At 67.8% G+C, this 109,862-nt stretch carries 112 protein-coding genes (1 of these 112 running past the window's edge); 60 read left to right on the forward strand and 52 right to left on the reverse strand.

What is annotated here, in order from left to right:
* From AC1DMS_RS01630 to AC1DMS_RS01655, 6 genes are all read right to left on the reverse strand, one after another.
* On the reverse strand, positions 1-210 hold the 5' portion of the coding sequence (locus AC1DMS_RS01630; protein ID WP_041945773.1) for a type II toxin-antitoxin system RelE/ParE family toxin. Its footprint begins 117 nt before the window's first position; only the first 210 of its 327 coding nucleotides appear in the window; the start codon lies at positions 208-210; its stop codon lies off the left edge, out of view.
* Positions 207-476, reverse strand: coding sequence for a ribbon-helix-helix domain-containing protein (locus AC1DMS_RS01635; protein ID WP_015865565.1), 270 nt, complete (start codon positions 474-476; stop codon positions 207-209). Before AC1DMS_RS01635 ends, AC1DMS_RS01630 begins: the two co-directional genes overlap by 4 nt.
* A 120-nt stretch (positions 477-596) precedes the next feature.
* Positions 597-755, reverse strand: coding sequence for an HHHH-motif protein (locus tag AC1DMS_RS01640; RefSeq protein WP_478081080.1), 159 nt, complete (start codon positions 753-755; stop codon positions 597-599).
* A gap of 102 nt (positions 756-857) precedes the next feature.
* Entirely contained in the window at positions 858-1,166 is a 309-nt protein-coding gene (locus AC1DMS_RS01645; RefSeq protein ID WP_015865564.1) for a BrnA antitoxin family protein, read from the reverse strand.
* Complete coding sequence (locus AC1DMS_RS01650; RefSeq protein ID WP_018907207.1) at positions 1,153-1,335, reverse strand: hypothetical protein; 183 nt, start codon at positions 1,333-1,335, stop codon at positions 1,153-1,155. The genes AC1DMS_RS01645 and AC1DMS_RS01650 overlap by 14 nt, the downstream gene beginning before the upstream one ends.
* A 90-nt stretch (positions 1,336-1,425) precedes the next feature.
* Complete coding sequence (locus AC1DMS_RS01655; RefSeq protein WP_015865563.1) at positions 1,426-2,385, reverse strand: tripartite tricarboxylate transporter substrate binding protein; 960 nt, start codon at positions 2,383-2,385, stop codon at positions 1,426-1,428.
* A 138-nt stretch (positions 2,386-2,523) separates the two neighbouring features.
* On the opposite strand from AC1DMS_RS01655, the gene AC1DMS_RS01660 reads away from it, so the two are divergent.
* Positions 2,524-3,405, forward strand: coding sequence for an SMP-30/gluconolactonase/LRE family protein (locus AC1DMS_RS01660; protein WP_015865562.1), 882 nt, complete (start codon positions 2,524-2,526; stop codon positions 3,403-3,405).
* Positions 3,406-3,537: 132 nt separating this feature from the next.
* Here AC1DMS_RS01660 and AC1DMS_RS01665 read toward each other — a convergent pair whose 3' ends face one another.
* Complete coding sequence (locus AC1DMS_RS01665; RefSeq protein ID WP_015865561.1) at positions 3,538-3,774, reverse strand: hypothetical protein; 237 nt, start codon at positions 3,772-3,774, stop codon at positions 3,538-3,540.
* Between the two features lie 255 nt (positions 3,775-4,029).
* Here AC1DMS_RS01665 and AC1DMS_RS01670 point away from each other — a divergent pair, with 255 nt between their 5' ends.
* Positions 4,030-5,163, forward strand: a complete 1,134-nt coding sequence (locus tag AC1DMS_RS01670; protein WP_015865560.1) for an AAA family ATPase — start codon at positions 4,030-4,032, stop codon at positions 5,161-5,163.
* A 67-nt stretch (positions 5,164-5,230) separates the two neighbouring features.
* On the opposite strand, the gene AC1DMS_RS01675 is transcribed toward AC1DMS_RS01670, so the two are convergent.
* Entirely contained in the window at positions 5,231-6,139 is a 909-nt protein-coding gene (locus tag AC1DMS_RS01675; RefSeq protein WP_015865559.1) for a LysR family transcriptional regulator, read from the reverse strand.
* 102 nt (positions 6,140-6,241) lie between these two features.
* Between AC1DMS_RS01675 and AC1DMS_RS01680 the strand changes: the two genes are divergently transcribed.
* The 17 genes from AC1DMS_RS01680 to AC1DMS_RS01760 all read left to right on the forward strand — a co-directional run bounded on the left by AC1DMS_RS01680 (position 6,242) and on the right by AC1DMS_RS01760 (position 23,569).
* Positions 6,242-7,333, forward strand: coding sequence for an LLM class flavin-dependent oxidoreductase (locus AC1DMS_RS01680; protein ID WP_015865558.1), 1,092 nt, complete (start codon positions 6,242-6,244; stop codon positions 7,331-7,333).
* Between the two features lie 25 nt (positions 7,334-7,358).
* Positions 7,359-8,294 carry a flavin reductase gene (locus tag AC1DMS_RS01685; RefSeq protein ID WP_015865557.1) on the forward strand — a complete coding sequence of 312 codons (936 nt, stop codon included), beginning with the start codon at positions 7,359-7,361 and terminating at the stop codon, positions 8,292-8,294.
* A gap of 30 nt (positions 8,295-8,324) precedes the next feature.
* The gene (locus tag AC1DMS_RS01690) at positions 8,325-9,485 is read left to right on the forward strand and encodes an acyl-CoA dehydrogenase family protein (RefSeq protein WP_015865556.1); all 1,161 of its coding nucleotides are present in this window, start codon (positions 8,325-8,327) and stop codon (positions 9,483-9,485) included.
* Positions 9,486-9,488: 3 nt separating this feature from the next.
* Positions 9,489-10,601: an acyl-CoA dehydrogenase family protein gene (locus AC1DMS_RS01695; protein WP_015865555.1), complete on the forward strand. Its 1,113-nt coding sequence runs from the start codon at positions 9,489-9,491 to the stop codon at positions 10,599-10,601.
* Complete coding sequence (locus AC1DMS_RS01700) at positions 10,598-11,359, forward strand: enoyl-CoA hydratase/isomerase family protein (protein WP_015865554.1); 762 nt, start codon at positions 10,598-10,600, stop codon at positions 11,357-11,359. Before AC1DMS_RS01695 ends, AC1DMS_RS01700 begins: the two co-directional genes overlap by 4 nt.
* A 1-nt stretch (position 11,360) precedes the next feature.
* Complete coding sequence (locus AC1DMS_RS01705) at positions 11,361-13,493, forward strand: acetate--CoA ligase family protein (protein ID WP_015865553.1); 2,133 nt, start codon at positions 11,361-11,363, stop codon at positions 13,491-13,493.
* Positions 13,490-14,248, forward strand: coding sequence for a glucose 1-dehydrogenase (locus tag AC1DMS_RS01710; protein ID WP_015865552.1), 759 nt, complete (start codon positions 13,490-13,492; stop codon positions 14,246-14,248). The genes AC1DMS_RS01705 and AC1DMS_RS01710 overlap by 4 nt, the downstream gene beginning before the upstream one ends.
* Positions 14,245-14,625, forward strand: a complete 381-nt coding sequence (locus AC1DMS_RS01715; protein WP_015865551.1) for a VOC family protein — start codon at positions 14,245-14,247, stop codon at positions 14,623-14,625. The genes AC1DMS_RS01710 and AC1DMS_RS01715 overlap by 4 nt, the downstream gene beginning before the upstream one ends.
* A gap of 73 nt (positions 14,626-14,698) precedes the next feature.
* Positions 14,699-15,247 (forward strand): nuclear transport factor 2 family protein, encoded by a 549-nt coding sequence (locus AC1DMS_RS01720; protein ID WP_015865550.1) that lies wholly within the window; start codon positions 14,699-14,701, stop codon positions 15,245-15,247.
* Positions 15,247-16,512 (forward strand): SDR family oxidoreductase, encoded by a 1,266-nt coding sequence (locus AC1DMS_RS01725; protein WP_015865549.1) that lies wholly within the window; start codon positions 15,247-15,249, stop codon positions 16,510-16,512. Before AC1DMS_RS01720 ends, AC1DMS_RS01725 begins: the two co-directional genes overlap by 1 nt.
* Positions 16,509-17,498 carry a tripartite tricarboxylate transporter substrate binding protein gene (locus AC1DMS_RS01730; RefSeq protein ID WP_015865548.1) on the forward strand — a complete coding sequence of 330 codons (990 nt, stop codon included), beginning with the start codon at positions 16,509-16,511 and terminating at the stop codon, positions 17,496-17,498. The genes AC1DMS_RS01725 and AC1DMS_RS01730 overlap by 4 nt, the downstream gene beginning before the upstream one ends.
* 170 nt (positions 17,499-17,668) lie before the next feature.
* Positions 17,669-18,631 (forward strand): AraC family transcriptional regulator, encoded by a 963-nt coding sequence (locus AC1DMS_RS01735; RefSeq protein ID WP_015865547.1) that lies wholly within the window; start codon positions 17,669-17,671, stop codon positions 18,629-18,631.
* Positions 18,632-18,861: 230 nt separating this feature from the next.
* A complete protein-coding gene (paoA, locus tag AC1DMS_RS01740; RefSeq protein ID WP_015865546.1) occupies positions 18,862-19,509 on the forward strand; it encodes an aldehyde dehydrogenase iron-sulfur subunit PaoA in 648 nt (215 codons plus the stop codon).
* Positions 19,506-20,456 (forward strand): FAD binding domain-containing protein, encoded by a 951-nt coding sequence (locus AC1DMS_RS01745; protein ID WP_015865545.1) that lies wholly within the window; start codon positions 19,506-19,508, stop codon positions 20,454-20,456. The genes paoA and AC1DMS_RS01745 overlap by 4 nt, the downstream gene beginning before the upstream one ends.
* A gap of 5 nt (positions 20,457-20,461) precedes the next feature.
* The gene (gene paoC, locus AC1DMS_RS01750) at positions 20,462-22,672 is read left to right on the forward strand and encodes an aldehyde oxidoreductase molybdenum-binding subunit PaoC (protein WP_015865544.1); all 2,211 of its coding nucleotides are present in this window, start codon (positions 20,462-20,464) and stop codon (positions 22,670-22,672) included.
* Between the two features lie 167 nt (positions 22,673-22,839).
* Entirely contained in the window at positions 22,840-23,151 is a 312-nt protein-coding gene (locus AC1DMS_RS01755; RefSeq protein ID WP_015865543.1) for a type II toxin-antitoxin system Phd/YefM family antitoxin, read from the forward strand.
* 1 nt (position 23,152) lies between these two features.
* Complete coding sequence (locus tag AC1DMS_RS01760) at positions 23,153-23,569, forward strand: type II toxin-antitoxin system RelE/ParE family toxin (protein ID WP_015865542.1); 417 nt, start codon at positions 23,153-23,155, stop codon at positions 23,567-23,569.
* On the opposite strand, the gene AC1DMS_RS01765 is transcribed toward AC1DMS_RS01760, so the two are convergent.
* Entirely contained in the window at positions 23,566-24,024 is a 459-nt protein-coding gene (locus AC1DMS_RS01765) for a (2Fe-2S)-binding protein (protein ID WP_015865541.1), read from the reverse strand. The genes AC1DMS_RS01760 and AC1DMS_RS01765 overlap by 4 nt on opposite strands.
* 10 nt (positions 24,025-24,034) lie before the next feature.
* The gene (locus AC1DMS_RS01770) at positions 24,035-26,215 is read right to left on the reverse strand and encodes a molybdopterin cofactor-binding domain-containing protein (protein ID WP_015865540.1); all 2,181 of its coding nucleotides are present in this window, start codon (positions 26,213-26,215) and stop codon (positions 24,035-24,037) included.
* Positions 26,216-26,388: 173 nt separating this feature from the next.
* On the opposite strand from AC1DMS_RS01770, the gene AC1DMS_RS01775 reads away from it, so the two are divergent.
* Positions 26,389-27,081, forward strand: a complete 693-nt coding sequence (locus AC1DMS_RS01775; protein WP_015865539.1) for a Crp/Fnr family transcriptional regulator — start codon at positions 26,389-26,391, stop codon at positions 27,079-27,081.
* 112 nt (positions 27,082-27,193) lie between these two features.
* Positions 27,194-28,987, forward strand: coding sequence for a tannase/feruloyl esterase family alpha/beta hydrolase (locus tag AC1DMS_RS01780; RefSeq protein WP_015865538.1), 1,794 nt, complete (start codon positions 27,194-27,196; stop codon positions 28,985-28,987).
* Between the two features lie 6 nt (positions 28,988-28,993).
* Here AC1DMS_RS01780 and AC1DMS_RS01785 read toward each other — a convergent pair whose 3' ends face one another.
* Positions 28,994-29,539, reverse strand: a complete 546-nt coding sequence (locus AC1DMS_RS01785) for a DUF4256 domain-containing protein (protein ID WP_015865537.1) — start codon at positions 29,537-29,539, stop codon at positions 28,994-28,996.
* Between the two features lie 133 nt (positions 29,540-29,672).
* Here AC1DMS_RS01785 and AC1DMS_RS01790 point away from each other — a divergent pair, with 133 nt between their 5' ends.
* The 6 genes from AC1DMS_RS01790 to AC1DMS_RS01815 all read left to right on the forward strand — a co-directional run bounded on the left by AC1DMS_RS01790 (position 29,673) and on the right by AC1DMS_RS01815 (position 36,407).
* The gene (locus AC1DMS_RS01790; RefSeq protein WP_478180624.1) at positions 29,673-30,134 is read left to right on the forward strand and encodes a hypothetical protein; all 462 of its coding nucleotides are present in this window, start codon (positions 29,673-29,675) and stop codon (positions 30,132-30,134) included.
* Positions 30,135-30,249: 115 nt separating this feature from the next.
* Positions 30,250-32,049, forward strand: coding sequence for an FAD-dependent oxidoreductase (locus AC1DMS_RS01795; protein ID WP_478180625.1), 1,800 nt, complete (start codon positions 30,250-30,252; stop codon positions 32,047-32,049).
* Positions 32,046-33,887: a 2-oxoacid:acceptor oxidoreductase subunit alpha gene (locus tag AC1DMS_RS01800; protein WP_015865534.1), complete on the forward strand. Its 1,842-nt coding sequence runs from the start codon at positions 32,046-32,048 to the stop codon at positions 33,885-33,887. The genes AC1DMS_RS01795 and AC1DMS_RS01800 overlap by 4 nt, the downstream gene beginning before the upstream one ends.
* A complete protein-coding gene (locus AC1DMS_RS01805; protein WP_015865533.1) occupies positions 33,884-34,939 on the forward strand; it encodes a 2-oxoacid:ferredoxin oxidoreductase subunit beta in 1,056 nt (351 codons plus the stop codon). Before AC1DMS_RS01800 ends, AC1DMS_RS01805 begins: the two co-directional genes overlap by 4 nt.
* Before the next feature lie 45 nt (positions 34,940-34,984).
* A complete protein-coding gene (locus AC1DMS_RS01810) occupies positions 34,985-35,422 on the forward strand; it encodes a CBS domain-containing protein (RefSeq protein ID WP_015865532.1) in 438 nt (145 codons plus the stop codon).
* A 1-nt stretch (position 35,423) separates the two neighbouring features.
* Positions 35,424-36,407, forward strand: a complete 984-nt coding sequence (locus tag AC1DMS_RS01815; RefSeq protein ID WP_478180626.1) for a helix-turn-helix domain-containing protein — start codon at positions 35,424-35,426, stop codon at positions 36,405-36,407.
* Positions 36,408-36,428: 21 nt separating this feature from the next.
* Here AC1DMS_RS01815 and AC1DMS_RS01820 read toward each other — a convergent pair whose 3' ends face one another.
* Positions 36,429-37,337 (reverse strand): LysR family transcriptional regulator, encoded by a 909-nt coding sequence (locus tag AC1DMS_RS01820; RefSeq protein ID WP_015865530.1) that lies wholly within the window; start codon positions 37,335-37,337, stop codon positions 36,429-36,431.
* Between the two features lie 164 nt (positions 37,338-37,501).
* Here AC1DMS_RS01820 and AC1DMS_RS01825 point away from each other — a divergent pair, with 164 nt between their 5' ends.
* From AC1DMS_RS01825 to AC1DMS_RS01865, 9 genes are all read left to right on the forward strand, one after another.
* A complete protein-coding gene (locus AC1DMS_RS01825) occupies positions 37,502-38,221 on the forward strand; it encodes a pirin family protein (protein ID WP_015865529.1) in 720 nt (239 codons plus the stop codon).
* A gap of 139 nt (positions 38,222-38,360) precedes the next feature.
* Entirely contained in the window at positions 38,361-39,014 is a 654-nt protein-coding gene (locus AC1DMS_RS01830) for a hydrolase (RefSeq protein ID WP_015865528.1), read from the forward strand.
* A gap of 17 nt (positions 39,015-39,031) precedes the next feature.
* The gene (locus tag AC1DMS_RS01835) at positions 39,032-39,307 is read left to right on the forward strand and encodes a DUF1427 family protein (RefSeq protein ID WP_015865527.1); all 276 of its coding nucleotides are present in this window, start codon (positions 39,032-39,034) and stop codon (positions 39,305-39,307) included.
* A 104-nt stretch (positions 39,308-39,411) separates the two neighbouring features.
* Positions 39,412-41,301, forward strand: a complete 1,890-nt coding sequence (locus AC1DMS_RS01840) for an amidohydrolase (RefSeq protein WP_015865526.1) — start codon at positions 39,412-39,414, stop codon at positions 41,299-41,301.
* Positions 41,301-41,696, forward strand: a complete 396-nt coding sequence (locus AC1DMS_RS01845) for a DoxX family protein (RefSeq protein ID WP_015865525.1) — start codon at positions 41,301-41,303, stop codon at positions 41,694-41,696. The genes AC1DMS_RS01840 and AC1DMS_RS01845 overlap by 1 nt, the downstream gene beginning before the upstream one ends.
* Positions 41,689-43,296 (forward strand): MFS transporter, encoded by a 1,608-nt coding sequence (locus AC1DMS_RS01850; protein WP_478180627.1) that lies wholly within the window; start codon positions 41,689-41,691, stop codon positions 43,294-43,296. Before AC1DMS_RS01845 ends, AC1DMS_RS01850 begins: the two co-directional genes overlap by 8 nt.
* A 35-nt stretch (positions 43,297-43,331) precedes the next feature.
* Positions 43,332-44,153, forward strand: coding sequence for an alpha/beta fold hydrolase (locus AC1DMS_RS01855; RefSeq protein WP_015865523.1), 822 nt, complete (start codon positions 43,332-43,334; stop codon positions 44,151-44,153).
* Positions 44,154-44,172: 19 nt separating this feature from the next.
* On the forward strand, positions 44,173-44,772 hold the full coding sequence (locus tag AC1DMS_RS01860) for a hypothetical protein (RefSeq protein ID WP_015865522.1): 600 nt from the start codon (positions 44,173-44,175) through the stop codon (positions 44,770-44,772).
* A 31-nt stretch (positions 44,773-44,803) separates the two neighbouring features.
* Positions 44,804-45,118 (forward strand): GNAT family N-acetyltransferase, encoded by a 315-nt coding sequence (locus tag AC1DMS_RS01865; protein ID WP_015865521.1) that lies wholly within the window; start codon positions 44,804-44,806, stop codon positions 45,116-45,118.
* Between the two features lie 21 nt (positions 45,119-45,139).
* Here AC1DMS_RS01865 and AC1DMS_RS01870 read toward each other — a convergent pair whose 3' ends face one another.
* Positions 45,140-45,844, reverse strand: a complete 705-nt coding sequence (locus AC1DMS_RS01870) for a DUF1275 family protein (RefSeq protein WP_015865520.1) — start codon at positions 45,842-45,844, stop codon at positions 45,140-45,142.
* 206 nt (positions 45,845-46,050) lie between these two features.
* On the opposite strand from AC1DMS_RS01870, the gene AC1DMS_RS01875 reads away from it, so the two are divergent.
* Positions 46,051-47,496 carry a catalase gene (locus tag AC1DMS_RS01875; RefSeq protein ID WP_015865519.1) on the forward strand — a complete coding sequence of 482 codons (1,446 nt, stop codon included), beginning with the start codon at positions 46,051-46,053 and terminating at the stop codon, positions 47,494-47,496.
* Between the two features lie 18 nt (positions 47,497-47,514).
* On the opposite strand, the gene AC1DMS_RS01880 is transcribed toward AC1DMS_RS01875, so the two are convergent.
* The 3 genes from AC1DMS_RS01880 to AC1DMS_RS01890 all read right to left on the reverse strand — a co-directional run bounded on the left by AC1DMS_RS01880 (position 47,515) and on the right by AC1DMS_RS01890 (position 49,534).
* Positions 47,515-47,856 (reverse strand): helix-turn-helix transcriptional regulator, encoded by a 342-nt coding sequence (locus tag AC1DMS_RS01880; RefSeq protein WP_478180640.1) that lies wholly within the window; start codon positions 47,854-47,856, stop codon positions 47,515-47,517.
* On the reverse strand, positions 47,765-48,373 hold the full coding sequence (locus AC1DMS_RS01885; RefSeq protein ID WP_478180628.1) for a hypothetical protein: 609 nt from the start codon (positions 48,371-48,373) through the stop codon (positions 47,765-47,767). The genes AC1DMS_RS01880 and AC1DMS_RS01885 overlap by 92 nt, the downstream gene beginning before the upstream one ends.
* A gap of 183 nt (positions 48,374-48,556) precedes the next feature.
* Positions 48,557-49,534, reverse strand: coding sequence for a LysR substrate-binding domain-containing protein (locus tag AC1DMS_RS01890; protein ID WP_015865518.1), 978 nt, complete (start codon positions 49,532-49,534; stop codon positions 48,557-48,559).
* A gap of 187 nt (positions 49,535-49,721) precedes the next feature.
* On the opposite strand from AC1DMS_RS01890, the gene AC1DMS_RS01895 reads away from it, so the two are divergent.
* From AC1DMS_RS01895 to AC1DMS_RS01920, 6 genes are all read left to right on the forward strand, one after another.
* Positions 49,722-51,074, forward strand: coding sequence for an MFS transporter (locus AC1DMS_RS01895; RefSeq protein WP_015865517.1), 1,353 nt, complete (start codon positions 49,722-49,724; stop codon positions 51,072-51,074).
* A 10-nt stretch (positions 51,075-51,084) separates the two neighbouring features.
* Positions 51,085-51,612: a 2-oxo-4-hydroxy-4-carboxy-5-ureidoimidazoline decarboxylase gene (gene uraD, locus AC1DMS_RS01900; RefSeq protein ID WP_015865516.1), complete on the forward strand. Its 528-nt coding sequence runs from the start codon at positions 51,085-51,087 to the stop codon at positions 51,610-51,612.
* A gap of 42 nt (positions 51,613-51,654) precedes the next feature.
* The gene (locus AC1DMS_RS01905; RefSeq protein WP_015865515.1) at positions 51,655-52,173 is read left to right on the forward strand and encodes a hydroxyisourate hydrolase; all 519 of its coding nucleotides are present in this window, start codon (positions 51,655-51,657) and stop codon (positions 52,171-52,173) included.
* 30 nt (positions 52,174-52,203) lie between these two features.
* Complete coding sequence (uraH, locus tag AC1DMS_RS01910) at positions 52,204-52,539, forward strand: hydroxyisourate hydrolase (RefSeq protein ID WP_015865514.1); 336 nt, start codon at positions 52,204-52,206, stop codon at positions 52,537-52,539.
* Between the two features lie 21 nt (positions 52,540-52,560).
* Positions 52,561-53,037 carry a nucleoside deaminase gene (locus AC1DMS_RS01915; RefSeq protein WP_015865513.1) on the forward strand — a complete coding sequence of 159 codons (477 nt, stop codon included), beginning with the start codon at positions 52,561-52,563 and terminating at the stop codon, positions 53,035-53,037.
* Between the two features lie 104 nt (positions 53,038-53,141).
* Positions 53,142-54,251 (forward strand): mandelate racemase/muconate lactonizing enzyme family protein, encoded by a 1,110-nt coding sequence (locus AC1DMS_RS01920; RefSeq protein ID WP_478180629.1) that lies wholly within the window; start codon positions 53,142-53,144, stop codon positions 54,249-54,251.
* Positions 54,252-54,284: 33 nt separating this feature from the next.
* Here AC1DMS_RS01920 and AC1DMS_RS01925 read toward each other — a convergent pair whose 3' ends face one another.
* Positions 54,285-55,202, reverse strand: coding sequence for a LysR substrate-binding domain-containing protein (locus tag AC1DMS_RS01925; RefSeq protein ID WP_015865511.1), 918 nt, complete (start codon positions 55,200-55,202; stop codon positions 54,285-54,287).
* Positions 55,203-55,287: 85 nt separating this feature from the next.
* Between AC1DMS_RS01925 and AC1DMS_RS01930 the strand changes: the two genes are divergently transcribed.
* The 6 genes from AC1DMS_RS01930 (at position 55,288) to AC1DMS_RS01955 (ending at position 61,083) form a co-directional block, all read left to right on the forward strand.
* The gene (locus AC1DMS_RS01930) at positions 55,288-56,382 is read left to right on the forward strand and encodes a threonine aldolase family protein (RefSeq protein WP_015865510.1); all 1,095 of its coding nucleotides are present in this window, start codon (positions 55,288-55,290) and stop codon (positions 56,380-56,382) included.
* Between the two features lie 107 nt (positions 56,383-56,489).
* Positions 56,490-57,425 (forward strand): tripartite tricarboxylate transporter substrate binding protein, encoded by a 936-nt coding sequence (locus AC1DMS_RS01935; RefSeq protein ID WP_478081485.1) that lies wholly within the window; start codon positions 56,490-56,492, stop codon positions 57,423-57,425.
* A 155-nt stretch (positions 57,426-57,580) separates the two neighbouring features.
* A complete protein-coding gene (locus AC1DMS_RS01940; RefSeq protein ID WP_015865508.1) occupies positions 57,581-57,859 on the forward strand; it encodes a type II toxin-antitoxin system Phd/YefM family antitoxin in 279 nt (92 codons plus the stop codon).
* A 300-nt stretch (positions 57,860-58,159) separates the two neighbouring features.
* A complete protein-coding gene (locus tag AC1DMS_RS01945) occupies positions 58,160-59,788 on the forward strand; it encodes a sensor histidine kinase (protein WP_015865506.1) in 1,629 nt (542 codons plus the stop codon).
* Entirely contained in the window at positions 59,785-60,474 is a 690-nt protein-coding gene (locus AC1DMS_RS01950) for a response regulator transcription factor (protein WP_018904437.1), read from the forward strand. Before AC1DMS_RS01945 ends, AC1DMS_RS01950 begins: the two co-directional genes overlap by 4 nt.
* 111 nt (positions 60,475-60,585) lie before the next feature.
* The gene (locus AC1DMS_RS01955) at positions 60,586-61,083 is read left to right on the forward strand and encodes an SgcJ/EcaC family oxidoreductase (RefSeq protein ID WP_018904436.1); all 498 of its coding nucleotides are present in this window, start codon (positions 60,586-60,588) and stop codon (positions 61,081-61,083) included.
* Positions 61,084-61,126: 43 nt separating this feature from the next.
* Here the strand turns inward: AC1DMS_RS01955 and AC1DMS_RS01960 are convergent, their stop codons facing one another.
* The 3 genes from AC1DMS_RS01960 to AC1DMS_RS01970 form a co-directional block, all read right to left on the reverse strand.
* Complete coding sequence (locus AC1DMS_RS01960; protein WP_370880695.1) at positions 61,127-62,335, reverse strand: SMP-30/gluconolactonase/LRE family protein; 1,209 nt, start codon at positions 62,333-62,335, stop codon at positions 61,127-61,129.
* A gap of 262 nt (positions 62,336-62,597) precedes the next feature.
* On the reverse strand, positions 62,598-63,623 hold the full coding sequence (locus tag AC1DMS_RS01965) for an alpha/beta fold hydrolase (protein ID WP_015865502.1): 1,026 nt from the start codon (positions 63,621-63,623) through the stop codon (positions 62,598-62,600).
* A 63-nt stretch (positions 63,624-63,686) separates the two neighbouring features.
* The gene (locus tag AC1DMS_RS01970; RefSeq protein WP_230537782.1) at positions 63,687-64,730 is read right to left on the reverse strand and encodes an alpha/beta fold hydrolase; all 1,044 of its coding nucleotides are present in this window, start codon (positions 64,728-64,730) and stop codon (positions 63,687-63,689) included.
* 308 nt (positions 64,731-65,038) lie between these two features.
* On the opposite strand from AC1DMS_RS01970, the gene AC1DMS_RS01975 reads away from it, so the two are divergent.
* Together AC1DMS_RS01975 and AC1DMS_RS01980 are read left to right on the forward strand one after the other, a co-directional pair.
* A complete protein-coding gene (locus tag AC1DMS_RS01975) occupies positions 65,039-66,916 on the forward strand; it encodes a CocE/NonD family hydrolase (protein ID WP_015865500.1) in 1,878 nt (625 codons plus the stop codon).
* Between the two features lie 16 nt (positions 66,917-66,932).
* Positions 66,933-67,946: an acyltransferase family protein gene (locus AC1DMS_RS01980; RefSeq protein ID WP_230537781.1), complete on the forward strand. Its 1,014-nt coding sequence runs from the start codon at positions 66,933-66,935 to the stop codon at positions 67,944-67,946.
* On the opposite strand, the gene AC1DMS_RS01985 is transcribed toward AC1DMS_RS01980, so the two are convergent.
* A complete protein-coding gene (locus tag AC1DMS_RS01985; RefSeq protein ID WP_015865498.1) occupies positions 67,909-68,658 on the reverse strand; it encodes an SDR family NAD(P)-dependent oxidoreductase in 750 nt (249 codons plus the stop codon). The two genes, AC1DMS_RS01980 and AC1DMS_RS01985, sit on opposite strands and share 38 nt — an antisense overlap.
* A gap of 104 nt (positions 68,659-68,762) precedes the next feature.
* Between AC1DMS_RS01985 and AC1DMS_RS01990 the strand changes: the two genes are divergently transcribed.
* Positions 68,763-69,650 carry a LysR family transcriptional regulator gene (locus AC1DMS_RS01990; RefSeq protein WP_015865497.1) on the forward strand — a complete coding sequence of 296 codons (888 nt, stop codon included), beginning with the start codon at positions 68,763-68,765 and terminating at the stop codon, positions 69,648-69,650.
* A 12-nt stretch (positions 69,651-69,662) separates the two neighbouring features.
* On the opposite strand, the gene AC1DMS_RS01995 is transcribed toward AC1DMS_RS01990, so the two are convergent.
* The 5 genes from AC1DMS_RS01995 to AC1DMS_RS02015 form a co-directional block, all read right to left on the reverse strand.
* Entirely contained in the window at positions 69,663-71,120 is a 1,458-nt protein-coding gene (locus AC1DMS_RS01995; protein ID WP_015865496.1) for a catalase, read from the reverse strand.
* A 63-nt stretch (positions 71,121-71,183) separates the two neighbouring features.
* The gene (locus tag AC1DMS_RS02000; protein WP_015865495.1) at positions 71,184-71,729 is read right to left on the reverse strand and encodes an Ohr family peroxiredoxin; all 546 of its coding nucleotides are present in this window, start codon (positions 71,727-71,729) and stop codon (positions 71,184-71,186) included.
* 37 nt (positions 71,730-71,766) lie between these two features.
* A complete protein-coding gene (locus AC1DMS_RS02005; RefSeq protein WP_015865494.1) occupies positions 71,767-72,348 on the reverse strand; it encodes a YceI family protein in 582 nt (193 codons plus the stop codon).
* 83 nt (positions 72,349-72,431) lie between these two features.
* Positions 72,432-73,187, reverse strand: a complete 756-nt coding sequence (locus AC1DMS_RS02010; RefSeq protein ID WP_015865493.1) for an SDR family oxidoreductase — start codon at positions 73,185-73,187, stop codon at positions 72,432-72,434.
* Positions 73,188-73,250: 63 nt separating this feature from the next.
* The gene (locus tag AC1DMS_RS02015; protein WP_015865492.1) at positions 73,251-73,730 is read right to left on the reverse strand and encodes a carboxymuconolactone decarboxylase family protein; all 480 of its coding nucleotides are present in this window, start codon (positions 73,728-73,730) and stop codon (positions 73,251-73,253) included.
* 286 nt (positions 73,731-74,016) lie between these two features.
* On the opposite strand from AC1DMS_RS02015, the gene AC1DMS_RS02020 reads away from it, so the two are divergent.
* On the forward strand, positions 74,017-74,313 hold the full coding sequence (locus AC1DMS_RS02020) for a hypothetical protein (protein ID WP_015865491.1): 297 nt from the start codon (positions 74,017-74,019) through the stop codon (positions 74,311-74,313).
* A gap of 74 nt (positions 74,314-74,387) precedes the next feature.
* On the opposite strand, the gene AC1DMS_RS02025 is transcribed toward AC1DMS_RS02020, so the two are convergent.
* The 8 genes from AC1DMS_RS02025 to AC1DMS_RS02060 all read right to left on the reverse strand — a co-directional run bounded on the left by AC1DMS_RS02025 (position 74,388) and on the right by AC1DMS_RS02060 (position 80,651).
* Positions 74,388-75,014: a peroxiredoxin-like family protein gene (locus tag AC1DMS_RS02025; RefSeq protein WP_015865490.1), complete on the reverse strand. Its 627-nt coding sequence runs from the start codon at positions 75,012-75,014 to the stop codon at positions 74,388-74,390.
* A complete protein-coding gene (locus AC1DMS_RS02030) occupies positions 74,992-75,249 on the reverse strand; it encodes a UBP-type zinc finger domain-containing protein (protein WP_015865489.1) in 258 nt (85 codons plus the stop codon). Before AC1DMS_RS02030 ends, AC1DMS_RS02025 begins: the two co-directional genes overlap by 23 nt.
* Before the next feature lie 67 nt (positions 75,250-75,316).
* Positions 75,317-76,216 (reverse strand): glutathione S-transferase family protein, encoded by a 900-nt coding sequence (locus AC1DMS_RS02035; protein ID WP_015865488.1) that lies wholly within the window; start codon positions 76,214-76,216, stop codon positions 75,317-75,319.
* 223 nt (positions 76,217-76,439) lie between these two features.
* The gene (locus AC1DMS_RS02040) at positions 76,440-76,859 is read right to left on the reverse strand and encodes a cupin domain-containing protein (protein ID WP_015865487.1); all 420 of its coding nucleotides are present in this window, start codon (positions 76,857-76,859) and stop codon (positions 76,440-76,442) included.
* A 125-nt stretch (positions 76,860-76,984) separates the two neighbouring features.
* Positions 76,985-78,178 carry a bifunctional alpha/beta hydrolase/OsmC family protein gene (locus AC1DMS_RS02045; RefSeq protein ID WP_015865486.1) on the reverse strand — a complete coding sequence of 398 codons (1,194 nt, stop codon included), beginning with the start codon at positions 78,176-78,178 and terminating at the stop codon, positions 76,985-76,987.
* A gap of 18 nt (positions 78,179-78,196) precedes the next feature.
* Positions 78,197-78,556, reverse strand: a complete 360-nt coding sequence (locus tag AC1DMS_RS02050) for a hypothetical protein (RefSeq protein ID WP_015865485.1) — start codon at positions 78,554-78,556, stop codon at positions 78,197-78,199.
* Positions 78,557-78,569: 13 nt separating this feature from the next.
* On the reverse strand, positions 78,570-79,187 hold the full coding sequence (locus AC1DMS_RS02055; protein WP_015865484.1) for a glutathione S-transferase family protein: 618 nt from the start codon (positions 79,185-79,187) through the stop codon (positions 78,570-78,572).
* 273 nt (positions 79,188-79,460) lie between these two features.
* Positions 79,461-80,651, reverse strand: a complete 1,191-nt coding sequence (locus tag AC1DMS_RS02060; RefSeq protein WP_015865483.1) for an MFS transporter — start codon at positions 80,649-80,651, stop codon at positions 79,461-79,463.
* An 80-nt stretch (positions 80,652-80,731) separates the two neighbouring features.
* Between AC1DMS_RS02060 and AC1DMS_RS02065 the strand changes: the two genes are divergently transcribed.
* Positions 80,732-81,544 (forward strand): AraC family transcriptional regulator, encoded by an 813-nt coding sequence (locus AC1DMS_RS02065; protein WP_041945771.1) that lies wholly within the window; start codon positions 80,732-80,734, stop codon positions 81,542-81,544.
* Here the strand turns inward: AC1DMS_RS02065 and AC1DMS_RS02070 are convergent.
* From AC1DMS_RS02070 to AC1DMS_RS02150, 17 genes are all read right to left on the reverse strand, one after another.
* Positions 81,541-82,146 carry an acyloxyacyl hydrolase gene (locus tag AC1DMS_RS02070; protein WP_015865481.1) on the reverse strand — a complete coding sequence of 202 codons (606 nt, stop codon included), beginning with the start codon at positions 82,144-82,146 and terminating at the stop codon, positions 81,541-81,543. The two genes, AC1DMS_RS02065 and AC1DMS_RS02070, sit on opposite strands and share 4 nt — an antisense overlap.
* 68 nt (positions 82,147-82,214) lie before the next feature.
* Positions 82,215-83,015 (reverse strand): hypothetical protein, encoded by an 801-nt coding sequence (locus AC1DMS_RS02075; RefSeq protein WP_015865480.1) that lies wholly within the window; start codon positions 83,013-83,015, stop codon positions 82,215-82,217.
* A 3-nt stretch (positions 83,016-83,018) separates the two neighbouring features.
* The gene (locus AC1DMS_RS02080) at positions 83,019-84,254 is read right to left on the reverse strand and encodes a hypothetical protein (RefSeq protein WP_015865479.1); all 1,236 of its coding nucleotides are present in this window, start codon (positions 84,252-84,254) and stop codon (positions 83,019-83,021) included.
* 145 nt (positions 84,255-84,399) lie between these two features.
* Positions 84,400-85,518, reverse strand: a complete 1,119-nt coding sequence (locus tag AC1DMS_RS02085; protein WP_015865478.1) for an iron-containing alcohol dehydrogenase — start codon at positions 85,516-85,518, stop codon at positions 84,400-84,402.
* Positions 85,519-85,641: 123 nt separating this feature from the next.
* Positions 85,642-86,565: a LysR substrate-binding domain-containing protein gene (locus AC1DMS_RS02090; protein WP_015865477.1), complete on the reverse strand. Its 924-nt coding sequence runs from the start codon at positions 86,563-86,565 to the stop codon at positions 85,642-85,644.
* A gap of 98 nt (positions 86,566-86,663) precedes the next feature.
* Positions 86,664-87,293 (reverse strand): NAD(P)H:quinone oxidoreductase, encoded by a 630-nt coding sequence (gene wrbA / locus AC1DMS_RS02095; protein WP_015865476.1) that lies wholly within the window; start codon positions 87,291-87,293, stop codon positions 86,664-86,666.
* A gap of 49 nt (positions 87,294-87,342) precedes the next feature.
* On the reverse strand, positions 87,343-88,293 hold the full coding sequence (locus AC1DMS_RS02100; protein ID WP_015865475.1) for a ring-cleaving dioxygenase: 951 nt from the start codon (positions 88,291-88,293) through the stop codon (positions 87,343-87,345).
* A gap of 31 nt (positions 88,294-88,324) precedes the next feature.
* Positions 88,325-89,005: a nitroreductase gene (locus AC1DMS_RS02105; protein ID WP_026283982.1), complete on the reverse strand. Its 681-nt coding sequence runs from the start codon at positions 89,003-89,005 to the stop codon at positions 88,325-88,327.
* A gap of 168 nt (positions 89,006-89,173) precedes the next feature.
* Entirely contained in the window at positions 89,174-90,061 is an 888-nt protein-coding gene (locus tag AC1DMS_RS02110) for a tryptophan 2,3-dioxygenase (protein ID WP_015865473.1), read from the reverse strand.
* A complete protein-coding gene (locus AC1DMS_RS02115; RefSeq protein WP_015865472.1) occupies positions 90,058-91,461 on the reverse strand; it encodes an amidase in 1,404 nt (467 codons plus the stop codon). Before AC1DMS_RS02115 ends, AC1DMS_RS02110 begins: the two co-directional genes overlap by 4 nt.
* Positions 91,462-91,573: 112 nt before the next feature.
* The gene (locus tag AC1DMS_RS02120; protein WP_150106916.1) at positions 91,574-92,596 is read right to left on the reverse strand and encodes a glutathione S-transferase family protein; all 1,023 of its coding nucleotides are present in this window, start codon (positions 92,594-92,596) and stop codon (positions 91,574-91,576) included.
* Between the two features lie 201 nt (positions 92,597-92,797).
* Positions 92,798-93,421 carry a glutathione S-transferase family protein gene (locus tag AC1DMS_RS02125; RefSeq protein ID WP_015865470.1) on the reverse strand — a complete coding sequence of 208 codons (624 nt, stop codon included), beginning with the start codon at positions 93,419-93,421 and terminating at the stop codon, positions 92,798-92,800.
* 88 nt (positions 93,422-93,509) lie between these two features.
* Entirely contained in the window at positions 93,510-94,211 is a 702-nt protein-coding gene (locus tag AC1DMS_RS02130; RefSeq protein WP_015865469.1) for a dienelactone hydrolase family protein, read from the reverse strand.
* A gap of 21 nt (positions 94,212-94,232) precedes the next feature.
* Positions 94,233-95,096, reverse strand: coding sequence for a hypothetical protein (locus AC1DMS_RS02135; protein WP_015865468.1), 864 nt, complete (start codon positions 95,094-95,096; stop codon positions 94,233-94,235).
* 36 nt (positions 95,097-95,132) lie between these two features.
* Positions 95,133-96,101 (reverse strand): alpha/beta fold hydrolase, encoded by a 969-nt coding sequence (locus AC1DMS_RS02140; protein WP_015865467.1) that lies wholly within the window; start codon positions 96,099-96,101, stop codon positions 95,133-95,135.
* 119 nt (positions 96,102-96,220) lie between these two features.
* Positions 96,221-97,264 carry a LysR family transcriptional regulator gene (locus AC1DMS_RS02145; RefSeq protein WP_015865466.1) on the reverse strand — a complete coding sequence of 348 codons (1,044 nt, stop codon included), beginning with the start codon at positions 97,262-97,264 and terminating at the stop codon, positions 96,221-96,223.
* Between the two features lie 166 nt (positions 97,265-97,430).
* Positions 97,431-100,292 carry an ATP-binding protein gene (locus AC1DMS_RS02150; protein WP_015865465.1) on the reverse strand — a complete coding sequence of 954 codons (2,862 nt, stop codon included), beginning with the start codon at positions 100,290-100,292 and terminating at the stop codon, positions 97,431-97,433.
* 519 nt (positions 100,293-100,811) lie between these two features.
* Between AC1DMS_RS02150 and AC1DMS_RS02155 the strand changes: the two genes are divergently transcribed.
* From AC1DMS_RS02155 to AC1DMS_RS02180, 6 genes are all read left to right on the forward strand, one after another.
* Complete coding sequence (locus AC1DMS_RS02155) at positions 100,812-101,585, forward strand: sensor histidine kinase (protein ID WP_080515778.1); 774 nt, start codon at positions 100,812-100,814, stop codon at positions 101,583-101,585.
* Between the two features lie 162 nt (positions 101,586-101,747).
* Positions 101,748-102,062 (forward strand): hypothetical protein, encoded by a 315-nt coding sequence (locus AC1DMS_RS02160; protein WP_015865464.1) that lies wholly within the window; start codon positions 101,748-101,750, stop codon positions 102,060-102,062.
* Entirely contained in the window at positions 102,059-102,883 is an 825-nt protein-coding gene (locus AC1DMS_RS02165) for an alpha/beta fold hydrolase (protein ID WP_015865463.1), read from the forward strand. The genes AC1DMS_RS02160 and AC1DMS_RS02165 overlap by 4 nt, the downstream gene beginning before the upstream one ends.
* Positions 102,884-103,031: 148 nt before the next feature.
* Complete coding sequence (locus AC1DMS_RS02170) at positions 103,032-103,658, forward strand: response regulator transcription factor (RefSeq protein ID WP_015865462.1); 627 nt, start codon at positions 103,032-103,034, stop codon at positions 103,656-103,658.
* Positions 103,655-104,275, forward strand: a complete 621-nt coding sequence (locus AC1DMS_RS02175; protein ID WP_015865461.1) for a LuxR C-terminal-related transcriptional regulator — start codon at positions 103,655-103,657, stop codon at positions 104,273-104,275. The genes AC1DMS_RS02170 and AC1DMS_RS02175 overlap by 4 nt, the downstream gene beginning before the upstream one ends.
* Positions 104,268-106,973 (forward strand): ATP-binding protein, encoded by a 2,706-nt coding sequence (locus tag AC1DMS_RS02180; RefSeq protein ID WP_015865460.1) that lies wholly within the window; start codon positions 104,268-104,270, stop codon positions 106,971-106,973. Before AC1DMS_RS02175 ends, AC1DMS_RS02180 begins: the two co-directional genes overlap by 8 nt.
* Here AC1DMS_RS02180 and AC1DMS_RS02185 read toward each other — a convergent pair.
* Positions 106,964-109,684 (reverse strand): winged helix-turn-helix domain-containing protein, encoded by a 2,721-nt coding sequence (locus AC1DMS_RS02185; protein ID WP_015865459.1) that lies wholly within the window; start codon positions 109,682-109,684, stop codon positions 106,964-106,966. The genes AC1DMS_RS02180 and AC1DMS_RS02185 overlap by 10 nt on opposite strands.
* Positions 109,685-109,862: the final 178 nt, after the last annotated feature.

Consider the following 109,862-nt stretch of genomic DNA (forward strand, 5'->3'; position numbering starts at 1 on the left):
GCGTTTTCTGTAGTTGGTGATGCGCAGGCCGGGCCGCACATCATCGCGTCTGGTGCCACGGTGGGGAAAAGCGCGCAGGCCCTCGCAGTAGGTCACGATGGCCTCGGTGTACCGCGCAGCAATCTCGGGGGAAGCTGCGGTGGCGATGTAGCTGTACAAGGCCGCAGGCTGCTCCTCGGCCTCGGGAGAGAACACGACGCGATAGCTCACCGCGCCTTGGCGTGTTCAGCGGCCAGGCGTGCGCGCACCTGGTCGGCCGTGACGGCGCGGGACGGATCGGCTTTCAATGCATCGTAGGCGGGGCCGACCTGGCGGTGCAGCCAGGTTTCGACGGCGCGATCACGCGCCAGGAGCGCTCGCAAGCCGTCGCGGATGACTTCGCTTTCGGTGGCGTATTCACCAGCGCGCACCTTGGCTTTCACCACGTCGGCCATTTCGTTGGGCAGGGTGATGCTCAGTTGCTGCGTCGTGCGCATGGTGAACTCCCCGGTCAAAGCAGTAGGATTTAATCCTATCAAAAACAAGGGGAGTGATCAACTCTGGCCCGTAGGAGTGTCATTCGACAGGGGTCCGCAGGCGCAGCGGCGTCTGGTTGTTCAGCGGACCCAGTGGCAGACGCGGTGGTGATGGTGCGCATTCCACTTGCACACCTTGTGCGCCCGATGGTGGGGCGCGGCGGAAGCGATCGTCGGTGCGAAGGCGGCCAGGGTGGCGAACGCAACGACGCAGGAGAGGACAAGCTGCTTTATCTTCATAATGTTCTTTCAAAGCAAATGACGGAAGGACGCGTCGCGTGAACGACGCAGTTTGAATAACGCTTGACCCCGATCTCCAGACGACTTGTTGAAGAGGAGTGATCAGCTTCGCTCTGGCGCTCTGTGCGAGCGTCTTGGACGAGTGCCAGGCGTCGCCTTCGCCACGAACACATCGCGCAGTGCGTCATTCGCGCGCGTCTGCCAACCGGGCCCGGCCGCCTTCAATGCCTCCAGCCGGATGGCGGTCGACACCTTGGCGTCGGCCTTCACACTGCCAGCAGGCCGGCCACGCTTGCGCGCCTCGATCTGCGCGGGCGTGTGCACGGCCGCATGCTCGCCGCGCTTCATTTCTCCCATGGACTGGAGCAGGTCCTTCTCGAACTGCGCCATTTCCTTGTCAATCTTCGGCATCGATGGCCTCCTTCAATTTCAGCAGGATCGCGGCGGGGATGTTGTCGAACTTGGCCTTTACGTAGACCAGCAGCAGTACCAGATCGTCCTGCTCGTTGCGGTTGAAATAAATCACACGGGCGCCGCCGCGCTTGCCCATGCCGGGGCGCGACCAACGCACCTTGCGCAATCCGCCGGTGCCATAGAGATTAATCCGTGTGCAGGGGTTATTCTGTAACTACAAAAAAGGAAGGCCGACGTCGCGCCTGGACGGCATTATTCAGTGCGACTGCTTCGGCAAGTTCAGCCCGCGCAGCACGGGAAGCCAGCGGTCCGCCTCGGCCTTGATGAACTTGTCGAGCTCCTCCGGCGTGCCGCCGCGCGGCTCCATGCCGATGGCGCGGGCGCGCGCCACGAAGTCGGGGTCGGCGATCACCTGGTTGACGGCCTTGTTCAGGCGCTCGATTGCGGGCCGCGGCGTGCCGGCGGGCACCGAGAGCGAATACCAGAGCGTGGCTTCCATGTCGAAGCCCTGCTCCTTGAAGGTGGGTGCGTCGGGCACCTGCGGCAGGCGCTTCGAATCCATCACGCCCAGCACGCGCAGCTTGCCGGCCTTCACGTAGGGCAGCGATCCCGTGATGGAGGTGCCGTGGATGTCGATCTGGTTGCCCAGCAGGGCTTGCAGCGCGGGCGCATCGCCGTTGAAGGGAATGTGCAGCGTGCTGAAGCCTTGTTCCTTCTCGAAAGCGATGGGCGCGAGGTTGGTCAGGATGGCCGCGCCCGGCGAACCGCGGTTGATCTTGCCGGGGTTCTGCTTGGCATAGGCCACCATTTCCTTGATGTTCTTGTAGGGCAGGTCGGTGCGTCCGACGACGATGGCGGGCTGGTAGGCGATCTGCGTGACGGCCGCAAAGTCCTTCGCGGGGTCGTAGGGCAGCTTGTCGTAGAGCACGCTGTTGTTCGCGAGCGTGCCCAGCGAGGACACGAGCACCGTCTGCCCGTCGGGCTTGGCGCGCGCGACGTAGTCGGCGGCGAGGATGCCGCTTGCGCCGGGCTTGTTCTCGATGATGACGTTCAGGCCCTGCTTGTTGAGCTCCTGGGCCAGGATGCGGCAGTACTGGTCGGTGCCGCCGCCGGCGGCAAAGGGCACGACGATGCGGGTCACCTGCTGGGCGAGTGCGGGCGCGACGAGCACGCAGGCACCCAGCGCCAGCCCGATCACGAGTTTGCGGTAGCTCATTCTTGTCTCCTGTTCCGGCCCGGAATCGGGCTCTGGAGCCAGTCTAGGTGGCCGCCCTTGGCGCTGCGCTGCACGAAATGAAAAGCAGCTTTGCGGGAAGCGCCGGCAGCGCACAGCCCGGCCCTGCACACTTCGCCGATGACCGTGCAGATCACCAGAATCGGAACCACCCGGGACCAGCTGGGCGAGAGCCCTTGCTGGGATGCCGACGCGCAGGCGCTGAACTGGATCGACGCGCTGGGCGGCGCGCTGTGGCGGCTGCAAGCCGGAGCCGGGCAGGCCGAGCGGCATGAGCTGCCGGCGCCCGTGGGCTCGATTGCGCCCTGCCGCGGCGCGGCCGTGGTGGTGGCGCTGCGCAACAGCTTCGCGCGCTACGACTTCGCCACCCGCACGCTGGAGCCGCTGGCCCGCATCCCGGTGGATCACCCGAAGGTGCGCTTCAACGACGGCAAGTGCGACGCGGCTGGCCATTTCCTGGCCGGCACCATGCACGTCGACCGCCAGCCTGGCGAGGCGGTCATCGGAGGGCTCTACCGGCTGCGCACCGATCGCCGGGTGGAGCAGCTGGCCGACGACATCGGCTTTGCCAACGGACCCTGCTTCAGCCCCGACGGCCGCGTGCTGTACCTGGCCGACAGCCTGGAACGCACCATCTGGGCCTGGGACTACGACCCCGACGGCCCGCTGCGCCACAAGCGCATGTTCGCGAGGACGCATGAATTCGATTCGGGCCCCGATGGCGCGACGGTCGATGCGGAGGGCTTCGTCTGGACCGTACTGACCCGCGCCGCCAAGCTCGCTCGCCTTGCGCCCGACGGCAGGCTGGAGCGGCTGATCGATCTGCCTGCGAGCTATCCGACGAGCATCTGCTTCGGCGGGCCGCACCTGGACTGCATCTACCTGACCAGCATTTTCCGCAGCGCGCGCCTGGAAGGGAACAAGACGCACGATGGCGGGCTGTTCCGGATCGAAGGGCTGCCTGCGCCGGGGCGCCTGCCTGATCGATTTGGAGGCTGCTAGCGCGCTGAGCTGGAAGTTACGAGCAGGACCTCTCGACGATTTTCGCGTCCATCAGTTGGCGCGGCGGGCCGGCGGAGGTGATGACCGCGACGAGCAGGTGGGTGTCGACCACGAAGCGCACGGCGCCTGGTCTCAGGCGCCTGGGCGGCGCGCCTTGCGGGCGGCCTGCACTTCTTCCTCGATCTCGTCCTCCGACAGCGGCGCCAGGTTCAGTGCATCGAGCTTGGTCATGGCTTCACCCAGGCGCGCAGCGGCCGCCGCGCGCTCCTCGCGTGCGGCCAGGAACTCGACGAAGTCCACCACTTCGGCCAGGCGGCCGGACGGCAGTTGCTTCAGGCGCTTGAGCAGGCGAGCCTCGATGGCAGTCATGGGGTGTTCCTCGCTCGGGTATGCGTCGGTTGATTTTCGGTTGCATCACGGCTCGGTTCAACTTGCTCGAAGCCTGCTGTTCTTTGCCATGAATGTCCGAGACGGCGCTTAATGTCTGAGACAAGCCCTATCAGCCGGGACGAACGTGGGCGGCGTGGAGGCGGTCCTGTCCCCTCCTGTGACGAAGGCGGCGCGAGCACTATGAAAAATTAAACATGATTTCAATAATTATGAGATCCGACTATAATTTTTCGTATGGAACTGAACCAGATTTGGCACTGCCCCCGACCGGAGCTCGCAAAGCGCTACCTGGCCCTGTTGCAAGCCGGGCCGGTTGTGAGTACGACCATTTTCGCCCCCCGGCGCACTGGGAAGACGGTGTTCCTGCGCAAAGACCTGACGCCAGCAGCCGACGCTGCCGGCTTCACCGTCGCATACGTGGACCTTTGGCAGACGAGGTTGAACCCCGGCATCGCGATTGTTCGGGGACTGGAGGAAGCGCTCACGCCGAGGACGTTGGCACAAAGGGCGCTTCACAAGCTGCATGAGCCGGTCAAGAAGGTCAAGGCATCTGGCAGCGCGGGTGAGTTGAAGGGCGCCATCGAGGTTGAGTTGGGCGACGCGAAAAAGGAAGCCACTGAACTCGCCCTGCGTATCGAAGAACTCGTTGTCAAGCTCGTTTCCAAGAAGAAGCTTCTGCTCTTGGTCGATGAAGCTCAGGAACTCGCACGAAACAAAGAGAATGAGCTGATGGCAATGGCACTGCGCACCGCCATCACCAAGAACAGCGACAAGCTGCGAGTCGTATTCACCGGCTCATCGCGCACGCAGCTCGCCAACGTCTTCTCCAACAGCACCGCGCCACTCTTCTCGGTGGGCGCCACTGTTCAAGAGTTCCCGCTGCTTGGCAGAGAACTGGTCGAATTCGTCGCAAAGAAGTTCCAGGTCGCCAGCGGGCGAACCCTGGACGTCGCCGCAGGATGGACGGCCTTCCAAGAATTCCACCAGCAGCCCGAGCCATTTCTCTCGGTGGTCGTGGCCATGCTCATGGACCCGTCGCTCACCTTCGAGCGCGCAGTGGCAACCGAAAAGGCAGAGCAGGACAAGGAGGAAAACCACGAAGGAACCTGGGCGTCGCTCGATGCGATGCAGCGCCAGCTCCTTTTGCTCTTCGTCAACGACCCGCATGCCAAACCATTCGGAAAGGCCGCGCTTGCGAAGCTTGCCAAAGCTCTCGGCGTTCCTTCGCTCGCGCCGTCCGACGTGCAGTATTCGCTCAACAACTTGAAGTCCAAGACCATCATCTCGAAGGCGCCAGGCGGTGTGCATACGTTCGAAAGCGCGGCGTTCGAGCGCTGGGTTAGGACATTGGCGCCCGTTAGTCCCTAACCCGAGTGCGAGGGCAGCTTGATCTGCCATACCGATCGCCGGTGCGTCGCGGCCAGCAAGCTGACACTTAGCGCTTCTCGCTTCGAAGCGCATCAGCCACGTAGTCGACGAAGGCACGCACCTTCAGCGGCAGCACGCGGCTTTGCCGGAACACGGCGAAGACGCCGTTGGAAAAAGCCCGCACTGCGAAGCGGTAGTCGGGCAGTAACCGCACCAGCGTGCCGGCCTGCAGGTCGCTGCGCACGGTGGCTTCCGACAGCAGTGCCACGCCCATGCCGCCGATCGCGGCCAGCCTCAGCAGTTCGCCGTTGTTGGCGCTCAGCACGCCCTGGATCACCAGCTCCTGCTGCTCGCCCGCCTCGTCGATGTACTTCCAGGTGATGACCTCGCGCTCGCGCCGGTAGGTGAGGCAGCGCACCTGGGGCAGGTCGTTCGGATGCCGGATGCGCGAATAGGTCTTCACGAAGGCCGGGCTGGCCACCAGCACCTCGTCGCTCGACAGCAGCCGCTTGATGACGAAGCCCGAGTCGGTGGATTCGCCGGTGCGGATGTCGACGTCGAAGTCGTGCTCCACCAGGTTGACCGGATGCTCGGAGAGCTCGAGCTCGACGCGGATGTCCGGATACAGCTCCGCAAAGCGCGGCAGCAGCGGCGCCAGCACGCGCAGGCCGATGTGGGTGCGCGAATGCACGCGCAGCCGGCCCTCGGGGCGCTGGCGCGCGTTGTGCACGACCTGCTCGGCCTCGCTCATGAGTTCCAGCACCGCCTCGGCCCGCTCCAGGAAGGCCTGGCCCGCCTCGGTCACCTTGAGGTTGCGGCTGGTGCGGTCCACCAGCTGCACGCCCAGTTCTTCCTCCAGCGCGCTGATGCGCCGCGAGATGGTGGCCGGCGATAGGCTGAGGCTGCGGGCCGCCGCCGAGAGGCTGCCCTTCTTCTGGGTGGCCACGAAGATACGCAGCGAATCGAGGGCCTTCATTTCGAAAGACGCAAAGAAGGTGTGCGTTCGCTGGTGATCCGCAGGAGCCCCGAGTTCCTACGATGGACCTCGATCAAAACCAGCCAACCAGGAGTCACAGCAATGGATTTCGGAATCTTCATTCTGATGCAGCAGCGGAACAAGCACAAAACCTCCCACCAGATCCTGCGCGACGCCGTCGAGCAGACTCGCCTGGCGGACGAACTGGGTTTTGGTGCCGCATGGTACGCCGAGCACCACTTCAGCAACTACGGCATGTGCTCCTCGCCGCTGACCATGATCGCGCACTGCGCGGCGGTCACCCGCAACATCCGGCTGGGCACCGGCATCGTGGTCGCGCCGCTGTACACGCCGGCGCGCCTGATCGCCGACGTGGCGATGGTCGACCAGCTGTCCGACGGCCGGCTGAACCTGGGCATCGGCTCGGGCTACCAGCACTTCGAATTCGAGCGCTTCGGCGTGTCGCTGGAATCCGCCAAGGGCCGCACCTTCGAGATGCTCGACATGCTCGAGGCTGGCCTCACGCAGCCCAAGTTCAGCTACGAGGGCGAGTACTACCGCCAGCCCATGAGCGCCATCAGCCAGCGCGCGGTGCAGCGCCCCACGCCGCCGATGTGGATCACCAGCGTCGACCCGGCCTTCCTGTCGCGCGCCGTGAAGTCCGGCCACCATGTGTTCGTCTCGGGCGGCGACGGCGGCCTGGAGAAGCTGGCCGCCACCCGCGCGCTGATCGACCAGGTGGCCGCGGCCGAGGGCAAGGACCCGGCCGGCGTGCAGGTCGGCCTGCTGCGCGCGGCCTATGCCAGCAACGACAAGGACGAGGTGGAGCGCTACCTGGAGTGCGCGCGCTACCAGCGCCGCATCGCCGTGAGCCTGAAGCGCCGCACCGCGCAGATCGCCGACGACTACCAGGTCGAGGAAGGCATTGTCGAGGGCGAGCCGAGCCTGGACGAGATGCGCGCGCTGCTGCCCGTGGGCAGCGTCGACACCGTGATCGAGCGCGTGGTCAACGAGATCCGCACGCTCAAGCCGGTGCACTACTGCTTCCAGACGCAGATGGGCGACTTCGACCACAAGACGATGCTGCGCCAGCTCGAGACCTGGGGCAAGGTCATCATCCCGGCGGTGCAGCAGGAGATCGCCAACGATCCGCCGCACCGTCCCGCGGCGCGGCCCGAACTTGCCGCGGCCTGAGGCCGGTCGCCAGGAGACCGACGCCATGTCCGAAGCCGCCGAAGGGATCCGCCCCGCCATCGAGCCCGCGCAGCTGCGCCAGCTGCTCGGATGCTTTCCGACCGGCGTGGCCGTCATCACCACCTGCACGCCGGACGGCCAGCCGGCGGGCCTCACCTGCAATTCGTTCAGCTCGGTGTCGCTCGATCCGCCGCTCGTGCTGTTCAGCCTGCGCAATGCCAGCCGCCTGCTGCCGACCTTCCAGGCGGCCGAGGGCTTTGTCATCAACATCCTCTCGCAGCAGCAGGACGCACTGTCGGGCCGCTTTGCCTCGAGCAAGATCGAGGACAAGTTCGACGGCGTGGCCTGGCACGCCGGCCGGCTCGGCATGCCGCTGATCGACGACTGCCTGGCCAGCTTCGAATGTCGCGCGCATGCCGCCCACGAGGCCGGCGACCACACCATCTTCATCGGCGAGGTCCGGCACCTGGGCGCCGGCGTGCCCGACCAGGCGCTGGTGTTCTACAAGGGCGCCTACATGATGCTGGCCGAGTCGCTGCGCAAGCTGGTCGTGGAGGGCCGCCTGGGCGACGCCGACATCGACGAGGCCTACCGCACGCTCTACGGCACCCTGCTGCGCCTGGCGAGCGAGCGCGCCACCGAGGCCGAGCTGGACGCGGTGCACCAAGCCGCCGACGCCATCGAGGCGCACCCCGACGACGCACCGCTGAAGGAGCGCATCGCCTCCGCGAGCGCTTTCTTCTCGTCGATCGCGGCCGCCGGCCACAACGAGGCGCTGACGCTGATGGCGCAGACCATGACCAGCGTGCTGCGCGAACGCATGACGCATGTGCTCTCGGTGCGTCCGCGCCCGGATCTCTTTCCGCTGCGCCGCAAGGTCGCGCACAACCTGCGCCGGCGCGACCCCGAAGGCGCCGCCGCCGCGCTGGACGAACTGATCACGCAGCTGCGCAAGGGCTGAGCCCTTTTCCAATTTCCAACAGGAGACAAGATGTCCATCGACTACGCCGGCTTCCGGCGCGAACTCGAAGCGTTCGCGCGCGACGCCTGCCCGCCCGAGATCCGCGCCGTGGTCGCGGCCGGCCAGAAGATCACCAAGCGCGAATACCAGGCCTGGCAGAAAATTTTGAACGCCCGGGGCTGGGGCGCGCCGAGCTGGCCGCGCGAAGCGGGCGGCACCGGGTGGGACATCCGCCAGCGCCTGATCTTCGAGGAGGTGATGGCCGAGAACGACTGCCCGCCGCTCTACCACCATGGGCTGGGCCACATCGGCCCGGTGATCATCCGCTTCGGCACGCCCGAGCAGAAGGCCCGCTTCCTGCCGCGCATCCTCGACGGCTCCGACTGGTGGTGCCAGGGCTATTCGGAGCCCGGCTCGGGCTCCGACCTGGCCTCGCTGTCCACCGGCGCGCGGCTGGAGGGCGGCGAGTGGGTCGTCAACGGCCAGAAGATCTGGACCTCGCATGCCCACGAGGCCAGCATGATCTACATGCTGGTGCGCACCTCGAAGGAAGCGAAGAAGCAGGAAGGCATCTCGCTGCTGCTGGTGCCCATGGACACGCCGGGCATTACCGTGCGTCCGATCAAGACCATCGACGGCTGGCACCACCTGAACGAGGTCTTCTTCGACGAGGTGCGCGTGCGCGCCGACAACTTGCTCGGCGAGGTCGGCAAGGGCTGGACCTGCGCCAAGTTCCTGCTCGAGCGCGAGCGCCTGCCGCCGGCCAACGTGGCGCGGCTGGAGCTCATGCGCCGGCAGGTCACGCGGCTGGTCGAGGATGCGAGCCGGGCCGCCGCGGGCCGGCGCGACTTCAGCGGCCTGCACCACAAGCTGCTGCTGTGCGAGGCCGATGTGAAAGGCGCCCGCGTGATGATGGCCGAGGCCACCGACGACCTGATCCACCAGCGCCCGCTGGGCGTGCAGCCTTCGGTCATCAAGATGACCTGCGCCGACGTGGCGCAGCGCCTGACCACCATCGCCCTCGATGCGGTCGGCCCCGACGCGGCGCACCGCTTCCTTGCCGAGGCCGGGGAGGACGTGCCCGACGCCACCTGGATCCAGAACTACATGTTCACGCGCGCCCGCACCATCGCCGGCGGCACCTCCGAGGTGCAGCGCAACGTGGTCGCCAACGAACTGCTGGGAGCCTGAGCCATGTCCACTTCCTTTCCATCGCTCTTTCCCGGCATGCTGCTGGACGCGGCCAGCCGCTATGCCGAGGACCACATCGCGCAGCAGATCCAGGGCGACCCGGTTCGCGAGCTGGGCTGGACCGCGACCCTCGTGCCCGAGGAAGCCGGCGGGGTCGGCGGCAGCCTCCATGACCTCGCTTCCATCGTCGAGGGGCTGGCCACGCACGGCCTGCAGCTGCCGGTGGTCGAGACCTGCGCCGTGGTGCCGCTGCTGCTGCAGGCGGCCGGCGCCGAGACAGCGCATCGTTGGCTGGAGGCGGTGGCCGAGGGCAGCGCGCGGATCGCGCCGATGACCGCACTGTCCGCCACGCCCGAGGACCATGCCGTCGCGGCCCGCCACCTGGACATCGGCTATGCGCTCAGCGGCGTGGTGCAGGGCGTCGACCTGACGCTGCCCGCCACGCACTACCTCGTGCCCGCGCAGCTGGACGATGGCGACGAGGCGCTCTTCCTGGTCGATGCCGAGCGCATCGGCGCGCCCACGGCCCGCTACCGGACGATGGAAGGCCGCCTGGGCGCCGACTTCGCGCTGGAACGGCTCGCGGTGCCCGAGGGCGCCTGCATCGCACGCGGCGCCGCCGTGCGCGAGGCGCGCGCCAAGGCGACCGATGCCGCCTTGCTGCTGACCGCCGCCGACACCGTCGCCGCGCTGGCCACCCTGATCCGCCAGACCGTGCTCCACCTGAAGGAGCGGCGCCAGTTCGGCGTGGCGCTCGCGAGCTTCCAGGTGCTGCGCCATCGCGTGGCCGACATGTACGTGAAGTACCTGGGCGCCAAGGGCCTGGTGATCCACTGCTTCCACGCCCACGAGCAGAACGCGTCCGACCTGCGCCGCACGCTGCGCCTGGCCAAGGTGTCGCTGGCCGAGTCGGCGCGCGCCTGTGCCGAATCGGCCATCCAGATGCACGGCGGCATGGGCGTGAGCGAGGAGGTGCTGGCCACCCGCACGGCGCAGCGCCTGATCGCCTCCGAGTTTCGCTACGGCGACCGGCTGCTGCATGCCGCGCGGCTGCTGGCGCCGCACCAGTCCGCGCCGCAAGTTTCTTTTTCCAACCAGACCGGGAGTGTGCGATGAGCATCGAACTGGAAGTTTCCGAATACATCGCCGTCGTCCGGCTCGACAAGCCGCCGGTCAATGCGCTGGACCGCGCCACGCGCCGCCGCCTGATCGAGATCTTCGACGAGGTCTCCGAACGCGCCGACGTGCGCGTCGCGATCCTCACGGGCACCGGCAAGTTCTTCTGCTCCGGCGCGGACCTCAAGGACCGGCCCGATGCGCAGAAGGCCGGCGACTTCCTCGACCACAACCGCTGGACGCGCGAAACGGGCAATGCGATCCGCGAATGCGCCAAGCCCGTGATCGCGGCCGTCAACGGCCCGGCGCTGGGCGCCGGCTTCGGGCTCATGGCGGCCTGCGACATCTTCCTTGCGAGCGAGGACGCCACCTTCGCCATGCCCGAGATCAACGTTGGCCTGGCCGGCGGCGTCTCGATGCTGCGCACCATGTTCGGCCGCTCGTTCACACGCCGCATGTTCTTCACCGGCATGAAGGTGCCCGCCGCCGAGCTGTACCGCCGCGGCGTGCTCGACGAGGTGGTGCCGGGCGAGCAGCTGATGCCGCTGGCCATGGAGATCGCGCAGGAGATCGCCTCGAAGGCGCCGCTCGCCGTCGCCTATGCGAAGCAGGCGGCCAACATGATGGACCTGATGCCGCAGCGCGACGGCTACCGCTTCGAGCAGAACATCACGATGGCGCTGGCCAGGACCGAGGATGCGCAGGAGGCCCGCAAGGCCTTCCTCGAAAAGCGCAAGCCTGTCTACAAAGGTCGTTGAGATGCAGGCAACGCAAGTGGGCCACGGCCTCGACGCGCTGTTCAAGCCGCGCTCGATCGCGATCTTCGGCGCCTCCGACGACGTCACCAAGATCGGTGGCCGGCCGCTGCAGTTCCTGCAGAAGTACGGCTATGGGGGCGGCATCTATCCGATCAACCGCAAGGGCGGCCTGGTGCAGTCGCTGCAGGCTTATGCGAGTGTGGCGGAACTGCCCGAGGTGCCCGAGCTCGCAGTGATTGCGGTGCCGCCCGCGGGCGTGCTCGACGCGGTGCAGGACTGCGCGCAGCGCGGCGTGAAGGCCGCGGTCATCCTGTCCGCAGGTTTCTCCGAAATGGGCGAGGAGGGCAGCCGCCTGCAGGCGCGCATCGGCGAGGTGGCGCGCGCCAGCGGCATGCGCATCGTCGGCCCCAACTGCCTGGGCGCGATCGGCGTGCCGGACAAGAGCATCGCCACTTTCTCGGTGGCGCTGGAATCGTCCTTTCCCGCGGCGGGCTCGGTCGGCATCGTCTCGCAGAGCGGCAATCTCGGCAGCTTCACCCTGCGGATGGCCGGCGAACGCGGCCTGGGCGTCAGCCGCATGCTGACCACGGGCAATGAATGCGACGTGGACATTGCCGACGCCATCGCCTCGCTGGCGGCCGACCCCGGCACCTCGGTGATCCTGTGCTGCATGGAAACCTGCCGCGACGGCGCCAAGCTGATGCAGGCCATGGCGATGGCCCGCGAGGCCGGCAAGCCGCTGGTGGTGCTCAAGGTCGGCGTTTCCGAGGCCGGCAGCGCGGCCGCGGCTTCGCACACCGGCGCGCTGGCCGGCTCGGACGCCGTGTTCGATGCCGTGCTGCGCCAGGGCGGCGCACTGCGCGTGCCCAGCATCGAGCTGCTGCTCGAGGTTGGCCATGCGCTGTCGGTGGCCGGTCCGGCGCGCGTGCCCGGCGGCCACCGCGTGGCGGTGCTCACGGCCTCCGGCGGTTTCGGCGTGCTGCTGGCCGATGCGGCCAGCGCGCAGGGCCTGGCGCTGCCGAAGCTCGCGGCGCAGACGCAGGCGCGCATCCTCGCGGCCGTGCCCTTTGCCGCGCCGTCCAATCCCGTGGACATGACGGCGCAGGTGTCAAGCCGGCCCGAGGTGCTGGCCCAGATGCTCGACGCCATGGCGCGCGACGACAGCTGCAACGCGCTGATCCTGCAGTCGGCCAACGCCTTCCATGTGCCGCGCCTGCGCGACGTGTTCCTGGAGGCGCTCGCGCAGGTGCGCAAGGACCATCCCGCGCGCCTGATCCTGCTGTGCGCGCGTGCTCCCGAGGACGTGCGCGCACGGCTCAACGCGATGGGCTTTCCGGTGGTCGAGGGCATCGATGCGGCCTGCGCGACGCTGGCTGCGCTGCTGCGCTTCGGCGCGCGCGATGCCGCACGGATTGCTGCGCCGGCCATCGCGCGCGTGCCGCTGGCCGCCGAGGCTTTCGCCACCGAGGCCAGCGCCAAGGCGGTGCTGGCCGAGGCGGGACTGCCCGTGCCGTGGGAGGCGGTCGCGTGCAGCCTCGACGAGGCGCTCGCCGCTGCGCGCGACATGGGTTTTCCGCTGGTGCTCAAGATCGTCTCGCCCGACATCGCGCACAAGACCGAAGTCGGCGGCGTGTTCGTCGGCGTGCGTTCCGAAGCGCAGCTGCGCGACGAATACGAGCAGCTGCTGGCGCGCGTGGCGCTGAAGGCGCCAAAGGCCCGCATCGCCGGCGTGCTGGTCGCGCAGATGGTGCAGGGCGGCGTCGAGCTGATCCTGGGCACGAAGAAGGACCCGGTGTTCGGCCCGATGGTGATGGCCGGCCTGGGCGGCATCTTTGCCGAGATATTCAAGGACGTGGCGCTGCAGCCCGCGCCCGTCGACGAGGCACAGGCCGGTGCGATGCTGCGCTCGCTCAAGGCCTTCCCGCTGCTCGACGGCGCGCGCGGCCGGCCCAGGGCCGACGTGCCGGCGGCCGCGAGGGCCATCGCGGCACTGTCGCGCTTCGCGGTGCGGCATGCGGACAGCGTCTGCGAGATCGACATCAACCCCCTGGTGGTGCTGGAACAGGGCCGCGGCGCGCATGCGCTCGACGCGCTGCTGGTGCCCGAGGAACACGCCATGAAAGGCAAGCAATGAACATGTCTTTGTCAGGCCGCACGGCCTTCATCAGCGGCGCGGGCCACGGCATCGGCCGCGCCACCGCCCGCGCCATGGCGCGCCTGGGCGCGACCGTCGGCATCAACGACCTGAAGCCGGAGTTCGTGGAGGAGGCCGTGGCCGAGATCCGCGCGCTCGGCGGCCAGGCCATCGGGCTGCCCTGCGACGTGTCGACGCGCGACGGCATGCGCGAGGCCGTGGCGCAGTTCGCGCGCGAGGCGGGCCGGCTGGACGTGATGGTCAACAACGCCGCCTGGGTGCGCTACCAGCCGCTGGCCGAGATCACGCCGGAGGTCATGGACCGCATGGTGGAGATCGGCTTCAAGTCGGTGATCTGGGGCATCCAGGCCGCGGCCGAGGCGATGGATCCGGAGCGCGGCGGCTCCATCGTCAACGTGGCCTCCATCGCGGCCTTCAAGTCGCCAATGCGCTCGGTGGTCTACAGCGGCATCAAGGCCGGCGTGCTGGGCATCACGCGCGCATCGGCCGCCGACCTGGGCGCGCGCAACATCCGCGTGAACGCGGTCGCGCCCGGCGCCGTGCCCACCGAAGGCACTGCCAAGCACCGCAATGCGGAACTCGATGCGCGGCGCATCGGCCGCACGCCGCTCGGGCGGCTGGGCACGGTCGAAGATATTGCCGACGCCATCTGCTTCCTGGCCGGCGACGCCTCGCGCTTCTTCAATGCGGACGTGCTGCGGCTGGACGGCGGTGCTTCGGAGACCTCGCTGTGAGCGCCGCCGTTCAATCGCCCAAGCGGGTGCAGAACGTGTTCATCGTGGCGAAGCAGCCGGCCAGCCTGCATGCCTTCTACGAAGGTGCGCTGGGCCTGCCGATGAAGTTCCGCGATGGCGACCGCTGGATCCAGTACGGCGTGGGCGGCACCAACGTGGCGCTGGCCTGCCCCGAGGAGGCGGCGCCCGCCACCCACGGGCTGGTGATGGTGCTGGAGGTGGACGACTTCGCGGGCGCAGCGGAGCGCATCGGCGCGGCCGGCGGGCAGGTGCTGGGCCTGCGCGACATGGGCAGCCACGGCGCCGTGCTGTCGCTGCGCGATCCCGAGGGCAACCTGGTGCAGCTGTTCCGGCGCGCAGCGCCCGCGGCCGCATGAGCACCGCGCCGGGCCGCCCCAAGCAAGCTTGCTCCCGCCTGGCGGGAAGGCGCGCAGCGCCAAGGGTGCACCAATGAGCGCCTCCGTGCCGGGGCCGGCAACGCTGCAGGAGTTGCTGGACCGCGAGGCGATCCGCGACTGCCTGCTGCGCTACTGCCGAGGCATCGACCGCTGCGACGAACAAGCCCTGCGTTCGGCCTACTGGGAGGACGCCACGGACTGCCACGGCGCCTGGAACGGCAGCGCCGCCGGCTTCATCGATCAGGCGCTGGCCAAGCTGCGGCAGGGCGGACGCCGCGTCCACCAGATCGGCAATGTGCTGATCGAGCTGCACGGCGATGCCGCGGCGGTGGAAAGCAGCTTCTTCGCATTGCAGGCCACGGCCGCGCAGCCCGATCGCGAGACCTTCCTCTGCGGCCGCTATGCGGACCGCTTCGAGCGCCGCGGCGGCGAGTGGCGCGTGGCCGCGCGCACCGTGATCTACGACTGGATCGAGGAGCGCACGCGGCCCGAGCTGAAGCAGGCCGACGCCGCCTTGTTCGGCGCGCGCCAGCCGGTGGGCACCGCGGCGCCGCACGACGCCGTCTATGCGCTGCTGCGCGCAGTGCGGGGCGGCGCCTGATGGCCACGGTGCTGCTCACCGGCGCCGGCGGCGGCATCGGCCGTGCGGCGGCGCTGGGCCTCGCGCGCGCCGGCTGGCACTGCGTGCTGGTCGATGCCGATGCGCAGGCGCTGCAGCGCCTCGAAGCGCTTTGGCCCGCCGAGGCCGAGCGGCCGCTGGGCCTGGTGGCCGACCTGACCGATGCTGCGCGGATCGAGCGGCTGGGGCAGGAGATCCCGCCGCTCGATGCCCTCATCAACAACGCGGGCCTGTCGGCCGGCGGCGCCGAGGCCACGTCCTGCTCCGACGACGGCACGGCCGCGCGCCTGCTGGCGCTCAATCTGGCGGCCCCGGCCCGCATGGTGCGGGCCTGTGCGCCGCGGCTTCGGCCGGGCGCACGCATCGTCAACGTGGCATCGGGCGCGGGACTGCGCGCCATTCCGTGGCGCGGGCTCTACAGCCCGAGCAAGGCCGGGCTGATCGCGCAGGGCAGGGCGCTCGCGCAGGCCCGGCCCGACTGGACGGTGACCACGCTCGCGCCGGGCTTCGTGCGAACCGAGCTCGTGCAGCGCCTGATCGATGGTGGCCGGCTGAACCCGGCGCAGGCGGTCTCGAAGATTCCGATGGGCCGGATGGCCGAGCCCGAGGACATGGCCGAGGCGCTGTGCTTCCTGGCCGGCGCGGATGCGCGCGTGCTCACGGGGCAGCTGCTGGTGCTCGATGGGGGCTCCTCCGTCTGCGGCGGCAGCCAGCCATTGCCGCCATGCGCGCATGCGCCGCTGCCGTTCGAGGCGCTGCTGCAGCCGCATTGCGAGGCGGTGCACAAGCCGCGGTGGCAAGCCGCACTCGATGGCTGGGTGCGTTCGCATGCGGACCGCGCCGGCATCCAGAGCTACCCCGCCGTCATCGACGGCCGCGCGCTCGATGCGCCGCCGGGCGCGCAGCTCGATGCCGTGCTCGACGCGGCCCGCTGCTTCCGCGCGCGCCATGCGGCGCTGGCCAGCCTCACGCTGCTGTTGCCGCAGCCTGATCCGGAGTTGCCATGGGCGCTCGCCGGCGATGCCGAAGCGGCCCGCATGCTGGTCGCCACGCTGGCTGCCGAATGGGGCGCGCATGGACTGCGCATCAACGCACTCGAATTGCAGCCCGGCCTCGCGCCCGACGCTTGCCTGCCGCTGCTCGGCTACCTGGCCGGCGCGCGTGCGCAGTTCCTGACCGGGCAGGTGCTGCGGCCCGGCGCCGCCGCGGCCGAACCCTCGAACAAAGACAAGGAGACCTTCGCATGACCGACACCCTCGTTTCCCGCCGCCGCCTGCTCGCCGGCGCGGGGCTGCTCGCGCTGCAAGCGCGGCTGCACGCCAGCGAAGCCGGCGGCTGGCCGGCACGCCCCATCCGCATGGTCGTGTCCGGCCCCGCGGGCGCGGGCTCGGACATCTTCGCGCGCCTTCTGGCCGGGCCGCTGCAGCAGGCGCTCGGGCAGCCCGTGGTGGTGGACAACAAGCCCGGCGCCAACGGCCTGATCGGCAACGATGCGGTCGCCAAGGCACCGCACGACGGCTACACGATCCTGCTGTCGCCGTCCTCGGCCATCGCGATCAACCCGGTCATCCAGCCGAAGATGCCCTATGACGCGCAGAAGGACCTGCTGCCCGTCGCCCAGGTCGGCGCCGCGGGCATCCTGCTGGTGGCGAACCCGGCCACGGGCCTCGCGTCGCTGGCGGACCTGGTGCGCCATGCCAGGGCCAACCCCGGCAAGCTGGCCTATGGCTCCTGGGGCAGCGGATCGACCGGCCACCTGGTGATGGAGGGTCTCAAGGCGCAGTACGGCATGGACCTGGTGCACGTGCCCTACAAGGGCGTCTCGCCGCTGCTGAGCGACCTGCTGGGCAACAGCATCGGCGTGGGCTTTGTCGACATCGCGTCGCCGGTGCCCCACATCCGCAGCGGCAAGCTGCGGGCACTGGGCTGCACCGGCTCCGCGCGCGGGCCGGCACTGCCCGACGTGCCCACGCTGACCGAGCAGGGCTACCGCTTCGATGCGGACGGCTGGTACGGCGTCTTCGCGCCGGCCGGCACGCCGCGCGAGGTGGTGCTGCGCCTGAACCAGGAGATCAACCGCATTCTCTCGGCCGACGAGATCGTCCAGAAGTTCGCCGCGCAGAACATGCCGCGCCCGCCGGTCAAGGATGCCGACCAGTTCGCGGCCACCGTGCGGCGCGACCTCGCGGCCTGGCAGTCGCTGGCCAAGGTCGCCAGGCTGCGGCTCGACTGAGTGCCTGCCGCTGGCGGATGAGGAGTTGTTCGAGCGAGACCGCGGCAGACGCACAGGCCATCGGTTGCGTATTCCGCTGAATTTCTTGCCTGATCCTCTGGCTCTACCCTTCGTTTGGAGATGAAGCCTGGCCTGGCGCGCTAGAGTCTTCTGCAGAGGCTCCAAGCAGCATGGTCCCCAGACACCACGACACGGCCGCCGAGGGCAGGCCACCACAGCACGCGATGGCGCAGGTCATCGGCGCGCGCACGCCGGGCGCGGGCGATTTCGAAACACCGATCGCGGGCCTGGCCTTCTTCAGGCGCGAATGCCCCGCGCCGCCCGCCGTCTGCATGCTCGAGCCGAGCATCGTGCTCGTTGCCCAGGGCGCCAAGCAGATGTGGGTGGGCGGCGAGGCCTATGCCTACGACACCTCGCGGTTCCTCGTCACCTCGCTGAACGTGCCCGCCAATTCGGAGGTGATGGTGGCAAGCCCCGGGCAGCCCTGCCTGGGCCTGGTCTTGACGCTCGACGTGCGCATACTGGCCGAGCTGATTGCGCAGGGCGGCCTGCCGCCGCCGCGCGATCGCCCGGTCGGCGTGGGGGTGGGCATCGGCGCGGCCACGCCTGCGATCCTGAACCCGTTCGCGCGCCTGCTCGAACTGCTGGACGAGCCGCATGCCATTCCCGTTCTTGCCCCGCTGATCCAGCGCGAGATCCACTACCGGCTGTTGATGAGCGACCAGGCCGCGCGGCTGCGGCAGATTGCCTCGGTGGACGGGCAGGGCTACCGGATCGCGCGGGCCATCGACTGGCTGAAGCTGAACTACGCCTTGCCGCTTCGCATCGACGAACTCGCGGCGCGCGTGCAGATGAGTGCGCCCACCTTCCACCATCACTTTCGCCAGCTCACCGCGATGAGCCCGCTGCAGTACCAGAAGTGGCTGCGGCTGAACGAAGCAAAGCGCCTGATGCTGAGCGAACACTTCGATGCCGCGGGCGCGGCGTTCAGGGTCGGCTATGAAAGTCCTTCGCAGTTCAGCCGCGAGTACAGCCGGCTGTTCGGTGCACCGCCCACGCGAGACATCGAGGTGCTGCGAGGGGCGGCCAGGGGCACCGATATGCCCAGGCACGCGCTGGCGAACCCGGCATAGGAACTTCCGTTCTCAGGAGCTTTCGAGCTCAGCGGATTGGGCAAGAAAACAAGCGGAATGCCCTACCAATCCCCGCGCGGCGCCAGAAAAATAAGGAGCCGAAGACACGATGAAACTGTTCGCAGGTGCATGGCATCCGTTCTCCTATTGCGACCGCCGATGGCGCGTGATATCAGAAAGGGAAACGATGGCCGATCGATGCACCCGAACCTCGAACAACAGGAGCCGACATGGACAGTCCCACGATTCCCTTGATCTCGCGGCGCGACGCACTCATTGCCGGCGCCGCCACCGCCACCGCGGCGGCGGTTTCTTCTTCGGCGCCTGCCGAAGCCGCGGCCCCCAAGGCAGCCGCAACGCCAGGACCCCGCGCGAAGCTCTCGCTGAACGTCAACGGGCAGGTGCATTCGCTCGAGCTCGACACGCGCACCACCTTGCTCGATGCACTGCGCGAGCACCTGCACCTGGCCGGCACCAAGAAGGGCTGCGACCATGGCCAGTGCGGCGCCTGCACGGTCCTCCTCGATGGCCGGCGCATCAATTCCTGCCTGACGCTCGCGGTCATGCATGACGGCGCGCAGGTCACCACCATCGAGGGCCTGGGCACGCCGCAGAACATGCACCCGCTGCAGGCCGCCTTCGTCAAGCACGACGGCTACCAGTGCGGCTACTGCACGCCCGGGCAGATCTGCTCGGCGGTGGCCGTGCTCGACGAGATCAAGCGCGGCGTGCCGAGCCACGTGAGCGCCGATCTCACCGCGCGTCCGCTGCTGTCGGCCGAGGAATTGCGCGAGCGCATGAGCGGCAACATCTGCCGCTGCGGCGCCTACTCCAACATCGTCGATGCCATCACCGAAGTGGCCGGGAGCCGCACATGAAGCCTTTCACCTACGAGAAGGCGCAGTCGCCCGCGCAGGCCGCGGCGGCGGTTGCGCGCCACCCTGGCGCCAAGTTCATTGCGGGCGGCACCAACCTGCTGGACCTGATGAAGCTGCAGATCGAGGCGCCCACGCACCTGGTCGACGTGAACGGCCTGGCGCTGGACAAGATCGAGCCGACGCCCGAGGGCGGCCTGCGCATCGGCGCGCTGGTGCGCAACACCGACCTGGCCGCCGACGAGCGCGTGCGCCGCGACTACGGCGTGCTGTCGCGCGCACTGCTGGCCGGCGCCTCCGGCCAGTTGCGCAACAAGGCCACGACGGCGGGCAACCTGCTGCAGCGCACGCGCTGCCCCTACTTCTACGACACCGACCAGCCCTGCAACAAGCGCCAGCCCGGCAGCGGCTGCAGCGCCATCGGCGGCATCACGCGCCAGCACGCGGTGGTCGGCACGAGCACGGCCTGCATCGCCACCAATCCGAGCGACATGGCCGTGGCGATGCGCGTGCTCGACGCGGCGGTGGAGACGGTGCGCCCCGACGGCCGCACGCGCGTGATCCCGATCGCCGACTTCCACCGGCTGCCCGGCAACACGCCGCACATCGAGACGGCGCTGGAGCAGGGCGAGCTGATCACCGGCGTGACGCTCCCCAAGCCGATCGGCGGCACGCAGATCTACCGCAAGGTGCGCGACCGCGCCTCCTACGCCTTTGCGCTGGTGTCCGTGGCGGCGGTCGTGCAGCGCGACGGCTCGGGCCGCGTCGCGCTGGGCGGCGTGGCGCACAAGCCGTGGCGCGTGGAGGCCGCGGAGGCGGCCATGCCGCAGGGCGCCAAGGCGGTGGCCGCGCAGCTGCTGGCCGGCGCGCAGACGACGCACGAGAACGCATTCAAGTTGCCGTTGGCCGAGCGCGCGCTGGCCGCGGCACTGGCGCAAGCAAGGAGCTGAGCAGCATGAAATTCGACACGCCCGCCACGACCAATCCGATCGACCAGCTCAAGATCATCGGCAAGCCGACCGACCGCATCGACGGCCCGATGAAGACCACCGGCACCGCACGCTACGCCTACGAACGCCACACCGAAGTACCCAACGCCGCCTACGGCTGGGTGGTGGGCGCCGGCATAGCGAAAGGCCGCATCGCCTCGATGGACCTGGACGCCGCGCGCGCCGCGCCGGGCGTGCTGGCCATCGTCACGGCGCGCAATGCCGGCAAGCTCGGCAAGGGCGACTTCAACACGGCCAAACTCCTGGGCGGCCCCGAGATCGACCACTACCACCAGGCGGTCGCATTGGTCGTCGCCAACACCTTCGAGCAGGCGCGCGCCGCGGCGCAGCTGGTGCGCATCGCCTACACGCGTGCGCCGGGCCGCTTCGACCTGGCCGCCGAAAAGGATGCGGCGCAGATGCCCAAGGCCGATCCGTTTTCCGGCGAGCCGCTGACAAAGGCGGGCGACTTCGCGGGCGCGTTCGCCGCGGCCCCCGTGCAGCTCGATGCCACCTACACCACGCCCGACGAATCGCACGCCATGATGGAGCCGCACGCCTCCATGGCACAGTGGCAGGGCGACAAGCTCACCATCTGGACCTCGAACCAGATGATTGCCTGGGGCGTCGGCGATGTCGCCAAGACGCTCGGCATCCCGAAGGCGAACGTGCGCCTCGTTTCGCCTTTCATCGGCGGCGGCTTTGGCGGCAAGCTGTTCGTGCGCGCCGATGCATTGCTGGCCGCGCTGGGCGCCCGGGCGGCCAAGCGGCCCGTGAAGGTGGCCTTGCAGCGGCCCTTGATGATGAACAACACCACGCACCGGCCCGCGACCATCCAGCGCATCCGCATCGGCGCCGAGAGAGACGGCAAGATCACCGCCATCGCGCACGAAGGCTGGTCCGGCGACTTGCCGGGCGGACAGCCGGAAACCGCGGTCAACCAGAGCCGGCTGCTGTACGCCGGTGCCAACCGCCTGACGACCACGCGGCTGGCCGTGCTGGACCTGCCCGAGGGCAACGCCATGCGCGCGCCCGGCGAGGCGCCGGGCATGATGGCGCTGGAAATCGCGATGGACGAGATGGCGGAGAAGCTCGCGCTCGACCCGGTCGAATTCCGCGTGCGCAACGACACGCAGGTCGATCCGGAGAAGCCGCAGCGTCCGTTTTCGCAGCGCAGGCTGGTCGAATGCCTGCGCACGGGCGCCGAGCGCTTCGGCTGGAGCCGGCGCAATGCCACGCCGGGGCAGCAGCGCGACGGTCGCTGGCTCGTGGGAATGGGCATGGCCGCGGCGTTCCGCAACAACCTCCTGATGAAGTCGGCCGCGCGTGTGCGGCTGGACAACCGGGGCATGGTCACGGTGGAAACCGACATGACCGACATCGGCACCGGCACGTACACCATCATTGCGCAGACCGCCGCCGAGACCATGGGCGTGCCGCTGGACCGGGTGCTCGTGCGCCTGGGCGATTCGGCCTATCCCGTGTCGTCCGGCTCGGGCGGGCAGTGGGGCGCCAACAACTCCACCTCGGGTGTCTACGCAGCCTGCATGAAGCTGCGCGAGGCCGTCGCGAGCAAGCTGGGCTTCGGCGCGGTTGACGTGGAATTTGCCGACGGCATGGTGCGCGCCGGCGAGCGTGCGGTGCCGCTCGCCGAAGCGGCGGGCGCCGAAGGTTTGATGGCCGAGGACGGCATCGAGTACGGCGACCTCGACAAGAAGTACCAGCAGTCCACCTTCGGCGCGCATTTCGTGGAGGTGGGCGTCGACGCCGCCACCGGCGAGATCCGCGTGCGGCGCATGCTCGCGGTGTGCGCGGCGGGGCGCATCCTGAACCCCAAATCGGCGCGCAGCCAGGTGATCGGTGCCATGACGATGGGCGTCGGCGGGGCGCTGATGGAAGAGCTGGCGCTCGACAAGCGGCATGGTTTCTTCGTCAACCACGACCTCGCGGGCTACGAGGTGCCGGTGCATGCCGACATTCCCCACCAGGAGGTGATCTTCCTCGACGAGACCGACCCGATCTCCTCGCCGATGAAGGCCAAGGGCGTCGGGGAACTGGGCATATGCGGCGTCGCGGCCGCAGTGGCCAACGCGGTCTACAACGCCACGGGCGTCCGGGTGCGCAACTATCCGATCACGCTCGACAAGCTGCTGGACCGGTTGCCGCCGGTGGTGTGAGGAGAGGAGCGCGGTCGCGAAGGCGATCGTGCATGGCCGATATTCAACAAATTGGACCGCCCCGTGCGCCTGAGAAGACGACGGATCGATCTTGCTTGAGCTGCAAGGGCTGGGAAGGCTCTAAAATGAGCAAAATATCGAGCACTTCTCGGCTCTCGGAGATTCGCATGTCTATTTCCGTTCGCGACATCGTTCCATTTTCAACAGCGCGCACCCATCTTTCGGACCTCGTACTCGAAGTGCAGAACGGCGCGGAAAAAATCATCACGAAGAACGGCGAACCGGCTGTGGCCGTGATCGATGCCAAACGGCTTGACCACTATCACCGGCTGGAGCGTGCACGCATCCACCTGCTGTTGCTCGACGAGGTCGAACGGGGGGTGGCGGACGTGCAGGCCGGCCGCACGGTCGATGCGCTGGAAGGCCTGGCGGAGCTGAAACTCAAGCGCAAGGCGCGTTCCGGCGGCACTGCCGGCTGAAATGGCTGGCCGCGAAGAAGAAGGGGCGGCACTGGCGCGCGTGCAGTACGCGCGCAACTTTGCATCGAACCTCGAAAGCATCGAAGCATTCTGGCTCGACAACGACTTTGCGCAAGGCTATGAGCGCCTGCTCGATGCGCTGACCGACGTCGTTGTTCCGAACCTGCAGCGGCACCCTCGCATGGGCCGGCGGTTCCTGAACCGGGCCGTCGAATCCGTCGAGGCCAAGCGGCTTCTCGAGCGCATTGGCTTGCAGCTGTCCGCTTTGGGCCCCAATGCCGAGGTGCGCGAATACGTGATGGATGAATACCTGGTCCTGTACCTTGTGTCCGATGGCGATCCAGGTGATGCGGGCATTGTTCAGTTGTTGGCGATCAAGCACCACAGGCAGCTCGGCTTCGATTGGCCAACCCGCTAACCCATCATCGCCGCGGCCGCCTTGATCGCTTCGCGCACGCGGCCGTAGGTGCCGCAGCGGCACACGTTCTCGATGGCGTCGATGTCCGCGTCGGTCGGGTTGCGGGTGCGCCGCAGCAGGTCGACCGCCGCCATGATCTGGCCCGGCTGGCAGAAGCCGCATTGCGGCACGTCGAGGTTCATCCAGGCCTGCTGCACCGGATGCAGCACGTTGCCGTTGGCCAGGCCCTCGATGGTCGTGACCTGCCGGCCGCGCACGTCGGCCACCCGCGTGGAGCAGGTGGTGACCGCCTTGCCGTCCACGTGGCAGGTACAGGCCTTGCACACGTTGATGCCGCAGCCGTACTTCGGGCCGGTGATGCCGAGCTTGTCGCGCAGCACCCAGAGCAGGGCCATGTCGTCGGGCGCCTCGACGTCGACGTTGCCGCCGTTCACCTTGAAAGATTGCACAGGCATGGCGGGCTCCTCAGTGGGGTACCGGCACGACGACCGGCGTGGGCAGCTTGCCCGGGGGGATGGGGGTGAAATCGACGGGGAAGTTCAGCGGAAAACTCCGCGGCTTCTTGCCGGTGGCGCGCGCATAGGCGTTGGCGATCGCGCCCGAGCTGGCCGACAGGCCTACCTCGCCCAGGCCGCCGATCGCCTCGCCGCTCGTGGGGGGCATGATGATGACCTTCACGTCCTTCGGGTAGTTCTTCATGCGCGCGAAGTGGTACTGCGAGTAGCTGCCTTCCAGCGGCAGGCCGTTCTGGATGTGCAGGCCGGCCGTCAGCACGATGGAGATCGATTCGCACAGGCCGCCCTGCATCTGCGCCTCGATGCCCGAGGGGTTGATGGGTGTGCCGACGTCGATCGCGATGGTGGCGCGGGTCACCTTGAGGTCGGTGGGCACGCGCGCGTCGATCTCGACGATGCAGGCGGTGAAGGACTTCGACTCCTGGTGCACGCCCACGCCCTGCGCGAAGCCCGCCGGCATGGCCTTGCCCCATTGCGCCGCCTCGGCCACGGCCTTGAGCACCGCGCGTGCGCGAGGCAGGCGCAGGTATTCGAGGCGGAAGGCGACGGGGTCCTTGTGCAGCGCCCTGGCCATCTCGTCGACCAGGATCTCCTCCACCATGCGCGAGGGCTGGATGTGCACCGAGCGGTAGGAGCAGGTGTTGATGTCCATCGCCACCGGCGTCAGCAGCTTGGTGGTGACGCCGAAGTTGTACGGCGAGCTGACCATGGTCTTGAACATGGCCTGCTCGATGGCGAAGTTGCCCACCGTCTGCGGAAATCCGTTGGGCAGCGCAATGGCCGCGGCGCCCAGCATCTCGCCGAAACCGTGGCGCGTATCGAGCCGCACGCCGGCGATGCGCTGCTCGAACGAGATGACCTGGCCCAGCAGCATCGTGGCGCGTGCCCGATGGAACATGGGCGGGCGCACGCGGCCGTGGCGCATGTCGTCGGTGCGGTGGTACATCAGGCGGCAGGGCCGGCCCAGCGCCTTGGAGATCTGTACCGCTTGCAGCGTTGCGTCCCAGAACAGCCGCCGCCCGAAGGAGCCGCCGGAGGGCACGGCATGCACCTTGACCTTGTCCAGCGGCAGGCCCAGGTCGGCGGCCACCGCCTGCTGCGTGACGATCGGGCTCTGCAGGCCGGACCAGATCTCGGCGCGGTCGGCGCGCACGTCGGCAATGGCGCATTCCGTTTCCATCGGGCAGTGCGAGACCGCCGCAAACTCGAACTCGCCCTCGACCGTCAACGCGCCCAGCGGCGGCAGCAGGAAGGGCAGCAGCGCGGATTTGAGCTTCTGCTGGATGCTGGCGTTGGACTCGCCGGCGACCGCGCCCGCGGTCCAGGTGACGTCGAGCGCGTTCACCGCGGCCCAGGCCTGCCCGAAGGTCTCGGCCATCACCGCCACGCCGGGCGGCGTGGGCACGATGCCGTTGGTGGCGGGAATCGGCGCGATGCCCAGGACGCCGGGCATGCCCATCACCGCGGTCGTGTTGTTGATGCGCACGAACTGGCCGTTGATGGTGGGCGGCCGGCACACCATGGTCGGCTTCGCGTCGGGCACGGCCTGGTCGAGCGTGAACTTCTTGCGTCCGGTCACGATGTCCAGCGCGTCCAGCCGCGTCACGCGCTGGCCGACCACCGCGCTGGCGGAGCCCGCGGCCAGCCCGCCGATCAGCGGCATGCCCGCATGCAGCGAGCGCACGCTCGAGGAGCCTCCGGTGAGCTGGTTGTACATCAGCTCCGGGCTGGCGTCGGCGGAGCCCACCTCGATCGCGTTCAGCGGCAGGCCCAGCTTGTCGGCCAGCATCATCGCGGCGGCGGTGGCGATGCCCTGGCCCGATTCGAAGCGCGGCAGCTCCAGCCGGACGCGGCCGTCCGCAAGCTTGCTCACCTTGACCAGCGGCATGGTCGGCAGCGCCGTCACTGTCACCGCATCGCCGATGTCGACCAGGTCGGTCGTGTCGGGCGGGGTCATCGGCAGTATCGCGGCCCGGGCCGACGAAGGAGCCGCGAGGCCGCCGAGCCCCGCGGCGGCCGAGATCAGCGGCGCGGAGGCCGCATATCCCAGCAGGTCGCGCCGGCGCATGCCGGGCGGTTCGTCATGAGAGGGCGCAGGCGTGGGGCCCGCGCCGGATTCGGGATGTTCCATCCTTGTCTCCAGTCTTATGGTTGTGTGGCGAACGGGAGTCAATATGTCATGATCGCCGCGACAAAAATGTCTTTTCAAAGACATTACTTACGGATGTGTTCGCCGGCCTTCCCACGCAGGCCCCGGTGTGCACGGAGGAGCGAGCAAGCAACAGGCGAGCGAGGGAAGCACGTATGCCGTCGAAGGCCATGGAGACCATGCTCCGCGAGAGCTTGTGGGCGCAGACCCTGGCGGCCGAGGAACTCGACCGCGTGGTGCGCGAGTCGTACGAGCGCGAGGTGCCGGCCGGCGGTTTCGTGATGCGCCGCGGCGAGCCCGCGGATCTCTGGCTCGGCGTCATCGAGGGCCTGGTGAAGATGTCGCTCTCGCTGGCCGATGGCCGCGTCTCCACATTCACCGGCGTGACCTCCGGCGGCTGGGCCGGCGAAGGCTCGCTGCTGAAACCCGGCCCCTGGCGCTACGACGGCGTGGCCATGCGTCCGACGCGCGTGGCCTGCGTGCCGCGCCATACCTTCGAACGCCTGGTGTCGACGAACCTCGATTTCGACCGGTTCCTGCTGTCGCACATCAATGCCCGCCTGAGCCTGTTCATCGGACTCATGGAGTTCGACCGCCTGCTGGGCCCCGACGCGCGCATTGCACGCTGCCTGGCCAGCCTGTTCGACCCGATCCTCTATCCGCAGGCGAGCAGCTTCGTACGCCTGACCCAGGACGAGATCGGCCTCCTGTCCGCGGTCTCGCGCCAGCGCGCCAACCGGGCGCTGCATGCGCTCGAGCGCGCAGGCCTGCTGCGGGTGGAGCACGGCGGGGTCGAGGTGATCGATCTTGAAGGGCTGCGCAACTACGTTGGTGAAGGGAGCTCCTAGCGCAGCCGGCGGTATCCGGGTTTGTCCTCGTTTTTTGGTTATGAATCAAAACTACATTGGTTATCTTCAATAACCTTTGTGGCCGACGGTGCCGCCGGCCGAGGAGACCAGCATGGATCACATCGTGTCATCGTCCTGGCGGCCGGCATGGGCCGCGGTGGGTGCGGCCGCATTGCTCGCGGCCTGTGGCGGAGGCGGCGGCGGGAGCGGCGGCTTTGCGTTCCTGCCGATCGTTCCGGCCGCGCCGGCGGCACCGCCGCCTGCGCCACCCGCACCGCCGCCCGCGGCCTCGCGGGAGGCGAGGCCCGGCACGCTGCAGTCGTGCAGCGACCTCGCGAGCAAGGCCGCCTTCAATGGCACGGCCTACACCAGCATCACTTCCGTGGCGGCCGGCACCCTCACGGTGGCGGGCGTGGGCACACCCACGCCGGCGCACTGCCTGGTGCAGGGAAAGATGAACGAGCGCAGCAGCAGCGTCGACGGCCGCACCTATGCGATCGGCTTCGAGATGCGCCTGCCGGTCGACTGGAACGGGCGCTTCTTCTACCAGGCCAACGGCGGGCTGGACGGAAGCGTGGTGCCGGCCACGGGCGGCGTCGGGGGCGGGTCGCCCACGACCACTGCGCTGCACATGGGCTTTGCCGTGATCAGCTCCGATGCGGGCCACTCGGGCGCGCAGAACCCGGTCTTCGGCATCGATCCGCAGGCGCGCCTGGCCTACGGCTACAACGCCGTCGCGCAGCTCACGCCGATGGCCAAGAACCTGATCGCCAAGGCCTATGGCCGCGCGGCCGACCGCTCCTACTTCGGCGGCTGCTCGAACGGCGGCCGCCATGCGATGGTTGCGGCCGCGCGCTCCGCCAACGATTACGACGGCATCTTGGCGGGCAATCCCGGCTTCAACCTGCCGAAGGCCGCGGTCGCGCAGCTCTACGGCGTGCAGCAGTACGTGCAGGTGACGACCGCCAACACGCCGGCCGGCAAGCCGGACCTGCAGACGGCCTTCACGCAGGCGGAGATGGACACGGTCGCCGGCGCCGTGCGGGCCAAGTGCGACGCGCTCGACGGCGCAACCGACGGCATCGTCGCGAATGTGCAGGCCTGCAAGACGGCCTTCAAGCTGGCCACCGACGTGCCCACCTGCAGCGGCGCGCGCGACGGCAGCTGCCTCACGGCCGCGCAGAAGACGGTGCTCGACAACGTCTTCGGCGGTGCGCGCAACACCGCGGGCACTGCGCTCTACAACGGCTTTCCGTATGACGCGGGCATCAACGGCGCCGATTGGCGGCAATGGAAGTTCTCCAACTCGCAGAACCTGGACACGGCCGCGGTCGGCTTCGTGTTCAGCTCGCCGCCGCTGGGCACGAGCCGTCCCTCGGGCATCGACTTTGCGCTGGGCTTCAGCATGGACGCCGATGCGCCGGGCATCTTCGCGACCACCGCGCTCTACACCGAGTCGGCCATGTCCTTCATGACGCCGCCGAACCCGGGCAACCTCGCGGTGCTGCGCGACCGCGGCAGCAAGCTCATGGTCTATCACGGCACCAGCGACGCGGTGTTCTCGTCGGACGACACGACGCGCTGGTACGACGAGTTGCGCGCGGCCAATGGCGGCGATGCCTCCGGCTTTGCGCGCTTCTTCCCGGTGCCCGGCATGAACCACTGCGGGCGAGGCCCGGCCACGGACCAGTTCGACATGCTGACGCCGCTGGTGGCCTGGGTGGAGAAGGGCAAGGCGCCGGATGCCGTGGTCGCCGCCGCGCGCGGTGCGGGGGCCAACGTGGTCAACACGGAACTGCCCGCCGGCTGGTCGGCCACCCGCACCCGGCCCCTGTGCCCGTATCCGAAGGTGGCGACCTACGTGGGCGGCGATCTCGAATCGGCTGCCAGCTTCGCCTGCAAGTAGGCGGGCCTACACGCGAAGCAACCCGCGAAAGCCCCTGGCCGCGTAGTACGACTGCGCGCCGTTGTGATAGACGAACACGCGGCCGTAGCGCCGATCGCCGAAGAGGGCGCCGCCGAGCGCCCGGATCTCCGGCGGTGCCTGGATCCAGCTCGAGGTCTTGAGGTCGAACTCGCCGAGCGCCTGCAGGTTCCGGTACTGCTCCTCGGTGAGAAGCTCGATGCCCATCGCGGCGGCCATCTCGACCGCGCTGCTCTCTGGCTTGTGTTCCTTGCGGGCGTCGAGCGCTTCGCGGTCGTAGCAGAGGCTGCGGCGGCCGCCGGGGGTCTCCGCGGAGCAGTCGCAGAAGCTGAGGCGGCCGGTCTTCCTGTCCTGGCCGATGAGGTCGGGTTCCCCGCCCGTGGCCTCCATCCCGTGCAGCGACTTCAGCGCGCCGGGATGGGCCTCGAGCCTGGTTTGCACGTCGGCCCACGCGATGGCCCTGTGCCGGTGCATGTTCTTCTCGAAGCGGGTCTTCAGGGCCTGGAGCAGCGCTTCCCGTTCTTGCGCCTTCATGGTTCTTGAATGAGTGCGTTGGGGTTGGTTGCAGGTCTGCCTTGCGCGTGACAGTTTGCCAGATGACATGCGCGGCCCGCGGGATTAAGCTTTTGCCCCGCGCAGGAAATCGCTTGCCGATGGAGGTCTCGCCATGACCAGTCCAGCCCGTTCGTTGCTCCGCACTCCGGCACCGGGGAAAGAGATCGATCTTCCGGCCAGGATGGTGGGCGAGGGGTTCCAGATTGCCGCCCGCTCGCAGAAGACCTACGTCGCCACCGGCGCGCCCGTGGTCTTCTTCGACGTCCTCTCCGAAGACGGCGAGCGCATCGGCATCGCCAATGCGATCCTCGAGCCGCGTTCCGAGGCCGTGGCGGGCATCGGGCATGTCTGCGTGACGCTGAGCGGGGCGCACGCTTCCGTGGAACTGCTGACGCAGGTCGCCGATGTCCTGGTCGACTACGCCCTCGATTCGGGCCTGCGCGAAGTCATGATCGTGGTGCCGCAATCGCATGCAGATTCGGTCGAGGCGTGCTGCAGGCTCGACCCGGTCTCGTCCGGCGCAACGCACCTCGGACACGGCGTCGAGGGGCAGGTCTACATGTATCGCCGGTAGCGGGGCACCTGCGGGATTTCACCAAGGCCCTGCGGCGGCTGGCGCGGCGCATACTTGCCGCAGCGCCGCTCGCCGGCCCCTCCGGGGCTCCGGGCGACTGTCAGGAGGCACGCCCTTGCAGCGAACCGACATTGCCAACCCGGCCTATTTCCACAAGGTCGTCGATTGCCAGTACGCCTGCCCGGCGCACACCCCCGTCCCCGAATACATCCGCATGATCGCGCAGCGCCGCTATGGCGACGCCTACATGGTCAACTGGGTGTCCAACGTCTTTCCCGGCATCCTCGGGCGCACCTGCGACCGGCCTTGCGAGCCGGCCTGCCGGCGCGGGCGGGTCGAACAAAGCAATGAGAAGATTCCCGAGCCGGTGGCGATCTGCCGGCTCAAGCGCGTGGCGGCCGACATGAAGGAGGACGTGCGCGCCCGCATGCCCAAGCCGGCGCCCGGCAACGGCAAGCGCATTGCCTGCGTGGGCGCGGGGCCGGCCTCGCTCACCGTCGCGCGCGACCTGGCGCCGCTCGGCTACGAGGTGACGGTGTTCGACGAGGAGGCCAAGGCCGGCGGCTTCATCCGCACGCAGATCCCGCGCTTTCGGCTGCCGGAATCGGTGATCGACGAGGAGACCGGCTACATCCTGGACCTGGGCGTCGAGTTCCGCGGCGGCGAGCGCATCGGCTCGATGAAGGCGCTGATGGCCGAGGGCTGGGACGCGATCTTCGTCGGCTGCGGCGCGCCGCGCGGGCGCGACCTGGACATTCCCGGGCGGCGGGAAGCGGCAGCCGCCATCCACATCGGCATCGACTGGCTCAATTCCGTGTCCTTCGGCCACGTGAGCCGCATCGGCCGGCGCGTGATCGTGCTGGGCGGCGGCAACACGGCCATGGACTGCTGCCGCTCGGCCCGGCGCCTGGGCGGCAGCGACGTGAAGGTGATCGTGCGCAGCGGCTTCGACGAAATGAAGGCCTCGCCCTGGGAGAAGGAAGACGCGCAGCACGAAGGCATTCCGATCATCGACTTCCATGTGCCCAAGGCCTTCGTGCACGCGGAGGGCAAGCTGCTGGGCATGACCTTCGAGCGCGTCCGCGCCGAGTACGACGCGCAGGGCCGCCGCACGCTGGTGCCCACCGGCGAGCCCGACGCCTGGTTCGAATGCGACGAGGTGCTGGTGGCGGTGGGCCAGGAGAACGCCTTTCCGTGGATCGAGCGCGACTGCGGCATCGCCTTCGACACCTCGGGCCTGCCCGTGCTCGACAAGAACACCTTCCAGTCGACGGTGCCCCATGTGCTGTTCGGCGGCGATGCGGCCTTCGGCCCGAAGAACATCATCACGGCCGTGGCCCACGGCCACGAGGCGGCGGTGTCGATCGACAAGCTGCTGCGCGCCGAGCTGGTCTATGTTCGGCCGGCGCCCATGACCAACCTGGTGTCGCAGAAGATGGGCATCCACGAGTGGAGCTACGACAACGACACCTCCAACGACCTGCGCTACAAGGTGCCGTGGGCCAAGGCCGAGAAGGCGCTGGCCAGCATCGCGGTGGAGGTGGAACTGGGCTTCGACGCCGCCACCGCCTTCAAGGAGGCCGAGCGCTGCCTGAACTGCGATGTGCAGACGGTGTTCACCGAATCCGCCTGCATCGAATGCGATGCCTGCGTGGACATCTGCCCGATGGACTGCATCAGCTTCACCACCAACGGCGACGAGGCGGACCTGCGCCAGCGGCTCAAGGCGCCGGCGCTCAACCTGGCGCAGGACCTGTACGTGTCGGGCGGGCTCAAGACGGGCCGCGTGATGGTCAAGGACGAGGACGTCTGCCTGCACTGCGGCCTGTGCGCCGAGCGCTGCCCCACGGGCGCCTGGGACATGCAGAAGTTCCTGCTGAAGATGACACCTGCGGGGCAGGGGGCGACTGCATGAGCGCCATTCCACAAATTGAGGCGGTCAACGATTTCGTCATCAAGTTCGCCAACGTCAACGGCTCGGGATCGGCCTCGGCCAACGAGCTGTTCGCCAAGGCCATCCTGCGCATGGGCGTGCCGGTGAGCCCGCGCAACATCTTCCCGAGCAACATCCAGGGCCTGCCGACCTGGTACGAGGTGCGCGTGACCGAAGACGGCCACCTGGGCCGGCGCGGCGGCACCGACATGATGGTGGCGATGAACCCGCAGACCTGGGACGCCGACGTGGCCGAACTCGAGCCCGGCGGCTACCTGTTCTACGACAGCACGCGGCCGCTGCCGCCCTCGAAGTTCCGCAGCGACGTCCGCGTGATCGGCATGCCGCTGACCGAGATCTGCAACGCCGTCTACCAGGACCCGCGGCAGCGCCAGCTGTTCAAGAACATCGTCTACGTGGGCGCGCTGGCCATCCTGCTGGGCATCGAGCCCGAGGTGGTCGAGAAGCTGTTCGGCGAGCAGTACAAGGGCAAGGAAAAGCTGCTCGCCTCCAACGTGCAGGCGCTGCACCTGGGCTGCGACTTCGCGCGCGAGAACCTCGAGCTGCTGGGCCTCAGGGTGCGGCGCGCCGACCGGGTGGGCGAGCGCATCTTCGTGGACGGCAACAGCGCCGCGGCGCTGGGCTGCGTGTATGGCGGCGCCACGGTGGCGGCCTGGTATCCGATCACGCCGTCGTCCTCGGTGGCCGAGGCCTTCCAGAAATATTGCGCCAAATTCCGCGTGGACCCGGCCACCGGGCAGCACCGCTTTGCCATCGTGCAGGCGGAGGACGAGCTGGCTTCCATCGGCATGGTGGTCGGCGCGGGCTGGAACGGCGCACGCGCCTTCACGGCGACCTCGGGCCCCGGCATCTCGCTGATGGCCGAGTTCATCGGCCTGGCCTACTTTGCCGAGATCCCGGTCACGCTCATCAACGTGCAGCGCGGCGGCCCATCGACGGGCATGCCGACGCGCACGCAGCAGGCCGACATCCTGGCCTGCGCCTACGCCTCGCACGGCGACACCAAGCACGTGCTGCTGTTTCCGGAAGACCCGCACGAATGCTTCGAGCATGCGGCGGCGGCGCTGGACCTGGCCGACCGGCTGCAGACGCCGGTGTTCCTGATGACGGACCTGGACATCGGCATGAACCAGCGCCTGTGCGCGCCCTTTGCCTGGGACGACAGCCAGGCCTACGACCGCGGCAAGCTCATGAGCGCCGAGGAACTCGAGGCCGGCCGCGACTTCGGCCGCTACAAGGACGTGGACGGCGACGGCATCCCCTGGCGTACGCTGCCGGGCACGCACCCGAGCAAGGGCAGCTACTTCACCCGCGGCACCACGCGCGATGCCTATGCCCGATATTCGGAGCGCGGGCCGGACTACATCTACAACATGGAGCGGCTGCTGAAGAAGTTTGCGACCGCGGCCACGCTGGTGCCGCAGCCGGTGCTGCGCCCGGCTGCCCAGAAGACCGAGCTGGGCGTGATCTATTTCGGTTCGACCAGCCCGTCGATGCACGAGGCGCTGCAGGCACTGGAAGAACGCGGCATCCACCTGGACGCGCTGCGGCTGCGCGCCTTTCCGTTTCCGCAGAGCGTGGTGCAGTTTCTCGCGCAGCACCGGCAGGTGTTCGTGGTCGAGCAGAACCGCGACGCGCAGATGCGCAGCCTGCTGGTCAACGAGCTGGACGTCGATCCCGCCCGGCTGGTGCGGGTGCTGCATTTCGACGGCACGCCCATCACGGCGCGCTTCATCGTCCAGGCCATCAGCACGCATGTGCAGAAGACGCAAGCCTCCGGCACGAAGGAATCTGCATGACCTACCTCGCCAAACCCCGGCTGCACCATCCGACGCTGGCCACCAACAAGGTCGGCTACACGCGGCGCGACTACGAGGGCAAGATCTCCACGCTGTGCGCCGGCTGCGGACACGACTCCATCTCCGCCGCCATCATCGAGGCCTGCTGGGAGCTGGACATCGAGCCGCACCGCGTGGCCAAGCTCTCGGGCATCGGCTGCAGCTCCAAGACGCCGGACTACTTCCTGGGCGCCTCGCACGGCTTCAACACGGTGCACGGCCGCATGCCCAGCGTGCTGACCGGCGCCAACCTGGCCAACCGCGACCTGCTGTACCTGGGCGTCTCGGGCGACGGCGATTCGGCGTCCATCGGCCTGGGCCAGTTCGCCCACGCGATGCGGCGCGGCGTGCGCATGGCCTACATCGTGGAGAACAACGGCGTCTACGGCCTGACCAAGGGCCAGTTCTCGGCCACGGCCGACCAGGGCTCCAGGAGCAAGAAGGGCGTGGTCAACAGCGACAGCCCGGTGGACCTGGTGGCCATGGCGCTGCAGCTGGGCGCGAGCTACGTGGGGCGGGGCTTCTCGGGCAACAAGGCGCAGCTGGTGCCGCTCATCAAAGGGGCGATCAGCCACGGCGGCGCCGCCTTCATCGACGTGATCAGCCCCTGCGTCGCCTTCAACAACCACCCGGGCAGCACCAAGAGCTACGACTACGTGCGCGAGCACAACGAGGCGGTCAGCCGCATCGACTTCATCAGCGGGCGGGAAGAGATCACCGTCGACGTGGCGCCGGGCGAAGTGATGGACGTGCGCCAGCACGACGGCACCCTGCTGCGCCTGCGCAGCCTGCATCCGGGCTACGACCCCGGCGACCGCCATGCCGCCATGGCCCACATGCAGCGGCACCAGGAGATGGGCGAGGTGGTGACCGGGCTGCTCTTCGTCGATCCGCTGGCCAGCGACCTGCACACGGCGCTCAACACCAGCGACCGGCCGCTCAATGCGCTGGGCCCGGCCGAGCTGTGCCCCGGCGCCGAGGCGCTCGCGCGGCTCAACGCGTCCTTGCGCTGAGCGGCGTCCGGCGGCACCATTGGGTTCCTTTCCGGAGGGCGCACCATGGCCGAGCGCACCGTTTTCCAATCCATCTCGCGCAAGCACGTGATCAGCCTGGGTCCGCAGGCCAGCGCGCGCGACGCCGCGTGCGTGATGACGCGCGCCAACTGCGGCAGCGTGCTCGTGCTGGAACTGCCCGACATCCTGCTGGGCATCCTGACCGAGCGCGACCTGATGACCCGCGTGCTGGCGCGGGGGCTCGACCCCGACCGAACGACGGTGCGCGAGGTCATGACGCCCAACCCGATCTGCGTGCCGCCCGAAACGCCGGTGTCCGACGCCGTGGTGCTGATGCTCGAACGGGGCTTTCGCCACCTGCCGCTGGTGGCGGGAACGAAGATCCTGGGCGTGTTCTCGGTGCGCGACGCGCTGCCGCGGGAGCTCGGCACGGCGGTCAGCCTGACGGAGTTCCGCGAGCAGGTGAACGACGCGCTGGGGTAAGGTGGAGGATGGCGTCCCGTCCGGATCAACCTCCTGCGGTGGTGTCGCCATCGAAAGCCTTCCCCACATGCTGAATCCCCTTCGTTCCGACTGCCAACTTGGACAACGGTTGGCGTCGCAGTACGGCATCGACGCCGTGCAGTCACTCGTGAGCAGGTCGCGCCGCGGCTGCGAGCTGGGCGTCGCCCGGATGCGCTATGAGTTGCCGCATCTGTTCGTGCTCGCGCCTCTCCCGCTCGAGAACGCATTCCTGCTCAGCGTGGAGATCAATCCGGGCGGCAGCCGGCGCATCGTCCGTGACGGCAAATCCCGGCAACTGGGCCTGCAGCAGGAGGGCGCCTTTCACATTGCCGATCTTTCGCAGCACGCCTCGGCCTACGTGAGCAGCCCGTTCCATTCGATGTTCTTCCACCTGCCGCGCGCAACCATCGATGCGTTCACCGAAGAAATGGAGATGCCGCGTGTCGATCGGCTGGACTGCGCCGCCGGCACGCTGGACCCGGTGGTCGCCCATCTGGGCCGGGCCATGCTGCCGGTGCTGATGCATCCGCAGGATGCGAGCCGGCTGTTCGTGGAACACCTGGCGCTGGCACTGAAGGCGCACGTGGTGCATGCCTACGGCGGCGCGGCCGGGCCGGCGCCCGTGCACACCCGGGGCCTCGCGCCGTGGCAAGAGCGCCGCGCCAAGGACTTTCTCATGGCGCACCTCGCAGGGGACGTATCGCTGGGCGACGCGGCGCGCGAATGTGCGCTGTCGCGCAGCCACTTCAGCAAGGCGTTCAAGCAGACGACGGGGCAGACGCCGCATGCATGGCTTGTAGCGCAGCGCGTGCAAGCGGCGCGTCGGCTGCTGGGGCAGCCGCATCTTCCGATTGCCGAGATTGCCACGGCCTGCGGTTTTTCCGATCAGAGCCACCTGACGCGGGTTTTCACCGCGCACACAGGCACATCTCCGGCGCGGTGGCGGCGCCTGAACGCGGGCTGATTCGCGCGACGGCCAGGCCGGTCAGGCCGACCTTGGCAGCAGCGCCGGAACCAGCTGCCGGTTCAGCTGCTTCACCCACCACTGGAGCGCCTTTCCCTTGGCGCCGGTCTTCCATGCGAGCCAGAAGGCCTCGGGTGCGCGCGGCTCTTCGGTCTGCAGCTCGACGAGCGTGCCGCGCTTCAGGTCGCCCTCGATGCAGGCGCGCGGTAAGAATCCGTGCCCCAGGCCCGCGGCCTGGCAGGCGATCTTCGCGGCCATGCTGGGTACGGCGACGTGGTGCTGGCCGGCAAGCAGCCCCACGGTGCGGTCGGAAAGGGTGCGCGCGCTGTCGCTCACCACGATGGCGTTGCACTCCAGCAGGTCGCCGCGCTGCAGCGGCCGGCCCAGGCGCGTGAGCGGATGCGTGGGCGCCACGCAGAAAGCGAAGTCGAGGCTTCCCACCATCACCGCCTGGTAACCCCCGCCGGCCGGCCCTTCGCCCGCGGCCACGACGATGTCGGCGCGTCCTTCGCGCAATGCCTCCCAGCTGCCGGTGAGCGCCTCGCACCCGATGCGCAGCCGCGTGCCGCAGCGCAGCGCCTCGAACGCGCGAATGTCGTCGATCAGCGCCTGCGTGGGAATCAGCGAGTCGTGCACCAGCCGCAGCTCCGATTCGAACCCGGTGGCGATCTGCCGCATGCGCGACTCGAGATCGCCGGCGGCGCCAAGCAGCCAGCGGCCTTCCTTGAGCATTTCTTCGCCGGCCGCGGTGAGCGCCACGCGCGGGCCGTTGCGCACGAACAGCAGCATGCCCAACTGCTCCTCGAGCTTGCCCACCGCGTACGAGATGGTGGAGGGCACCTTGTTCAGGCGCGCGGCGGCGCCTGCAAATGAGCCGTGGCGCGCGATGGCGTCCACGAGTTCGATGGCTTCGAGACTGAGCTTGAGCACGGCTGGTCCTTGGAAATGAATCATCGAAAAATTCGATGATTGACGGCTAAAAGTTTCGTCAACAGGCCTCGATGAAAGAAAGATGATTCAGCCATGCATCGGGGATTCTTCTCCGAAGCGATTGTGAATCACATCGAACCAAACGACCATCAAGGACCCCAATCATGTTGGAAATTCGCAGCGCCAATGACCGCGGACTTGCAGACTTCGGCTGGCTCAAGTCCCGCCACACCTTCTCTTTCGGCCACTACCACGACCCGAAGCAGGAAGGCTTCTCCGACCTGCTGGTGATCAACGACGACCGCGTGCATCCGGGCCGCGGCTTCGGCACCCATCCACACCGCGACATGGAAATCTTCTCGTACGTGCTCGACGGCGCGCTCGAGCACAAGGACTCGATGGGCACCGGCTCGGTCATCCGCCCGGGCGACGTTCAGATGATGAGCGCCGGTACCGGCGTGCGCCACAGCGAGTTCAATTCCTCCTCCACCGATCCGCTGCATTTCCTGCAGATCTGGATCGTGCCCAACGCCAAGGGCGTAGCGCCCCGCTACCAGCAAGTGCACTTCGCACCCGAGGAAAAGCGCGGCCGGCTGCGGCTGATCGTCTCGCCGGAGGGTGCCGGCGGCTCGCTTGCCGTGCACCAGGACGCCCGCGTCTACGCCGGCCTGTTCGACGGCGATGAAGCCGCCTCGCTCGCGCTCGGCCCCGATCGCCATGCCTATGTGCATGTGGCACGCGGCAGCGTGGAAGTGAACGGCCAGCGGCTGGGCGAGGGCGACGGCGCGCGGGCGCGCGGCGAGCAGCGGCTCGAGCTGGCGCGCGGCGAGGGCGCCGAGGTGCTGGTGTTCGACCTGCGCCCGAAAGAGTTGCCTTCCTTCTGACATTGCGCGTGCGCCCCTTGGCGGCGCGGACGCAAATGTCCAAACGGCCTCACTAATCGACAAGACATGCATCGGCGCTGAAACGACGATGCATGGCAACGCAAGACCCAATTTTTTTCACCAACTCACGGAGAGTCCCATGTCCATCAAAGCCACCCCCACCGCCGGCGCAAAGCTGCTCACCCCTACCGACCACACGCTGGTGATGATCGACTTCCAGTCGCAGATGGCCTTTGCCACGCACTCGATCGACGCGGTGAACCTGCGCAACAACGCGGCCCTCGTGGCCCATGCGGCGGCCGGCTTCAAGGTGTCGACCATCCTCACGACCGTGGCCGAGAAGAGTTTTTCGGGCCCGATGTTCAGCGAGATCACCGACGCCTTCCCGGGCCAGAAGATGCTCGACCGCACCTCGATGAACACCTGGGAAGACGCGGCCGTGATCGAGCGCATCAACGAGATCGGCAAGAAGCGCATCGTGCTCTCGGGCCTGTGGACCGGCGTGTGCATCGTCGGGCCGGCGCTGTCGGCCATCGACCAGGGCTTCGAGGTGTTCGTGATCGCCGACGCCTGCGGCGACGTCTCGGCCGAGGCGCACAACCGCGCGATGGACCGCATGGTGCAGGCCGGCGCGCAACCGATGACCTCGCTGCAATACCTGCTCGAGCTGCAGCGCGACTGGGCCCGCACGGACACCTATGAAATGACCACCGGCATCGCAAAGAAGTTCGGCGGCGCCTACGGCCTGGGCGTAACCTACGCCAAGACCATGTTCGGCGCGCACGAAGGCTGATCGCCGCGGTGACCAAGATGAAGCCCTATGTCCTGTCGCTCGCGCTCGGCCTGCTGGTCGGCGTGATCTACGCACTGTTCCAGGTGCGTTCGCCGGCGCCGCCGGTCATCGCCCTGGTCGGGCTTCTCGGGATCCTGCTCGGCGAGCAGATCCCGCCGCTCATCAAGAGCGTGATCAAGCCCGAGGCGGCCGCCACCTCGTGGCTGCAGCACCAGGTCAAGCCGCATGTGTTCGGCGAACTGCCGCAGTGCGCCAAGGGCGAGGCCGGCGCCGCGGCCGGAAGGAAGGCATGAGCGATTCATTCGACGAACGGCGCCGGCGCCTCTGCCTCGGTACGCTTGGCGCCGCTCTTGCCGGTACGGCAATGGCCCAATCCAACCCCTCAAGGACACCCGACATGGCAGGCACCACCGCCCCCCACCTGATCCTGCACAACGGCCGCTTCACCACACTGGACCGCGCCAACCCCGTGGCCGACGCCGTGGCCATCAAGGACGGCCGCTTCACCCGCGTGGGCCGCGCGCAGGACATCCTGCCGCTCGCGGACGGCAGCACCCGCGTGATCGACCTGCAAGGCAGGCGCGTGCTGCCGGGCCTCATCGACAACCACCTGCACATCATCCGCGGCGGCCTCAATTTCAACCTCGAACTGCGCTGGGACGGCGTGCGCAGCCTGGCCGATGCCATGGGCATGCTCAAGCGCCAGGTCGCGATCACGCCCGCGCCGCAGTGGGTGCGCGTGGTGGGCGGCTTCACGGAGCACCAGTTCGCCGAAAAGCGCCTGCCGACCATCGAGGAGCTCAACGCCGTGGCGCCCGACACGCCGGTGTTCCTGCTGCACCTGTACGACCGCGCGCTGCTCAACGGCGCCGCGCTGCGCGCCGTCGGCTACACCAAGGACACGCCCGCGCCGCCCGGCGGCGAGATCGTGCGCGACGCGGCCGGCAACCCCACGGGCCTGCTGCTGGCCAAGCCCAATGCGTCGATCCTCTATGCGACCCTGGCCAAGGGCCCGAAGCTGCCCTTCGAATACCAGCTCAATTCCACGCGCCACTTCATGCGCGAACTCAACCGCCTGGGCGTGACCGGCGCCATCGACGCGGGCGGCGGCTTCCAGAATTTTCCCGAGGACTACCAGGTGATCCAGCAGCTGGCCGATGCCGGCCAGCTCACCATCCGCCTGGCCTACAACCTGTTCACGCAGAAGCCCAAGCAGGAGAAGGAAGACTTCCTCCACTGGACCGCCACCTCGAAGTACAAGCAGGGCGACGACTACTTCCGCCACAACGGCGCGGGCGAGATGCTGGTGTTCTCGGCCGCCGACTTCGAGGACTTCCGCCAGCCGCGCCCCGACATGGCGCCCGAGATGGAAGGCGATCTCGAAGAGGTGGTGCGCGTGCTGGTGCAGAACAAGTGGCCGTGGCGCCTGCATGCCACCTACGACGAGACCATCGACCGCGCGCTCGGCGTGTTCGAGAAGGTGAATCGCGACACGCCGCTCGCCGGCCTGAACTGGTTCTTCGACCATTGCGAAACCATTTCGGAAAAATCGATCGACCGCATCGCCGCGCTGGGCGGCGGCATCGCGGTGCAGCACCGCATGGCCTACCAGGGCGAATACTTCGTCGAGCGCTACGGCGCCGGCGCGGCCGAGGCCACGCCGCCGGTCAAGCGCATGCTCGAGAAGGGCGTGAAGGTGTCGGCCGGCACCGATGCGACGCGCGTTGCCTCGTACAACCCGTGGGTGTCGCTGTCGTGGCTGGTCACCGGCAAGACCGTGGGCGGCATGCAGCTCTACCCGCAGCGCAACTGCCTGGACCGCGAGGCCGCGCTGCGCATGTGGACCGAGAACGTGACCTGGTTCTCGAACGAGGTCGGCAAGAAGGGCCGCATCGAAGCCGGCATGCTCGCCGACCTCGTGGTGCCCGACCGCGACTTCTTCGCCTGCCCGGAATCGGAGATTGCCGACACCACCGCGCTCCTGACCATGGTCGGCGGCAAGGTGGTCTATGGCGCCGGCCCGTTCGCAGCGCACGACGAAGGCGCGCCGCCGCCGGCCATGCCCGACTGGTCGCCGGTGCGCCGCTTCGGCGGCTACGCCGGCTGGGGCGATGCCGAGGGCGCGCCGCTGCAGAAGGCCATGCGCCACGCGGCCATGTCCTGCGCCTGCGCCAACGACTGCAACGTGCACGGCCACCAGCATGCGACGGCCTGGAGCAGCAAGCTGCCGATCGCCGACCTCAAGAGCTTCTGGGGCGCGCTCGGCTGCGCCTGCTGGGCGGTGTGATGCGCTGGACCATTTCACCCGCCGTGCGCTGGCTCGCCTTGCTGCTGCTGTGCGCGGCCTACCTGCAGGGCGGGCTCAACAAGGCCATGGACTTCAACGCGGCCATCGCCGAGATGAACCACTTCGGCCTCTCGCCCGCAGGGCCGCTGGCCGCCGCGGTGATCGTGCTGGAGCTCGGCGCGGCCGCGTTCATCCTCACGGGCTTTCACCGCTGGCTCGGCGCGCTGGCGCTCGCGGGCTTCACCTTGATGGCGACCTTCGTCGCGCTGCGCTTCTGGGAGATGCCGCAGCCCGAGCGCTTCATGGCGGCCAATTCCTTCTTCGAGCACCTGGGGCTGGTCGGCGGCTTCGTGCTGGTGGCCTGGCACGACCTGAAGGAGCGAGCGAATGGCTGATCTCGCAGATGCCGCAGAGGCCGCCCAGGCCGCGAAGCCGAGCAGCAGCTTTGCGCCGCTGCGCCAGCCGGTCTTTGCCGTGCTGTGGGCGGCCACCGTGCTCGGCAACATCGGCAGCTTCATGCGCGACGTGGCGAGCTCCTGGCTCGTGACCGACCTGTCGGCCAGCCCCACGGCGGTGGCGCTGATCCAGACCGCGGCCACGCTGCCGATCTTCCTGCTCGCGATTCCGGCCGGGGTGCTGTCCGACATCCTCGACCGGCGGCGCTTCCTGATCTTCGTGCAGCTGGTGCTGGCGGGCGTGAGCGGCACGCTGCTGGTGCTCTCGCACACCGGCGCGCTCACCGTCGAGTACCTGATCGCGCTGACCTTCGTCGGCGGCATCGGCGCCGCGCTCATGGGGCCGACCTGGCAGTCGATCGTGCCCGAGCTGGTGCCGCGCGCCGACCTCAAGAACGCGGTGGCGCTGAACTCGCTGGGCATCAATATTGCGCGCTCCATCGGGCCGGCCGCGGGCGGCCTGATCCTCGCGAGCTTCGGCGCCGCCCTGACCTATGGCGCCGACGTGCTCAGCTATGTGTTCGTGATCGCGGCGCTGCTGTGGTGGAAGCGCCCGGCGGCCGCCGACAGCGGCCTGTCGGAGAACTTCCTGGGCGCCTTCCGCGCCGGCCTGCGCTACACGCGCGCCAGCCGCGAGCTGCACCGTGTGCTGCTGCGCGCGGCGGTGTTCTTCCTGTTCGCCAGTTCGGTGTGGGCGCTGCTGCCGCTGGTGGCGCGACAGATGCTGGGCGGCAGCGCCGGCTTCTACGGCATCCTGCTGGGCGCCGTGGGTGCGGGCGCCATCGGCGGCGCGCTGGTGATGCCGCGGCTGCGCGCGCGCTTCGATGCCGACGGCATGCTGCTGCTGGCCTCGCTGCTCACCGCCGGCGTGATGGGCAGCCTGGTGTTCGCGCCGCCGCAGTGGCTCGCAGTGCTGTTGCTGCTGGTGCTGGGCCTGGGCTGGATCATCGCGCTCACCACGCTCAACGGCGTGGCGCAGTCGATCCTGCCGAACTGGGTGCGCGGGCGCGGCCTGGCCGTGTACCTCACGGTGTTCAACGGCGCAATGGCGGCCGGCAGCCTGGGCTGGGGCCTGGTGGCGCAGGAGATCGGCGTGCCGTACACGCTGGTGGCGGGCGCCGCCGGGCTGGTGGTCGTGGCCCTGCTGTTCCACCGTGCACGCCTGCCCACCGGCGATTCGGACCTGCAGGCCTCGAACCACTGGCCCGAGCCACTGGTGGCCGAGCCTGTCGCGCACGACCGCGGTCCCGTGATGGTGCAGGTCGAGTACCGCATCCGCAAGGAAGACCGCCCGGCGTTCCTGGACGCGATGAAGCGGCTGTCGCTCGAGCGCCGCCGCGACGGCGCCTACGCATGGGGCGTGACCGAGCACACCAGCGACCCCGAGCGCGTGATGGAGTGGTTCCTGGTCGAGTCCTGGGCCGAGCACCTGCGCCAGCACCACCGCGTGTCGCATGCCGACGCCGACCTGCAGAACGAAGCCGTGCGCTTTCACATCGGGCCCGGCCGGCCCGAGGTGCACCACTTCCTGTCGCTCTGATTTCCTTTCTTTCTTTTCGTCATACTGGAGAAACCATGACCACACTCACCCTGCGCGACGGCACCGAGCTCTACTACAAGGACTGGGGCTCGGGCCAGCCCATCCTCTTCAGCCACGGCTGGCCGCTGAGCGCCGACATGTGGGACGCCCAGATGCTGTTCTTCGCCGAACGCGGCTACCGCGCGATCGCCTTCGACCGGCGCGGCTTCGGCCGCTCCAGCCAGCCGTGGACCGGCTACGACTACGACACCTTCGCCGACGACATCGCCGAGCTGGTCGAGACGCTCGACCTCAAGGACGTGGTGCTCGTGGGCTTCTCGATGGGCGGCGGCGACGTGGCGCGCTACATCGCGCGCAAGGGCAGCGCACGCGTGACGAAGCTCGCGCTCATCAGCGCCGTGACGCCGCTGTTCATGAAGACGCCCGACCATCCGGTGGGCCCGGATGCCTCGCTCTTCGCCGGCATCCGCGCCGGGCTGGCCGCGGACCGTCCGCAGTTCCTCGACGACTTCAGCACGCTCTTCTACGGCACCAACCGCCCCGGTGCGAAGGTCTCGCAAGGCATCTTCAAGCAGACGCTGCAGATCGCGCTGCAGGCCTCGGCCAAGGCCACCATCGACTGCGTGACCGCGTTCTCCGAAACCGACTTTCGCCCCGACATGGCCAAGATCGACGTGCCCACGCTCGTGATCCACGGCGACGACGACCAGGTGGTGCCCGTCGAGGCCACGGGCAAGCTCGCGGCCGAGATGATCAAGGGCAGCCAGCTCAAGGTCTACGCCGGCGCGCCGCATGCCACCTGCACCACGCACAAGGACCAGGTGAACGCCGACCTGCTGGCCTTCATCCAGGCCTGAGCGTTCGGCGGACGCGGGCATGCAAGGCGCCTACGGCGATCTCCTGGGACGGTACTTCGAGCTGCCCTGCGCGCCCGCCCTCGTCATGCTGCCCGCGCCGACGACGCCCTTCGTCGCCACGCGCATCACCTGCCTGCCCGACCAGCTGGGCATGAAGCAGGAGATCCCGCGGCAGGACGCCTTCGCCGTGACCCTGCACCTTGCCGGTGTGAGCCACCACGAGCTCTGGGTGCGGGGCCGGCCTTCGGTGGTGCGCGGCTATGCGCCCGGGGCGATCAGCATCGTCGACCTGCGCGACGAGGTGGCGAGCTACCTGGGCAGTCCGCTGGATGCCCTTCACTTCTACGTGCCGCGCGCGCTGGTGGACGCCGTGACCGATGCGGCGGGCCTGGCGCGCGTGAGCGGCATTGCCTGCATGCCGGGGCTGGTCGATCCCGTGATCGAAAACCTGGGGGCGGCGGTGCTGGCCTTGCTCGAGCGGCGGCAGCGCGCAAGCTCGGCGACGAGCGAGCACCTGGCGATCGCGATCTGTGCGCACCTGGTCCATCGCTTCGGAAGCACCGCCGGCGGCGATGCCGCCGCGTCCCGGGCGCCGCGGCATTCGCGGTGCATGCACTGAACGCCACCCCTTTCCATTCGAGACCCTTCTCATGACCACGCCTTCTTCACCCTCCGTCCAAGACAACCCGTCCAAGCACCGTTTCGAATTCGAATCGCAAGGCGAGCGCGCGGTCGCGATCTACAGCCTGGCCGGCGGCGTCATCACCTTCATCCACACGCTGGTGCCCGAGGCGCTGCAAGGCCAGGGCGTGGCCCGGCAGCTGGTACTCGCGGGCCTGGCTTCCGCGCGCGAACGGGGCCTGCGCGTCATTCCGCAATGCCCGGTGTTCGCGGCCTACATGCGCTCACATCCCGAGACGCACGACCTGCTGGCCGACGAAGGCCGCGCGCTGCTGGGCCTCTGAGCCGGTCGGGCCGGAGCTTCTTCAGTGGTGGGGGCCGGGCGCTTCGGCGGCCTCGCCCTCGTGCGTGGCGCGCTGGAGCAGCACGGCGCAGGCCGCCAGCACCGGCGGAACCACGAAGCACCAGACATTCAGCTGGCTGTAGATGAGCGCGGCGGCGGCGCAGCCCGTGGCGAACACCGCGACGCTGGCGGCCATGCGCCGCAGCCGGGCGCGCGCCACGGCGACTTCTTCCGGCGCCAGGCCGCGCAGCAGGTCGGCGATGTCGATCATCACCTGCGTGGTCGTGCCGGTCATGAGCGTGGTCGGCGGAGCGCTGCCCAGATGCAGCCGGTGCACGGCGTTCTGGATCGCCATGGCCGACACCAGCGACATGCCGGTGAGCATCGCGAGGCCGCTGTCGCTGTCCTTGAACGGGCCGTAGCAGATGGCAAACGCTGCGCCCGCCGCCAGCAGCAGCGTCTTGAGCACCAGCATCGTGCGCAGCACCGGCAAGCCCAGGGCGGGCAGCCCGTGGCCGAGCCATCGCGCGAGCACCACCACGGCGCAGAACACCGGCAGCGCCACCAGCTTGGTCAGCGCGCCCGAGGTGCCATGCACCAGCGCCGCGCCGATGGTCACGAAGTTGCCCGTGACATGGGCCGTGAACAGGCCCTGCAGCGCCAGGAAGCCGGCAGTGTCCACGAAGCCGCCGTTGAGGCTCATGAGCAGGGGGAGGGAGGGTTTCATGAAGTGACTTTCGCGTGAGGAGGAGGAAAGAGGCGGGAATGCGCGGCCCATGGTGCGTCATTTCGCGCGCACCGTCTTGTCGGCTTGGCGGCTGCTTTGCACATTCGTGCGCACCCGGTGCATTCAGGGCGGGCGACTCTTGTTCAAGACACGGGCGAGCCGGCGCGGTACACATCCCGTCGAGACATCCCGCAGCAAGAATTCCAATGACCCACCCCCACAGCCGACCCCCGACCCTGACCACCGCGGGCGGCGCGCCCGTCGCGGACAGCCAGCACTCGATCACCGCGGGCCCGCGCGGGCCGATCCTGCGGCAGGACTACCAGATGAGCGAGAAGCTGGCCTACCTGGCGCGTGAACGCATTCCGGAACGGGTGCTGCATGCCAAGGGCGCGGCCGCCTTCGGCACGCTGCGCATCACGGGCGACATCTCGCGCCACACGCGCGCACGGGTGCTGCAGCCGGGGCAGTGCACGCCCGTGCTGGTCCGCTTCTCGGGGCTGACGGGCGAGCAGGGCTGCGCGGACGCGGAGCGCGACCTGCGCGGCTTCGCCATCAAGGCCTACACCGACGAAGGCAACTGGGACCTGGTCGGCAGCCACCTGCCGGTCGCCTGCATCCGCGATCCGCAGAAATTTCCCGACCTGGTGCGGGCGCTGAAGCGGCATCCGGTGCGGCACGTGCGCTCGCCCACGGCGATCTGGGACTTCTGGTCGCTGTCGCCCGAGAGCCTGCACCAGATCGTGATGCTGTTCTCCGACCGCGGCCTGCCGGCCGGCTTTCGCCACATGCACGGCTATGGCGTGCATGCCTTCGGGCTGGTCAACGCGGCCGGCGAGCGGGTCTGGGTCAAGTTCCATCTGCGCACGCTTCAGGGCATCCGGTGCCTGACCAATGGGGAAGCCCGCGAGCTGATCGCCGACGACCGCGAAAGCGCGCAGCGCGATCTGTTCGACGCCATTGAACGAGGCGAGCTCCCGCGCTGGTTGCTGCAGGTCCAGCTGATGAGCGAGGCAGAGGCAGCGCAGCTGCCGTTCAACCCGTTCGACGCGACCAAGGTCTGGCCGCAGCAGGATTTTCCGCTCGTCGAAGTCGGCGTGGTCGAACTCGACGCGAACCCCGACAACTACTTTGCGCAGGTCGAGCAAGCCACCTTCAATCCCGCCAACATCGTGCCCGGCATCTGCTTCTCGCCCGACAAGCTGCTGCAGGGGCGGCTGCTGGCCTATGCCGACGCGCAGCGCTACCGCGTGGGGACGCACCACGAGGCCCTGCCGGTGAACCGGCCCCGGTCGCCGGTGCACACCTATCACGCCGACGGCGCGATGCGCCTGGACGTTCCCGCCCGCACCGATGCCTACTACGAGCCGAACTCGTTCGGAGGACCGCGCCCTGACCGCACGCTGGCCGAGCCGCCGCTGCCCCTGGAAGGCGATGCCACGCGCTTCGATGACCGCCAAGGGCTTGGAGACCATGCACAGGCGGCGGCCCTGTACCGCAGCATGGACGAGGGCCAGAGACAGCGGCTGCTCGAGAACATCGCCAGTTCGATGGCGGGTGTGCCAGAGCTGATCCAGCGGCGCCAGGTCGCGCACTTCCGGCTCGTCGACGCCTCGCTGGGCGAGGGCGTGGCCGGCCGGCTCGGTCTCTAGCGCGGCTGAGGGCGATCCCTAGTTTTCAACCCGCATCCTGCGCCGCCAGATGCCTGGCGGGACCCCGGAATGCCGGGAGAAAACGCGGGTGAAGTGGCTTTGATCGGCAAAGCCGCAGGCCGCGGCAATCTCGGCGAGCGAGGTATCGACGTCCATGAGAAGTGCGCGCGCGTGCTCCAGCCGCTGCGCAATCAGCCATTGATGGGGTGTGTGGCCGGTGGTCTCGCGAAAGGCATGAATGAAATAGCTGCGTGAAAGCCCGCACGCGTCAGGCGATCTCGGTGATGGAAATGCGGCCGTCGATCCTGTTGCGCAGCATCTCCTTGGCGCGTGCCTCGTGCGAGCGCGAGAGGATCCGATTCGTTCTCGGCTCGGTCGTGGCTGCGCCGCCGTAGGTTTCGACGAGATAGCTCGTCATGGCAACGCTCAGCTGTTCGACGAACAGCATGCTTGCGCGTGCGGGGTCCTCGAGTGCCGGCGCCAGGGCCTCTGCGAGATTGAGCAGCACCTCGTCCCGCACGCCGGCCACATGGGCGAGGCTGCCGACGCGCTTGCCCGGTTTTTCCTCGATGGCCCGTTCGAGGCTGGCCTGCGATATCTCGAGCAGCACGAAATCGAAAGGGCGCTGGATGTCGGCACGATAACGTTCGGCGAAACCGCGAATGTAGATCGATCCCCTGTCGAAATCGTGGCACGAGGCATGCCGCCCGGCCACGATGCGCCGGCTGTGGCCATCGCGCATCGAGATGCCGAGCAGCACGCCGCGAGCGCTGGGCTCCGTCTCCACCTGGTGAAGTTGATGCGTATCCATCGTCTTGCGAAGGATTGCGACGCCGTTCGCACAGATGCCCTGATCCCGTTGAAGGTGGCCGGACATGCACCCCAGCGTGTCTTTGGGGACAGGACCGAGGCGCTGTGACGGAGAAGCTTCCTGTACCGACGGGGACATATGCCTGCTTTGTGCGAAATTATTCATGCCGTGCGGCAGGCCCGGGTGGGCCTTCAGGGTCGCGTTCTTGAATGGGGAAACCGCTGCGAGGACGCCGCAAAGCGGCCGATGCTACTCCTCGATTGTCCCGCCTGCAGATGGACCGCTCGCCGATCCCGGCGCCGCCTGCGCCAGGTGGCCGCCCACCGTCGAGAGCAGGCTGCGCAGCCAGCGATGCGCGCCCTGGTGCTGTGAGCGCTCGTGCCACAGCTGGTAGAAGCGCATGCGCGGAAATCCTTCGGGGGCCGCCACGCTCACCACCGGCAGGCTGCGCGTGAACTGCTCGGCAAAGTGGCGCGCGGTGGTGAACACGAGGTCGCTCTCGGCCACCAGGTAGGGCGCCATGGCGTAGTAGGGCACGAAGACGCGCGCATCGCGGGTTTGCCGCAGCCCGGCCAGGTGGCTGTCGACCACCGCGCGATGCGACTTGGCAAACGGCGTGGGCACCACGTGGGCGGCTGCCAGGTAGCGCTGCAGCGTCATCGCGCCCGGTGCGGCCAGCGGGTTGCCCGGACTCATCATGCAGACCAGCTCGTCCTCGATCAGCAGCGACAGGTGCATGCGCTCGGGCGGCAGCGGCCAGTTGCCGATCACGATGTCGAGCTCGCCCTGCGCCAGTGCGCGCTCGTAGTCGTAGCCGGGCGTCAGCGGGTGGATCAGCAGGCGCGCCTGCGGCGCCTCGGCGCGAAAGCGCGCCACCACCTCGGCCATGAAGCTGGCGGCCAGGTAGTCCGGCGTGGCGATGGTGAAGGTCATGGTGCTGGCGCCGGGCTCGAAGCGCTCCGGCCCGGCCAGCATGCGATCGATCTCGCCCAGCACCTCGCGTGCGCTCTCGCGCAACTGCAGCGCCCGCGCGGTGGGCACCATGCCGCCGCGCTCGCGCACCAGGATCGGATCGCCGAAGGCGTCGCGCAGGCGCCGCAGCGCCGCGCTGATGGCCGGCTGCGTCTGGTTCATGCGTACCGCGGCGCGCGAGACGCTGCGCTCAGCCACCAGTGCCGCCAGCACGCGCAGCAGGTGGATGTCGACAAGGTCCTGGCTTCTCGTCATTTGTCTTCTAGGGGTTCGACCGGATGGCGCGCCTTGCTGGGGCACGACCTATCGCGCTGGTTTATGCCGCACATTCCGCGCACCGTGCGCGCGCCGGGGCCATTCTGCCTACAGTGGCCCCGCAGGCGGCGTTCCCTTTTGGCGGAGCGGTCCGCAACGCCCCACATCCAGGACCGAGGAGATACGCATGACATCCACCGCAGCGGCAGCACCCGTTCGGCTTTCCGCCGCCCCGTCCGAACTGGACGGGGTCTACCGCAAGATCATCTGGCGGCTCATCCCCTTCCTGATGCTGCTGTGGGTGCTGGCCTGGATCGACCGGGTCAACATCGGGTTCATCAAGCTGACCATGCTCGACGAGCTCCAATGGAACGAGGCGATGTACGGCCTGGGCGCGGGCATCTTCTTCCTGGGCTACTTCTTCTTCGAGGTGCCCAGCAACCTGCTGCTGCAGCGCATCGGGGCCAAGAAGACCATCATGCGCATCACGATCGGCTGGGGCCTGACCTCGATCGCCACGATGTTCGTGAAGACGCCGGAGATGTTCTATTTCCTGCGCTTCGTGCTGGGGGTGTTCGAGGCCGGCTTCTACCCCGGCATCATCCTCTACCTGACCTACTGGTTCCCCAATGACCGGCGCGCCAAGGCCTTCGGCATGTTCATGTCGGCCTCGGCCTTCGCTGGCGTGATCGGCGGCCCGATGGCCGGCACCATCATGACCGGCATGCACGGCCTGAACGGCTGGTCGGGCTGGCAGTGGGTGCTGCTGCTGGAGGGCATTCCCTCGGTCGTCGCGGGCTTCGTCACCTATTTCTACCTGACCGACCGGCCCGAGCAGGCCCATTGGCTCACGGCACGCGAGCGCCAGTTGGTGCATGAAGACCTGGAGCGCGACGGCCGCTCGCTGGGCCAGCGCGAACACGGCATGCTGGCCTCGCTCAGGAGCGGGCGCATCTGGCTCCTGATCCTGATCTTCTTCTGCATCATCGCGGCCAATTCCTCGCTGACCTTCTACGGCCCCACGCTGGTCAAGGAAGTGGGTTTCACCAGCCCGGTGGCGGTGGGCTGGATCATGGCCGTGGCCTACCTGTGCGGCGCCGCCGGCATGATCTGGAACGGCTTCCACTCCGACAAGCAGCAGGAATCGCGCTGGCACTGCGGCCTGGCCGCTGCGCTGGGCGCGGTGTCGCTGCTGGGCGTCGCGCTCTTCCTGGGGCACAGTGCGCTGGCGGTGCTGGTGGGCCTCACCTTGGCCATTGTCGGCACCATGAGCGCCATCCCGGTGTTCTGGCAGATGCCCAACCGCTTCCTGGCCGGCACCGCGGCGGCCGGCGGCGTGGCGCTGATCAACTCCATCGCCAACCTGGCCGGCTTCGGCGCACCCTGGATGCTGGGCCTGATCAAGACCTCCACGGGCAGCCTCTCGTCAGGCCTCTACGTGGTGGCGGCAATCGAGATCTGCGCCACCTTGCTGATCCTGGCCTGCGTGCCCGCCTACCGCAAGCAGCCGGCCGCCGCAGCAGCCGCCCCCGCACGTTGAGAACCAACCGATGACCCTCACCGCCACCCGCCTGAACCTGGCCGCGCTCAACGACATGGACCGCGACGCTTTCGTCGCGGCCGTCGGCCCGGCCTTCGAGAACGCCCCCTGGATCGCGCAGGCCGCCTGGACGCGCAGGCCCTTCGCCAGCATCGATGCGCTGCATGGCGCCATGCTCGACGTGGTTCGCCAAGCGCCCCAGGAGCACCGCCTCGCCTTCCTGCGCGGCCACCCGGAACTGGCTGGCCGCGAGGCCCGGGCCGGCACCATGACGGCCGAGTCCGTCGGCGAGCAGCGCAGCGCAGGCCTCGACGCGCTCAGCCGCGAAGAGCTGGGCGAGATGCAGCGCCTGAACCGCAGCTACCGCGAGCGCCATGGCTTTCCTTTCATCATCGCCGTGCGCCGCAATACCAAGGATCAGATATTCGAGGCGCTGCGCATGCGTGCGGCGGCGAGCACAGAGGCCGAGCACCGTGCCGCGCTCGAGCAGATCGGCTTCATCACCCGCGGGCGCATCGACGCCCTGGTGGACGGCTGAGGCCTTGTCGCCAGCCCCCCTTCACAACGACAGGAGACAACCATGGCGAATCAAGTCGTATCCCATCCCGCGCGCAGGCAGTTCGCGCTCTCGGGCCTGGCCCTGGGCGCGGCGGCGATCGCGTCGCGCGGGGCGCTGGCGCAACAGCCGAATGCCGCGCCGGCCGGCCCTGCCCGGGCCAGCGGTCCCATCGTGCTGCACGGCGTGAGCCCGCGCCTGACGGTGCACGCGCTGGACACCTTCCACGGCGCGGCCGCCACCGGCCTGCGCATCGACTTCTCCCGCCTGGAAGGTGGCAGCTACAAGCTGCTGCGCAGTACCGTCATGAACGCCAACGGCCGCTCCGACGATCCGCTGCTGGTCGGCGAGAGCTACCAGGCGGGCGACTACGAGCTGCTGCTGCACGTGGACGACTACTTTGCCGGCAGGAAGGCCGTGCTGCCCGTGCCGCCTTTCCTGACGAAGCTGCCGGTGCGCATCCGCGTCGCCAACGTTGCCGAGCGCATCCACCTGCCGATCCAGTTCGGCCCCTGGAGCTACACCTATTCGCGCGGAAGCTGAGCGCATCGCATTCACGACAGAGGACACGACATGACCGGCATCTCGACGCATGTGCTCGACATCACCAACGGCCGGCCCCTGGCGGGCCTGCAGGTGGAGCTCTACGACATGGCGACCCATCCGCCCACGCGGCTGAACAACACCCGCACCAACGCCGACGGCCGCACCGATGCGCCCGTGCTCGCCGCCAAGGATGCGCGCACCGGCCACTTCGAACTGCGCTTCCACGTCGGCGATCACTTCAAGGCCGCCGACGGGCTCTCGGACGTGGTGCCCGTGCGCTTTTCCATCTTCGACGCCGCGCAGCACTACCACGTGCCGATGCTGTGCGCACCCTGGTTCTTTTCAACGTATCGCGGCAGCTGATCGCCGCAGGAGTTCCGACCGATGTCTCAGCCCGATCCCAACGCAGAAAAATACATGCTTGACGCCATCCGCCTGGCCATGCGGAACGTGCGCGAGCGCAGGACCTGGCCCTTCGGTGCCGTGCTGGTGCGCGAAGGCAAGGTGCTGGCCCGGGCCGTCAACGAGGTCGACGCCCTGTGCGACCCCACGGCCCACGCCGAGATGCAGGCCGTGCGCATGGCGGCCAAGGCGCAGGGCGGCACGGACCTGTCGGGCAGCGTCGTGTACGCCAGCGGCTACCCGTGTCCCATGTGCCTGACGGCCATGTTCCTGGCCGGCGTGAAGGAGGTCTGCTACGCCTACTCCAACGAGGACGGCGAACCGCACGACCTCTCGGCCGAACGCGGCTACCTGGAGATCGCGCGGCCGATCGAGCTGCGCGAGATGCCCGTGCGATCGCTGCCCGTGCGCGACGAAGGCGAGGACCTGTACGACGCCTGGTCACGCGCGACGCGCTGACATGCTCGCGGCCGCCAAGGCCGAGGCGTTCCCGGGCTCGAGACTCGAGGCCGTGGGAGCTACCATCGCGTCGTCGTTCAAACGGCCGCTTCAAGGAGAGGTCCATGCGTTCCATCGCGAAAGTCACGAGCCAGCTCTTCAAGGTTCCCCTCGCTGAAGTCCTGACGGACGCCAAGCACGGCGCGCACACCCATTTCGAACTGGTGACTGCAACGGTGGTGCTTTCGGATGGCAGCCGGGGCACGGGCTACACCTACACCGGCGGCAAGGGAGGACATGCGATCAAGGCCATGATCGACCACGACCTGGCGCCCGCGATGATCGGCATGGACGCGGCGGATGTCGAAGGCATCCACGATTTCAGCCAGTGGCATGTGCACTATGTCGGCCGCGGCGGCATCGCGTCGTTTGCGATCTCCGCGATCGACATCGCGCTCTGGGACCTCCGCGGCAAGGCCGCAGGCCAGCCGCTCTGGCAACTGGCGGGCGGCGCTGCGGACACCTGCAATGCCTACTGCGGGGGCATCGACCTGGCGTTTCCGCTCGAGAAGCTGCTGGACAACGTGCGCGGCTATCTCGCCAAGGGTGCCGGCGGCGTCAAGATCAAGATCGGCCGCCCGAACCTCGACGAAGACATCGAGCGCATCCGGGCGGTGCGGCAACTGATCGGCGACGGCATGGCCTTGATGGTGGATGCCAACTACGCGATGAGCGTGGACCAGGCCATCGCTGCGGCCGAGCGCATCAAGCCCTTCGGTGTCCTGTGGTTCGAGGAGCCGACCATTCCGGACGACTACCGGGGCTATGCGCGCATCGCGGCCGCGACCGGCGTTCCGTTGGCAATGGGCGAGAACCTGCACACGATCCATGAATTCGATCATGCGTTCGAGCAGGCGCGGCTCTCCTTCATCCAGCCGGACGCCTCGAACTGCGGCGGCATCACGGGTTGGCTGAAGGTGGCCGAGCGCTCGCGCCGCCACGGGATCCCGGTGTGCTCGCATGGCATGCAGGAGTTGCATGTGAGCTTGCTGGCGGCGCAGCCGAACGCAGGCTGGCTGGAGATCCACAGTTTTCCGATCGACGAGTACACGATGCGGCCGCTGGTTCTTGAGAACCATCGCGCCGTGGCACCGGACGAGCCGGGCGTCGGGGTGGACTTCGACTGGGCGAAACTTGCGCCGTACCTGGTTGATCCGTCCCGGGGCTCTTCGTGAAAACTGCGGCGAGGCCGCGTACCAGCGCCACCCTCAGCTGCGGTACGGACGAATGTGATCCAGTTCGGATTCGATGACCCCGCGCACGACTTCCTTGAAGGCTGACACAAGCCGGGAATGAGGCGCATCGGGCGCGAGCAGGAGCGCAAGGCGCACGGTGATGGCAGGCTTGAAGGGTCGCACCTCGAAATCGAGATTGCGCTGCTCATCGAGCGCCGCCAGCGGATTGATCACGCTCACGCCCAGGCCCGCAGCGACCAGCGAGCAGACGGAGGCGCCCAGGTCGGACTCCAGCACCGTCCGGGTCTTGACGCCTGCGGCGGCCAATACCTGGTCGATGCGTTCCCTCGGGCCGCTGCCCAGCGGGAACGAGATGAAGGCTTCGCCGTCCAGGTCCGAAGCACGAACCTGCCTGGCCCGCGCCAGGCGATGTTCCCTGGGAAGCAGCGCGACGCAATCCATGCCCAGCAGCGTTTCGACACACATGCCGGGCGGATCATCGCCATACAGGATGGCGAGGCCCAGGTCGCACAGGCCCGAGCTCACCCAGGTGTCGACGGTCGCGGCCGCGCCGGAGTGGATCGTGACGAGCGTCTCGGTGTGCTCGCGCTTGAACCGGACGACCGCCTGGCTGAGGACGCCTCCGGCAATTCGCGCCATGGCGGCCACCGCCAGGCGGTCGCCGCCGAACGTCCGGATGTTCGATGCCGCGGACTCCAGGCCCTGCAGTCCGGCGAATGCCTTCTCGACTTCCTGGAAGAAGCGTTTGCCTTCGAGCGAAGGCGCCAGGCGCGTGCCGCTGCGTTCGAAAAGCGCAAACCCGATGATCGCTTCCAGCTGCGAAACAAGGCGGCTCACCTGGGGCTGCGAGGTGTGAAGCCGCCGCGAGGCTTCGGTCATCGACCCCGTCTGCACGACCACCCGGAAGGCCGCGATGTGCTTCAAGGTCATGCGTCGGCTGCTCATATCAATATTGTATGGTGCGCTGTTGAGTACGCATTTGCAGTATTGGTCGCCCGAAAGAATACTTGCGTCCATGCCTGACAGAACCCTGCACTTTGCCGACGCCGGACTGCCGCGCAGTCCATGCGCGGCTGGCGCCGTGGTGGACCTGCGCAGCGACACCGTGACGCTGCCGACCCCGTCGATGTACGCCCGCATGCAAACAGCCGCGCTGGGAGACGACGGCCTGGACGGCGACCCGACCGTGCGCGCGCTCGAGGCACTGGCGGCCAGCATGCTGGGCAAGGAATCTGCCCTGTATGTACCGACCGCCACGATGGGCAACCTCCTGGCCGTGCTGTCGCAGGCGGAGCGCCGGTCGCAGGTCGTGCTCGAGGAGTCCGCACACATGTTCGTTTCCGAGCGCGGCGGCGCCGTGTTCAGCGGCGTGACCTATACCGGCATCCCGGGCGTGGCTGGCGCAATGGACCTGGAGAGCCTGGCGCTGGTGCTGAAGTCGTCCGGCGAATTGCGCACGGATCTGGTCTGCATGGAAACGACGCACGGCAACGCGGGAGGAGCGGTGCTGCCGCTGGACCACATGCAGGCGGTCTGGAAGGCATCCAGCGAGGCCGGAGTGCGCGTCCACCTCGATGGCGCCCGGCTCTTCAATGCCGCCGTGGCGCTGAACGTCGATCCAGCCGCGATCGCGTGCTGCGCCGACACGGTGACCCTCTGCCTTTCCAAGGGCCTGAGCGCGCCTGCAGGCGCGGTGCTCGCCGGCCCGTCCGCCACCATGGCCAGCGCCAGACGGCTGCGCAAGATGCTCGGAGGCACGCAGCGCCAGATCGGCGTGGTTGCCGCCGCGGGACTGGACGCCCTGGAAACCATGCCCGGCCGGCTCGCGCAAGACCATGCTTTGGCGTCGTGCCTGAGCGAGGCATTGCGCGCCGTGTTGCCCGGCTCCGTCGGTATCAGCACGCCGCCCACCAACATCGTCTTCGTCGACCTGCCCGAGGCCGCAGCCGACAGTCTCGCCTGGGCGGAGGCACTCAAGGAATGCGATGTCCTGGTCCGCCCGTGGGGTCCGCGCCGGATCCGGCTCGTGACGCACCGCCATATCGACGCGGCCTGCGTGGATGCCGCCGCCACCGGATTCCGGCGTGCCGCGCAATCGCTGCTTGCCTGAATGCGTTCTCCCAAGGACGCGCCTCCCTTCGAACACATCGCGTACTACCAGGAGCCTTGACCATGCCTTCCATCTGCCGCCGGGACTTTGTCGCCTCTGCCTTCCTGATGGCCGCCGGCCTGGGGAGCGGCCGCGCATTCGCCAGCGGCTTTCCCAGCCGGCCCATCCGCCTGATCGTGCCGTACGGGCCCGGAGGCGGTTCCGATTTTGTCGCGCGCCTGATTGCCCAGAAACTGACCGAAACGGCGGGGTGGAATGTCGTCGTGGACAACAAGGCCGGGGCCTCGGGGCTGATCGGCACCGATGCCGCGGCCAAGAGCGCCGCGGACGGCTACACCTTGTTCCTTGCGGACGCCGCGCACGCCACCAATGCCGCGGTACAGCCCAAATTGCCCTTTGATCCGATCAAGGATTTCTCGCCGCTCACGCTCGTGGGCTCTTCGCCGCAACTGCTGGTGGCGCATCCGTCCCTTCCGGCCAACTCGCTGCGCGAACTGATCGCACTGCCGCGTGCCCGAGTGCGCGAATACGGCGTGGGAACACCAGGGCAGGGGTCCGTACCGCACTTGCTGTGCGAGACGCTCAAGCGCAAGACCGGCATGGAGCTGGTGCACGTGCCCTACAAGGGCGGCAGCGCGGCCTTGACCGATGCGGTGGGCGGACAGGTTGCCATGGTGATCAATTCCGTGCCGGCTTGCATGCCGCACATCGAAGCGAAGAGGCTCAAGGTTCTTGCCATTGCCAGCGCGACGCGGCATCCGAAATTGCCGGACGTGCAGACCTTCTCCGAAAGCGTGCCGGGCATGGTGGGAGGCGCCTGGTATGGCGTGATGGCACCTGCCGGGGTGCCCGCGGATCTGCTGCAGCAGCTGAACGCGGCCGTCGACAAGGTGCTGGAACTGCCGGAAGTCAAGGCCCGGCTGGAAAGCTCGTTCGTGGATTCCATGCCCCGCGGGCCGCAGGCGTTCTCCAAGTACCTGAGCGAAGAAATCGCGCGCTGGAAATCGGTCGTGAAAGAGACGGGGGTCACGGTCAACAGCTGAGGCTCTTCGGGTGTTGCTTTGCTGCCCAAGGCGGCGGCAAGTGCATGGTGCTGTCAGCTTGCTGACATGCCAGCCTGCAGGTTCGGAGCCTGTGTTAGCACTTGACCTTAACTAAATTCGGTATATATCTACTCTTCAGGCACTCGAAGATCGCCATGCCGACCATCTCCAACATCAAGTCAATCTCATACCTGAAAAGCCATGCCGCTCAAATCTCCGAGGATCTGGAGATGAACGGCACGCCCTTCTTCATCACCCAGAATGGCGAGGCCTGCATGGTGATTGAAAGCGTCAAGCAGTTTCAGGAAAAAGAATCGCTGATCGCCGCCTTGAAGATCATTGCCTTGGGTGAGAAAGAGCGCATGAAGGGCAAAGGTATTTCCGCTGCCGAATCCCGTGCGCAACTGGCCGCAGCTCGCCAACGCCGCAAGTAGTGGCTATCTTCATTCTTCGCGATACCCAGGAGGACACTTTCGTCTATGCCGTTGCGGGACATCGGCAAGACTATCCAACGCTCTTGATGAAGCGCCTTCTGAGGATTTGAAGGGAATGGATTCGAGCTGCCTCCCGCGCAGCGATCATCAACAAGCCATGGCGATCACTGGCCTCTCGACTCCGAACTGGTCGCCGATAAAGAACCAGCTGGTCACCGGCCCTCTGCATGCGCATCACGACAAGGCCAAGCGCGACTTGCTGGAGCGCAGGGCAAATCGAGGCCTGTAGACTTCGCCGCCATGTTTCGTCTACGGTTGTCGTTCGCCTTTGCGGTTCTTGTTGCACTGGTGTGCTGCCAGGCCGCCTTTGTCTACTGGGGCTCCAATCGCGTCAACGAATACGCCGCACACAGCCGGCTGACGAGCGACATTCTTTCCGAGCTCCTCGAGATTTCAGCCAACAAGCAAAGGCTGCGCGTGTGGGCCTCGCAGCGGCTCATGAATGCGGAGGCGACCTCGGCGGTGCGGGACCAGCTGCTCGAGCGGATGCGGACCGGCGCTGCGCGGCTGGACGCCATGTCCCGCCTGCACCTGGACTCGTGGCGGAAGCTGTCCTCGCGGGAGGACATCGCCGTGCCGCAAGAGGTTCTCCAGCTGGTCGAGATCAGCAAGCTGCTGGACGGCAACATCCTCGAGGTGCAGGCGCAGCTTCAGGACTTGCAGCCGCTGTCGCCCGGCGCGGAATTCCCGAATGTCTGGCGGCAGGTGGCGCAGGTCTTCGACATGACCCAGGGCCGCGACCTTCGCGAGCTGCTCAACGGTGCCATCGAAGGACAGCGCAAGGCGGTTCCCATTGCCCGTGCCGCAACCGAGCGGGGCCTGGACCGGCTGCGGCAGCAGGCGATTGCGATGGCGATCATCGCCCTTGTCGCAGCGGTGCTGTGGGCGCTGCATCTGCGCGGTCGCCTCAAGCGCCCCCTGGAGCTGCTGCTGCAAGGCACGCGGGCCCTGCAGTCCGGTTCGCTCGAGCACCGCATCGACCTTGCATCGGGCGACGAATTCGAAGTGGTGGCGCGCCATTTCAACCAGATGGCCGCGGAACTTCAGCAGCATCGCCAGCAGGCCGACGAAGCCCGCCGGCGCCTGGAAGACGCGGTCCAGGACCGGACGCGGGAATTGCAGTCGGCGCACGACACGCTCCAGCTCCTGGACCATCGGCGGCGGCAGCTCTTCGTCGACCTCAGCCATGAGCTGCGGACACCGGCGACGGCGATTCGCGGAGAGGCGGAGATCACGCTTCGCGGCGGCGACAAGCCGGCCGAGGAGTACCGCCATGCCCTGAAACGCATCGTCGGCACCGTTCAGCAGTTGACCAAGGTGATTGGCGATCTGCTCCTGATCGCGCGGGCCGAAGCCGACCAGCTGGTGATCCAGCCGTCCCCCTTGGATCTCTCGATGCTGCTGAGCGAGGTCGTGGAACAGGGCGAGGCCCTGGCGGCGCTGCATGGGGCCGCGCTGACCTGCGAGCCCGTGGTGGAAACGGTCATGGTTCGCGCAGACGGCGACCGGCTGCGCCAGGCGGTGATGATCGTCTTGGACAACGCCATCCGCTATTCCCGTCCGGACGGCAAGGTGCGTCTGGGCTGCCACGTTGCCGCAGACGAAGTCGCCATCGTGGTCCGCGACCACGGCATCGGCATCGGCGAAGACGAGTTGCCCCGGGTGTTCGAGCGCTTCGTCCGCGGCCAGCGGGCACGCGCGCACCGGGCGGATGGCAGCGGCATCGGCCTTTCCATCGCGCAGGCCATCGTCAAGGCTCATCGCGGGCACATCGAGATCCAGAGCTGGCCCGAGGAAGGGACTGAAGTTCGCATCGTTCTTGCACGCCTGCCGATCCACGAATTCGAGGCCAGTGCCCTGCAGCCATGAACAGAAGCATCCTGATTGTCGAAGACGATCCCCGTGTCGCCGATTTCCTGGTCCGCGGGCTGAAGGCGGAAGGCTTTGCGGTGACGCATGCCCGCACCGGTCCGCAGGGGCTGGAGCTGGCGCGCCGCGGAGACCTCGCGCTTTTGATCCTCGATCTGATGCTGCCGGGCATCAACGGCCTGGAGCTGTGCCAGACCTTCCGCGCCGAGGGCGGCCAGACGCCGGTGCTGATGCTGACCGCCATGAGCACGACCGAAGACAAGGTGAACGGCCTGCGCCTCGGCGCCGACGACTACCTGACCAAGCCCTTCGACTTCGAGGAACTGCTCGCGCGCATCGAGGCGCTGCTGCGCCGCGGCCGGGACCTCAGGCTGCGGGTCACGACCTTGCGGGTGGCCAACCTGGTGCTGGACCGCGAACGCATGCGCGTGGAGCGCGCGGGGCAGCCGATCACGCTGACGGCCAAGGAACTGGCATTTCTCGAGCTGCTCATGAGCGCACCCGGGCGGGTGTACAGCCGCGAACGCATCCTGGCCAATGTCTGGGGCACGCACGAGGATCCGCTCACCAATATCGTGGATGTCTACGTGCGGCGACTTCGCATGAAGATCGACGGCGACCACGCGGTGCAGCTGCTGCAGACCGTGCGCGGCCTCGGATACCGCATCAGCGAGACGGCGGGCTAGCCAGGCCGTTCATTCGGCGTTCATCTTGTGTTCGACACACGTTCATCGCCGCCGCGATGGATGTTCATTCGCCCCTCGAACAATGAGTCCTGTGTTTAACCACTTGCATGAATGGACTCTTCGATGATCCCGCGTTTTTCCAAGCTTCTTCCCGCTGCCGCTGTGTTGGCGCTTTGCATGTCAACCTCCGTGTTGGCACAGACGGCCGCGAGCGCAAGTTGTGTTCCCGCCAGCGAACGCCAGATCGAGGCACTGTTCGATCGCTGGAATGCCTCCCTCGCCACGCAGGATCCCGACAAGGTGGTGGCCAACTACGCTCCTGACGGCGTGCTGCTGGCCACGGTGTCGAACCAGCCGCGCACCAGTCCGGCCGAAATCCGCGACTACTTCGTCAAGTTCCTCAAGGGGGCGCCGCAAGGCAAGATCGATTCGCGCACGATCCGGGTCGGCTGCAATGTCGCGCAGGACATCGGTACCTACACCTTCAAGTTCAAGGACGGCAAGGCGGTGCACGCCCGCTACACCTATGTGTACGAATGGCTCAACGGCCAGTGGCTGATTGCGCACCATCACTCGTCGGCAATGCCCGAGAGCATTGCGGCGAAGTAAAAAGGGGGGCGCCCACGGTGGGGCGCGCGTCGTCGCTGCCGTGCTAAGCCGGCGCCGCGCCCTGGGTCGCCGTATAGACGGCATACAACGACTGGCTGGCCGCCATGAACAGGCGGTTGCGCTTGGGACCACCGAAGCAGATGTTGCCGCAGACCTCCGGCAGCCGGATGCGACCGATCAGCCGGCCTTGCGGCGTCCATACCGTGACGCCGTTGTAGCCCACGCTGCGGCCGGCGTTGCTGGAGCACCAGAGGTTGCCGTCGACGTCGGCACGCACGCCGTCGGGGCCGCACTTCACGCCATCGATCGTGAAGTTGCCAAAGAGCTTGCCGTTGTGGAGCTTGTTGTCGGTACCGACGTCGAACACGTACATGTCGCCCTTGCCGCCGGCGACGGTGTCGCCCGGCCCCTGCCCGGTGCTGACGACATAGAGCTTCTTGAAGTCGGGCGAGAAGCACAGGCCGTTCGGGTCCGGCACCAGGTCTTCGCCGGCGACCTGCGTGAGCGTTCCGCTCTTGTCGAGGCGGTAGACCGCAGTCGGCAGTTCGCGCTTGTAGAAGCCGATCTCCGGCGGCTGCCCGAGCCTGGGGTTCAGCCGGCCGGCCTTGTTCGCGGGTCCGCCCGCGGCATCGACCGTGCCCTCGTAGAGCTGGGCGCCGTAGGGCGGGTCGGTGAACCAGTAGCTGCCGTCGGGATGCGGGACGACGTCGTTGGGCGAATTGAGCCGCTTGCCGTTGAAGCTCGACGCGAGGACGGTCACCGAGCCGTCGAGCTCGTAGCGCACCACGCGCCGCGTCAGATGCTCGCAGGACAGCTGCCTTCCCTGGTGGTCGAAGGAGTTGCCGTTGCTGTTGTTGGACGGCGAGCGGAAAACGCTGACGTGGCCGTCGTCCTCGCTCCATCGCAGTTGGCAATTGTTCGGGATGTCGCTCCAGACCAGAAAGCGGCCGACCGAATTCCATGCCGGTCCTTCGGACCACAACGCGCCGGTCCACAGCCGCTGGATCGAGGCGTTGGGCTGGCGCAGGCCATCGAACACCGGATCGACGGTGAGCACGTCGGGATCGGTGAAGTAGGTGGTGGGAGCCCCGCGCGCACTGAAGTCGCGCGGCGGCTGGGTGATGGTGCTCGGCGGCGCCGCCGGTCCGCCCGCGGCGGCCTGTGCATGCGCCCATCGCGGCAGGACGATGGAGGCGCCTACCGCGGCGCCCACGCCGCGAAGAAGCCGGCGGCGTAGTACCGAACTATTCACTACGAAATCGATTTTTTCCTGTGCCACAACCCACTCCATGAAACCGATGGAAGAAGCGTTGGAGAACGCGAGTTCGCAAAGCCGGTCGCATGCTACGCGCTTCTCTGGCGCCGTACTAGATTGCGTCACTGCAGGCGGTGCTGGTCGTCCGAACTGCGCGTTGAGCAGCGTCTTGAATCGACTAGCGGAGCAATTTCCGTCCAGGACTTGACCCACATGCAGGTCCTTGTCGACTTGCCAGAGTTGAGGCCCAGAGGCACTTTCAGAGGCGGGCGAGTTCCGCCACGGCGGCGGCGAAAGCCTGGGGCGCCTCCTGGGGCAGGTTGTGCCCGATCCCGCCGCTGACCACGCGATGTTCGTACCTGCCCGAGAACTTCCCGGCGTAGGCGCTCGCCTCAGGATGCGGTGCACCGTTGGCATCGCCTTCGAAAGTGATCGTGGGGACGGTGATGACCGGAGCCTTGGCGAGCCGGTTCTCCAGGTCGTCGTACTTCGATTCGCCTTCGGCCAGGCCGAGCCGCCAGCGGTAGTTGTGGATCACGACGGCGACATGGTCCGGGTTCTCCAGGGCGGCAGCGCTGCGGTCGAAGGTGGCATCGTCGAAGGCCCATTTGGGAGAAGCGATCTGCCAGATCAGTTTCGAGAAGTCGTGCCGGTTCTTCTCGTAGCCGGCACGGCCGCGCTCGGTGGCGAAGTAGTACTGGTACCACCACTGCAGTTCGGCTTTCGGTGGCAAAGGAGCCTTGCCCGACTCCCTGTTACCGATCAGATAACCGCTGACGGAGACAAGGGCCTTGACGCGCTCCGGCCACAAGGCTGCGAGGATGCAGGCCGTCCGAGCGCCCCAATCGCAGCCGCCGATAGTGGCCTGCTGGATCTTCAGCGCATCCATCAACGCAATGATGTCAACGGCCAGCACCGCCTGTTGACCGTTGCGAGGCGTCTCGCTGGAAATGAATTGCGTCGTGCCATAGCCGCGCACATACGGGACGATGACTCTGTACCCCTGCGAGGCCAGGATCGGCGCAACCTCGGCATAGGTATGGATGTCGTAGGGCCAGCCATGCAAAAGCAGGATCGGTGCGCCGTTCGCAGGCCCCAGTTCCGCATAGCCGATGTTCAGCACGCCGGCCTCGATGCTCTTGAGTGGCTCGAGGCGCTTGAGCGGCCTCGACGCGGCGCGCGTCTGTGCGAAAGCTGGAACGCCTGCCGCGAACTGGGAGGTAACGACACCGATGGCCGCTTTCTCCAGGAATGAGCGGCGGGGCAATTTGTTTGGATCGGACATCGGGAAATCCTGGTGGGTGAAGAAGGGTTCTCCCCTGGATCGGGAGTGCGGTGTTGCGCAAGCTCAACGCGTGCGGCGGTCCGCGCGCACCAGTTCGAGCACCGCGTCCGCAAACGCGCCGGGCGCTTCTTGCGGCAGGTTGTGTCCCGCCCCGGGTATCACGCGGTGTGTGCGTGGCCCGGTGAACTTCGCCGCCTGCGCCGAGCCGTCGGTCGGTCCATGGGCGCCGTCGTCGGCGCCGTCCAGTGTCATCGTCCGCACCGGTATCGCGGGCAGCGATGCAAGCTTGCGATCGATCTCGGCATAGGCGGGGTCTCCCTTGACTGCGCCGAACCGGTATCGGAACGAATGGATGGAGACATCGACATGGTCGGGGTTGTCGAACGATCCGGCGGTGCGCGCAAAGGTCCCGTCGTCGAAGCGCCAGGTGGGGGACCACTGCTTCCAGAAAGACCGGTTCATCTCGCGGCGGTACTTTGTGTAGCCGGCACGTCCTCTCTCGGTCTGGAAGTAGAACTGCCACCAGAGCGGAGTTTCGCTTTCGGGCAGCGCCGGAACCAATGCCGCGGACGGTTCCGTGAAGGCATAGCCGTTGCCCGACACCAAGCCCGCGCAGCGCTCGGGCCAGAGGGCGGCCACGGCGCTGGCCGCCTTGCCGCCCCAGTCGTATCCCGCCAGCACCGCACGCGGCAACGCCAATGCATCGAGCAGCGCCAGCAGGTCCGCGCCGAACGCCGCGAATTCGCCCGAACGCAGCGTGCCTGCATTCAGGAAGCGCGTGGGGCCGAAGCCGCGCAGATAGGGAACGATCACGCGGCAACCCGCGGACGCGAGGAGGGGGGCGACCTCCGCGTACGCCTCGATGTCATACGGGAAACCGTGAAGCAGCACCACCGCGGGGCCGTCTGCCGGGCCTGCCTCGCAGTAGGCGATGTTCAGGACGCCGGCATCGACGTTCTTCAAGCGGCCCAGTGCGAGGGCGGGGAATCCGATGCCCTTCGCGAATGCCACGCTGCCGCCCAGCGCCAGGCCCAGTCCAGCGATGCCCGCACCCGCCACCGCGCCGCGCAGCAGTCCGCGCCGCACGAAGTCCATGCGGTCGTCCATGCGGGTCGGGGTTACTGAATCCGTCATCTGAATCTTTCCGTGCGTGTGTGAGGATCTTGATAGCCGCTTCGATCGTAGGTTTGAGCAGGGAGGGCTACTAGCCACGTGCGGGGCTGCACCGTGTTGATCGACGGACATCAATCGGTTCGATGGCGTGATCCGAGCCGCTGGTCGCGCCCGCAAGACAGCCTTGGCCGGTATGTACTTTCCAGCGCCAAGGTTTGTCGTGCGCAGGACTGCCGACAGCGCAGCGATGCCCTAACATCGCCTCCCGCCGCCGATCCAGCAAGCCCTCGAGTACAAGAACCATGAAGAAGCTCATCGCCGCCGCCATCACACTCGCCACGGCGTTCGTCACGTCGCTCGCGGCACATGGGCAGGATGCCCCGCTGGATCCCGACACGGGCCTGCCGTTGTCGCCGCCTTTCGATTTCCCCGAGCGGGGACCGGCCGCACCATTCTGGGCGAAGCGCCTCACCGGTTACTTCAAGACATCCGACGGAATCAGGCTGCGCTACAGCGTGCTCCTGCCGAAGGCATCGGGCAGGTTCCCCGTCATCTTGAGCATCAACGGGTACGACGCCGGCTCGATCGGAGGAACGCCCTATCTCCAGTACAAGACATCGATGTCCATCGAACTCGACAGGCGGCTTGTCGACGCCGGCTATGCGGTGATGGGCGTCAACGCCGCGGGCAGCGGATGCTCCGCAGGCCCGCTGGAGTACACGCGGCCACAGCTCGGAAGACACGGCGCCGAGGCCGTCGAGTTCGCGGCGTCGCAAGCGTGGTCCAACGCCAAGGTCGGCATGGTCAACTGGTCGTACGGTGGTTCTTCCCAACTGGCGACGGCGCAGCACCGGCCGCCGCACCTTCGGGCCATCGTGCCCGGCATGGTGTTGACGGACTTCCGCGACGCCTTGATGCCCGGCGGCGTGCCGGCGCCCGGCTTCATCACGCCGCTGCGCGGCTCCATGCGCGCCTACTGGGAGAAGGTGGTCGCGCAGACGGCAAGGGAAGAGGGCGATGCCGCCTGCCTGGCGCAGATCCCGAAGAACCTCGCGGCCGAAGACACGAACTCCGTGATGCACCTGTTCCTGTCGCATCCCTTGCGGGACGAGCGCATGAAGAGCTTCGACCTGGCGCCGCATGCCGACCGCGTGCAGGTTCCCGTGCTGTCGCTCGAAGCGTTCCAGGACCAGGCCATCACGCCGCGCAGCGGCTACTACCAGTCCCGGCTCGATCCCGCCAGGCTGTGGTCGGTGCAGACCAACGGCCGGCACGACATGTACCTGGCCGCGGATTTCCAGGCGATGGCCGTGCGTTTTCTCGACCGCTTCGTCAAGGGAGAGAACAACGGATTCGAGCGTGACACACCACGCACCACCGTATGGATGGAAAGCTCCGAAGCAGGCGGCAACGCACTGGAGCGGCGCGTTTCCGCCAGGGCCCGCTGGGTGGTGCAAAGAGGCTCGATCCGCAGCGATGACCTGGCCGTCAAGGCGTTCCACCTGGGTGCGGGCCAGACCCTCGCCGATGCCCCTGGCTCCGGCGCTGCCGATAGCTTCGACTACCCGGGCGCCGGTGTGGCCGTCAACGACATTGCGGGAAGGAGCTTCTGGGGCCCGCTGCCTGGCGACTGGAAGACCACGGGCGTGGCCTACACATCGCCGCCATTGGATGAGGACATGATGGTCTTCGGACCGGGCAGCGCCGACCTCTGGGTCACGGCCGGCGCCGGCGACGCCGACCTGCAGGTCACCGTCACGGAACTCCGGCCGGACGGGCAGGAGATCTATGTCCAGCGCGGCTGGCTGCGCTTGTCGAACCGCGCCCTGGACACGGCGCGCTCGACGCCGCTGTTGCCCGTTCGGCTCGAACGGCCGGAGCAGCCGATGCCGCTGCTGCCGGGCCGGCCGGTCCTCGCCCGCGTCGAGATCCACAAGATGGGCCACTACTTTCGCGCCGGCTCGCGGCTGCGGATCTGGATCGACACGCCCGCACAGACCGGTGGCCTGGTGTTCGACACCTTCACGCAGAAGCAGCGCGTCCATGTGCTGCACAACGCCAGGTACGACTCCGTGGTGCGGCTCGGCGTGCTGAAGGACGTGAAGGGACCTGCAGGCTATCCGGCGTGCGGCGAGACGATCCTGCAGCCGTGCCGGCCGGACCCGCTGGCCATTCGCTGAGCACGGACAGATGTCCATGCCCTACAACCCGGCGCTCGACGGCGTTCGCGCGCTGTCCATCCTCGCGGTCGTGCTGTTTCACTGCGAAGTCCCCGGTGCGCGCGGCGGCTTTATCGGGCTGGACGTTTTTTTCGTTCTTTCCGGCTATCTCATCACTTCGCTGCTGACGGCGGAATACCGTCATGGCGGCATCGAGATCGGCCGCTTCTATGCGCGCCGGGCGTTGCGCTTGTATCCGACGCTGCTGCTCATGGTTGCGGTCTACGTGGGGCTGGCCCCCATCCTCTGGCCGGCGGACGATCGCTGGCTGTCCGCCGTGCTCGCCGCACTCTACGTCTACGACTATGCGCTGGCCTTCCGGGAGCTGGCCTACACCATCGGCCACACATGGTCCCTCGGCGTGGAAGAAAAGTTCTACCTGCTGTGGCCTCTCGTGCTGCCGCTCTTTCTGCGAACGCGGCGTCCGGTCGGATGGCTGGTGTCGGCATTTTTGGCAGTGACTGCATGGCGGTATTTCGTGGCCATGAACTGGACCTGGCAGCAGGCGTATTTCCGTTTCGACACGCGAATGAGCGGCATCCTGCTCGGGGCCATTGCGGCACTGGCCCATTTCAAGGTGTCGAAGCACGCGCTCGCCATGGCTTGCATGGCGCTGCTGGTCCTGATCGCCCTGCCTTCGCTGCCGACGAGCGACCAGGTCCAGGCGGTCACGCTGCGCATCACATCGGCGGAGTTGTCGGCCTTCGTGCTGATCTGCTTTGCCGCAGAACATGGGCGAGCGGCATTCCTCGCGTCGCGGCCCATGGCCTACATCGGCAGGCTGTCCTATGGCATCTATCTCTGGCACTTCCCCTTGGCTTTGCTGCTGCGCAGTACGCAGCCGTTGTGGATCACGCTGAGCGCGACCCTTGCGTTCTCGTTCACGATGGCGGCGATCTGCCTGCATCTGGTGGACACGCCTCTGAAGAGATGGCGCCAGAAGGCATGGCCCTTCAGGCCAGCGCCATGCCACCGTCGACCTTCAGGTTGACGCCCGTGACGAACACGCTGTCGTCGCTCGCCAGGAACAGCGCCGCTTGCGCCAGGTCATTCGGCTGGCCCAGGCGACCCAGCGGGATCGCTGCCGCCATGCGCTGGTCGAAATCAGGCCGTGCGGATTCCGTGATGCCCAGCTTTGCGAGGATCGGCGTGTCGACCGGGCCGGGGCTCAGCACGTTGACCCGGATGCGCCGGTCCTTGAGCTCGAGTGCCCAGTTGCGTGCAAAGGCCTCGATGGCGGCCTTGCTGCCGGCGTAGACCGCGTGGTTGTCCATCACCTTGCTGCCGGCGATCGAGCTCGTGAGGATGATCGAGCCGCCGTCGCGCATGAACGGCAGTGCCTTGGTCACGCCGAAGAACACCGCGCGTGTATTGGTGGCGAACTGCGCGTCGTAGTTGTCCACGGTCACGGCAGAGGACGGCTCGAGAATCGCCGTTCCCGCATTCGCCACATAGATGTCGATGGCGCCGAACCGTGCCTTCACCGCGGCGAGCAGGCGGTCGTGCATTGCAAGGTCGGCCACGTCGCCGACGAAGCCCATCGCGTCCGGACCGATGCGCGCCAATGCCGTGTCCACGGCGTCCTGGCGGCGTCCTACGACGACGACGCGGGCGCCTTCCGCCGCGAAAGCCTGGGCGCACGCCAGGCCGATGCCGCTGTTGCCTCCGGTGATCACCGCCACTTTGCCAGAGAGCTTTTGCATGATGCTTTTCCTTGTTCAACGAAGAGAGAAGCCTTCAATCTAGGGTGTCCACGCAAACTCCAGTAGTGGGCAAGAATGAAAACACTTGTGCCCCGGAGTCTTCAATGAATGTTCTCGACCAGGCGCCCGGATTGGTGGCCTTTGCCAGCGCCGTGGAGGCCGGCTCGTTCAGTGCGGCCGCGCGGACGCTGGGGACGTCGCCCTCGGCGGTCTCCAAGAGTGTGGCGCGGCTGGAGCAACGCTTCGGCGTGCGGCTCTTCCAGCGCTCCACGCGGGTGCTGTCGCTCACGCAGGAGGGCGCCGCGTACTACGAGCGCATTGCGCCGCTGCTGCGCGCGCTCGACCAGGCCGGCGACGCGATGCGGCCCGCCGGCATTGCGCAGGGCGTGCTGCGCATCACGGCGCCCGGAGACCTCGGGCGCATCCTGCTGGAGCCGGTGATCGGCAGGTTCCTGCCCAGGCACCCGGAACTGAAGCTCGAGATGAGCCTTGCCGATCGCCATGTCGACCTGATCCGCGAGGGCTACGACATCGCCATTCGCGCGGGGCAGGTGGCCGACTCCGACCTCACGGCGCGGCGCCTCGCCGACCTGCCGCTCGTGCTGGTGGCGTCGCCCGTGTATCTGGCGCGCCGCGGCACGCCCGATTCGATCGAGGCCCTGCACAGCCACGCGCACGTGCGCTACATGCTGGGCGGCAAGGCGTTTCCGATCCGCTTTGCCGATGGCAGCGTGTTGAACCCGGCCGGCGTGTTCGACACGGACAACAGCGTCGCGCTGCGCATCGCGGCGCTCGGCGACCTGGGCATCGTGCAGATCCTGCGCCTGTTCGTGCAGGACGACATCGACGCCGGCCGGCTGGTGCCCGTGCTGCCATCGCAGCCGTTGCCGCTCGTGACCGTCTCGGCCCTGCATGCCTTCGGGCGCCAGGCGCCGGCGCGTGCGCGGCTTTTCATCGAGTTCCTTGCGGCGGAACTCGAAGGGTCGTCCTGAGGCAGGGGCTCCTTAGAGACCCAGCGCCTTTGCCACGCCCGCGCCGTACGCCGCATCGGCCTTGGCGCAGTTGCCGATGTGGCGGCGCTTGATGAACTCGGGCGCATCGCCCATGGCGCGCGCCGTGTTGTCGAACAGCACCTGCTGCTGCGCCGGCGTCATCAGGCGGAACAGGTCGCCGGGCTGCTTGTAGTAGTCGGCATCGTCCTCGCGGAAATTCCAGAAGTCCGCATCGCCGCGCAGCCTGAGCGGCGGCTCGCGGTAGCCGGGCTGCTCCTGCCACTGGCCGAAGCTGTTGGGCTCGTAGTGCGGCGCGGCGCCGTAGTTGCCGTCCACCCGGATCGCGCCGTCGCGGTGGTTGCTGTGCACCGGGCAGCGCGCGGCGTTCACCGGGATCTGGTGGTGGTTCACGCCCAGGCGGTAGCGCTGCGCATCCGAATAGGCGAAGAGGCGCGCCTGCAGCATCTTGTCGGGCGATACGCCGATGCCGGGCACCAGGTTGCTGGGCGCGAATGCGCTCTGCTCCACGTCGGCGAAGAAGTTCGCGGGATTGCGGTTCAGCTCCATCACGCCCACCTCGATCAGCGGGTAGTCCTTCTTGGGCCAGACCTTGGTCAGGTCGAAGGGGTGGTAGGGCACCTTCTCTGCATCGGCTTCGGGCATCACCTGCACGGAGAGCGTCCACCTGGGGAAGTCGCCGCCCTCGATGGCCTCGAACAGGTCGCGCTGGTGGCTCTCGCGGTCGCCGCCGACCAGGGCCGCGGCCTCGGCATCGGTGAGGTTCTTGATGCCCTGCTGCGTCCTGAAGTGGAACTTGACCCAGAAGCGCTCGTCCTGCGCATTGACGAAGCTGTAGGTGTGCGAGCCGAAGCCGTGCATGTGGCGGTAGCTGGCCGGGATGCCGCGGTCGCTCATCACGATGGTGACCTGGTGCAGCGCCTCGGGCAGCAGCGTCCAGAAGTCCCAGTTGTTGGTGGCGCTGCGCAGGTTGGTGCGGGGGTCGCGCTTGACGGCCTTGTTCAGGTCCGGGAACTTGCGCGGGTCGCGCAGGAAGAACACGGGCGTGTTGTTGCCCACCAGGTCCCAGTTGCCTTCTTCCGTATAGAACTTGAGCGCGAAGCCGCGGATGTCGCGTTCGGCATCGGCCGCGCCGCGCTCGCCGGCCACCGTGGTGAAGCGCGCGAACATCTCGGTCTTCTTGCCCACGGCGCTGAAGAGCTTGGCGCGGGTGTACCGCGTGATGTCTTGCGTGACGGTGAAGCTGCCGAAGGCGCCGGAGCCCTTGGCGTGCATGCGGCGCTCCGGGATGACCTCGCGGTTGAAGTTGGCGAGCTTTTCGAGCAGCCACACGTCCTGCGTCAGCAGCGGGCCGCGCGGGCCGGCCGTGAGGCTGTTCTGGTTGTCGGGCACGGGGGCGCCGAAGGCGGTGGTCAGGGAGGTCTGGCGCGGGGTGTCGGATGAATCGCTCATGGAGGGGCTTTCTCAACGCAGGGAAGGGAGCGCCGATGCAGCGTGGCGCCGGTCTGTGAGTTCCTAGGCGGCCAGTGCAACGATGCTCGTGATGCCGTTGCGGGCCATCTTCGCATAGGGACAAAATCTTTCCGTGCTGCGCACCAGTTCTTCGGCCACGCTTTTCTCGACGTCGGGCAAATGGATCCGCACATCGGCGGTGAGCACGAAGAGTCCGTCGACGGGGTCGCGCCCGAAAACGACGGACGCCTCCACGGTGGCGTCATGAACCGGAATCTTCTTCTTCGCGGCCAGCAGGTTCAACGCCCCATGGAAGCACGCGGCATAGGCTGCCGCGAACAGCTGCTCCGGGTTGGTGCCGCCGCCGCCGCCTCCCAGCGCGGCCGGAAGCCGAAGCTCCAGGTTCAGGTTGCCGTCGTCGGAGCGCGCCACGCCCGAGGCCCGTCCGTGCTCCGCTTCGCCGCCGCTCACCGTGACGACGGTCGAATAGATCGGCTCGAATTCCTGCCCCTTGTACTTGTCGAGCAGCGTGACGGGAGGCGGTTGCAGCGGGCTGGATTGCACGGCCTGTGCTGCAGAAACTGGGACTGTATCTTTCGGCGTGGGCATTCCGGGCTTCTGTTCAATGGTGTTGCGCAAGACGCGCTCAGGCGGCAGGGGCTTCGAGCTCGAAAGCCGCACTGATGATAAGACCCAGCTCGTCGCCGATCATCGGGAGCGCGGCGGTCACGCCGTAGTCGCTGCGGCGGATGCGGCCCCGGATGTCGAAGCCGACCGTGTAGACCTGCTTTGCCGGGTTCATGCCGGCGCCGACGAAGCTCACGTCGAATGTGGCGTTGCGCGTCACGCCATGCAGGGCGAGGGCGCCGGCCACCTGGAATGAATTCGCAGCCAGGGAAAGCGGCGCGGCAAAGTCGAAGGAGACCAACGGAAACCGCTCGGCGTCCAGCCAGTCGCGGCTTTTGAGTTCGCCGTCCAGGATGGGGCTCGTGGTCCTCACGTTGGCGACGGGCACGGACACCGCGAGCCGCGTGTCGCTGCCGTGTGCCGACAGCGGAATGTCGAGCGTGCCGCAAGGGCCCGTGAATTCGCCGAAATAGGTCGAGATGCCGAAGTGCGACACCCTGAACAGCACCTGCGAATGTGCGGGATCGACGACGTAGCGTCCGCGGCTGATGTCGGCCAGGTTCGTCGAGGCGAGTGTGGAGAGTACGGAGCTGTCGGGCATGGCGTCATCAGGATGGGAGAGAGGAGGGCCGTGGGGCAGGAACCCCCGGCCGCATCCCGATGTGGCCGAAGGTGGTCTTTGTGTCAGCGTGCCGGCTTGGGCAGCGCGAACCAGGCTTCGAAGCCGAGGGCACCGATGCGCGGGTTGGGACCGGGCACCAGCGTTTCGTCCTTCAGCTCCGCACCGAAGTAGCGCGCGTGCACGTCCTGGACGACCTTGCGCGGATCGCTGGTCTTGGCGAGAAAGCGCTGCACCAGGTCGGACAGGCGAACGCGCTCGGGGCCGGCAATCTCGACCACGCCATTCACTGGTTTGCCCAGGGTGTAGTCGGCCACGGCGGCCGCGACGTCGTCCGATGCGATCGGCTGCACGAAGGCCGGCGAGAGGCGCACGGTGTCGCCGTCGGTGCCCGACTGCGCAATGCCACCGAGGAATTCGAAGAACTGCGTCGAATGGACGATGGTGTAGGGAATCTTCGATTCGCGGATCAGCTTTTCCTGTGCGATCTTGCCGCGGAAGTAGCCGCTTTCGGAGAGGCGGTCGGTGCCGACCACCGACAGCGCGACGTGGTGCTTCACGCCGGCCACGGCTTCCGCGGCCAGGAGATTGCGCCCCGAGGTCTCGAAGAATTCGAGCACGGCCTTGTCCTCGAACGAAGGCGAGTTGGCCACGTCCAGCACCACCTGCGCGCCCTTGAGGGCCTCGGCCAGGCCTTCGCCGGTGATGGTGTTGACGCCCGATGCGGGCGATGCGGCAACGACCTCATGGCCGGCTTCGCGCAGCTTGCTGACGACCTTGGAGCCGATGAGGCCCGAGCCGCCGATGACGACGATCTTCATGGTGATTTCCTTTGACCCGCAAGGGGCTGGTTGGTTGGCGAAGGTGGTTCCCGGCGGCGCGGATCAGGCGAGCTTTGCCTTGTCCAGGCCGAAGACCTTGTCCGAGGCGCCGGGCACGCTCTTGAAGCCGATGTTCAGGCGGCTCCATGCGTTGGTGGACATGACGAGGAAGGTGAGGTCGGAGATTTCCTTCTCCGACAGCTGCGTGCGCACGCGCTCGTAGATGTCGTCGGGCACGCCTTGCTCGGGCAGCCTGGTCAGCACCTCGGTCCAGGCCAGCGCCGCACGTTCGCGCGGAATGAACAGCGTCGATTCGCGCCATGCGGCCAGGTGGTACAGGCGCAGCTCGCGCTCGCCCTGGATCCTGGCCTGCTTGACGTGCATGTCCAGGCAGAACGCGCAGCCGTTGAGTTGCGAGGTGCGGATCGACACCAGGTTGCGGATCGGCTCTTCGATGGCGCCTTCCTTGATCGCGTTGAGGAACTCGACGAACTTCTTGAAGAGTTCGGGCGATTGCTCGACATAGTTGACACGTTGGGTCACGACTAACTCCTGGAATGGGTGGCGGATGCCTGGACTCGGAACGGCTGAGTCATCCGTCTTGCGAAGACTGCGCAGACAGGAGGTAGCGTAGGTTGGAGAAGGTGCCGCCGGTAGCCATGTGGGAGGCTTCACGGTGTTGCCCAACGCGCAACAATCCGGCCAGGGACTCGGCATGTTTCCGAAATGGCACCAGCCGAAGGCGAAATCCGGCGCGGCTGCGTCCTAGAATTTTTTGGACGCTTGCGGCAATGCGGCGTCCTCCATTCACTTTCGGAAAGTCCATCAAATGATCAAGCACATCACCGTCATGACGGCCGCCTTCCTGGCCGCGGCGAGCGTCTTCGCGCAATCGGCGGAGAACCAGGCCATCACCGACAGCAAGCCCCAGGTGCGGGCCCAGGCCAGGGTGGCGGCCAAGGCGCCAGGCAGGGCCGCCGTGGCCTCGGGCGACACGGTCAAGACCGCCGAAGGCGGCGCAATCGGAACCGACACGGCCGCCATTGCCGGCGAGAAGCGCCACCAGACGCGCGATACGCGCAAGCCGAATCGCCGCAAGCCCGTTCCCGGCGGCACGCCCGAGTGAAGCTGCGAATCGCCTGAGGCCCATCGCAGGAAGCCCGCCAGTCACTCACTGGCGGGCTTCGTCGCATGGGACCTTCAGGGGGCACTGGCTGCCGCAAGGGCGCGGCCGCGGACCATGTCTTCGATTGCGCGCAGCACATCGGCCGGCTCTGCGCGCTTCCGGATGTCCTCCTCGATGTGGGCGAAACGGATGCGGCCATCCTCATCGATCACATAGGTCGCCGGAACCGGCAACACCCACAGGCCGTTGCCGTTCAGGACGGGAATGTCGGTGCCCACCGAGCCGTAGAAGCTGACGAGCTCGGGCGGGAGCGTGAAGGCCAGCTCGAAGCCGCTGGCGGCTTCGAGGTTGGAATCGCTGAGCACGGTGAACGTGAACTGGTTGTCCTCGGCCGTACGCATCGAATGGTCGGGCGTCTGCGGCGAGATCGCCAGGAGCGTGGCGCCGAGCCGCGCCAGGTCGTCCGCCCGCTGGTGCCAGGCCCGCAGCTGGAGGCTGCAGTAGCCGCACCAGCCGCCGCGGTAGAACACCAGCACGAGCGGGCCCTTGCGCCATTCGTCCGACAGTCGGACCAGGCGGCCGGCACCGTCCGGCAGGGTCGCGTCGGGCGCAAGGTCGCCGGCGCGCTTGGCACGGGCGGCGATGCCCGTGGCGTCGAACACCGCATCGGCGGCGCTGTCAGACGAGCTTGTGGTCGACATAGCACCATCTCCAGGATTCGCCGGGCTCCGCGGACTGAATGACCGCATGGCCGGTTTCGTGGAAGTGGCCGGTCGCGTGCTTTCCCTGCGAGGAGTCGCAACATCCGACGTGGCCGCAACTGAGGCACATGCGCAGGTGGACCCAGCGGCCGCCGGAACGCAGGCATTCCTCGCAACCTGTGGTGGTTGGCGTGACCGGGCGGACCTGCTCCAGGTGGGGGCAGCCGGCGGTCATGCGCACACCTTTGCATGCAAGGGGGTGAGGGGGGCGGAATTTTTCATGGCGTTTGCAGGTTGTGTATCTACAGATCGAGCCGGATCGCGCCATTGCTGACATAGCGCGAGAAATTCTCGAAGGGAATGGCCGCCTGGCCGCGGTAGTTTTCGTCCCGCCAGCTGAAGACCGTGTCCATCCGCGAGACCTCGATCTCCACGAGGCCCCGGCGCACTTCGAGCTCGGCGCCGTCGCCTTCGCTGTACTCCACCAGCCCGACCACTTCGGCGTTCAGCGTGGTGGCCAGGTTGTCGCGGATCCGTTCGTTCAGGCGCATCAATTGATCGGGCGCGCTGTGCGCGCGCTCGGTGCGCGGCGCCAGCCCTTCCTCCATCACGAGGGCCGCATGCACGCCCTCGTCGGCATGCATCCGGCGAACGAAGGCCGTCAGGTTCTCGAAGCCGTGCAGCCCGACCTTCGTGCCGATGGCCCAGCGCAGCATCACGAAGTGGTACGCGTCGGCAATGGAGCGCCGGCCCGTGAGCCATTCGCGGCCTTCGAGCTGCGCATCGAGCCGCCCAAGGTACTCGCGCACGTGGCCGCGTGCCGTGGCGGCCAGCTGCGCCGCCAGGCCGCCGTCCGGCAGGTAGCGCTCGGGAAAGAAGATCGGCCTGAACGCCTTGTGCACATCGGAGTTCAGGAAGCCGAGCCAGCGCATCACCTCCGCCCGCGCGCGCGGCGAACCGTCGCCCGCCAGTTGCAGCTGCGGATGCAGGTCCGCGAGGTAGCCGAGGATGGCGACGTTCTCGCTCAGCGTGAAGTCGCCGTGCACGAGCAGCGGCACCACGCCGGCCGGGTTGAGCGCCAGGTACTCCGGCATCTTGATGCTGCGGCGGTCCATGCGCACCGCCTCGTAGGGCTGGCCGGACCACTCGAGCACGATGTGGTCGGCCAGTGCGCTGGCTCCGGGCATGTAGAAGAGTTTCATGGCAGAGGTCCTGTGTACTTGTGCCGGCCCCCTGTTGCAGGAAGCAAGGGATGCCTTCCACCCGCCGCGTCGCCGTGTTGCTGGTCGGATTTACGCGGGGACACCGCGCCGACGTGAGTCTGTCCCGTGCACGAACGGGTGGAAAGTGCACGCCTCATTACAGCCGCCTCGGCGATCTGACACCCGTCATCTTCGTTGCGGCGGGTGGAATGCAACCGGTGGGTTATTTCACTGGAATGAAGAACTCGGCACCCTTGTTCTTCACGAGCATGACGACGAACTTCGCAGGCTTGGTCTTGCTCGCGTTGCGGCCGACGGTGTGGATGTCGTCGGGGCCTTCGTAGAAGGTGTCGCCGGCCTTCAGCGTCACTTCCTTGCCGCCCTTCACGCCCATCACGATCGAGCCTTCGAGCACGTAGACGTAGCTGTGGGCGTCGTGGCGATGCACCGGATCGACGGCGCCCGGCGGATAGTCCACCGTGATCATCAGCACTTCCTTGCCGGGGATGTCCTTCATCTCCTGGGTCATCAGCGGCGTCACCTTGGCGTTCTTGGGCGTGCCGTGCGAGGCGGCGTTCTGGGCCGTTGCTGCGCCCGCGGCGAACAGCAGTGTCAGTCCGATGCTTCTTGCAATCTTGATCATGGTCTTGCCTTCTTTGATGCGATGGATGAATCGTAGGATCGGGTGGCACGGCGCGGTAGGCCTGTGCGATGGATCACGGTGTTGTCCGCAAGGCACCAATCGCGCGTTGGCTGTGCGGCCCGCGTTCAGGCCGGTGGCTCGCCTTCCACAGGCTCGAAGCGCGCTCCGCCTTCGAGCGTGCGGTGAACGGGGCATCGCTGCGCCATGTCGAGCAGCTGTGTGCGTTGCGCCTCCGTGATGGCGCCGTCGATCGACACCCGCCGGCTGAAGACGTCGGGCGGGGAGATTGCCTTGTCCTTGCGGTGGTTGACCGCGGTGCGGATGCGCGTGACCGGCCAGCCCTTGCTGTCGGCGTAGTGGCGCAGCGTCATGGTCGTGCAGGCGGCGAGCGCGGACGACAGCAGGTTGTAGGGTGTCGGGCCCGAACCGAGCCCGCCCACCGTCTCGGGTTCGTCCGCGAGCCAGCGCGAGCCGCCCGAGCGCAGCGCGAGCTGGAATTTTCCGAGGCCCGTTTCTTCTGCCTCGGCATCCGCCGCCACCGGGCGGCCAGCGGCGGGCTCGGGCAGGTAGCGGTCCGCCCAGGTTGCGATGAGGCGCGCGACCTGTTCGGCGTCCTCGCGCTTCGACAGCAGGTGGTCCGCATCGTCGAGCGAGACGAAGCTCTTGGGGTGCCTCGCTGCCAGAAAGATGCGCGTGGCGTTCTCGATGTCGACCGTGCGGTCCTGCGGCGCATGGAGCAGCAGCAGCGGCCGGTGCAGGGCCGCGATGCGCGCCCCCGGGTCATGCGTGCGCAGGTCGTCCACAAAGGCCTTGCCGACCGCCATCGGCCGCCCGACCACCTGGACCAGCGCCTGTTCCTCGGTCTGGAGGCGCGCAAGACCCGCGGGGTCCAGCAGGTGCAGCACCTGCGCCACATCGAACGGCGCGGCAATGGTCGCGATGGCGTGCGCGCCCGCAATGCGGTCCGCCGCAGCGAGCATGGCGGAGCCGCCGAGGCTGTGGCCGATGAGCAGGCGGGGCGGCATACCGGCGGCCTCCATGGCGCTGGCGGCCGACACCAGGTCCTGCACGTTCAGCGAGAAGCTCGCGTCGGCGAAATTCCCTTCGCTGCCGCCCAGCCCGGTGAAGTCGAAGCGCAGCACCCCGATCCCCACGCTGGCCAGCGTCCGCGCGATGCGTACGGCCGCGAGGTTGTTCTTGCCGCAGGTGAAGCAGTGCGCGAACAACGCCCAACCCCGCGGGATGCCCTCCGGCATTTCAAGGCTGCCCGACAGGCGGTGTCCGTTCCGGTTGAGGAATTCGAAGGGGCGGGTGGGCACGGGGCGTGTTCCTGGCGCTCAGGCTTCGAGCACGGTCGAGTCGCGCCAGCACAGCGCCGAGAGCACGGCGCCTTCGCCGTCGATCTCGAACTCTTCGGGCAGCGGCCCGTCGATGCGTTCCAGTTGCACGGCGTCCGCCAGCCGCTCGCGCAGGTCGCGCGCCCATCGGCTGCCGTGGGCCATCCAGGCGGGGCTGATCTCGTCGCCGTCTGGCGAGGGTTCCAGCAGCACGATGACGCGCAGCATGGGCTCGTCCACCGCGCGGATCGCCCACAGGCGCCGCACGGCGGGCTGTTCTGCGTACCAGCGGGCGAGTGCGCTCGACGTGGCGCAGCCCGGTGGGGTGGCTTCGAGGGAAGAGGCCAGCGAGAGTCTCATGGCGTACCCCGGCTTACTGTGGCATGCTGCGCTCGGCGTCCAGCGCGGCTTGCACGCCGGCGTCGGCGTCCATCATCCGGGCGAAGCGCGCGAGGTTGTCCAGGCCCTGCATGTCGACCTTCTTGGCCGCCGACCAGCGCGAGAGCACGAACAGGTACGGGTCCGCGATGGACCGTTCGCCGGTCAGCCAGTCGCGCCCCTCGAGCTGGCCGTCCAGCCGCGCGAGGTATTCGCGCACATGGCCGCGCGCGTTGTCCGCAAGGACGGGCGCCATCGCCGCGTCTTTCAGGAAGCGCTGCGGCGTGAAGATCGGCTTGAACGCCTTGTGCACGTCCGAGTTGAGAAAGCCCAGCCAGCGCATGACCTCGGCGCGCGCTCGCGGCGAGCCGTCGCCCAGCAGGCGCGCCTCGGGGTACAGGTCGGCCAGGTAGCCGAGGATGGCGACGTTCTCGGTGAGCGAGAGATCGCCGTGCGCCAGCAGCGGCACCGTGCCGCCCGGATTGATGGCAAGGTAGTCGGGCGACTTGATGCTGTCCAGGCTCATGCGAACCGGCTCGTGGTCGGCGCCGATCCACTGGAGAACGATCAGGTCGGCGAGGGAGCAGGCGCCGGGCATGTGATAGAGCTTCATGAGAGATTCCGTTGGATTGATGCGGCGATGCTAGGCAGGCGTGCGCATCGGCGGTAGGCATGCGCCGGGGCGCACCGTGTTGCCGCGGGCGCACCAATCGCGGGGCGGCGCGCCGATGCATTGGTGCGCGCAGGGCAACACCGCGGTCACGCCCTGGCACCTACCGCCGCCGGCGGGGCGCTCCTACGATCCCCGGCGAACCCGACACCTGGAGCACACATGCCATCGACCGAACATGGCGAATCCGACGACGCCGCCGGCCTCCTGCGCCATTCACTGGCCGATGTGCACGGACCGGCCCACCGACAGCCCAAGCACGCACATCGCCAGGCACAGCACCAGGCAGGCGGCCAGCGGCATCGTCCAGTTGCCCGCGGCTTCGTGCAGGAAGCCGACCAAGGTCGGGCCGACCGCCGCCAGCAGGTAGCCGATGCATTGCGACATGCTCGAGAGCGACGCGGCGAGCTGCTGGCTGCCCGCTCGCAGTCCGACGAAGGCCAGGCTCAGGATCAGCGCCGATCCCATGCCCATGCCGAAGGCGAAGATCCACAGCGGCGTCAATGCGGGCAGGGCCAGCAGGCCCGCCAGGCCACAGGCACTGAGTGCGGGCGACGCGAAGGCGATCCAGCGCTGGTCGGGCATGCGGTGCAGCAGCGGCATCAGCAGCAGCGCAGGCACGGCCCCCGCCAGCTGCATCCACCCATGCAGCGTGCCGGCGCGCGCGCTCGAGAAGCCGGCCTCCTGGAGGATCGAAGGCAGCCAGGCAATCGCCGCGAAGTAGATGAAGCAGGTGAGGCCCAGGTAGCCCGCCACCTGCCAGGCCAGCGAGGCCTTCCACACCGACGGCCCCCGCGCACCCGTGGCAAGGCCGGGTGCCGAAACGGTGCGAAAGCGCAGTTGCGGCAACCACAGCAACGCAGCGACGAGCGGCAGCACGGCCACCGTGCCCAGCGAGGCGGGCCACCCGGCACCCAGCGCATGGTCCAGCGGCACGGCCACGGCCGATGCGATGCCGGCGGCGGCGATCATCGACAGTGCATAGCAGGCCGTGAGCTTCGCCACATGGCGAGGAAAGTCCCTTTTGAGCAAGCTGGGCAGCAGCACGTTGGCGACGGCGATCGCCCCGCCGATCACGCAGGTGCCCGCGAAAAGTGCCGACACCGTTCCGGCCGAGCGCACGCCGATGCCGGCGACCAGCAGCGCCAGCGACGCGAAGAGCACGCGCTCCAGGCCGAACCGGTGCGCCAGTGGCGCCGCCAGCGGCGACACCAGGGCGAACGCGAGGAGCGGCAGGGTGGTCAGCAGGCCGGCTTGCGAGGCGTTGAGCGCAAAGCTTTCGCGCACGGGTTCGAGCAGGGGCCCGAGCGTGGTGATCGGTGCCCTGAGGCTGGCTGCGATGAGCAGGATGCCGGCGATGAGGAGCGCGGCGCGGGGCGAGGAATCTGCCGTTTGTGAGGAATGCATGGAGGTCCGAAGTAATGCGCAATGCCACCGATGAATCTAGTGGCGATGCGCGGATTCGAATGCCTGCAGGCCGACTGAATATGCGCAAATCCGGTCAAGATGAACGCCTGGGCACGCATCGCCAAGGCGCCTGGACCTTCGAATTCGACAAGATGGAGGCGCGCGTTGCCGCCGTGCGGATTCGCACCGAGGCGCTCGCGGAGGGATTGCCGGCGCACCAGCATCCGCAGGGGCAGCTGGCGATGGTGTTGCGCGGCACCGTGACCTGTGAAGTGCCGGGTGCGCTGTGGATGGCACCGCTGCACGGTGGCTTGTGGATCCCCGGGGGCGTGCCCCACAGCCTGCGCGTTTCGGCGGAGGGGAATGTCTGCTTTCTGTTCGTGGAAGATGCCGCCGCGGCCATGCCGCAGACCTGCTGCTCGTTGAGCGTCAGCCCCTTGCTGCGCGAGCTCATTCTTTACCTGGCCGCCTTGCCCGAGGGTGCGCAGCGCGAGCCGCAGGCGCTGCGGCTGCATGCCGTGCTGCTGGACCAGCTGGCGCGCATGCCGACCGAAGCCATGCACCTGCCGGTGTCGGAGGAGCCGCGCCTGCGCCGCCTGATCGATGCGCTCATGCGCGACCCGGCGGACCGCACCACCGCAGCGCAGTGGGCCTCGCGCCTGGCCATGAGCGAGCGGACCCTGACCCGCCTCGTGCAGCTCGAAACGGGCATGTCCTTCGGCCGCTGGAGCCAGCGCCTGCGGCTGATCGTGGCGCTGCAGTGGCTCACGTCGGGCCTTTCGGTGCAGCAGGTGGCCCATGGCCTGGGCTACGACTCGGTGAGCGCCTTCATCGCCATGTTCAGGAAGGCCATGGGCCAGCCGCCCGCGCGTTATCTTGCGCGGCGCCGCTAGAACCTGCGCGCGTACCGCAGCTGAATGAAGTTCTCGCCGGGGTTCGGGTGCTTGATGCCGGCGTTCGAGAAATGCTCGAGGCGCAACGCGATCTCGTGCTGCCGTTGCGCGCCGAAGCTGCGGCCGACCGCCAGGTGGGTGCTGAAGTTGAAGCTCGTCGAAAAGCTCTTCTGCCGGGTCCTGTAGACCGACGAGCTGGCGGTCACCCCCACCCCGGTTTCGAAGAACCACGGCGAAGCGCCATCCGCGGGGCGATAGCGCAGCACGGGAATCAACGCGAACTGCGACAGGTGCGAAAGCCCTGCCCGGTCCGTCGACTGGATCTGCCAGTACGCGTAGGAGGCTTCCAGATAGCTGCGGAGCTCGCCCGGGCCCAGCTGCCATCGGTAGGGCAGGTCCCAGGTCAGCCCCGCGGTCAGCGTGCGGGTCCCGTGCGCCGAGCCGAACTGGGTGAAGAAAGAGGAGGGTGGGTGCAACGGCGTGTCGGCGCGCGCCACCTGCGAAATGCAGGCGCCGATGCCGAGAAGGACCAGGGCCGCGCCATGTCGCTTGCGGCGCAGTTGCGGCAGCCGGAGGTCGAGGCGGAAAGTTCGATCGGACATTTGATTTGCGGATGCATCGAGCGGCAAGGGCCTCGCGGCGGCGTCGAATGCATGAAAGGCTCAGAGGTTCAGGGGCGATGCATGCCGGCCGATGGCGGGACCGGGCCCACGGTGAATGCAAGCGCGGCATCGACGGGCGCAGCCGCCGGCGCATCTGCGGGCGTCTCGAAGCGCCCGCCAAGGCGATTGCCGGCCGGGTCTTCGAGGGTGCCGCGCGCGATGAGCCGGTATTCGCCTGCGCGCCATGGGGCATGCGGCGTGAACGTCCAGGTGCGCTCGCCGTCTTTCAGCCGGGCCTGGCCACTCACGCGCCGGCCCTGCGGGTCCGCGATTGCGATGTAGTCGGCGTCCCGGCCATCGATGGCGCCGTCCAGCGTCACGACCAGCGCCTGCCTCGATGCGGCGCGCACGGGCGACAGGCGCCATGCCGACACCGCCGGACCGCTCGTGTCCGCGGGCCCGACGCGCCAGTGCTGGATGGGACGGCCGTCCAACGTCAAGCTCACATCGTCCCCGTCGACCAGGATCGGCCCGAGGAGCTCATGCGCGTTCAGGCCCGTCTTGACGCGGCCTGGATGCATCAGCACGGTCAGGATCCGGCCGTCGGGCGACCAGAGTTCCTGCTCGAGAAACGGTTGCACGAGCGGCTTTCCGTCGGGGCGCAGCAGCGCGAGCCTTGGCAGCACCGGGCCTTCGATCCGCGCCGCGAACTCGATGGACAGGCGCAGCAGGTTGGCCGGCACCTGGCCGGCGGACGGCTGGACGCGCACCCTTTGCGCAGCCGCGAGGGATGGCGTGGGTGGCGCGGCGTGCGAGGCGCCCAGCGCCACGGCGAGCGCCGCGGCGCCGCACGGTCGGCAAAGACGCACGGCTTACTCCGACGCCTTGATCAGGTCCGGGAAGCCTTCGTCCTTCAGCAGCATGTCCTGCCGGGGCTTGATGTTCTGCAGCTGGAAGTTGTCGCCCTTGAAGCTGTATTCCGCGAAGGCGTATTCCGAGACATGGTCGGTCAGCCGGAAGCTCAGTTCCTTGCCGATGGACACGAGCTGCAGCGCGTCTTTCTCGAGCCGGCGGCGCACGACCACGAACGATTTGTCGTCCAGGTTGTCCAGCCGCAGCGTGCCGGCCAGCGGCGCCTGCATCACCTCGACGCCCGCGAGCTGCCCGAAGGGCACCTGCTTGTCCATGCCGGGCCGGGAACCCGTGGCCTCCAGCTGCGCCACGGGAATGACGTTGGACGCGCGGTCGAAATTGGCCAGCAGCAGGAAGTCTTCGGTCTTGCCCTGCTCGGTGCGCGAGTAGGAGACCATGTCCGCCGGCGTGTTGCCGTAGCCGAGTTCGGCGACGGTCTTGCCGCGGATATGCGCACCGTCCTTCAGGTCGTCCAGCGGGATCGTCACGAGCGGCGTGCAGGTGTAGGCGGCCACCAGGTAGCTCTTGCCGCCCCAGCTCGCGAAGCTCATCGCGCGGATCGGGGCGCGGGTCTCGACCAGGTTGTGGCCCGCGTGGTAGATCTCCACCGAGGTGATCGACTGCTTCGCGTCGAAGGGGTACTTCACGCGGCGCAGCGTCGAGGCGAAGTCCTGGTTGGAGAGGCCGGCCACGAAGAGTTCGCCTTCGCGCCACTTCATGTCGGTGACGGTGAAGCTGCGCTCGGGCGTCTCTTTCCAGAAGCTGTAGTCCGAGGTGGGTGCGTCGCGCAGCGCGACCGACGTCGAGGCCGCCGCCTTCAGGTCGACGCGGCGCGCCTTCTTGTCGCTGGTGACCAGGATGAGCGCCGGCGTCTTCGCGGCGCCGTAGCTCACAGCCACGTACACCTGCGCGGTGCCGGGCCGCACGACCATGTCCTCGACCGTGACCTTGGCGCCGCCCACCTGGGCCGAGAGCAGGCTCTCCAGGTCGAGGATGTTGAACGCCGTGCCCGCCGGCTGCTGCTGCGCCACCGGCAGCGAGATCGCGTGGACGCGGGCGGCTTTCCAGTCGGCAACGAACAATACGCTGCCGGGGCCCGCGGCAAGGCGCGAGATGGACTTCACATCCGCCGCGGCGGCGTTGAGGGAAGCGCCGAGGCCGCAGGCCAGGGCGATGGTGATGGTGCGCAGACGCATGGGGGTTCCTTGAAGGGTGGGATGGACCCCATCGATCCTAGGAACGGCCGGCCCTCGGCGGTAGGCATGCGCGAGGGACCACGGCGTTGTCTGCAAGGCACCAATGCGTTCTCGGCCAGGCGCTCTTCAAAGACTCGGCAGGGGCTTACCAGAGGCTCTCGAGCAGCGCGTCGAGCTTGAGGCTCGCGTTGTTGCCCAGGTCGGCCACTTCGTTGGGATAGTTCTTCTTCAGCAGCCGGGCCACCTCCGGCAGCTTTGCCTTGTCGAGGTCGAAGGCGCCGATGCGGTCCGGCAGGCCGAGCGCGCTGACCACGCCCGCGATCCGGTCGGCCAGCTGCGTGGCGGCATCCGCCTGCGCCGTGCGTGCACCGAAGATCTCGAGCTTGTCGCCGTAAAAATCCGCACAGGCGCGAATGACGGGCGCCAGTGTGATGCAGGAGGTCGCGCTGTGCGGCAGGCCGAAGGTGCCGCCCAGGATGTGGCCGATGCGGTGGCTGAGGCCATAGATGACCGAGGCCGGCGAGAAGTAGCACTGCCAGGCCGCCAGCTGCAGCTGCAGCAGGTCGTCGGATGTCACCAGCGCCTTGTCCAGCGCCTCGCGCGTCGCCATGGCGGGCGGCCACTTCTGCAGCACCTTCAAGAATCGCTCCAGGCCGCTGGCCGCCATGATCGCGTGCGGGTGCTCCTTCGTCACCTTGCGCATGCCCTCCACCGCATGGTCCATGCCCTTGATGGCGGAGGACAGCAGCAGCGCGCGCGGCGTGTCGAACACGAGCACGGGGTCGATCACGACCACCTTGGGCACCGTCTCGCGCACCGCGTAGCTGCGCTTGAATTTCTCCGGACCGTCCGTCTCGGTGATGCCGAAGTAGTGGGAGAACTCGGAGCCCGACAGCGTTGTCGGCAAGGCCGCGATGGGCAGGTAGCGCCCGGTCTTCTCATGGTGCAGGTGCGACACCGCCTTGGCCGCGTCGAGCACCGATCCGCCCCCCAGCGCCACGATCGACTCGGCCTCGGCGTGAAGGCAGGCGTCGAGGCCGCCTTGCACCGCCACGTCGGGCACATGCGCCGGCAATTCCATGAAGCTGCCCACCGACTGCTTCAGGTTGGGCCGCACGCAATCCTGGTAGAGCTTTGTCAGCGGCTCGACGGTGAACGTCATCGGCCGATGGATGCCATGGTCGCCGAGCCGTGCCACGGCGCCTTGCAGGATGTGCTGGCCCCAGAAAATGCCGTCTTGCGGCAAGCAATTCAAGTGATTCATCTCGATCGGCCTTGTGGAAGTCAGGGCCGACAAGATAGGTCCTCCACCCGCCGCTCACAAGCCGCTCTTTGCCAGACACAGCGTCCATGTCCGTGGACGACGCCGCTGCGCCCGGCGCACGCTTCACTCGAAGCTGCGGGGATGGTCGAATGCCGTGACCACCGGCATTTCCACAGCGAGAAAATCGACCAGCGAACGCACCGCGGGCAGCAGGCCGGTGCGAAACGGAATCAGCGCCGAGATGCGCGCATCGGCCGCCGACCAGTCGGGCAGCAGTTGCTGCAGGGTCCCGTCCCGGAGCTCCGACCTGCAGATGTAGCCCGGAAGCGCAGCGATGCCCAGGCTGGCGCAGGCCGCCTCCTTCAGCGCGACCATGTTGTTGCTCTGGAAGCGCGGGTCGATGGGCATGGCGAGCTCTTCGCCGTGCGGCCCTTTCAGCTGCCACTGCAACGGACCATTGCGCACCATCGCAACGCTCGCGTGCTGGCCAAGGTCCGCGGGGCTCTCGGGCACACCGCTTTGCGCGAGGTACCCCGGGCTTGCGAACAGGTACCAGGGAACATCGGCCAGCGCGCGCTGCACCAGCGTGGAGTTCTGGAGCGATCCCGTGTGCCCGCGTATCGCCAGATCGAAGCCTTCGCCCACCATGTCCACGTAGCGGTCGGTCGCGATCTCGACGATGCGCACCTTGGGATACCGGTTCAGGAAGACGGGAAGAATCTCGCGCAGCGCGAACTGCGCAATCTCCACGGCCGTGGTCAGCCGGATCACGCCGCTGGGTTCGGCCAGGCGCTGGCGCACCGCCTCCTCGGCCACGTCGGAGCTGTGCAGCATCGCGACCGCATACTGGTAGAACTCCTTGCCGATGTCGGTCATGCCGAACTGGCGGGACGTTCGGTTGAGCAGGCGCACGCCCAGGTAACTCTCGAGCTCCTGGACGCGATGGCTCAGCGTCGACTTCGGCAGGCGAAGCGCCGACCCGGCGGCCGTGAAGCCTCCGCGGTCGACGACTTGGACGAAATAGAAGACATCCTTCAGGTCCAGCATCGCAATCCTGGTGAGAGAGCAGGGAGGCCGCCCGGCATACGCAGCGACAGCGCTGCCGCCGAGGATAGCGCTGCGGCTCCCCGTTCGCTATCCCGGTCTCAGGCGGCTTCCGGCACCGGCTGCGCCACGCGCAGCGACCGCGCCACCGTGGCGACGCGCCGGCCCTGGTAGGTCGCGACGGCCAGGTCCTCGGCGCCGGGCATCACCGAATCGCGGTTGGAGACGTGGGTCGCACCGTAGGGCGTGCCCGCCGCGAACATGGCCGGATCGGCATAGCCGAGCGGCACGATGATCAGGCCCAGGTGCGCCATCGGGCCGTAGAGCGACAGCAGCGTCGCCTCGTTGCCGCCGTGCCTGGAAGAGGTCGAGCCGAACACCGAGCCGGCCTTGCCGTTGAGCTTGCCCTGGAACCAGAGGCCGCCGAGCGAATCGATGTAGGCCTTGAGCTCGGCGGCAATGGAGCCGAAGCGCGTCGGCGTGCCGAAGACGATGGCGTCGGCCCAATCGGCGTCCGCCTCGGTCGGGGCTTCGTACTTGGCGTTCATCTCGCTGGCCCGCTCGGACCACTCGGGCACCTGGCGCATGACCTCGGGTGCGACGAACTCCCGCGCGCGGCGAAGGCGCACTTCCGCGCCTTCGGCCATGGCGCCTTGGGCGACGGCCTTGGCAAGAAGCTCGGTGGAGCTGTTGCGGGAATAGAAAGCGATGAGGACCTTGGGTTTGGACATGGGTTGGCCTGTGTTGGAGAAAAAAAGGTGGAAGGTGTCTTGCGTGCCGTCAGACGGCAATGGGCTCCAGGCGCGCAAGCAGTTCGTCCTTGCGCTCGCGCAGCCATGGCGGCAGCTGGAACTCGGCGCCGAAGTGGCCGGGTTCTTCGTCGATGGCAAAGCCGATGTCGGTGGTGGCCGCCTCGAACATCACGCCGCCCGGCATCTTGAAATACATCGAGCGGAAGTAGTTGCGGTTGACCGATTCGGAGGTGTCGATGTGGCCCATCGACATCAGCTTTTCCTTGATCTGCATCTGCTGCTCGACGTTGTCCACCGCGAAGGCCACATGGTGGATCGTGCCCTCGCCGTAGATCGACGAGCCCTGCAGGCGGTCCGGCTCGTGCACGAACTCGACGATGGTGCCGGGCTTGCCGTCGGCGGCTTCGAAGCGGTGGTGCGGGCCGGACTGGCCGGCATAGTGGAAGTCCAGCGCCTCCTTCATGAAGATGATGGATTCATCGACCTCGCGCAGCGACAGCGTGATGCTGTGCACGCCCCGGATCGCGAACTCCGCCGGAATGTCGTGCGCAATGCAGGGCGGACGCGTGTCGTTGCCGGAGGCCACCAGGTCGAATTCGATGCCGCAGGGGTGCTGGAAGCGTTGGCGCTGCTCGCCGAAGCGCTCGACCACGGCCTTGTCGAAGACCACGCCGCGGGCGCCGAAGCGTTCGCGCCAGAAATCCAGCGACCCCGTGGGAACCGAGTAGTTGATGACCTTGATCTGGCCCGAGCCGCGGCGCCCCTTCACGCCTTTCTGCTTGAAGGGGAACGAGGTGACCAGCGTGCCGGCATCGCCCTCAGCATTGCCGTAGTAGAGGTGGTAGACCGGCTCGTCGCCGTCCAGCAGAACGGTTTTCTTGACCAGGCTCTGGCCCAGCAGCTTCACGTAGAAATCCACGTCTTCCTGTGCGCCGCTGACGCACGCGGTCAGATGGTGAAAGCCTTTGATGATCGACATGTGAGTACCCTTGTATGGATGTGGTTGGTGGTTATTGGGCGAACGACGCGAATTGCTCGACCGGCGTTTTCTCCAGGGCCATGCGGTTCTCCGGCATGCCGTTGTTGGCCCAGCCCATCGACATGCCGGCAATCACCATCTCGTCCTGGGGAATGCCGAGTTCCGCGCGCAGCACGTGGTGCTGCAGCGACCAGATCTGCTGCGGGCAGGTGTCCAGGCCGCGGCCCTTGGCGGCCAGCATGACGTTCTGCAGGAAGCAGCCGTAGCAGAGAAAGCTGGCCCATTCGAGGCGGCGGTCCATCGTGAAGATGATCCCGACCGGCGCATCGAAGAACAGGAACTGGCGCTCCACGTCGCGCAGGCGGCCGGCCTTGTCGCTGCGGTGCACGCCTTGCGCATCGCCGAGCTGGCCGCGGAAGGTGTTGAAGCGCGTGCCGTACGGTTCGTGCAGCGGCTGGGGAAAGAAGGGGTATTCCGGCGCCAGCGTGGCATGGTTGGCGCGGAACTCCGCCACGGCAGCCCGGGTGACGCGGTCGCGCGTTTCGCCGGTCACCACATAGCAGCGCCAGGGCTGCGTGTTGCTCGAGCTGGGCGCATGGCTCGCGGTCGACAGGATGTCTTTCACCGTGTCGATGGGAACGGGGCGATCGAGAAAGCCGCGCTTGCTGCGTCGATCCCGGATGAGGTTATCGATGAAAGGTGCCGCATTCATTTCCAGAATCTCCATCAGTAGGTTGGCTGACACGGTTGTCTCTTGAAGTCTTGTTATTGGGTTCACGCGATCTCGTGAACGCTGGGGAAATCGTAGGGAGGCGGCTGGCGCCTGAGAAGCCGTTGCTTCTTGCACGCACGGTCCGGAAATCGCGAACGATCGGGTGTTTCATTTCCCCTGCCGGGCCATGTGCGGGCACGCGGGCGGCGGGTCACCGATGAAGGTGCGCGCCGACCAGAGCTCGGGAAAAGGAATCTCGTCCATCGTGGGCACGAGCCACGCAACGCCTTCGGTGCCGAAGTAGGCCGGCCGTGCACCGAAGGTTCGCCGCGTCGCCATCAGGTGGCGGAATTTCCAGTTGCAGAAGCCCTCGGCGATGTCGGCCAGGGTCTCGCCGAGCTGCTGGAGCTCGATGTTCGCGTTGGGGTCGGCGTAGATCTGGCGCCAGACCTCTTCGACCTCCTTGCGGGGCGTGTAGGGCGCGGCCAGGTCGCGCGCCAGCAATTCGGCCGGCACGCCCAGCCCCCGGCGCCGGAGGAAGGCGAGCACGTCGTCGTACAGGCTGGGTTCGGCCAGCGCCTTGTTGAGCTGTTCCCAGCGATGGGGCTGGGGCTCGAAATGCTGCAGGTGCTCGGCCTGCTTGATGCCCAGCAGATAGACCATCTGCCGGTAGGTCCAGCCTTGCAGCGCCGTGTCCTTGCCGTGCGTGGCGACCGCGCGTGAAAGGATCGCGAGCAGGTCGTTCGGCGTCATCCAGTCGATCGAGCGCCAGATGGCGTCCAGCGGCGCATGGTGCGCAACGACGCGCTGCAACGTGCGCCAGGCCTGCGGGAGGTCGTCGGCCCGCAGGAACGCCTGGGCCGACTGGATCTCCTTGATGATGAGCATCCAGTAGAGCTCGGACACCTGCACATGCACGATCCAGGCGTGCTCGCCCGGGTGGTCGCTGACGGTACGCTGCAGCGAGTGCAAGGTGTCGGTCTGCATCCATGCGCTGTAGGGTGTCTGGCCGGACGCGGGGCGTTCGATGGCCGCAAGGGTGGGGGTGTTGCTCATGGTGTGCTCCTGGTGGTGGGGGGATGCGTCGATGTGCCGGTGTGCATGAGGCCTTCGATCTGCTGTGCGATCTGCAGCAGGGCGCCGTCGCGGCCAGGCTTCGCCACGATCTGCAGCCCGGCGGGCAGGCGGCCGTCGCGGGCGGCAAGGGGAATCGAGATGGCCGGGAACCCCGCGACGTTGAAAGGCGCCGTGTAGGTCATCAGCGCCTCGCGCACGGTGCCCGACCAATGGCCGATATCGATCGATGCCTGATTCACCTGCGGCGCGGTGCAGGGGCAGGTCGGCAGCACGAGGTAGTCGAGCTGCGACATGGCGCGATGCAGCCGGGCGGTGAAGTCGCGCCGCGCCTGCTGCGCGCGCGCGTAGTCGCCCAGCGTGATGCTCTTGGCGCGCTCGAGCCGCTCGATGGTTTCGCGGCCGTAGTGGGTAGCGATGCGATCGGTGGCGTTGCGGCGGAAGTGCTCGACGCCGCCCTCGGTGAGGACGATGTGCGCAAAGGCCTCGAAGACGCCGTCGAACAGTCCGGGCGCATCGACGGTCGTGCACGCAAGGAATTCTCCGAGCTTCGCAACCGCGGTGTCGAACGCGGATGCGACTTCGGCGCTCGGCGGCACGGGCGCGATCTCGCGCACCACCCCGAGGCGCGCAGATGGAGAAGCGGCGTGCTGCGGCATTTCGATGTGGAATGCGCCCGCCAGCAGCGCGACGTCGTCGACCGTCGCGCCAAGAAAGCCCGGGTGGTCCAGCGTCGGTGCCAGTGCAAAGATGCCGCGCGTGGGCAGTGCGCCGAAGCTCGGCTTGAAGCCGACGACCCCGCACAGCGCGGCCGGGATCCGCACCGATCCGCCGGTGTCCGTGCCAAGGCCGGCCGCCACGGCGCCACAGGCAATCGCCGCGGCCGCGCCGCCGCTGGAGCCGCCGGGAATGCGTGTGCGGTCCAGCGGGTTCAAGGTGTCGCCGAAGGTGGCGCTGGCCGTGGTCACGCCCCATGCGAATTCATGCGTGGCCGTCTTGCCGACGGGAATGGCGCCGCGCTCGATCAGCGCGCGCACCACGTCGGCGTCGGCGTCCGGAAGGTGCCCCAGGTAGGCGGCCGAGCCGTAGCTGGTTTCGATGCCTTGGGTGTCGATCAGGTCCTTGACGCCGATGGCCAGCCCTTCCAGCGGCCGTTGCCGGCCTTGCGCATAGCGCCTGTCGCTTTCTGCCGCGGCGGCCAGCGCGCCGTCCCGGTCGATGGCGGCGAAGGCGCGCAGGTCGCGCTTGCTGGCCTGTGCGGCCTCGAGTGCCTGCTCGATCAGGGCCACGGCCGTGATGCGCCGGGCGGCCAGGGCGTCGAGCGCGTGGCGCAGGCTGGATGCGGAAGGGGCCACGGGAGATGGCGGGCAATCGGCGTTCAAGGTTTTTCTCCGGGCTCGGAAAGCCATGGGGCGGCCGCACCCGCCATCACGGCGTGACGGGTGAGGAAACGAGAGTGGAAGGCGCAGCCGCTTCGCTGCGCCGCGCGGGACCTCAGGCGGGAACTTCGGACCGGCAGTCCGCCATGGCATCCATGTAGCGGGAATGCGGCATCGAATCGAGCGACGCCTGGATCGCTTCCTTGCACAGGGAAGGCCGCCTGGCCAGCGCATCGGCATAGCGCGCGACATGGGGAAGCGCATCCCACATCGACCCCAGGCCGAGATAGTTCAGGCGCACCAGGTTGACGCCCCAGAACGCATCGGCCAGGGAGAAGGCGTTTCCGTTCAGGCAGGCGAACGAACCTGCGGCCAGGTCGCGCTCCAGGCCGATCAGCAGTTGCCTCGTCTGCTCGCGCGCGGCGCGTTGGAAGGCCGGATCGCGGCACACTTTCTTGCCGCCGCTTTCCTTCACGATCTTGGCGCGGTAGGCCGCCACCAGCTCGGGCTCGCCGGCGTTGTCGGCAATCAGGCGCTCCAGCGCCATGACCTTGTAGTCGTAGACCGTCTGCATCGAAGCCTTGAGCGCTTCGGGCCGCAGATCCGCATCCGGATGAAAGCCGTAGAGCAGCGCGCCGTTCGCAATCCTGTCGACGATGCCGACCTGGCGCATCACCTCGGCGCGCGCATCGGGTGCATCGGGAACGAGCTGGACCGGCGCGCGCGATACGCTGTCGAGGTAGATGCAGATGCGCTGCGAATCGGCGAGCACGCGGCCGGTGTCGTAGTCGACGAGCAATGGCACCACGCAGGGATCGAAGCCTTCCGTTTCGACCGATGTCCGTCCGCTGTAGCCGCTGACGTATTCGCTGTGGAGCTCGCGCGCGGCAACCAGGCGCAGGCGGATGTAGGCGGGGCTGTAGTGTTCGGCCGCCACCAATCCGTCGCTTTCCATGGTGCTCAGGATCCGCATGTCGTTGGAGCGGTACGAGAACGCCTTCTCGTGCAGCACCGTGCGCACCTTCTGCGAGCACAGCGAGCTTGCCGCATGGAAGAGCTCGAAGCGGGGTTCCGAACGGCCGCCCACGATGGTGGCGCGGGCGGGGTCCGCCAGGGTGGCACGCGCGGCGGCGGCCATTTGGATCAGGGAGGCACGACTCGTCATCACATTCCTCATCTGCCTGCGCGGCAGGCACACCAGCCAACAATCAATGAGCGGTTTTGCGTTCGATCCGGTTCAGGAAGAACGCAGGCAAATCGTAGGGAGGCGAGGGGTGGTTGAGAAGGCGTCGGACCTTGTACGCACGGTCCCGGAATGCCGAACGATAAAGGGAGCGGCTCAGCGGCGGGCGGCCTGGCCGTCTTCGGGAATCAGCGGCACCCAGCCGCGCTGGCCGTGCACGCGCACCAGCCACTCGCGGATGCCGGCAAAGCGCGCCATGTCGTAGCCGCCCTGGCCGGCCAGCGAAACGTAGGCCGAGAGTGCGAGGTCGGCCACGGTGTAGTGATCGCCGACGAGCCATGCATGGCCGAGCAGCCACTGCTCCAGCTTTTCGAGGCCTGCGTACCCCTCGGCCTGGAGCCGCTCGATGTCCTGCTGCCTTTCATGCGCAAGGCCGTGCAAGTGGAGCACGCGCGGGACGGCAATGGCCTTCTGGAGGTCGGCCTGCTCGAAGAAGAGCCAGCCCGTGACTTCCGCTCGCGGATACGGATCGTCGGGAAGGTAGGGCGTGCCTTGGGCAAGATGCAGCAGGATCGCGCCCGATTCGACGATGGGGCGCCCATCGTCGAGCACGAGCACCGGCACGCGTGAGAAACGGCTGATCTGGCGAAACGCGGATTCGCGCGTCTCGCCTTTCTGCAGGTCGAGCGTGACGCGGTCGTACGCCAGGCCCAGCTGGCTCAGCAGGATGCGGATCTTCCACGAGTTGCCCGACAGGCGGCTGTCATAGAGACGCAGCATGGTTGACTCCATCAAGTGGTGGCCCGCGAAGGCCGTCCGCGGATTTTCGCTGGAGAAAGCCGTTGCCGCTACCGAGGCGCCGGAAAGTTCAGCGCGGCTGCAGATGAAGGGCCAGGAAGGCTGCGGTCCTGCCGTTGGCCAGGGCCGCCGCTTCGGCGTCGTAGGCGATGCCGCGGTGCCGTGCAAAGGCGTGGCCGCGATCCGGGTAGCTGTAGACCTGCACCTGCGGGCGCCCCTTCAAGGCAGCCGATATCTCCCGTTGTGCGTCGGCCGGGATGTATTCGTCTTTTTCCGCGAGGTGAACGATCAGCGGGCTGGCGATCTGGTCCGCTTCCCGGAGGTACTTGTCGGCGTTGCCGGGGTAGTAGGCCACCACTGCGTCGGGGCCCACGCGTGCGGCCGTGAGGAAGGCCAGCAGGCCGCCGAGGCAGTAGCCGACCACTCCGACTTTGCTCGTGGCGTCCGGCATGGCACGGGCGACCTGCAGGGCGGCGGCGATGTCGTTCACACCGGCATCGAGATCGAAGGCGTTGTACAGCGCCAGGGCCCGCGCGCGTTCCGCTTCCGTGCGGTCGGTGAGGTCGACGCCCGGCGCGATTCGCCAGAACAGGTCGGGGCAGATGGCCAGATAGCCTTGCGCCGCGAGTTCGTCGCAGGACTGGCGCATGTCGGCATTGACTCCGAAGACTTCGTGAATGACGACGATGGCTGGCGCGGGAAGTTTCTGCGGACGGGCGACGTACGCGGTGAAGCTGCCGCGGGTGGTGGTGACTTGCAGCGGGTCGTGCATTGCTTTTCCTTGGATGCCTGCTCAGGCGCTGAGCCAGAGCGCGACGTTGCGCACGTACTGCTTCGTGGAGCGAAGCGCTTCGGAGAAGCGGATGATTCCATCGCCGGCCGGTTCCGCCACGAAGGAAGGACAACCGGCCGAAGGGTCCCAGTTGTAGTCGGCGAAATGATGAAAGGTCGACTGCGCGATGGCCCGACCACCGTGCTCGGAGCGCTCGAACGCGACCGCGATGTTGTAGCGCCTGCCGGACACCGAGCTCTGCCCTTCCATGACGACGCGGCAACTCGAATCGCCGGGCGGTACGCCGACCGTGCCTTCATGCGGATGCGCGGGCAGGTACTGGATCACACCCGTGGCCGAGCGCCTGTCGCGCATCACCGGGTGAATGCTGCCGACCGATCGGATGCGCTGGTAGTCGCCGTTCGCGCCCGAGTGGTAGTTGGGCCACGAGATGGCTCCCGAGAACGGGTTGTCGACGCATTGGCGATTCGTATCGGGCTCGCAGTTGCGGCTGTGGAAGTGATGCGCGGCGCCGACGCCGCTCAGGTTGCATATCGAACTGCCCAAGTCCATGTGGTCGCGCGTGACCATGAGGCCGCCGCCGCGACGGCGGAATCGGCTGATGCTTGCGCAATCTTCCGGTGTCAGGCCGTCGCCGGTGTCGACGGCAAAGAGCCAGAGCTGGTCGAAGTCCGATTCATCCAGCGTCGACAGCACGGGGTCGGGAGCCGCGCGCGGCGCGCGGTCGCGGGCGGTCACCCGGAAGGCGGGCCGACCGTCGTCGTCCTGCAGCTGCGAGAGAAACGAACTCAGGCGACTGAAGCGCGCAATGTTCCAGTCGTCCGGGTCTCCTTCGATGGTGGTTTGCAGCAATAGATTCAGCATGGTGCAAGTTCGAGGTCGGTCAGTCGTGTGCGTGGTTCAGCTCTTGAGGAAGGTGAGCAGGTCCGCATTGATCTTGTCCTGCATCGTGGCGGTGAGCCCGTGCGGCGCACCGGGGTAGTAGATCGCCCTGGCGCCCTTGATCAGCTGCACGGACTTCTTCGCCGAGTCGTGGATGGGCACGATCTGGTCGTCCTCGCCGTGCATGACCAGGGTGGGCACGTCGATCTTCTTCAGGTCTTCGGTGAAGTCGGTTTCGGAGAAGGCCTTGATGCACTCGTAGGAGTTCTTCTGCCCGCATTGCATGCTCCAGAGCCAGAACTGGTCCAGGATGCCCTGCGACACCTTCGCGCCCGGGCGGTTGGCGCCGAAGAACGGGATGGCGAACTCCTTGTAGAACTGCGAGCGGTCGCCGGCGACCCCGGCGCGAAGACCGTCGAACACTTCGATCGCCAGGCCTTCGGGATTCGCCGCGGACTTGAGCATGACCGGCGGCACTGCGCCGATGAGCACAGCCTTGACCACGCGCTTGCTGCCGTGGCGCCCGATGTAGCGCGCCACCTCGCCGCCGCCGGTGGAGTGGCCGACCATCGTGACCTTCTTCAGGTCGAGCGCCTCAAACAGAACCGCGAGGTCGTCGGCATAGCCGTTCATGTCGTTGCCCGACGAAGACTGGCTCGAGCGGCCGTGCCCGCGTCGGTCGTGCGCGATGACGCGAAAGCCGTTGCGCGCCAGGAAGAGCATCTGTCCGTCCCATGCGTCGGCGTTGAGCGGCCAGCCGTGGGAGAAGGTGACGACGGGACCTTCGCCCCAGTCCTTGTAGTAGATCTGCGTGCCGTCGGGGGTGGTGATGGTGCTGCCAGTCCTCGAGGGGCTCGGAGTTTGGGTCGGCCGGATGCGGGTTGCTGCGCCGGCTGCGTCCTGCATGCCGAAAGCGAGGGTGCCGGTGGCGACGGCAGCGCCAGTCGCAATCAGGTGTCGGCGCGAAGGATTCTGTGTGGTCTTCATGGTTTCCTGCGGTTGAAATTGAAACGTCGGACCACGGTGCGCGAGCGCTGCGTCAGAGCCCGTGGAACGATTGAAATGCTAGGTTCGTCGAAGGCGAGGGGGTAGGCCTGCGCAGGGACTCACGCTGTTGTCGCCTCGGCACCAATCCCGGCGTCGGCGTGCAGCTTCGGGCTGAGGTCGGTGAGGCAGTCCAGGTCGGCGGCCCGGATCTTCGAGGTCATGAAGTCGATGAACACGCGCATGCGCGAAGGCAGGTGCTGCCGGCTCAGGTAGCAGATGTAGTGACCGCTGTCGTCGGGTGCGTACTGTGTCAGGCACGGGACCAGCGCACCCATTCTCAGCGCCTCGCAGGCTAGGTAGCCCGGCAGCTGGGCGATGCCGTGGCCGTCGAGCACGGCCTGCAGCACCAGGTCCGCGTCGTTGTAGGTGAGCTTGGCCTGTGGCACGAGCTTGCGTGGATGGCCCCCGACCTTGAACTCCCACTCGAAGATGCGACCGGATGAAAAGCGGAAGTTGATGCACTCGTGCTGGGCCAGGGCTTCCATGCTGTCGGGCAGTCCGTGGGCCACTTGGTAGGCGGGGGAGGCGCACAGCAGCAGCTGCATCGGGATGATCTGCTTGGCGATGATCTGGGCGTCTTCCATGCGGCCGTTGCGAAACGCGATGTCGACACGGTCGGAGGTGAAGTCGGTCGGCTTGTCGTTCAGCAACAGGTCGATGGTGACCTCTGGGTAGGTCGCGCGAAATTCGCCCAGCAGGGGCGCGACGACCCGGCGGCCGAACCCGACTGCGGCGTTGATGCGCAGATGCCCGCGGGGCGGGCCTTGCCGCAGGTCACGCATTTCTTCCACGGCCTGGACGATCCGGTCGACCCCGGTGTGGCAATTGGCGTAGAAGAGGTCGCCTTCGCGCGTGAGCGTGGTGCTTCGCGTGGTGCGCAGGAAGAGCCGGACGTTCAGCTGGTCTTCCAGCTTCTGGACGCTGCGGCTCACGGCCGAGCGACCGATGCCCAGCCGGTCGGCGGCCCGTGCGAAGCTGCCTTCCGTGACGACGGCGATGAAGGCGACCACCCCGGCATAGCTGGTGGCGAAGCTGGAGGCCAGCGGATCCGCGCGTGGCGCGGGGGGGATGGAAGAGGGCGAAGGGAGGGCAGAGGTTGTCATGAGTCGGCTTCTCGGTTCGAGGGATCGGGAGTCCCGGATCCCCCATGAAAGCGAAGTGGTCACTCTGCGCGCAAAGCGGTGCCGGGGCCAGTTAAGCCCTGTCAATGTTTGTTATGGCCGGCTATCCGGCGCCGTACGCATGCGACGGATGCGGCCGTGGAGTCTTTCAGTTCCGGGAGAGTGCGCTGCGCAGTGCGCGGGCTTGCGCAAGGCCGGGGTGCTCGCCCCGAGGTGCCGCGCGCGCGCAGACCTCGTCCAGCAGGTCGAGGGCGTCCTTCGCCTTGCCCCGGCGAACCCACAGCTGGGAGGCGCTGATCGCCGCACGAAATTCCCATCCCAGCGCGCCTTGCTGCCTGGCGGTGCCGATGGCACGCAAGTAGAACGCCTCGGCTTCATCGTCGAGGCCGCGCTGCTCGCAACGCTGGCCCGCAGCGCGCCAGGTCTCGGCCGCGCTCCATTGGCCGTGCCCGGCACCGGCGCGCGCGATCGTCTCGTCGTCGATCCAGTCGGCGCAGAAGGTCACCAGCATTTCCTTGCGTGGCGCGTCGAAATCGTCGAGTTGCTGCGCGACTCGGCGAACATGGCGGTCCCGGTCGTCCGCGGTGCGCGCCTGCAGGCCCAGCGCATAGCAGTGTGCCCACTGGTGCCAGTACGCCAGCCCTCTGCGCTGGGCCTCGTCCAGCAGCATGCGAACCCATTTGCGCGCCAGTTCCAGCTCGCCCGACCAGAGGGCGACGGGGCATGTGCCGAACAGCGCGAAGCACAGAGACAGCGCATTGCCCCCGGCCTCGGCGAGAGCCACCGCTCGGGTGGCGGTAGCCATGGCCTTCGCCGCATCGCCCTGGAGCCAGAGCGTGCGGGCCAGCAAGGCATTCGATGCGACGGCGGCATCGACCTGGAACAAGTTGACGGGCGTCTGGCGCACGGTGCTGCCCACAAGGATCGCCGCCTGGGCGCCGGCACTCGCCGCAGAAAAATCCCCGCAGAAGTGACTCGCCAGCGCGGTCATTCGGTGCGCCAGGTTGAGCGCGGCGGGGTCGGGCGTCGATTGCGCGAATTCGAACAGCACCTGCGAGTGGTGCAACGCGGCCGCATACTCGCCGCGGATCGCATGCAGCACGCAGATGCCCCAGCGGGCCTGAAGCTCCAGCACGACCGAGCTGGCCGACATGGCGACAGCAAGCGCCCGATCGTAGGCGGCGCCCATTTCCGGTACCGGTCCCCGTGTGTGCCACAGCGCATTGCCCAGTGCGATCTGCAGCCAGGCCTCTGTCTCCGTGCCCGTGCCCGGCTGTTGCGCGAGGCACGCGAGCGCGGCGATGACCCGGTCACGGTACTCCTCGACCTGCGAGACGTGAAACCACAGGGGCGCCGAAGCGATGGTGAGCGCGGCGCCGGTCTCCCAATCGTCCTGCTGCGCCAGGCAGTCGTCCAACGCACTGCGCACGTCGTCCAGCCGGTGTGCGTAGCGCGCGTTCCAGGCCTGCACGGTGAGTTCGCCCGAATCCGAGGTCGCGGCGCCCATCAGCTCGCGCATGAAGAGCGCATGGCGCCGCCGCATTGCCGGGCCTTCATCGGTTTGCGCGAGAAGCGCGGCGGCGTAGCTTCGCGTCGTGTCGAGCAGCCGGTAGGGCGCGATGGCGTCGCTGTTGTCGAACGACACCAGCGACTTGTTCGCCAGCGAGATCAATGCATCGAACGCCACTTCGGAGTCCATGTCCGCCCGGGTGACGCTCAGCGCCGACTCGACATCGAAGCGCCCCCGGAAGACCGAGAGCCGCCGGAAGAGCCGCAGTTCCGCATCGTCCAGCAGCGCGATGCTCCAGTCCAGCGCCGCCGCGAGCGTGCTGTGCCGGGGCAGGACGGCCCTGCTGCCCGCGGAATAGAGCCGCATGTGGTCATTCAGCCGGAACGCAAGATCGCCGATCGGCTGCACGCCCAGGCGTGCAGCCACCAGTTCGATGGCGAGCGGGATGCCGTCCACCTGCCGGGCGACTGCGGCGAGCAGCCGGCCATCGGAATCCTCGAACGCGCGGGCACCCACGGCCTTCGCACGCTCGACCAGCAGTTCGACCGCCGGCGACGCCATGGCTTCGGCCAGGTCGGCACACTGCGCGTCGGGCACCGCGAGCGGCGACAGCCGCTCGACGTGTTCTCCCTCGATGCGAATGGCCTCCCGGCTGGTTGCGAGGACGCGCAGGTCGGGCAGGGCGCCGAGCAGTTCGGCGATGAGCGGCGCCAGTGCGTCCAGCATGTGCTCGCAGTTGTCGATCAGCAGGAGCACATCGCGGTCCGCCAGCCTCTGGAGGATGGCCCGCGTCGTGTCGGGGGTGTCCGGCGGCGCGCCGAGCGACCGGGCCACCGTGCTCGCCAGATGGGCCTGCGAGACCAGCGGCGAGAGATCGATGAAGGCCAATTGCATGGCCGTGCGTTCTGCATGGCAATCGGCCGCATGGATGGCGACACGGGTCTTCCCGATGCCGCCGGCGCCGACGATGGTGACCAGCCGGCGCGTGGCGAGCGCCGCCAGCACGCGCGCCATGTCGGCGTCGCGGCCCACAAGCCGGGTGAGGCGCTCCGGCAGCTTCGCGAACGCCAGGGCCGCCGCCCCCGGCCGATCCTCGGTCGGCATGCCGACCTGTTCGCGAAAAACCGTTCCATTGAACCGGTAGCCGCGCAGGGGAATGTTCGAAATCCATTCCTTGCAGTTGTCCCCGTCTTGCGGCTCCCCCAAGGCCTTGCGGAGCGCGGAGATGTGGACCCGCACACTGGACTCCTCGACCACCACCCCGGCCCAGACGGTGGCGAGCAGCTCGTCCTTGCCCACGACTTCGCCCACGCGCCTGAGCAGTTGCAGCAGCAGTTCGAACGAGCGGGAGCCCAGGCGCACGCTCTGCCCGAGTCTTTCGAGCCGGCGCTGGGCCTCCCAGACGATGAACGCGCCAAAGCGCCAGCGGACCTCGCTCGGCCCCTGCGACGCGCCGGCATGCGCCTGCGATGACGTGGAGCGCGCCGCGATGCCGTACATGTCACCCACTCGTCAGCCCTCGCAACGCCCGCGCCGCGGGCAGGCCCGTGCGGCGTCGGACGGCGACGACCCGCTTGCCCGCGTTGGGAAATGCCTCGAGCGCAGATTTTTTCATTCGATGATCCAGTCAAGAAGATGAAGGCCGCAGCCATTCGGGCCGCACGAGATACAAGACGGCCGGACGCCGGGTTTTGTGACAGGGGCCGCGATCCGGGCCTTGCATGGGCAGCAATCGCCGCCGTCGGCGATGTCGGGCGATTGCATGCGATGAGGGGCTGTTCAGGAACCCGGTCCGGGTGAACGAAGCGTCCTGAGATCACGAACGATGTGCCGCGGCCGGCCCTGGCCGATTGGTGTTCCGCCGGCAACACGGTGCGCCACCGCAGCGCCCTTCTGCGAGGAGATGCGGCTGCCTACGATCGGTGCCATCGCGAAGAACCAGAGAACAACATCGTTCATCACCGAGGCCCCCTGCCGCGATGAATCCGGGGTGGCCGCATCAAGAAGCACGGATTCCTCGTGGAGCTTTATCACACCAGGGGCGCGCAAGCCGCCCTTCAGACCCCGCACGACGTTCGAGCCGCTACGAGCTTGCGCTGTACGACCCGGGACCGGGCGCTGGCCGTCATCTCGCACGAACTCAGGCAGCCCCTGAATGTCATTCAGATGAACGCCTGCCTGCTGCAGCGCCTGCCCGCATCCGCGGAGCCCTCGCAACTGCAGGGCATCGCCCAGGCGATGCAGCGCGCCATCGAAAGCCAGAAGCGGCTCATAGACGACCTGCTCGATTTCTCGCGCCTGCGAACCGGCAAGCTGGCGCTGCGCTGCGCGGAGGTCGACTTCGGCGCACTCGCGCTGGACCTTGTCGCCGCATTCGGTGCGCGCTGGCCTTCGGGACGCTTGCGCGCCCAGATGCAGGCGGCCGATCCGTTGATCTGCCATGCCGACCCGGTGCGGCTGGAGCAGGTCGTGGGCAACCTGCTGGACAACGCGATGAAGTTCTCGCCCGCCGGCGCAGAGGTTCAGGTGCGCCTGTCCTCCGAGGATGGCTTTGCCCGGCTTGCGGTGGCGGACACCGGCTGCGGCATCGCGCGCGAGTTCCTGCCGCATGTCTTCGGCATGTTCTGCCAGGCCGGCACCGGGGAGGGTGGCTCGCGAGGTGGGCTGGGCATCGGCCTCGCGCTGGTCCACAGCCTTGCAGTCGCTCATGGAGGTTTCGTGAAGGCGACCTCCGCGGGGCCGGGACGCGGCGCCGAGTTCAACGTGTGGCTTCCTCTTCATCGACGCGCCTGACGGCGTGCCGCACATTGATGCCCGGCATGCAACACGGCAGTACCTCTTGCATGCCTACCGCAACCGAGATGCGAAACCTAGCATTCGAACCGTGCCGCGATGTTCGCGAACCGGAGCCCAGCCGTCCTGAGGCCAGGGCCATGGCGCCCTCGAGGAGTCACCATGACGCAGCGCATTCATCCCCTTGCGCAACCGGGCGCATCGCGCCGCACGCTCAAGGCACGCGCGCAGGCCGTGCAGGCAGCCGCGGACGCCGCGCCGCGAGGCGCGATCGACCGGGTCTGGAGCGCCGCATACATGAGCATCTCGCTGCTGGCCATCGTGGCCGCCTGCGCAATTGCGGGCGGTGAGGCGGCGAACGCGGAGCTCCGTTTTGCCACCGTGGCCACGAGTGCGCCGCCGCTCGTGCGATGCATCCCGCATGGCGCGCGAAATTTTCAAATCAGGCCATCCATTCAACAAAGGAAATCAGCATGAAAAATCTCTCCAGTCTCGCACGCGCATTCACAGCCATCGGCATCCTGGCGCTGCACCTGTCGGCACCTGCAGGCGCGGCCACATCGGGCGCGCCGGCAAAGCCCACTGTCGTGCTGGTCCACGGCGCCTTCGCCGAATCGGCCAGCTGGAACGAGGTGGTGCGCGACCTTCGTGCGCGCAGCTTTCCCGTTGTCGCGGCCGCCAATCCGCTGCGCGGCGTGAAGTCCGACGCGGACTATGTGGCTGCCCTCGTGGGGTCGATCCCCGGGCCGGTCGTGCTGGTCGGGCATTCGTACGGCGGCTTGGTGATTTCCGCTGCGGCGATTGGAAAGCCCAATGTCCAGGCCCTGGTCTTCGTGGCTGCGTTCGCCCCCGAAGTGGGCGAATCGGCGGCCGACCTGTCGGGCAAGTTTCCCGGCAGCACGCTCGGCTCGGCGCTGGCGGCGCCGGTGCTCCTGCCGGACGGCGCCAAGGACCTCTACATCCTGCAGGACAAGTTCGGCAAGCAATTCGCCGAGGACGTGCCGCCGGCGCTCGCCCGGTTGATGGCCGTGTCGCAGCGCCCCATCACAGAGGGCGCCCTGGGCGAAGCGTCGCCTGCCGCCGCCTGGAAGAACCTGCCCTCCTGGTTCATCTACGGCGACCGCGACAAGAACATTCCGGCTGCCGCGCAGGCCTTCATGGCCGAGCGTGCCAAGTCGATGAAGACGGTCGTGGTCAAGGGCGCTTCCCACGTGGTCATGATCTCGCGGCCGAAGCTGGTGGCCCGGCTGATCGTCGAAGCCGCTGACGCGGTCGCGGTCGCGACGGCAATGCCCTGAATGACTTCGGCGCGTCGGTCCCCAGGGGTGCCGTGGTGTTGTCCTTGGTGCATCCGGATCCTTAACAAGGCTTGACACGGTTTAACTGGCGACGCGATCGCCAACTGCACAGACTTCCACTCATGACTTCCAGAAGGACTTGAAGCCCATGACCGCGCCGACCCAGGCCAGGCCGATCCATGTGGCGGTCGCGCACCGCGACCCCTACGTGGCCGCCGGCATCGCATCGCTGCTGCGCTCCCGTGCCGGCTTCGTCGTTCAATCAGGCCTCACCGACGTCGATGGCGGCGGTGCCGTCGATGTGCTCGTCACGGACTACGCAACCGGCGTTCACAAGACGGCGAATGTCCCGCCCGGCCCGGGCGGCTCCGCGCCGGGATCCTTCCTCGTGGTCACGGACCAGAGCACCGGGTGGCAGATACGCCGCGCCGTGGATGCGGGCGTGCGCGGCTACCTTCTGCACGATTGTTCGGCCGAGGAACTGTCGGAGGCGGTGCGCTGCGTTGCAGAGGGACGCAGGTACCTGTCTTGTCCCGTGGCCGACCAGTTGCTGGACAACCTCTCGTCTGCCGTGCCAACCGCGCGCGAACTCGAAGTGCTCCGGCTTATGGCGCAGGGCCTGGCGAACAAGGACATCGGCCGGCGACTCGGCATCGGCGAAGGCACCGTCAAGGCCCATGTGAAGGCGATCCTGCGCAAGCTCCGGAAGCCGACGCGGGTTGCCGCGATCGGCGAAGCCTTTCGCTGCGGACTGCTTCTGGAGGCATCGCCATGACCGGTTCCCTCGATCTGTACGTGCGCGTATGCCATGGCGACCCGCTCGCCATGGCCGGTCTCGTCTCGCTCATCGGCGAGGAACCGGGTCTTCAGGTGCAGGCGGAGAACGAGCCCGGCGAGGGCATGGCGGATGTGGTCGTGGCTGACCATGCCTGCGCGCTGAACCTGCTCGCTTCGGCTTCGGCAGTGGATCAGCCGGGGGTGGCAGGCGGCTTTCGCATGCCGCGCGTCATCGTCTTGACGCGGCGGGACAAGGAGGGGGAGGTCATGCGGGCGATCGCCAGCGGGGCGCACGGCTATGTGCGCCAGGACGCGGATCCGGCCGAGCTGATGGATGCCATTCGCCACGTGGCTCGGGGGGGCTCTCTCTATCTATGCAAGGGCACGAAGGCGCTCATCAGGCACGGCAAGCCGTGCGTGGGCTTCACCGCCCGGGAGGAGGACGTGCTGCGCTACCTGGTGAAAGGCGATTGCAACAAGGGAATCGCCCGCGAGCTGGACATTTCCGCTAATACCGTCAAGGCACACGTCGCCCGGATCTGCGAGAAGCTGCACGTGGGCTCGAGGGCGCAAGTCGCCGCCAAGGCGACGCAGCGCGGGCTGGTCCGTGTCTGAGATTCGCCGGTGGCGCTTCGGCGCCTTCGCGCTGTGGGAGGCCGAGCCAAGGCTCGAGCGCGACGGGCAGCCGGTGCGGCTTGGATCGCGCGCCATCGGCCTGCTGGTCGCACTCTTGGAGCGCGCCGGCGAAGTGATCAGCAAGGACGAGCTCCTCGCGGCGGTCTGGCCGGACACGGTGGTCGAAGAGGCGAGCGTTCGAGTCCATATGTCGATCCTGCGCAAGGCCCTGGGTCCGCCCGGAGCTCAGGACGGGTGCCTGGAATGGATTGCCAACATCCCACTGCGCGGCTATCGCTTCCTGGGGCGGGTGCACTGCGAGTTCTTGCCGTCCGCCATCGCCGTGCAGGTGGCTCATGCGTCGCTGCGGGATGCTCCCGCAGCGTTGCCCGCTCGCCTCGCCAAGCTCGTGGGGCGCGAGGTGGAGGTCGAGCGCCTGCTCGGCATGCTTGCGGCGAGCAGGCTCGTCACGGTCGCGGGGCCCGGCGGCGTGGGCAAGACCAGCGTTGCCATCTGCGTCGCAGCACGCTACCGGGAACGGCAGCAAGCCCAGCTTGGTTTCGTCGATCTTGCACCCCTGACATCGCAGGACCACGTGCTGACGACGATGGCGCGCGCCATCGGCGTGCGAGGCGGCGTGCCGGACATCGAGGAAGCCATCGTCCAGCGCCTCGAAGGCCAGGCGATGCTGCTGCTCGTGGACAACTGCGAGCATGTCATCGAGAGGCTGTCGCCGCTCCTGGGCAGGTTCCTGGCGGCGTTGCCCGGGCTGCAGGTTCTTGCAACCAGCCGCGAGGTGCTGCGCGTGGGAGGCGAGCATGTCTTTCGCCTGGCGCCCCTGGCGGTCCACCAGTCCCAGCCCGGCTCCCTGGCGCTTGCGTTGCGCTCGCCGGCGGTGCAGTTGCTCGTCGAGAGAGCCCAGGCCGCGGGCGCCCGCGGATTCGACGACGCGAGCAGCGGTCCGCTGACCAGGATCTGCCAACAGGTGGACGGAATCCCGCTGGCGATCGAGCTGGTCGCGGCCCGCCTGGGGGCCCAGCCCGTGAGCGAGCTGGCATTCAGGCTCGACGATCACATGCGCCTGCATTCGACGGCCAGGCGGGCTGCGCTGGCAAGACAACGCACGCTGGCTGCGACGCTGGACTGGAGCATTGGCCTGCTGGGCGCCGCCGAGCTGCTTCTGTTTCGCAGGTTGTCGGTGTTCCGCGCCTACTTCGGCGTCGCAGCGGCGCTGAGCGTGGCAGCCAGTGCGCTGGACCCCGACGTGGCGTCCGACGCGTTGCTGAGCCTGGCCAGCAAGTCGCTCGTCGTGTACGACACCGACCAGGCCGCGGACTCGCCCTACCGCCTGCTCGACACCACCCGCAGCTATGCGCATGCTCTGCTCGTGCGGGCGGGCGAGCGAGACGCGGTATCGAAAAGCCATGCCCTTTTCATGCTGGACCTCATGGGCCTTGCCACCGCGGACCTCGCTTTGCTGGACGCCGATGCCTGGACCCAGCGCTACCGCGGCTGCCTGGACGACGTTCGTGCAGCTCTGGATGCCTGCATCGGCCACCACGACGACATGACGATCGCGGGCGCGCTCACCGTCGCATCGGCGCCGCTCTGGTTCCGCTTGTCCGAGGTCAGCGAATACCGGGATCGCGTTCGCGCGGCGCTGGACCATGTCGATGTGCTGAAGGTACCCGACCGCCTGACGGCCGGACGGCTGGAGATCGCGCTCTACAACGCCTTGTGGCACACCGGCGGCACGGTGCCGGAGATGACACAGGCGTGCGAGCGGGCGCTGGATTGCGCATTGGAACTGAAGGTGAAGACACTCGAATTCCAGGCTCGGTGGGGCCTTTGCGCGCTGAACATCACGCGCGGCGCGTACACACCGGCGTTGCGGCATGCCGAGATCCTGAGAGAGTTTGCGAGCCACTCGACCAACGCCGTGACGCGCAACCTGTCGCACCGGATGCTGGCGCTCGCCAATCACTTCTGCGGCGCGTTCGCCGAGGCCAGGATGCAGGCCGAAGCAGCGGCGGACGTGGACGACGCGACCCGGCGCAACCATGCCAACGCGTTCCAGCCCGACGCGCGCACCACCGCAATGGCCATTCTTGCCAGGACGCTGTGGATCCAGGGCGAGAGCCGTCTTGCCATGGCCACCGCCATCCGGTGCATGGAGGAGGCTGAGGCGCTGGGACACACGCTGTCGCTATGCGTTGCCCTCTTCTGGATCTGTCCGATGGCCATATGGGCCCTCGAACAACGGGCGGCCCGCGCCTGGATCGACACGATGCTGCAGCAGACCCGGTCCAAGGGCTTCGCCTACTGGCATGACTGGGCGCTTTGCTACGACGACGCCATGAAGATCGGCGAGGTCGACGACGCCGGCGCGCACATCGACGCCGTCGCGGCAAAGGTCCTGGCCATGGACGAGCCCCGCAGGGAGATGATGGTCACGTTCTGCGACCAGTGGGTGGATGATGACCTGGTTGCTCGCGCGACGCGGGGCGAAGGGCAGTGGAGTGCCGCCGAGGTTTGCCGCGCTGCCGGGCGGCGCAAGGAGCTGCGGGGCGACGATGCCGAAGCCGAGGCGCTTTATCTGCAGGCCCACGCCCTTGCGCGCTCGCAAGGCGCACTCGCCTGGGAACTGCGTGCAGCGGGTGCGCTGGAGGAACTGCGCGCCGGGGCAGCTCAGCGATGAACCGGCCGTGCGCCGGGCCGGCGGACCGCGGCGCGCTTTTCCCAGGCGACGGCGCCTTGTTGCCTCGCAGTTTCCGTTGCCCGGAGGTAGAAAGCGTCCGCCTCGTCGGGTGCAGCGTTCTGCTCCGCGCGCCAGCCGGCAGCGCGCCAGACCTCGGCGGCGACCCAACGACTCTCTCCGCGCGAGACGCGCTCGATCATCTCGTCGTCGACCCAGTCGATGCAGAAGGTCGCGAGCATCTCCCTGTGGGGTGCGTCATAGGTCGCGAGCTGGCCGGCCACTTCACGCACGTAAAGATCCCGGTCCGGCGCGATGCCCAACTGCAGGCCCTGGGAGAACCACTCGGCATAGCGCAGCCAGCCCACCAGGCCCTTGCGCCGCGCTTCGTCCGTCATCAAGTGAATCCATTGGGCGGCAAGCTCGAGTTCGCCGGCCCACAGCGCGACCGGGCAGGCACCATACAGCGCGGAACACAGGGAGACGGATTTTCCGGCCGCTTGCGCTCGGTCCACCGCGTCGCTGGCTTCTTCCAGGGCCCGGGCCGTTTCCCCTTGCACCCAGAGGGTTCGGCTCAGCATGGCTTTCGCCGCAACGATGGCGTTGACCCCCACCATGTTGGCCCGGGCATGGCCGAGGCCGCCACCAACGCGCACGGAAGCTTCGCTGTGCATCCTCGCCACATCGAAGTGGCCGCAAAAGTGGTTGGCCATCGCCATCACGCGGTGCGCGAGATTGAGTGCGGCGGGGTCGGACCAGGATCGCGCTGCCGCCATCAGCGTGTGCGCCTGGTCCAGCGCCGCCGAATACTCGCCGCGGAACATGTCGTGCGTGCACCGCCCCCAACGGGCTTGCAGTTCCAGTACGGGGATCTTGACGGCAAGCGCGCCGGCCAGGGCCTGGTCTGCGGCGGCACCCAACTCGGGTGTGGACCTGCCGGTGTGGAGCAGGGCGCTGACCAGCGCGGTGTTCAGCCAGGTCGCCGTTTCCGTGTCGCGCGTGGGTTGACGATCAACCAGCGCCAGCGCCGCGGAGACCCGGTCGCGATATTCGACGACCTGGGCCAGGTGAAACCACAACGGCGCGGAAGCCGTCACCAGCGAGGCGGCCATCTTCGCGTCGGGCTGCTGCGTCAGGCAGACTTCGAGCGCAAAGCGCACGTCGTCCAGGCGGTGTGCATAACGGCCGGCCCAGGCCTGCTTGGTCAGGTCGGAGAGTTCCGCCGCCGCTGCCTTCATGAGATCGCGCATGAGGACCGCATGGCGCCGCAGCAATGCCGGCCGTTCATCGCTCTGGGCGAGAAGCGCAGCTGCATAGCTTCGCGTCGTGTCCAGAAGCTTGTAGGGCGCGACAGCGTCGTTGCTGTCGAAGAAGACAAGCGACTTGTTGACCAGCGAGATCAGTGCGTCGAATGCCACCTCGGCGTCCATGCCGCCGGCGCTCACGCCTAGCGCGGCTTCCACATCGAAGCGCCCCCGAAACACCGACAACCAGCGAAAGAGCCGCAGCTCTGTATCGCTCAGAAGCGCGATGCTCCAGTCGAGCGCCGCGGCGAGCGTTCGGTGCCGTGCGAGCGCGGCGCGGCTGAAGGCATAGAGGCGCATGTGGTCGTCCAGCCTGCGCGCCAGATCGACGACCGGCTGCACGCCCAGGCGCGCGGCCACCAGTTCGATGGCCAGAGGGATGCCGTCGACCTGCCTGGTGATCTGGGCCAGCAGGGGGCCATGCGATTCATCGAACGCACCCGCACCCGCGGCCTTGGCGCGCTCGACGAGCAATTCCACGGAGGGCCAGTGCAGCGCCTGCGTGAGCGAGATCTGCTCGGCGTCCGGAATTGCGAGCGCCGGCAGCCGAAAGACGTACTCGCCCGTCACGCGCAGCGCCTCGCGGCTCGTCGCCAGGATGCGCAGGCCGGGCAGCACGGAAAGCAAGCCGGCGATCGGCAGCGCCAGGGAGTCCACCACATGCTCGCAGTTGTCGATCAACAGGAGCACAGCGCGCGCCATCAGGCGTTGCGTGATGGCGCCGACGATGTCGGGCAGGTCGGCGGGCACCCCCACGGCGCGCGCCAGGGTGCCGAGCACGTGGTCCTGGGAGATCAGCGACGACAGATCGACAAAGGCGATCTCCGCGCCGTGCCTGTGCTGATGGCTCTCCGCGGCGTGGATCGCGAGACGGGTCTTGCCGATGCCACCCGTGCCCACGATCGTGACCAGCCGGTGGGTATCGAGCGCTTCGAGAACGCTCGCCACATCGGCTTCGCGGCCGACGAGTTCGGTCAGCCGAACCGGCAGTGGGGTGAAACCGGGGTCGGCCAGCGGGGCTGCGGGCCTGGCCGGGATGCCGGGCGCCTCGCGCCGGACACGTCCATTGAAGCGATAGCCGCGCAGCGGAACATTGGAGATCCACTCCTTGCATTCGTCGCTCTCGCCGGGCTCGCCCAGCGCCTTGCGAAGCGTGGACATATGGACGCGCACGCTGGCCTCTTCGACGACGACGCCACCCCAGACCGTCGCGAGCAGGTCATCCTTGCCCACGAATTCGCCGGCCCGCTTGATCAGCTGCAGCAGCAGATCGAAAGAGCGTGGCCCCAGCCGCACGGGCTCGCCGGAGCGCTCGAACCGGCGCTGCGCCTCCCAGACAACGAACACGCCGAAGTACCACCGGACTTCGGCCGACGCCAGGTCAGATGGCTCCTCCGACTGCGCTTGCATGATGAGTCTGCGTACCGGCCGTCTCACGTCGCCGGGAGCTGGGCACGGGCGGCGCAAGGTTGTTGACCGGGCAGGCGGATCGGGTGGACGGTTTCCATGCGTTGAGACTTGAGTTTCTGGCCGAGATCGTAGCTCGGCATTGCGCGGCATCGGGCGCTAGTCCCTGCAGTCCATAAGT

This window comes from Variovorax sp. 05T418 (assembly GCF_056396385.1).

Excerpts from the sequence above, each read along its gene's own strand:
- AC1DMS_RS01635 (WP_015865565.1), bottom strand. The coding sequence starts at position 476 with ATGCGCACGACGCAGCAACTGAGCATCACCCTGCCCAACGAAATGGCC.
- AC1DMS_RS01640 (WP_478081080.1), bottom strand. The coding sequence starts at position 755 with ATGAAGATAAAGCAGCTTGTCCTCTCCTGCGTCGTTGCGTTCGCCACC.
- AC1DMS_RS01645 (WP_015865564.1), bottom strand. The coding sequence starts at position 1,166 with ATGCCGAAGATTGACAAGGAAATGGCGCAGTTCGAGAAGGACCTGCTC.
- AC1DMS_RS01655 (WP_015865563.1), bottom strand. The coding sequence starts at position 2,385 with ATGAGCTACCGCAAACTCGTGATCGGGCTGGCGCTGGGTGCCTGCGTG.
- AC1DMS_RS01660 (WP_015865562.1), top strand. The coding sequence starts at position 2,524 with ATGACCGTGCAGATCACCAGAATCGGAACCACCCGGGACCAGCTGGGC.
- AC1DMS_RS01665 (WP_015865561.1), bottom strand. The coding sequence starts at position 3,774 with ATGACTGCCATCGAGGCTCGCCTGCTCAAGCGCCTGAAGCAACTGCCG.
- AC1DMS_RS01670 (WP_015865560.1), top strand. The coding sequence starts at position 4,030 with ATGGAACTGAACCAGATTTGGCACTGCCCCCGACCGGAGCTCGCAAAG.
- AC1DMS_RS01675 (WP_015865559.1), bottom strand. The coding sequence starts at position 6,139 with ATGAAGGCCCTCGATTCGCTGCGTATCTTCGTGGCCACCCAGAAGAAG.
- AC1DMS_RS01680 (WP_015865558.1), top strand. The coding sequence starts at position 6,242 with ATGGATTTCGGAATCTTCATTCTGATGCAGCAGCGGAACAAGCACAAA.
- AC1DMS_RS01685 (WP_015865557.1), top strand. The coding sequence starts at position 7,359 with ATGTCCGAAGCCGCCGAAGGGATCCGCCCCGCCATCGAGCCCGCGCAG.
- AC1DMS_RS01690 (WP_015865556.1), top strand. The coding sequence starts at position 8,325 with ATGTCCATCGACTACGCCGGCTTCCGGCGCGAACTCGAAGCGTTCGCG.
- AC1DMS_RS01695 (WP_015865555.1), top strand. The coding sequence starts at position 9,489 with ATGTCCACTTCCTTTCCATCGCTCTTTCCCGGCATGCTGCTGGACGCG.
- AC1DMS_RS01700 (WP_015865554.1), top strand. The coding sequence starts at position 10,598 with ATGAGCATCGAACTGGAAGTTTCCGAATACATCGCCGTCGTCCGGCTC.
- AC1DMS_RS01705 (WP_015865553.1), top strand. The coding sequence starts at position 11,361 with ATGCAGGCAACGCAAGTGGGCCACGGCCTCGACGCGCTGTTCAAGCCG.
- AC1DMS_RS01710 (WP_015865552.1), top strand. The coding sequence starts at position 13,490 with ATGAACATGTCTTTGTCAGGCCGCACGGCCTTCATCAGCGGCGCGGGC.
- AC1DMS_RS01720 (WP_015865550.1), top strand. The coding sequence starts at position 14,699 with ATGAGCGCCTCCGTGCCGGGGCCGGCAACGCTGCAGGAGTTGCTGGAC.
- AC1DMS_RS01725 (WP_015865549.1), top strand. The coding sequence starts at position 15,247 with ATGGCCACGGTGCTGCTCACCGGCGCCGGCGGCGGCATCGGCCGTGCG.
- AC1DMS_RS01730 (WP_015865548.1), top strand. The coding sequence starts at position 16,509 with ATGACCGACACCCTCGTTTCCCGCCGCCGCCTGCTCGCCGGCGCGGGG.
- AC1DMS_RS01735 (WP_015865547.1), top strand. The coding sequence starts at position 17,669 with ATGGTCCCCAGACACCACGACACGGCCGCCGAGGGCAGGCCACCACAG.
- paoA (WP_015865546.1), top strand. The coding sequence starts at position 18,862 with ATGGACAGTCCCACGATTCCCTTGATCTCGCGGCGCGACGCACTCATT.
- AC1DMS_RS01745 (WP_015865545.1), top strand. The coding sequence starts at position 19,506 with ATGAAGCCTTTCACCTACGAGAAGGCGCAGTCGCCCGCGCAGGCCGCG.
- paoC (WP_015865544.1), top strand. The coding sequence starts at position 20,462 with ATGAAATTCGACACGCCCGCCACGACCAATCCGATCGACCAGCTCAAG.
- AC1DMS_RS01755 (WP_015865543.1), top strand. The coding sequence starts at position 22,840 with ATGTCTATTTCCGTTCGCGACATCGTTCCATTTTCAACAGCGCGCACC.
- AC1DMS_RS01760 (WP_015865542.1), top strand. The coding sequence starts at position 23,153 with ATGGCTGGCCGCGAAGAAGAAGGGGCGGCACTGGCGCGCGTGCAGTAC.
- AC1DMS_RS01765 (WP_015865541.1), bottom strand. The coding sequence starts at position 24,024 with ATGCCTGTGCAATCTTTCAAGGTGAACGGCGGCAACGTCGACGTCGAG.
- AC1DMS_RS01770 (WP_015865540.1), bottom strand. The coding sequence starts at position 26,215 with ATGGAACATCCCGAATCCGGCGCGGGCCCCACGCCTGCGCCCTCTCAT.
- AC1DMS_RS01775 (WP_015865539.1), top strand. The coding sequence starts at position 26,389 with ATGCCGTCGAAGGCCATGGAGACCATGCTCCGCGAGAGCTTGTGGGCG.
- AC1DMS_RS01780 (WP_015865538.1), top strand. The coding sequence starts at position 27,194 with ATGGATCACATCGTGTCATCGTCCTGGCGGCCGGCATGGGCCGCGGTG.
- AC1DMS_RS01785 (WP_015865537.1), bottom strand. The coding sequence starts at position 29,539 with ATGAAGGCGCAAGAACGGGAAGCGCTGCTCCAGGCCCTGAAGACCCGC.
- AC1DMS_RS01790 (WP_478180624.1), top strand. The coding sequence starts at position 29,673 with ATGACCAGTCCAGCCCGTTCGTTGCTCCGCACTCCGGCACCGGGGAAA.
- AC1DMS_RS01800 (WP_015865534.1), top strand. The coding sequence starts at position 32,046 with ATGAGCGCCATTCCACAAATTGAGGCGGTCAACGATTTCGTCATCAAG.
- AC1DMS_RS01805 (WP_015865533.1), top strand. The coding sequence starts at position 33,884 with ATGACCTACCTCGCCAAACCCCGGCTGCACCATCCGACGCTGGCCACC.
- AC1DMS_RS01810 (WP_015865532.1), top strand. The coding sequence starts at position 34,985 with ATGGCCGAGCGCACCGTTTTCCAATCCATCTCGCGCAAGCACGTGATC.
- AC1DMS_RS01825 (WP_015865529.1), top strand. The coding sequence starts at position 37,502 with ATGTTGGAAATTCGCAGCGCCAATGACCGCGGACTTGCAGACTTCGGC.
- AC1DMS_RS01830 (WP_015865528.1), top strand. The coding sequence starts at position 38,361 with ATGTCCATCAAAGCCACCCCCACCGCCGGCGCAAAGCTGCTCACCCCT.
- AC1DMS_RS01835 (WP_015865527.1), top strand. The coding sequence starts at position 39,032 with ATGAAGCCCTATGTCCTGTCGCTCGCGCTCGGCCTGCTGGTCGGCGTG.
- AC1DMS_RS01840 (WP_015865526.1), top strand. The coding sequence starts at position 39,412 with ATGGCAGGCACCACCGCCCCCCACCTGATCCTGCACAACGGCCGCTTC.
- AC1DMS_RS01845 (WP_015865525.1), top strand. The coding sequence starts at position 41,301 with ATGCGCTGGACCATTTCACCCGCCGTGCGCTGGCTCGCCTTGCTGCTG.
- AC1DMS_RS01850 (WP_478180627.1), top strand. The coding sequence starts at position 41,689 with ATGGCTGATCTCGCAGATGCCGCAGAGGCCGCCCAGGCCGCGAAGCCG.
- AC1DMS_RS01855 (WP_015865523.1), top strand. The coding sequence starts at position 43,332 with ATGACCACACTCACCCTGCGCGACGGCACCGAGCTCTACTACAAGGAC.
- AC1DMS_RS01860 (WP_015865522.1), top strand. The coding sequence starts at position 44,173 with ATGCAAGGCGCCTACGGCGATCTCCTGGGACGGTACTTCGAGCTGCCC.
- AC1DMS_RS01865 (WP_015865521.1), top strand. The coding sequence starts at position 44,804 with ATGACCACGCCTTCTTCACCCTCCGTCCAAGACAACCCGTCCAAGCAC.
- AC1DMS_RS01870 (WP_015865520.1), bottom strand. The coding sequence starts at position 45,844 with ATGAAACCCTCCCTCCCCCTGCTCATGAGCCTCAACGGCGGCTTCGTG.
- AC1DMS_RS01875 (WP_015865519.1), top strand. The coding sequence starts at position 46,051 with ATGACCCACCCCCACAGCCGACCCCCGACCCTGACCACCGCGGGCGGC.
- AC1DMS_RS01885 (WP_478180628.1), bottom strand. The coding sequence starts at position 48,373 with ATGTCCGGCCACCTTCAACGGGATCAGGGCATCTGTGCGAACGGCGTC.
- AC1DMS_RS01890 (WP_015865518.1), bottom strand. The coding sequence starts at position 49,534 with ATGACGAGAAGCCAGGACCTTGTCGACATCCACCTGCTGCGCGTGCTG.
- AC1DMS_RS01895 (WP_015865517.1), top strand. The coding sequence starts at position 49,722 with ATGACATCCACCGCAGCGGCAGCACCCGTTCGGCTTTCCGCCGCCCCG.
- uraD (WP_015865516.1), top strand. The coding sequence starts at position 51,085 with ATGACCCTCACCGCCACCCGCCTGAACCTGGCCGCGCTCAACGACATG.
- AC1DMS_RS01905 (WP_015865515.1), top strand. The coding sequence starts at position 51,655 with ATGGCGAATCAAGTCGTATCCCATCCCGCGCGCAGGCAGTTCGCGCTC.
- uraH (WP_015865514.1), top strand. The coding sequence starts at position 52,204 with ATGACCGGCATCTCGACGCATGTGCTCGACATCACCAACGGCCGGCCC.
- AC1DMS_RS01915 (WP_015865513.1), top strand. The coding sequence starts at position 52,561 with ATGTCTCAGCCCGATCCCAACGCAGAAAAATACATGCTTGACGCCATC.
- AC1DMS_RS01920 (WP_478180629.1), top strand. The coding sequence starts at position 53,142 with ATGCGTTCCATCGCGAAAGTCACGAGCCAGCTCTTCAAGGTTCCCCTC.
- AC1DMS_RS01925 (WP_015865511.1), bottom strand. The coding sequence starts at position 55,202 with ATGACCTTGAAGCACATCGCGGCCTTCCGGGTGGTCGTGCAGACGGGG.
- AC1DMS_RS01930 (WP_015865510.1), top strand. The coding sequence starts at position 55,288 with ATGCCTGACAGAACCCTGCACTTTGCCGACGCCGGACTGCCGCGCAGT.
- AC1DMS_RS01935 (WP_478081485.1), top strand. The coding sequence starts at position 56,490 with ATGGCCGCCGGCCTGGGGAGCGGCCGCGCATTCGCCAGCGGCTTTCCC.
- AC1DMS_RS01940 (WP_015865508.1), top strand. The coding sequence starts at position 57,581 with ATGCCGACCATCTCCAACATCAAGTCAATCTCATACCTGAAAAGCCAT.
- AC1DMS_RS01945 (WP_015865506.1), top strand. The coding sequence starts at position 58,160 with ATGTTTCGTCTACGGTTGTCGTTCGCCTTTGCGGTTCTTGTTGCACTG.
- AC1DMS_RS01950 (WP_018904437.1), top strand. The coding sequence starts at position 59,785 with ATGAACAGAAGCATCCTGATTGTCGAAGACGATCCCCGTGTCGCCGAT.
- AC1DMS_RS01955 (WP_018904436.1), top strand. The coding sequence starts at position 60,586 with ATGGACTCTTCGATGATCCCGCGTTTTTCCAAGCTTCTTCCCGCTGCC.
- AC1DMS_RS01965 (WP_015865502.1), bottom strand. The coding sequence starts at position 63,623 with ATGTCCGATCCAAACAAATTGCCCCGCCGCTCATTCCTGGAGAAAGCG.
- AC1DMS_RS01970 (WP_230537782.1), bottom strand. The coding sequence starts at position 64,730 with ATGGACGACCGCATGGACTTCGTGCGGCGCGGACTGCTGCGCGGCGCG.
- AC1DMS_RS01975 (WP_015865500.1), top strand. The coding sequence starts at position 65,039 with ATGAAGAAGCTCATCGCCGCCGCCATCACACTCGCCACGGCGTTCGTC.
- AC1DMS_RS01980 (WP_230537781.1), top strand. The coding sequence starts at position 66,933 with ATGCCCTACAACCCGGCGCTCGACGGCGTTCGCGCGCTGTCCATCCTC.
- AC1DMS_RS01985 (WP_015865498.1), bottom strand. The coding sequence starts at position 68,658 with ATGCAAAAGCTCTCTGGCAAAGTGGCGGTGATCACCGGAGGCAACAGC.
- AC1DMS_RS01990 (WP_015865497.1), top strand. The coding sequence starts at position 68,763 with ATGAATGTTCTCGACCAGGCGCCCGGATTGGTGGCCTTTGCCAGCGCC.
- AC1DMS_RS01995 (WP_015865496.1), bottom strand. The coding sequence starts at position 71,120 with ATGAGCGATTCATCCGACACCCCGCGCCAGACCTCCCTGACCACCGCC.
- AC1DMS_RS02000 (WP_015865495.1), bottom strand. The coding sequence starts at position 71,729 with ATGCCCACGCCGAAAGATACAGTCCCAGTTTCTGCAGCACAGGCCGTG.
- AC1DMS_RS02005 (WP_015865494.1), bottom strand. The coding sequence starts at position 72,348 with ATGCCCGACAGCTCCGTACTCTCCACACTCGCCTCGACGAACCTGGCC.
- AC1DMS_RS02010 (WP_015865493.1), bottom strand. The coding sequence starts at position 73,187 with ATGAAGATCGTCGTCATCGGCGGCTCGGGCCTCATCGGCTCCAAGGTC.
- AC1DMS_RS02020 (WP_015865491.1), top strand. The coding sequence starts at position 74,017 with ATGATCAAGCACATCACCGTCATGACGGCCGCCTTCCTGGCCGCGGCG.
- AC1DMS_RS02025 (WP_015865490.1), bottom strand. The coding sequence starts at position 75,014 with ATGTCGACCACAAGCTCGTCTGACAGCGCCGCCGATGCGGTGTTCGAC.
- AC1DMS_RS02030 (WP_015865489.1), bottom strand. The coding sequence starts at position 75,249 with ATGACCGCCGGCTGCCCCCACCTGGAGCAGGTCCGCCCGGTCACGCCA.
- AC1DMS_RS02035 (WP_015865488.1), bottom strand. The coding sequence starts at position 76,216 with ATGAAACTCTTCTACATGCCCGGAGCCAGCGCACTGGCCGACCACATC.
- AC1DMS_RS02040 (WP_015865487.1), bottom strand. The coding sequence starts at position 76,859 with ATGATCAAGATTGCAAGAAGCATCGGACTGACACTGCTGTTCGCCGCG.
- AC1DMS_RS02050 (WP_015865485.1), bottom strand. The coding sequence starts at position 78,556 with ATGAGACTCTCGCTGGCCTCTTCCCTCGAAGCCACCCCACCGGGCTGC.
- AC1DMS_RS02055 (WP_015865484.1), bottom strand. The coding sequence starts at position 79,187 with ATGAAGCTCTATCACATGCCCGGCGCCTGCTCCCTCGCCGACCTGATC.
- AC1DMS_RS02060 (WP_015865483.1), bottom strand. The coding sequence starts at position 80,651 with ATGCATTCCTCACAAACGGCAGATTCCTCGCCCCGCGCCGCGCTCCTC.
- AC1DMS_RS02065 (WP_041945771.1), top strand. The coding sequence starts at position 80,732 with ATGCGCAAATCCGGTCAAGATGAACGCCTGGGCACGCATCGCCAAGGC.
- AC1DMS_RS02070 (WP_015865481.1), bottom strand. The coding sequence starts at position 82,146 with ATGTCCGATCGAACTTTCCGCCTCGACCTCCGGCTGCCGCAACTGCGC.
- AC1DMS_RS02080 (WP_015865479.1), bottom strand. The coding sequence starts at position 84,254 with ATGCGTCTGCGCACCATCACCATCGCCCTGGCCTGCGGCCTCGGCGCT.
- AC1DMS_RS02085 (WP_015865478.1), bottom strand. The coding sequence starts at position 85,518 with ATGAATCACTTGAATTGCTTGCCGCAAGACGGCATTTTCTGGGGCCAG.
- AC1DMS_RS02090 (WP_015865477.1), bottom strand. The coding sequence starts at position 86,565 with ATGCTGGACCTGAAGGATGTCTTCTATTTCGTCCAAGTCGTCGACCGC.
- wrbA (WP_015865476.1), bottom strand. The coding sequence starts at position 87,293 with ATGTCCAAACCCAAGGTCCTCATCGCTTTCTATTCCCGCAACAGCTCC.
- AC1DMS_RS02100 (WP_015865475.1), bottom strand. The coding sequence starts at position 88,293 with ATGTCGATCATCAAAGGCTTTCACCATCTGACCGCGTGCGTCAGCGGC.
- AC1DMS_RS02105 (WP_026283982.1), bottom strand. The coding sequence starts at position 89,005 with ATGAATGCGGCACCTTTCATCGATAACCTCATCCGGGATCGACGCAGC.
- AC1DMS_RS02110 (WP_015865473.1), bottom strand. The coding sequence starts at position 90,061 with ATGAGCAACACCCCCACCCTTGCGGCCATCGAACGCCCCGCGTCCGGC.
- AC1DMS_RS02120 (WP_150106916.1), bottom strand. The coding sequence starts at position 92,596 with ATGGCCGCCGCCGCGCGTGCCACCCTGGCGGACCCCGCCCGCGCCACC.
- AC1DMS_RS02125 (WP_015865470.1), bottom strand. The coding sequence starts at position 93,421 with ATGCTGCGTCTCTATGACAGCCGCCTGTCGGGCAACTCGTGGAAGATC.
- AC1DMS_RS02130 (WP_015865469.1), bottom strand. The coding sequence starts at position 94,211 with ATGCACGACCCGCTGCAAGTCACCACCACCCGCGGCAGCTTCACCGCG.
- AC1DMS_RS02135 (WP_015865468.1), bottom strand. The coding sequence starts at position 95,096 with ATGCTGAATCTATTGCTGCAAACCACCATCGAAGGAGACCCGGACGAC.
- AC1DMS_RS02140 (WP_015865467.1), bottom strand. The coding sequence starts at position 96,101 with ATGAAGACCACACAGAATCCTTCGCGCCGACACCTGATTGCGACTGGC.
- AC1DMS_RS02145 (WP_015865466.1), bottom strand. The coding sequence starts at position 97,264 with ATGACAACCTCTGCCCTCCCTTCGCCCTCTTCCATCCCCCCCGCGCCA.
- AC1DMS_RS02150 (WP_015865465.1), bottom strand. The coding sequence starts at position 100,292 with ATGTACGGCATCGCGGCGCGCTCCACGTCATCGCAGGCGCATGCCGGC.
- AC1DMS_RS02160 (WP_015865464.1), top strand. The coding sequence starts at position 101,748 with ATGACGCAGCGCATTCATCCCCTTGCGCAACCGGGCGCATCGCGCCGC.
- AC1DMS_RS02165 (WP_015865463.1), top strand. The coding sequence starts at position 102,059 with ATGAAAAATCTCTCCAGTCTCGCACGCGCATTCACAGCCATCGGCATC.
- AC1DMS_RS02170 (WP_015865462.1), top strand. The coding sequence starts at position 103,032 with ATGACCGCGCCGACCCAGGCCAGGCCGATCCATGTGGCGGTCGCGCAC.
- AC1DMS_RS02175 (WP_015865461.1), top strand. The coding sequence starts at position 103,655 with ATGACCGGTTCCCTCGATCTGTACGTGCGCGTATGCCATGGCGACCCG.
- AC1DMS_RS02185 (WP_015865459.1), bottom strand. The coding sequence starts at position 109,684 with ATGCAAGCGCAGTCGGAGGAGCCATCTGACCTGGCGTCGGCCGAAGTC.